The organism is Pandoraea bronchicola (assembly GCF_902459805.1).
GTDB classification, from domain to species: Bacteria; Pseudomonadota; Gammaproteobacteria; order Burkholderiales; family Burkholderiaceae; genus Pandoraea; species Pandoraea bronchicola.
This window is the reverse complement of sequence record NZ_CABPST010000001.1, coordinates 56,031-171,373: the sequence shown is the minus strand read 5'-3', so window position 1 is coordinate 171,373 and position 115,343 is coordinate 56,031. Positions and strand designations below refer to the sequence as shown.

93 protein-coding genes (1 of these 93 only partly in view) are annotated in these 115,343 nt (G+C 63.0%); 40 read left to right on the top strand and 53 right to left on the bottom strand.

Features of this window, described 5'->3' with window-relative positions; genetic code table 11:
- Positions 1-83: 83 nt before the first annotated feature.
- Positions 84-911 (top strand): alpha/beta fold hydrolase, encoded by an 828-nt coding sequence (locus PBR20603_RS00735; protein ID WP_150557649.1) that lies wholly within the window; start codon positions 84-86, stop codon positions 909-911.
- A 75-nt stretch (positions 912-986) separates the two neighbouring features.
- Here PBR20603_RS00735 and PBR20603_RS00730 read toward each other — a convergent pair whose 3' ends face one another.
- From PBR20603_RS00730 to hppD, 3 genes are all read right to left on the bottom strand, one after another.
- On the bottom strand, positions 987-2,186 hold the full coding sequence (locus tag PBR20603_RS00730; RefSeq protein ID WP_150557648.1) for an amino acid aminotransferase: 1,200 nt from the start codon (positions 2,184-2,186) through the stop codon (positions 987-989).
- Positions 2,187-2,400: 214 nt separating this feature from the next.
- Positions 2,401-3,786, bottom strand: coding sequence for an amino acid permease (locus PBR20603_RS00725; protein WP_150557647.1), 1,386 nt, complete (start codon positions 3,784-3,786; stop codon positions 2,401-2,403).
- Between the two features lie 198 nt (positions 3,787-3,984).
- Positions 3,985-5,058 carry a 4-hydroxyphenylpyruvate dioxygenase gene (gene hppD, locus PBR20603_RS00720; RefSeq protein ID WP_150557646.1) on the bottom strand — a complete coding sequence of 358 codons (1,074 nt, stop codon included), beginning with the start codon at positions 5,056-5,058 and terminating at the stop codon, positions 3,985-3,987.
- Between the two features lie 328 nt (positions 5,059-5,386).
- Here hppD and PBR20603_RS00715 point away from each other — a divergent pair, with 328 nt between their 5' ends.
- On the top strand, positions 5,387-5,860 hold the full coding sequence (locus tag PBR20603_RS00715; protein ID WP_039368333.1) for an Lrp/AsnC family transcriptional regulator: 474 nt from the start codon (positions 5,387-5,389) through the stop codon (positions 5,858-5,860).
- 364 nt (positions 5,861-6,224) lie between these two features.
- Positions 6,225-7,937 carry a 2-isopropylmalate synthase gene (gene leuA / locus PBR20603_RS00710; protein WP_150557645.1) on the top strand — a complete coding sequence of 571 codons (1,713 nt, stop codon included), beginning with the start codon at positions 6,225-6,227 and terminating at the stop codon, positions 7,935-7,937.
- Between the two features lie 173 nt (positions 7,938-8,110).
- On the opposite strand, the gene pcaF is transcribed toward leuA, so the two are convergent.
- The 3 genes from pcaF to PBR20603_RS00695 all read right to left on the bottom strand — a co-directional run bounded on the left by pcaF (position 8,111) and on the right by PBR20603_RS00695 (position 10,738).
- On the bottom strand, positions 8,111-9,313 hold the full coding sequence (pcaF, locus tag PBR20603_RS00705) for a 3-oxoadipyl-CoA thiolase (protein ID WP_150557644.1): 1,203 nt from the start codon (positions 9,311-9,313) through the stop codon (positions 8,111-8,113).
- Between the two features lie 70 nt (positions 9,314-9,383).
- Positions 9,384-10,034 (bottom strand): CoA transferase subunit B, encoded by a 651-nt coding sequence (locus PBR20603_RS00700; RefSeq protein WP_150557643.1) that lies wholly within the window; start codon positions 10,032-10,034, stop codon positions 9,384-9,386.
- Positions 10,035-10,060: 26 nt separating this feature from the next.
- Positions 10,061-10,738 (bottom strand): 3-oxoacid CoA-transferase subunit A, encoded by a 678-nt coding sequence (locus PBR20603_RS00695; protein ID WP_150557642.1) that lies wholly within the window; start codon positions 10,736-10,738, stop codon positions 10,061-10,063.
- A 304-nt stretch (positions 10,739-11,042) separates the two neighbouring features.
- On the opposite strand from PBR20603_RS00695, the gene PBR20603_RS00690 reads away from it, so the two are divergent.
- Positions 11,043-11,843: an IclR family transcriptional regulator gene (locus PBR20603_RS00690; protein ID WP_150557641.1), complete on the top strand. Its 801-nt coding sequence runs from the start codon at positions 11,043-11,045 to the stop codon at positions 11,841-11,843.
- A gap of 105 nt (positions 11,844-11,948) precedes the next feature.
- On the opposite strand, the gene PBR20603_RS00685 is transcribed toward PBR20603_RS00690, so the two are convergent.
- The 3 genes from PBR20603_RS00685 to PBR20603_RS00675 form a co-directional block, all read right to left on the bottom strand.
- The gene (locus tag PBR20603_RS00685) at positions 11,949-12,158 is read right to left on the bottom strand and encodes a DUF2783 domain-containing protein (RefSeq protein ID WP_150557640.1); all 210 of its coding nucleotides are present in this window, start codon (positions 12,156-12,158) and stop codon (positions 11,949-11,951) included.
- A gap of 67 nt (positions 12,159-12,225) precedes the next feature.
- Positions 12,226-13,959, bottom strand: coding sequence for an FAD-dependent oxidoreductase (locus PBR20603_RS00680; protein ID WP_150557639.1), 1,734 nt, complete (start codon positions 13,957-13,959; stop codon positions 12,226-12,228).
- 112 nt (positions 13,960-14,071) lie between these two features.
- Positions 14,072-15,031: an MBL fold metallo-hydrolase gene (locus PBR20603_RS00675; RefSeq protein ID WP_150557638.1), complete on the bottom strand. Its 960-nt coding sequence runs from the start codon at positions 15,029-15,031 to the stop codon at positions 14,072-14,074.
- A gap of 243 nt (positions 15,032-15,274) precedes the next feature.
- Between PBR20603_RS00675 and PBR20603_RS00670 the strand changes: the two genes are divergently transcribed.
- The 5 genes from PBR20603_RS00670 (at position 15,275) to PBR20603_RS00650 (ending at position 20,340) form a co-directional block, all read left to right on the top strand.
- Positions 15,275-16,096 carry an IclR family transcriptional regulator gene (locus PBR20603_RS00670; protein WP_246174305.1) on the top strand — a complete coding sequence of 274 codons (822 nt, stop codon included), beginning with the start codon at positions 15,275-15,277 and terminating at the stop codon, positions 16,094-16,096.
- A gap of 32 nt (positions 16,097-16,128) precedes the next feature.
- Positions 16,129-16,953, top strand: a complete 825-nt coding sequence (locus PBR20603_RS00665; protein WP_174977735.1) for an IclR family transcriptional regulator — start codon at positions 16,129-16,131, stop codon at positions 16,951-16,953.
- Positions 16,954-17,203: 250 nt separating this feature from the next.
- Positions 17,204-18,586 carry a histidine-type phosphatase gene (locus PBR20603_RS00660; RefSeq protein WP_150557636.1) on the top strand — a complete coding sequence of 461 codons (1,383 nt, stop codon included), beginning with the start codon at positions 17,204-17,206 and terminating at the stop codon, positions 18,584-18,586.
- Positions 18,587-18,831: 245 nt separating this feature from the next.
- Positions 18,832-19,800 (top strand): alpha/beta hydrolase family protein, encoded by a 969-nt coding sequence (locus PBR20603_RS00655; RefSeq protein WP_150557635.1) that lies wholly within the window; start codon positions 18,832-18,834, stop codon positions 19,798-19,800.
- Positions 19,801-19,842: 42 nt separating this feature from the next.
- Complete coding sequence (locus tag PBR20603_RS00650) at positions 19,843-20,340, top strand: MarR family winged helix-turn-helix transcriptional regulator (protein WP_150557634.1); 498 nt, start codon at positions 19,843-19,845, stop codon at positions 20,338-20,340.
- A 29-nt stretch (positions 20,341-20,369) separates the two neighbouring features.
- Here the strand turns inward: PBR20603_RS00650 and PBR20603_RS00645 are convergent, their stop codons facing one another.
- The 3 genes from PBR20603_RS00645 to PBR20603_RS00635 all read right to left on the bottom strand — a co-directional run bounded on the left by PBR20603_RS00645 (position 20,370) and on the right by PBR20603_RS00635 (position 24,361).
- The gene (locus tag PBR20603_RS00645) at positions 20,370-20,795 is read right to left on the bottom strand and encodes a hypothetical protein (RefSeq protein ID WP_150557633.1); all 426 of its coding nucleotides are present in this window, start codon (positions 20,793-20,795) and stop codon (positions 20,370-20,372) included.
- Between the two features lie 257 nt (positions 20,796-21,052).
- Positions 21,053-22,432 carry an MFS transporter gene (locus PBR20603_RS00640; protein WP_150557632.1) on the bottom strand — a complete coding sequence of 460 codons (1,380 nt, stop codon included), beginning with the start codon at positions 22,430-22,432 and terminating at the stop codon, positions 21,053-21,055.
- 354 nt (positions 22,433-22,786) lie between these two features.
- Positions 22,787-24,361, bottom strand: a complete 1,575-nt coding sequence (locus PBR20603_RS00635) for a glucan biosynthesis protein G (RefSeq protein ID WP_150558264.1) — start codon at positions 24,359-24,361, stop codon at positions 22,787-22,789.
- Positions 24,362-24,706: 345 nt separating this feature from the next.
- Here PBR20603_RS00635 and bglX point away from each other — a divergent pair, with 345 nt between their 5' ends.
- Complete coding sequence (gene bglX / locus PBR20603_RS00630) at positions 24,707-27,037, top strand: beta-glucosidase BglX (protein WP_150558263.1); 2,331 nt, start codon at positions 24,707-24,709, stop codon at positions 27,035-27,037.
- A gap of 7 nt (positions 27,038-27,044) precedes the next feature.
- Here bglX and PBR20603_RS00625 read toward each other — a convergent pair whose 3' ends face one another.
- Entirely contained in the window at positions 27,045-27,965 is a 921-nt protein-coding gene (locus PBR20603_RS00625) for a LysR family transcriptional regulator (RefSeq protein ID WP_150557631.1), read from the bottom strand.
- A 95-nt stretch (positions 27,966-28,060) separates the two neighbouring features.
- Here PBR20603_RS00625 and PBR20603_RS00620 point away from each other — a divergent pair, with 95 nt between their 5' ends.
- A complete protein-coding gene (locus PBR20603_RS00620; RefSeq protein ID WP_150557630.1) occupies positions 28,061-29,170 on the top strand; it encodes a tartrate dehydrogenase in 1,110 nt (369 codons plus the stop codon).
- On the opposite strand, the gene PBR20603_RS00615 is transcribed toward PBR20603_RS00620, so the two are convergent.
- Positions 29,137-30,567 carry an LLM class flavin-dependent oxidoreductase gene (locus tag PBR20603_RS00615; RefSeq protein ID WP_150557629.1) on the bottom strand — a complete coding sequence of 477 codons (1,431 nt, stop codon included), beginning with the start codon at positions 30,565-30,567 and terminating at the stop codon, positions 29,137-29,139. The two genes, PBR20603_RS00620 and PBR20603_RS00615, sit on opposite strands and share 34 nt — an antisense overlap.
- Before the next feature lie 214 nt (positions 30,568-30,781).
- Between PBR20603_RS00615 and PBR20603_RS00610 the strand changes: the two genes are divergently transcribed.
- Positions 30,782-31,930: an ABC transporter substrate-binding protein gene (locus PBR20603_RS00610; protein WP_150557628.1), complete on the top strand. Its 1,149-nt coding sequence runs from the start codon at positions 30,782-30,784 to the stop codon at positions 31,928-31,930.
- Positions 31,931-31,954: 24 nt separating this feature from the next.
- Here PBR20603_RS00610 and PBR20603_RS00605 read toward each other — a convergent pair whose 3' ends face one another.
- On the bottom strand, positions 31,955-32,878 hold the full coding sequence (locus tag PBR20603_RS00605; protein ID WP_150557627.1) for a LysR family transcriptional regulator: 924 nt from the start codon (positions 32,876-32,878) through the stop codon (positions 31,955-31,957).
- A 167-nt stretch (positions 32,879-33,045) separates the two neighbouring features.
- Between PBR20603_RS00605 and PBR20603_RS00600 the strand changes: the two genes are divergently transcribed.
- On the top strand, positions 33,046-34,155 hold the full coding sequence (locus PBR20603_RS00600; RefSeq protein WP_150557626.1) for an NADH:flavin oxidoreductase/NADH oxidase: 1,110 nt from the start codon (positions 33,046-33,048) through the stop codon (positions 34,153-34,155).
- Positions 34,156-34,167: 12 nt separating this feature from the next.
- On the opposite strand, the gene PBR20603_RS00595 is transcribed toward PBR20603_RS00600, so the two are convergent.
- The 4 genes from PBR20603_RS00595 to PBR20603_RS00580 all read right to left on the bottom strand — a co-directional run bounded on the left by PBR20603_RS00595 (position 34,168) and on the right by PBR20603_RS00580 (position 40,412).
- Positions 34,168-35,418 (bottom strand): EAL domain-containing protein, encoded by a 1,251-nt coding sequence (locus PBR20603_RS00595; RefSeq protein ID WP_150557625.1) that lies wholly within the window; start codon positions 35,416-35,418, stop codon positions 34,168-34,170.
- A gap of 352 nt (positions 35,419-35,770) precedes the next feature.
- Positions 35,771-37,069, bottom strand: a complete 1,299-nt coding sequence (locus PBR20603_RS00590; protein WP_174977734.1) for an MFS transporter — start codon at positions 37,067-37,069, stop codon at positions 35,771-35,773.
- Between the two features lie 295 nt (positions 37,070-37,364).
- Positions 37,365-38,693 (bottom strand): MFS transporter, encoded by a 1,329-nt coding sequence (locus PBR20603_RS00585; RefSeq protein ID WP_150557623.1) that lies wholly within the window; start codon positions 38,691-38,693, stop codon positions 37,365-37,367.
- 45 nt (positions 38,694-38,738) lie between these two features.
- The gene (locus PBR20603_RS00580; protein ID WP_150557622.1) at positions 38,739-40,412 is read right to left on the bottom strand and encodes a GMC family oxidoreductase; all 1,674 of its coding nucleotides are present in this window, start codon (positions 40,410-40,412) and stop codon (positions 38,739-38,741) included.
- Between the two features lie 343 nt (positions 40,413-40,755).
- Between PBR20603_RS00580 and PBR20603_RS00575 the strand changes: the two genes are divergently transcribed.
- Positions 40,756-41,601: an IclR family transcriptional regulator gene (locus PBR20603_RS00575; RefSeq protein ID WP_150557621.1), complete on the top strand. Its 846-nt coding sequence runs from the start codon at positions 40,756-40,758 to the stop codon at positions 41,599-41,601.
- A 4-nt stretch (positions 41,602-41,605) separates the two neighbouring features.
- Here PBR20603_RS00575 and PBR20603_RS00570 read toward each other — a convergent pair whose 3' ends face one another.
- Positions 41,606-42,394, bottom strand: a complete 789-nt coding sequence (locus PBR20603_RS00570; protein WP_150557620.1) for an IclR family transcriptional regulator — start codon at positions 42,392-42,394, stop codon at positions 41,606-41,608.
- 229 nt (positions 42,395-42,623) lie between these two features.
- On the opposite strand from PBR20603_RS00570, the gene PBR20603_RS00565 reads away from it, so the two are divergent.
- Together PBR20603_RS00565 and PBR20603_RS00560 are read left to right on the top strand one after the other, a co-directional pair.
- Positions 42,624-43,610 carry an AAA family ATPase gene (locus PBR20603_RS00565; protein ID WP_150557619.1) on the top strand — a complete coding sequence of 329 codons (987 nt, stop codon included), beginning with the start codon at positions 42,624-42,626 and terminating at the stop codon, positions 43,608-43,610.
- The gene (locus PBR20603_RS00560; RefSeq protein ID WP_150557618.1) at positions 43,607-45,364 is read left to right on the top strand and encodes a cobaltochelatase CobT-related protein; all 1,758 of its coding nucleotides are present in this window, start codon (positions 43,607-43,609) and stop codon (positions 45,362-45,364) included. Before PBR20603_RS00565 ends, PBR20603_RS00560 begins: the two co-directional genes overlap by 4 nt.
- Positions 45,365-45,373: 9 nt before the next feature.
- Here the strand turns inward: PBR20603_RS00560 and PBR20603_RS00555 are convergent, their stop codons facing one another.
- The 9 genes from PBR20603_RS00555 to tauA form a co-directional block, all read right to left on the bottom strand.
- Positions 45,374-46,141: a sulfite exporter TauE/SafE family protein gene (locus PBR20603_RS00555; RefSeq protein ID WP_150557617.1), complete on the bottom strand. Its 768-nt coding sequence runs from the start codon at positions 46,139-46,141 to the stop codon at positions 45,374-45,376.
- Entirely contained in the window at positions 46,138-47,178 is a 1,041-nt protein-coding gene (gene pta, locus PBR20603_RS00550; RefSeq protein WP_150557616.1) for a phosphate acetyltransferase, read from the bottom strand. Before pta ends, PBR20603_RS00555 begins: the two co-directional genes overlap by 4 nt.
- A gap of 76 nt (positions 47,179-47,254) precedes the next feature.
- Positions 47,255-49,087 (bottom strand): sulfoacetaldehyde acetyltransferase, encoded by a 1,833-nt coding sequence (gene xsc / locus PBR20603_RS00545; RefSeq protein WP_174977733.1) that lies wholly within the window; start codon positions 49,085-49,087, stop codon positions 47,255-47,257.
- A gap of 176 nt (positions 49,088-49,263) precedes the next feature.
- Positions 49,264-49,653: a nuclear transport factor 2 family protein gene (locus PBR20603_RS00540; RefSeq protein WP_150557615.1), complete on the bottom strand. Its 390-nt coding sequence runs from the start codon at positions 49,651-49,653 to the stop codon at positions 49,264-49,266.
- A 36-nt stretch (positions 49,654-49,689) separates the two neighbouring features.
- Entirely contained in the window at positions 49,690-51,123 is a 1,434-nt protein-coding gene (locus PBR20603_RS00535) for an NAD(P)/FAD-dependent oxidoreductase (RefSeq protein WP_174977732.1), read from the bottom strand.
- Positions 51,124-51,502: 379 nt separating this feature from the next.
- Positions 51,503-52,906, bottom strand: coding sequence for an amino acid permease (locus PBR20603_RS00530; protein WP_150557614.1), 1,404 nt, complete (start codon positions 52,904-52,906; stop codon positions 51,503-51,505).
- Positions 52,907-53,161: 255 nt separating this feature from the next.
- Entirely contained in the window at positions 53,162-53,977 is an 816-nt protein-coding gene (locus PBR20603_RS00525) for an ABC transporter permease subunit (RefSeq protein ID WP_150558260.1), read from the bottom strand.
- Between the two features lie 143 nt (positions 53,978-54,120).
- Positions 54,121-54,945, bottom strand: coding sequence for a taurine ABC transporter ATP-binding protein (locus tag PBR20603_RS00520; protein ID WP_150557613.1), 825 nt, complete (start codon positions 54,943-54,945; stop codon positions 54,121-54,123).
- 79 nt (positions 54,946-55,024) lie between these two features.
- Positions 55,025-56,083, bottom strand: coding sequence for a taurine ABC transporter substrate-binding protein (gene tauA, locus PBR20603_RS00515; RefSeq protein WP_150557612.1), 1,059 nt, complete (start codon positions 56,081-56,083; stop codon positions 55,025-55,027).
- A 295-nt stretch (positions 56,084-56,378) separates the two neighbouring features.
- Here tauA and pdxR point away from each other — a divergent pair, with 295 nt between their 5' ends.
- On the top strand, positions 56,379-57,923 hold the full coding sequence (gene pdxR, locus PBR20603_RS00510; protein ID WP_150557611.1) for a MocR-like pyridoxine biosynthesis transcription factor PdxR: 1,545 nt from the start codon (positions 56,379-56,381) through the stop codon (positions 57,921-57,923).
- Here pdxR and PBR20603_RS00505 read toward each other — a convergent pair.
- Both PBR20603_RS00505 and PBR20603_RS00500 read right to left on the bottom strand, forming a co-directional pair.
- Positions 57,899-58,528 carry a glutathione S-transferase family protein gene (locus PBR20603_RS00505; RefSeq protein WP_150557610.1) on the bottom strand — a complete coding sequence of 210 codons (630 nt, stop codon included), beginning with the start codon at positions 58,526-58,528 and terminating at the stop codon, positions 57,899-57,901. The genes pdxR and PBR20603_RS00505 overlap by 25 nt on opposite strands.
- 186 nt (positions 58,529-58,714) lie before the next feature.
- Positions 58,715-59,731, bottom strand: coding sequence for a serine hydrolase (locus PBR20603_RS00500; RefSeq protein WP_174977731.1), 1,017 nt, complete (start codon positions 59,729-59,731; stop codon positions 58,715-58,717).
- Between the two features lie 253 nt (positions 59,732-59,984).
- Here PBR20603_RS00500 and PBR20603_RS24030 point away from each other — a divergent pair, with 253 nt between their 5' ends.
- Both PBR20603_RS24030 and PBR20603_RS00485 read left to right on the top strand, forming a co-directional pair.
- The gene (locus PBR20603_RS24030) at positions 59,985-61,010 is read left to right on the top strand and encodes a helix-turn-helix domain-containing protein (protein WP_174977730.1); all 1,026 of its coding nucleotides are present in this window, start codon (positions 59,985-59,987) and stop codon (positions 61,008-61,010) included.
- Positions 61,011-61,403: 393 nt separating this feature from the next.
- Entirely contained in the window at positions 61,404-63,611 is a 2,208-nt protein-coding gene (locus PBR20603_RS00485; protein ID WP_150557607.1) for a putative bifunctional diguanylate cyclase/phosphodiesterase, read from the top strand.
- Between the two features lie 112 nt (positions 63,612-63,723).
- Here PBR20603_RS00485 and PBR20603_RS00480 read toward each other — a convergent pair whose 3' ends face one another.
- The 4 genes from PBR20603_RS00480 to PBR20603_RS00465 form a co-directional block, all read right to left on the bottom strand.
- Positions 63,724-63,888 carry a tautomerase family protein gene (locus tag PBR20603_RS00480; protein WP_425495775.1) on the bottom strand — a complete coding sequence of 55 codons (165 nt, stop codon included), beginning with the start codon at positions 63,886-63,888 and terminating at the stop codon, positions 63,724-63,726.
- A gap of 5 nt (positions 63,889-63,893) precedes the next feature.
- Entirely contained in the window at positions 63,894-64,697 is an 804-nt protein-coding gene (locus tag PBR20603_RS00475) for a hypothetical protein (RefSeq protein WP_150557606.1), read from the bottom strand.
- Positions 64,698-64,782: 85 nt separating this feature from the next.
- Positions 64,783-65,415 (bottom strand): class I SAM-dependent methyltransferase, encoded by a 633-nt coding sequence (locus PBR20603_RS00470; protein ID WP_150557605.1) that lies wholly within the window; start codon positions 65,413-65,415, stop codon positions 64,783-64,785.
- Between the two features lie 267 nt (positions 65,416-65,682).
- Entirely contained in the window at positions 65,683-66,624 is a 942-nt protein-coding gene (locus PBR20603_RS00465; protein ID WP_150557604.1) for a LysR family transcriptional regulator, read from the bottom strand.
- A 109-nt stretch (positions 66,625-66,733) separates the two neighbouring features.
- On the opposite strand from PBR20603_RS00465, the gene PBR20603_RS00460 reads away from it, so the two are divergent.
- The 7 genes from PBR20603_RS00460 to PBR20603_RS00430 all read left to right on the top strand — a co-directional run bounded on the left by PBR20603_RS00460 (position 66,734) and on the right by PBR20603_RS00430 (position 76,040).
- On the top strand, positions 66,734-68,245 hold the full coding sequence (locus PBR20603_RS00460) for a CoA-acylating methylmalonate-semialdehyde dehydrogenase (RefSeq protein ID WP_150557603.1): 1,512 nt from the start codon (positions 66,734-66,736) through the stop codon (positions 68,243-68,245).
- 580 nt (positions 68,246-68,825) lie between these two features.
- Positions 68,826-69,686, top strand: a complete 861-nt coding sequence (locus tag PBR20603_RS00455) for a MurR/RpiR family transcriptional regulator (protein ID WP_150557602.1) — start codon at positions 68,826-68,828, stop codon at positions 69,684-69,686.
- Between the two features lie 48 nt (positions 69,687-69,734).
- Positions 69,735-70,997, top strand: coding sequence for a diaminopropionate ammonia-lyase (locus PBR20603_RS00450; RefSeq protein WP_150557601.1), 1,263 nt, complete (start codon positions 69,735-69,737; stop codon positions 70,995-70,997).
- Between the two features lie 15 nt (positions 70,998-71,012).
- A complete protein-coding gene (locus tag PBR20603_RS00445; protein WP_150557600.1) occupies positions 71,013-72,278 on the top strand; it encodes a Zn-dependent hydrolase in 1,266 nt (421 codons plus the stop codon).
- An 88-nt stretch (positions 72,279-72,366) separates the two neighbouring features.
- Positions 72,367-73,305: an N-carbamoyl-D-amino-acid hydrolase gene (locus tag PBR20603_RS00440; protein WP_150557599.1), complete on the top strand. Its 939-nt coding sequence runs from the start codon at positions 72,367-72,369 to the stop codon at positions 73,303-73,305.
- Positions 73,306-73,518: 213 nt separating this feature from the next.
- Positions 73,519-74,871, top strand: a complete 1,353-nt coding sequence (locus PBR20603_RS00435) for an MFS transporter (protein ID WP_150557598.1) — start codon at positions 73,519-73,521, stop codon at positions 74,869-74,871.
- 20 nt (positions 74,872-74,891) lie between these two features.
- Complete coding sequence (locus PBR20603_RS00430) at positions 74,892-76,040, top strand: YgeY family selenium metabolism-linked hydrolase (RefSeq protein ID WP_150557597.1); 1,149 nt, start codon at positions 74,892-74,894, stop codon at positions 76,038-76,040.
- A 247-nt stretch (positions 76,041-76,287) separates the two neighbouring features.
- Here PBR20603_RS00430 and PBR20603_RS00425 read toward each other — a convergent pair whose 3' ends face one another.
- From PBR20603_RS00425 to fabF, 11 genes are all read right to left on the bottom strand, one after another.
- The gene (locus PBR20603_RS00425) at positions 76,288-77,934 is read right to left on the bottom strand and encodes a fatty acid--CoA ligase (RefSeq protein ID WP_150558259.1); all 1,647 of its coding nucleotides are present in this window, start codon (positions 77,932-77,934) and stop codon (positions 76,288-76,290) included.
- A gap of 152 nt (positions 77,935-78,086) precedes the next feature.
- Positions 78,087-78,938 (bottom strand): 3-hydroxybutyryl-CoA dehydrogenase, encoded by an 852-nt coding sequence (locus PBR20603_RS00420; RefSeq protein WP_150558258.1) that lies wholly within the window; start codon positions 78,936-78,938, stop codon positions 78,087-78,089.
- A gap of 40 nt (positions 78,939-78,978) precedes the next feature.
- Positions 78,979-80,166, bottom strand: coding sequence for a beta-ketothiolase BktB (gene bktB / locus PBR20603_RS00415; RefSeq protein WP_150557596.1), 1,188 nt, complete (start codon positions 80,164-80,166; stop codon positions 78,979-78,981).
- A 62-nt stretch (positions 80,167-80,228) separates the two neighbouring features.
- On the bottom strand, positions 80,229-81,905 hold the full coding sequence (locus tag PBR20603_RS00410) for an electron transfer flavoprotein-ubiquinone oxidoreductase (RefSeq protein ID WP_174977729.1): 1,677 nt from the start codon (positions 81,903-81,905) through the stop codon (positions 80,229-80,231).
- A 14-nt stretch (positions 81,906-81,919) separates the two neighbouring features.
- Positions 81,920-83,725, bottom strand: a complete 1,806-nt coding sequence (locus PBR20603_RS00405; RefSeq protein WP_150557595.1) for an acyl-CoA dehydrogenase — start codon at positions 83,723-83,725, stop codon at positions 81,920-81,922.
- Positions 83,726-83,951: 226 nt separating this feature from the next.
- Positions 83,952-84,983 carry an AraC family transcriptional regulator gene (locus tag PBR20603_RS00400; protein WP_150557594.1) on the bottom strand — a complete coding sequence of 344 codons (1,032 nt, stop codon included), beginning with the start codon at positions 84,981-84,983 and terminating at the stop codon, positions 83,952-83,954.
- Between the two features lie 278 nt (positions 84,984-85,261).
- Complete coding sequence (locus PBR20603_RS00395; protein WP_150557593.1) at positions 85,262-86,950, bottom strand: acyl-CoA synthetase; 1,689 nt, start codon at positions 86,948-86,950, stop codon at positions 85,262-85,264.
- Between the two features lie 631 nt (positions 86,951-87,581).
- Complete coding sequence (locus PBR20603_RS00390) at positions 87,582-87,923, bottom strand: DHCW motif cupin fold protein (RefSeq protein WP_150557592.1); 342 nt, start codon at positions 87,921-87,923, stop codon at positions 87,582-87,584.
- 407 nt (positions 87,924-88,330) lie between these two features.
- Positions 88,331-88,903, bottom strand: a complete 573-nt coding sequence (locus PBR20603_RS00385; protein WP_150557591.1) for a DMP19 family protein — start codon at positions 88,901-88,903, stop codon at positions 88,331-88,333.
- A 29-nt stretch (positions 88,904-88,932) separates the two neighbouring features.
- Positions 88,933-89,490 (bottom strand): sugar O-acetyltransferase, encoded by a 558-nt coding sequence (locus PBR20603_RS00380; protein ID WP_150557590.1) that lies wholly within the window; start codon positions 89,488-89,490, stop codon positions 88,933-88,935.
- 86 nt (positions 89,491-89,576) lie between these two features.
- Positions 89,577-90,845 (bottom strand): beta-ketoacyl-ACP synthase II, encoded by a 1,269-nt coding sequence (gene fabF / locus PBR20603_RS00375; protein WP_150558256.1) that lies wholly within the window; start codon positions 90,843-90,845, stop codon positions 89,577-89,579.
- A gap of 179 nt (positions 90,846-91,024) precedes the next feature.
- Here fabF and PBR20603_RS00370 point away from each other — a divergent pair, with 179 nt between their 5' ends.
- From PBR20603_RS00370 to PBR20603_RS00360, 3 genes are all read left to right on the top strand, one after another.
- Entirely contained in the window at positions 91,025-92,056 is a 1,032-nt protein-coding gene (locus tag PBR20603_RS00370) for an AraC family transcriptional regulator (protein ID WP_150557589.1), read from the top strand.
- 355 nt (positions 92,057-92,411) lie between these two features.
- The gene (locus PBR20603_RS00365) at positions 92,412-94,007 is read left to right on the top strand and encodes an MDR family MFS transporter (RefSeq protein ID WP_150557588.1); all 1,596 of its coding nucleotides are present in this window, start codon (positions 92,412-92,414) and stop codon (positions 94,005-94,007) included.
- A gap of 4 nt (positions 94,008-94,011) precedes the next feature.
- Positions 94,012-94,572 carry a MarR family winged helix-turn-helix transcriptional regulator gene (locus tag PBR20603_RS00360; RefSeq protein WP_150557587.1) on the top strand — a complete coding sequence of 187 codons (561 nt, stop codon included), beginning with the start codon at positions 94,012-94,014 and terminating at the stop codon, positions 94,570-94,572.
- 111 nt (positions 94,573-94,683) lie between these two features.
- Here PBR20603_RS00360 and PBR20603_RS00355 read toward each other — a convergent pair whose 3' ends face one another.
- Entirely contained in the window at positions 94,684-95,955 is a 1,272-nt protein-coding gene (locus PBR20603_RS00355) for an amino acid deaminase (RefSeq protein WP_150557586.1), read from the bottom strand.
- 163 nt (positions 95,956-96,118) lie between these two features.
- On the opposite strand from PBR20603_RS00355, the gene PBR20603_RS00350 reads away from it, so the two are divergent.
- The 5 genes from PBR20603_RS00350 to PBR20603_RS00330 all read left to right on the top strand — a co-directional run bounded on the left by PBR20603_RS00350 (position 96,119) and on the right by PBR20603_RS00330 (position 100,024).
- Positions 96,119-97,000 (top strand): MurR/RpiR family transcriptional regulator, encoded by an 882-nt coding sequence (locus PBR20603_RS00350; RefSeq protein WP_150557585.1) that lies wholly within the window; start codon positions 96,119-96,121, stop codon positions 96,998-97,000.
- A gap of 1 nt (position 97,001) precedes the next feature.
- Positions 97,002-98,492, top strand: a complete 1,491-nt coding sequence (locus PBR20603_RS00345) for an N-acyl-D-amino-acid deacylase family protein (protein WP_150557584.1) — start codon at positions 97,002-97,004, stop codon at positions 98,490-98,492.
- Between the two features lie 45 nt (positions 98,493-98,537).
- Positions 98,538-98,924 (top strand): RidA family protein, encoded by a 387-nt coding sequence (locus PBR20603_RS00340; protein ID WP_150558255.1) that lies wholly within the window; start codon positions 98,538-98,540, stop codon positions 98,922-98,924.
- 121 nt (positions 98,925-99,045) lie between these two features.
- Positions 99,046-99,516 (top strand): hypothetical protein, encoded by a 471-nt coding sequence (locus PBR20603_RS00335; protein ID WP_150557583.1) that lies wholly within the window; start codon positions 99,046-99,048, stop codon positions 99,514-99,516.
- Entirely contained in the window at positions 99,503-100,024 is a 522-nt protein-coding gene (locus PBR20603_RS00330) for a hypothetical protein (RefSeq protein WP_150557582.1), read from the top strand. Before PBR20603_RS00335 ends, PBR20603_RS00330 begins: the two co-directional genes overlap by 14 nt.
- Before the next feature lie 83 nt (positions 100,025-100,107).
- On the opposite strand, the gene queF is transcribed toward PBR20603_RS00330, so the two are convergent.
- The 4 genes from queF to PBR20603_RS00310 all read right to left on the bottom strand — a co-directional run bounded on the left by queF (position 100,108) and on the right by PBR20603_RS00310 (position 104,181).
- Positions 100,108-100,935, bottom strand: a complete 828-nt coding sequence (queF, locus tag PBR20603_RS00325; RefSeq protein ID WP_150557581.1) for an NADPH-dependent 7-cyano-7-deazaguanine reductase QueF — start codon at positions 100,933-100,935, stop codon at positions 100,108-100,110.
- A complete protein-coding gene (locus PBR20603_RS00320) occupies positions 100,922-101,854 on the bottom strand; it encodes a 5'-nucleotidase (protein ID WP_150557580.1) in 933 nt (310 codons plus the stop codon). The genes queF and PBR20603_RS00320 overlap by 14 nt, the downstream gene beginning before the upstream one ends.
- A gap of 56 nt (positions 101,855-101,910) precedes the next feature.
- On the bottom strand, positions 101,911-103,440 hold the full coding sequence (gene ilvA, locus PBR20603_RS00315; protein WP_150557579.1) for a threonine ammonia-lyase, biosynthetic: 1,530 nt from the start codon (positions 103,438-103,440) through the stop codon (positions 101,911-101,913).
- Positions 103,441-103,560: 120 nt separating this feature from the next.
- Positions 103,561-104,181: a nucleotidyltransferase family protein gene (locus PBR20603_RS00310; RefSeq protein ID WP_150557578.1), complete on the bottom strand. Its 621-nt coding sequence runs from the start codon at positions 104,179-104,181 to the stop codon at positions 103,561-103,563.
- 144 nt (positions 104,182-104,325) lie between these two features.
- On the opposite strand from PBR20603_RS00310, the gene PBR20603_RS00305 reads away from it, so the two are divergent.
- A complete protein-coding gene (locus PBR20603_RS00305) occupies positions 104,326-104,937 on the top strand; it encodes a YqaA family protein (protein WP_150557577.1) in 612 nt (203 codons plus the stop codon).
- Between the two features lie 185 nt (positions 104,938-105,122).
- On the opposite strand, the gene PBR20603_RS00300 is transcribed toward PBR20603_RS00305, so the two are convergent.
- On the bottom strand, positions 105,123-107,345 hold the full coding sequence (locus tag PBR20603_RS00300; RefSeq protein WP_246174302.1) for a xanthine dehydrogenase family protein molybdopterin-binding subunit: 2,223 nt from the start codon (positions 107,343-107,345) through the stop codon (positions 105,123-105,125).
- A gap of 16 nt (positions 107,346-107,361) precedes the next feature.
- On the bottom strand, positions 107,362-107,820 hold the full coding sequence (locus PBR20603_RS00295) for a (2Fe-2S)-binding protein (protein WP_150557576.1): 459 nt from the start codon (positions 107,818-107,820) through the stop codon (positions 107,362-107,364).
- 575 nt (positions 107,821-108,395) lie between these two features.
- Here PBR20603_RS00295 and PBR20603_RS00290 point away from each other — a divergent pair.
- From PBR20603_RS00290 to ubiE, 5 genes are all read left to right on the top strand, one after another.
- Positions 108,396-112,391, top strand: a complete 3,996-nt coding sequence (locus tag PBR20603_RS00290) for a DUF3683 domain-containing protein (protein ID WP_150557575.1) — start codon at positions 108,396-108,398, stop codon at positions 112,389-112,391.
- Between the two features lie 52 nt (positions 112,392-112,443).
- On the top strand, positions 112,444-114,132 hold the full coding sequence (locus tag PBR20603_RS00285; RefSeq protein WP_150557574.1) for a Na+/H+ antiporter: 1,689 nt from the start codon (positions 112,444-112,446) through the stop codon (positions 114,130-114,132).
- Positions 114,133-114,233: 101 nt separating this feature from the next.
- A complete protein-coding gene (locus PBR20603_RS00280; protein ID WP_150557573.1) occupies positions 114,234-114,671 on the top strand; it encodes an HIT family protein in 438 nt (145 codons plus the stop codon).
- Between the two features lie 79 nt (positions 114,672-114,750).
- Positions 114,751-115,164 (top strand): gamma-butyrobetaine hydroxylase family protein, encoded by a 414-nt coding sequence (locus PBR20603_RS00275; RefSeq protein ID WP_039369784.1) that lies wholly within the window; start codon positions 114,751-114,753, stop codon positions 115,162-115,164.
- A 58-nt stretch (positions 115,165-115,222) separates the two neighbouring features.
- Positions 115,223-115,343, top strand: the 5' portion of a protein-coding gene (ubiE, locus tag PBR20603_RS00270; protein ID WP_039369785.1) for a bifunctional demethylmenaquinone methyltransferase/2-methoxy-6-polyprenyl-1,4-benzoquinol methylase UbiE. The gene runs 614 nt beyond the window's last position; the window shows 121 of its 735 coding nt (coding positions 1-121); the start codon lies at positions 115,223-115,225; its stop codon lies off the right edge, out of view.

Genomic DNA, 115,343 nt, shown 5'->3' with positions numbered 1-115,343 from the left:
ACGTGGCATCCTGCGCCATGACTGGCGTCACGTCCGGCACACCTCGTTGTCGTTCATATCGCGCACTGCGCAAGGATCGCACCATGAGCACGTTCAAGACGAAGGATGGCACCTCGATTTTCTACAAGGACTGGGGCAAGGGCCGCCCGGTTGTGTTCTCCCACGGCTGGCCACTGAGCGCCGACGCGTGGGACGCGCAGATGCTGTTTCTCGTGCAACACGGGTATCGCGTGATTGCCCATGACCGTCGCGGGCACGGTCGCTCGGATCAACCCGGCACCGGTAACGACATGGATACCTACGCCGACGATCTTTCGGAGCTGGTCGAATCGCTCGGTCTGCAAGACGCGACGTTCGTCGGCCACTCGACCGGTGGTGGAGAAGTGGCCCATTACCTCGGCCGTCATGGCACGCGTCGCGCCGCGCAGGCGGTGCTCATCGGTGCGGTGCCGCCCGTCATGGTCAAGTCCGACAAGAATCCGAACGGCCTGCCCATTGGTGTGTTCGACGAGATTCGCGCGAATGTGGCGGGTAATCGATCGCAGTTCTATCAGGATCTGGCTGTGCCGTTCTACGGTTACAACCGGCCGAATGCCATGAAGTCGCAGGGCGTGATCGATGCGTTCTGGCTGCAAGGCATGTGGGGCTCGCATCTGGGCCAATACCTTTGCATCAAGGAATTCTCGGAAGTGGATTACACCGAGGACCTGAAGAAGATCGACGTGCCGACCCTGGTGCTGCATGGCGACGACGACCAGATAGTGCCCATTGACGATGCGGGAAAACTCAGTGCGCAGATCGTCAAGAACGCTACGCTGAAGATCTATCCGGGAGGCGCGCACGGCATGTGTACCGTCGAAGCCGACAAGGTGAACGCCGATCTGCTCGAGTTTCTGCGCAAGGCGTCCTGAGGCGTCGCAGGGCATGAAAAAAGGGACGGCATGTGCCGTCCCTTTCCTTTGGGCGCTTCAGGTGCCGCGTGACGCTCAGGCGTTGTTCAGCACCTTGGCGATGCTGTCGGCTACCACGCCAACGTTCTTCTCGTTCAGGCCCGCCACGCACATGCGGCCCGAGCGAATCAGGTAGACGCCGTGCTGTTCACGCAGCACGTCGACTTGCGCCGCCGACAGCCCCGTGTACGTGAACATGCCGCGCTGCTCGAGGTAACGCGAGAGCATGGTCTCGGGCACATGGCCACGCAGGCCGTCGTGAATCGCGCCGCGCATGCGCGTGATGCGTTGGCACATCTCGGCCAGTTCGGCTTCCCACGACTTGCGCAGTTCCGGCGTGCTCAGCACCTTGGCAACGATCTTCGCGCCGTGTGTGGGCGGGTTGCTGTAGTTCGAACGCACCGCGCTCGTCAACTGACCCAGCACGCGATCGGCCGCTTCCGCCGATTCGCAGATGACCGACAGGCCGCCGCAACGCTCGCCGTACAGCGAGAAGTTCTTCGAGAACGAATTGGCGACGAAGGCCGGCACACCCTGGCGGGCCAGTTCGCGAATCACGAAGGCGTCGGCGTCGATGCCCGAGCCGAAGCCCTGATACGCCATGTCGACGAAGGGCAGCAGTTCACGCTTCTTGAGCACGTCGATCAGTTGCACCCACTGCGCATCGTTCAGATCGACGCCGGTCGGGTTGTGGCAGCACGCGTGCAACAGCACCACGCTGCGTGCCGGCAGCTTGTCGATGGCGTCGACCATGGCTTCGAATTGCAGGCCGCCGGTGGCTTCGTCGTAATACGGGTACGTATTCACGGTGAAGCCGGCGCGCTCGAAGATGAAGCGATGGTTGTCCCACGTCGGATCGCTGACCCACACTTGCGAGCCAGGGAAGTAGCGCTTGATGAAGTCGGCGCCGACCTTGAGTGCGCCCGATCCGCCGAGCGTCTGTACCGTGGCGATGCTGCCGGCGGCGCGTGCGGGCGAGTCTTCGCCGAACACGAGTGCTTGCACGACGTCGCGATAGCTGGCGAAACCCGCCATCGGCAGGTACGGCTTCGGACCGACTTCGGCGAGCAACAGCGCTTCGGCCTGACGCACCGCCTGCATGACCGGCAGACGGCCATCGTCGTCGTAATAGATGCCAATGCTCAGGTTGACCTTGTTGGTACGGGGATCCTTCGCGAAATTTTCATTGAGCGACAGGATCGGGTCACCGGGATAGGCATCGATATGTTCGAACATGGCAGTTCCTGGAAAACGAAAGAAAGTCGGTGAAGCGGGCTAAGTGAGCCCCGGGCCGGCCGGGGGCTTCCGGCGGCAGTCAGTCACTGATGATACCGCTAGTGAGGTATTGCCGGTGATGCCCCGGGCGGCTGGCGCCCGGGGGGTGCTTCGTTTGCTTACGACTGGCGGCTGCCGGTGCCGATCGGCTAGTCCCGGCGCAGCGCCATGCCGCTTAGCGTGTGGCGTTGGCCGGCACCGGGGCGGCACTGTTCTTCTGGCGCAGGCGATAGCCGACGCCGAGTACCACCAGCCACACCGGAATCAGGTAGACCGAAATGCGCAGATCCGGGATCAGATACATCACGACCAGAATGGCGCCGAGGAACACAAGGCACAGATAGTTCGTGAGCGGATAGCCGAGGCTCTTGAACAATGTGGTCTCACCCGCACGCGCTTTGGCACGGCGGAAGGCCAGATGGATCACGCTGATCATCGCCCAGTTGATGATGAGGGCCGACACGACCAGGCCCATCAACAGTTCGAACGCCTTGCCCGGCATGAAGTAGTTGATCACCACACATACGGCGGTTGCGGCGGCCGAGACGCCGAGCGCCACGAGCGGGATACCGCGCGAATTCACCTTGAGCAGGGCGCGCGGCGCGTTGCCCTGACCGGCCAGACCGTAGAGCATGCGGCTGTTGCAATACACGCAACTGTTGTAGACCGACAGCGCCGCGGTGAGCACCACGGCGTTAAGTACGTGGGCGACGAAGTTGCTGTTCAGCTCATGGAAGATCAGCACGAACGGGCTGCCGCCGGTCACGACCTTTTCCCATGGATACAGCGAGAGCAGCACGCCGAGGGCGCCGACGTAGAAAATCAGAATGCGGTAGATGACCTGATTGGTCGCGCGCGGAATGGTGCGCGACGGGTTGTCGGCTTCAGCCGCAGTGATACCGACCAGCTCGAGTCCTCCGAAAGAGAACATGATGACGGCCATCGCCATGACGAGGCCCGACACGCCGTTCGGGAAGAAGCCGCCGTGCCGCCACAGGTTGGACACGCTGGCGTCGGGGCCTGCGTTGCCGGAGAAGAGCAGGTAGCCGCCGAATCCGATCATGCCGACAATGGCGGCGACCTTGATGATGGCGAACCAGAACTCCATCTCGCCGTACGACTTCACGCTGGAGAGGTTGATGGCGTTGATGATGCCGAAGCACACGAGGGCCGAGACCCATGTGGGTATGGCGGGCCACCAGTACTGCACGTAGATGCCTACGGCCGAGAGTTCGGCCATCGAGACCAGCACGTAGAGCACCCAGTAGTTCCAGCCGGACACGAAGCCGGCGAACTGGCCGCAATACTTGTTGGCGAAGTAGCTGAACGAGCCGGCGACGGGCTCGTCGACGACCATTTCACCGAGCTGTCGCATGATGAAAAACGCGATGATGCCCGCGATGGCGTAGCCCAACAGAACGGATGGGCCAGCGGTCTTGATGGTTTGTGCGATGCCGAGAAAGAGGCCGGTGCCGATCGCGCCACCCAGCGCGATCAATTGGATGTGACGATTCTTCAGGCCGCGGTGGAGCGAGCCTTCTTGTGCTGCGTTGCCGGACATGTCTGTTCCTTACCCTACCTTCGTTGCCATGCGGCGCGCTTCTCTGATTTCGTTCTATCGGAACGAACCGGAACCGTTGAGCCGCCACGGTGCGGCGCTTATGACGCCGTCGCCGTGTCCTTTGGGACCATCGTTGCGAACGATGATCGTGAGCCCGGCGCGCACGCAGCGCATGCCGCCGGGTGGTCTCCCCTTGACTCAGACCTTGAGCGTGCCCCGCTCGATCTGGTCGCGCTCGAGCGATTCGAACAGCGCCTTGAAGTTGCCTTCGCCGAAGCCGTCGTCACCCTGACGCTGGATGAACTCGAAGAACACCGGGCCGAGCAGCGTCTTCGAGAAGATCTGCAACAGCAGGCGCGGCTTGCCGCCTTCGGTCGTGCCGTCGAGCAGAATGCCGCGCGACTTCAGTTCGCCCACCGGCTGGCCGTGACCCGGCAGACGGGTCTCGAGCGCATCGTAGTAGAAATCGTTCGGTGCGGTCATGAGGTCGACACCGGCCATTTGCAGGCTGTCGATGACTTCGAGCAGGTTGTCGGTGAGGAACGCAATGTGCTGAATGCCCTCGCCGTTGAAGGCCATCAGGAATTCCTCGATCTGGCCGCTGCCCTTGGCCGATTCCTCGTTCAGGGGAATGCGGATTTTACCATCGGGCGCCGTCATGGCTTTGGACGTCAGGCCCGTGTACTCGCCCGAGATGTCGAAGTAGCGGATTTCACGGAAGTTGAACAGCTTCTCGTAGAAGTTGGCCCAGTACGCCATGCGGCCGCGATATACGTTGTGCGTCAGGTGATCGATCAGACGCAGGCCGTGGCCCACCGGATGACGGTCGACGCCTTCGATGAATTCGAAGTCGATGTCATAGATCGACTTGCCTTCTTCGAAACGATCGATGAGGTACAGCGGCGCGCCGCCGATGCCTTTAATCGCGGGCAGACGCAGTTCCATCGGGCCGGTCGAGATCTCGACCGGCTGGGCGCCGAGTTCCAGCGCGCGGGCGTAGGCCTTGTGCGAATCTTTCACGCGGAATGCCATGCCGCAGGCGCTCGGGCCGTGTTCGGCGGCGAAGTAGGCCGCTTCGCTGTTCGGCTCGCGGTTCACGATGAAGTTGATCTCGCCCTGGCGATACAGCACCACGTCTTTCGAGCGGTGACGCGCCACGAGCTTGAAGCCCATCTGCTCGAAAATGGGTTCGAGCACGTTCGGCGTGGGCGACGCGAATTCCACGAATTCGAAGCCCATCAGTTGCATCGGGTTATCAAAGAGGTCGGCCATGATCGTCTCGGCTTGGTGAGGTGATTTGTGAGGTGACTGATTCGTTGGACGCGTGCACTGCCCGGTGGTTGTCAGCCGATATGCATCGGAGACCGGAGGCGCTGGAAGATGCAACAAAATTGTGGTTTGTTGACCGTCTGGTCGGGATATGAGGTCTCGTCCGTTCCATCCGCCGGAACCCTTGCGATAACAAGGATATGCGTGCATTTCGACGTTTTACGGGGCTCAGTGTAAGTGGGGTGCCGCAAAATAGGATTTCGTAACTGAGCTAGGGAAACCCTAGGTTATGCATTAATATTTCTAAATTCGCATGCGAAGGGAAATATAAGTGCATAACATCGAGATTGACCGAATCGACGTCCGGCTGCTGGGGATTTTGCAGTCGAACGGGCGAATTTCGAATCTGGAACTGGCCGAGGCCATCAAGCTATCGCCGGCACAGACACTCCGCCGCCATCGGCGGCTCGAGGAGATGGGGGTGATCAAGGGCTACGACACCCGCCTCGACGCGCAGCGGCTCGGATTCAGTGTGGTCGCGTTCGTCCATGTGACGATGGAGCGCGGCCACATTCGCGATCTGTCGAACTTCAAGGGACTGGTGGCGGAGCTGGCGCAGATTCAGGAGTGCTTCTCCGTGACAGGGGATATCGATTACGTGCTCAAGGTCGTCGCCCGCGATCTGAAGGCGTTGTCCGATTTTCTGCTCGATACGCTGATGCGTATTCCGGGCGTGAGCGCGGTCAAGTCGAGCGTTTGTCTCGACGAAATCAAATGCACGTCGGCCGTGCCCCTCTCGGCTTGAGTCCCGGGGCACCGATCAACGGCGAAGCGCGGTGATCCGCGCGAATACGACCACGCGGCAATCTGCCCCACCCATCATGGGAATCCTGCGAGGCGACACATCATGGTTGACAGCCCCGGAAAATCTGTGATCTTATGTGCCACATGATCACCGCGCAATTTTCCCTCTCGCTACGACTACTAGCCCGTTCCACCGGGCTTGGTCCGTTGCTGCGCGCGTGCATCGTCTGAATTCCTCACTGAAGCACCGCTGATTTTCCCCAGTTACGCCGACCTGAGCCCCGGTTCCTCCAACCGGCGGTCGTAGCTTATCTGCGTTCATGCGTCGTCCGGTTGACACTTTTGCCGACAATCGAGACAACGCCATGCTGAAGAACCCCGCCACGAAGTACCGCCCGTTCACGCCGGTCAACATTCCGGACCGACAATGGCCGAGCCGCACCATTACGCGTGCCCCGATCTGGATGAGTACCGATCTGCGTGACGGCAACCAGGCCCTGTTCGAGCCGATGGACGCCCAGCGCAAGATGCGCATGTTCAAAACGCTCGTCGCCATCGGTTTCAAGGAAATCGAAGTCGCGTTCCCGTCGGCGTCCGACACCGATTTCAACTTCGTGCGCGAACTGATCGAAGGCGGTCACATCCCCGACGACGTCACCATCGAGGTGCTCACGCAAGCTCGCGACGACCTTATCGAGCGTACGTTCGCAGCCCTCAAGGGCGCACCGCGCGCCATTGTTCACCTCTACAACGCCACGGCGCCCGAGTTCCGTCGGATCGTCTTCAACCTCGACCAGCCGGGCGTGAAGGCGCTCGCGGTTGCCACCGCCAAGACGATCAAGCGCTGTGCTGACGCCGCGCCCGACACGCAATGGACGCTGCAATACAGCCCCGAGACATTTACCGGAACCGAACTCGAGTTCGCCAAGGAAGTCTGCGATGCGGTATTCGACGTATGGCAGCCGACGCCGCAGCGCAAGTGCATCGTCAATTTGCCGGCCACGGTGGAAATCGGCACACCGAACTACTACGCCGATCAGATCGAGTGGATGCACCGCAACCTGGCTCGCCGCGATTCACTGATTCTCTCGGTCCACCCGCACAACGATCGCGGCACGGCGGTGGCAGCGGCAGAACTGGCCGTGATGGCAGGCGCCGATCGTATCGAAGGTTGTCTCTTCGGCAACGGTGAGCGCACCGGTAACGTCGATCTCGTCACGCTCGGTCTGAACCTGTACACCCAGGGTGTTGACCCGGGGCTCGACTTCTCGAACATCAACGAAATCGCCCGCACGTCTGAAGAGTGCACGCAGTTGCCCGTGCATCCGCGACATCCGTATGTTGGCGATCTGGTTTTCACCGCGTTCTCGGGCTCGCATCAGGACGCCATCAAGAAGGGCCTCGCCGTCCAACAGCCGGATGCGATCTGGGAGGTGCCGTACTTGCCCATCGACCCGAGCGATCTTGGCCGCACGTACGACTCGATCATTCGCGTGAACAGCCAGTCGGGCAAGGGCGGCATCGCCTACCTGCTCGAGCAGGCTTACGGCGTGCAGATGCCGCGTCGTCTGCAAGTCGATTTCAGCTCGGCGGTCCAGCGTCATACCGATGAGACGGGAGCCGAAGTCACCGCATCGCAGATCTGGCAACTGTTCCAGACGGAATACGTGGCGTCCACCGAGCCGGTCGCTTACGTCGGTCACACGCTCTCGGAGCGCGATGGCCGCCAGCACATTGCGGTGACCATCGATATTCACGGTCAGCGCACCACGGTGTCGGGCGCCGGTAACGGCCCGCTCGATGCATTAATGCACGCCATGCGCACACCGGTGCGTGTGCAGCACTACGAGGAGCGCGCCCTCACGCAGGGGGCCGACGCTCGTGCGATCGCCATCGCGGAAATGGCAGGCGAGAGCATCGTAGGCAGTGCGTTTGGCGTAGGTATCGATGCGAATCTGACGACGGCGTCGATTCGTGCGGTCATCAGCGGCATCAACCGTGCTTATGTTCGCAGCGAAGCACAGGCGAAGGCCACGTTCTTCGACGCCGTGATGCGCGACGTCGCCAACGCCGTCTGAACGGTCAGCGGTGGCAGCACAGCGATAGCAAGGACGGAAGGACGGAAGGAGACACTGGGCAGACGCGTCCCGCGCGGCACTGATCGTGCCCGCGGGACCCCGGTGCGGCGCAGCGAGACTTATCCAGTCCCGCGCGCCCGCCCCGGCCCGAAAACACCGGCGGGGTAGTGGGATTACACCGCTTCGATGGCGATAGCGATGCCTTGGCCGACCCCAATGCACATCGTACACAGCGCAAAGCGACCACCAGAACGCTTAAGTTGGTACATCGCCGTCGTGACCAGACGTGCGCCGCTCATGCCGAGCGGATGGCCCAGCGCAATGGCGCCGCCGTTCGGATTGACGCGCAGGTCGTCGTCGGCCACGCCGAGCTGACGCAGCACGGCCAGGCCCTGGCTCGCAAACGCTTCGTTGAGTTCGATGACGTCGAACTGTTCAAGCGACATACCGAGCCGCGCGAGCAGTTTTTTTGTTGCGGGAGCCGGACCGATGCCCATGATGCGCGGCGCCACCCCTGCCGTCGCCATGCCCAGGATCCGGGCACGCGGCGTCAGGCCAAAGCGCGCCGCACTCGCCTCGTCTGCCAACAGCAGAGCGCAGGCGCCGTCGTTGACGCCAGAAGCGTTGCCGGCGGTCACGGTGCCATCAGGGCGTACCACGCCCTTGAGTCTGGCGAGCGCTTCCATGCTCGTCGCACGCGGGTGTTCGTCACGATCGACAATGATCGCTTCGCCCTTCTTCTGGGCGATGGACACCGGCGTGATTTCCTCGGCAAGCGTGCCGTTCGCCTGAGCGCGCGCTGCCTTCTCCTGCGAGCGCACCGCAAAGCGATCCTGATCTTCACGGCTGATACCGAACTCGGTCGCAACGTTCTCGCCCGTCTCGGGCATCGAATCCACACCGTACTGCGCCTTCATCAACGGATTGACGAAACGCCAGCCGATGGTCGTATCGAAAATCTCCGCCTGACGCGAAAACGCGCTCGCTGCCTTGCCCATCACGAACGGCGCACGGCTCATGCTTTCCACGCCCCCCGCGATCATCAGACCGGCTTCGCCTGCCTTGATGGCGCGTGCCGCCGTACCGATGGCGTCCATGCCCGAGCCGCACAAACGGTTGAGGGTGGCGCCCGGCACGTCTTGCGGCAGGCCGGCCAGCAGGGACGACATACGCGCCACGTTGCGGTTGTCTTCTCCGGCCTGGTTGGCGCAGCCGAAGATCACGTCGTCGACTTGCGTCCAGTCGACGCCGCCGTTGCGCGCCATGAGCGCTTTCAGGGGGATGGCGCCGAGGTCGTCGGCACGCACGGAGGACAGCGCGCCGCCGTAGCGGCCGATCGGGGTGCGAATCGCGTCGCAGATGAAGACTTCACTCATTTATCTACCTCACAATGAAAATCGCCGGGCCACATCAGGTGATGTCCCGGCGATGGTGTCGTGCGATGGGTCAGGCAACGGCCGGTGACGGCAGCAGCGTCACGCCGGTCAGCCGTTGTAGTTCGTCGAACGAGAGGCCGTCGACAATGTCGGTAACGCGCAGGCCCTCGGGCGTGACATCCAGCACGGCCAGATCGGTGTAGATGCGCGTGACGCAACCCACGCCGGTGAGCGGATACGTGCATTGCTCGACGATCTTGCTCTCGCCCTGCTTGGTCTGGTGCTCCATCATCACGAACACCTGCTTCGCGCCGCTCGCGAGGTCCATCGCGCCGCCCACGGCGGGAATCGCGTCGGGCGCGCCGGTGTGCCAGTTGGCGAGGTCGCCCGTCGTCGAAACCTGGAATGCGCCCAGCACGCAGAAGTCGAGGTGGCCGCCGCGCATCATCGCGAACGAATCGGCGTGGTGGAAGAAGGCGCCGCCCGGTTTGAGCGTGACGGGTTGCTTGCCGGCGTTGATGAGGTCTTCATCCTCTTCGCCCTTCGCTGGGGCCGGGCCCATGCCGATCACACCGTTTTCACTCTGGAGAATGATCTCCTTTTCGGCGGGCAAGTGATTGGCCACGGCCGTCGGCAGGCCGATACCGAGGTTCACATAAGCGCCGTCGGGAATGTCCTGGGCGACGCGGGCGGCCATCTGGTCGCGGGTCAGTCGGTTCATTGTCGTGCTCCGAAATCAGATGGGGATCAGGCGCGCGCGGTGCTGGGCACCGCGACGATGCGTTGAACGAAGATGCCGGGTGTGACCACCGCTTCCGGATCGAGGTCGCCCAGCTCGACGACTTCGCTCACCTGAACGATGGCGCACTTCGCCGCCGTGGCCATGATCGGACCGAAGTTGCGAGCCGTCTTGCGATACACGAGGTTGCCCCAGCGGTCGCCCTTGAGCGCCTTGATGAGGGCGAAGTCGGCGTGGATCGGCAGTTCGAACACATATGGCTTACCGTCGATCACGCGCGTTTCCTTGCCTTCGGCGAGCAGCGTGCCGTAACCGGTCGGCGTGAAGAACCCGCCAATGCCCGCGCCTGCGGCACGAATGCGCTCGGCGAGATTGCCCTGCGGCACCAGTTCCAGCTCGATCTTGCCTGCGCGATAGAGCGCGTCGAACACTTGCGAATCGGTCTGACGCGGGAACGAGCAGATGATCTTGCGCACACGCCCGGCCTTGAGCAGTGCGGCCAAGCCTGTCTCACCGTTGCCGGCATTGTTGTTGACGATGGTCAGGTCGCGCGCGCCCTGATCGATCAAGGCGTCGATAAGCGCCGAGGGCATGCCGGCGTTGCCAAAGCCGCCAATCATGATCGTCGCGCCGTCGTGAACGCCGGCAACCGCGCTGGCGAGCGAGTCGTAAATCTTGTTGATCACACGTGCCTCCTGGGCAGTTCCATCGGGCTGACGGGCTTGCGCCCCTTGCCCCGGTTGGGTGTCTCCCGGCGATGGCCTCTTGTCCAGTGGCCTCGTCTGGTTCACAATGTTCTTATAGCGAACAAATATTCGCTATAAGAACAGCGTAAGCCTTCCGATGTCGGGCGTCAAGCGAGGGACAGCCCGGCGGGCGGGCCATGCCGGCGCGACGCACGCCGTGAGATTGCGTGTGTCGCGCGGTGGAACCGGCGAGGCAAATCCATTACGCTTGCCGTTCACGCGAAGACACTGATTACCCAACTACATGACACCTGTGCCCAACGACGCTACCGAACCGACCGACAAGAAACCGGGCGACTCCTATGTACAGTCGTTCGCGCGCGGGCTGGCGGTCGTCAAGGCGTTCAATGCAGCGCGCCCCGCGCAGACGCTCTCGGAAGTCGCGCAGGCATCAGGTCTGACGCGCGCTGGCGCCCGCCGCATTCTGCTCACGCTCGAGGCGCTGGGCTATGTGCGAAGTGAAGGGCGGTTGTTCCGGCTCACCCCGCGAATTCTCGATCTTGGTTTTTCCTATCTGACGTCGATGCCGCTGTGGAACCTTGCCGAGCCCTTCATGGAGGCGCTCGTGCAGCAGGTGCAAGAGAGCAGTTCTGCCTCCGTGCTCGACGGCGACGACATCGTGTATGTGCTGCGCGTGCCAGTGCGCAAGGTGATGTCGATCAACTTGTCGATCGGCAGCCGCCTGCCGGCGTGGTGTACGTCGATGGGACGCGTCATGCTCTCGGCGTTGCCTGACGACGAACTCGAGGCCGCATTGCGTCGCGCCGACATTCGCCAGCACACACGCCGTACGGTCACCGATATCGACGCCTTGCGTGAACGGATTCTCGACGTGCGTGCAAAGGGATGGGCGCTGGTCGATCAGGAACTGGAGGAGGGGCTGATTTCGCTTGCCGCGCCGATCCGCAATCGGTCAGGCCAGGTGATTGCCGCGATGAACGTGAGCGGTCAGGCCAACCGGACGTCGGCTGCCGAGATGGAAGCGAAGTTCCTCGCGCCCCTTCAGCAGGCGGCGCAGAAGATTTCACAAATGGTGGTGGTGTAACGCCTGCACGCGAGATAAAACATGCGGTTGCAAAGACAGCGGGGCGCCCGGTTATCGGGCGCCCCGCTTCGTTTATGAGAGTTGCGACGCGGGACTGTCCCGCGATCAGCGTGCCGCGTTGCCCAATGCGCCCGCACGCGCGAGACGAAGCGCCGAGAGCAGCGTGTCGTGATCGCCGATCTGGTTGGCGAGCAACAGGATCAGTTGCGCATTGGCGGCCTGACTTTGGGTCTCGTCGAGATCGCGGTGCATGTCGATCAGGGCTTCGTAGAAATCGTCCGGACGTGTCAGACGCGGTTGTGTATCGAGTGCCATGAAGTGTCTCCTTCCTGCGAAATCGGTGTGGTCCGAACGTCGGTCGATGCGATTGGCCAGGGTGATGTCAGGCGGCACACTGCATCGGCGCGACTTGCGGTGCTGTGCGGCCAAGGGCGCGCTCGCGTGCGGCGGCAATCGCCGTGGCGTCGACGGTGCGCCACCGCGCGCATACGTGCTGATCCGGGCGAATCAGATACACCGTGCCCGGTGCAGCGTCGTACCGTTGGGCGGCCAGACCTTGCACGTCATGCCAGACGCTGTGCTCGTTGTGCGCGTCCTGTGCGGCTTCGGCATCGGGCGTGACGAACACGGGCACGACCGGCACGCTGTCGTTCGCAAGTGAGTCAAGGGCGGCAAGCGATGCCGCATCGAGCGAGCCCGGTGCACCGAAGACCAGTGCGACGAAGCGTCCGCCCAGACGCGGCAGCAGCCAGCCGTCCTGCCCATGACGGGTGAGCGGCGCGTCGACACAGGCGGCACCCGGCACCATGCGCCCTGCGAACGGATCGCGCTCGGCGGTGTTGAGTGTCGACTCATGCAGCACGGCGGGCACCGACAGCCGTCCGCTGTTGACCAGTTGACGCGCAAACGCATGGTCGCGGGCCAGTGTCAGCACCGCATCGCGGAAGACACGCGAGACTGGGCTCTTGGGGGTGATGAAATCGGTCGAGCGTGTGGAATTGCGGATGTTCTCGTCTGCGGCGAATTCGCGCTCGCGGGCGTAGGTATCGAGCAGTGCATCGGGCGCATGACCGGCGAGCACGAGCGCAAGTTTCCACGCGAGGTTCTCGGCATCTTGCACGCCGCTGTTCGCACCGCGCGCGCCGAACGGCGACACACCGTGCGCTGCATCCCCGGCAAACAGCACATGGCCATGACGGAAGTCGTCCATGCGCAGACACGAGAAGGTGTAGACGCTGACCCACTCCAGTGTGAATTTGGCGTCCGGGCCAAGCAGGGCCTGCACACGCGGGATCACGCGCTCGGGGGTCTTCTCCAGCGCCGGGTCGGCGTCCCATCCCAACTGGAAGTCGATGCGCCACACGTCGTCGGGCTGGCGATGCAGCAGCACGGACTGATTCGGATGGAACGGCGGATCGAACCAGAACCAGCGCTCCGCGGGGAAGTCGGCCGTCATCTTGACGTCGGCGATGAGGAAGCGGTCCTTGAACGTGCGTCCGTGGCTGTCGACACCGACTAATTTGCGCACAGCGCTGCGCGAACCGTCGGCCGCCACGACATAGCGTGCGCGCATTTGATATTCGCCGTCGGGTGTCTCGACCGTGAGCGTGACGCTCGCATCGGGGGCGCCCGGCGTGCCTTGTTGCGTCAGGCCGACGACCTTGCTCTTCCAGCGGATTTCGATGTTCGGCAGCTCGCGTGCGCGCTCGAACAGATAGCCTTCAACGTAGTACTGCTGAAGATTGATGAACGCCGGACGATGGTGTCCCGCCTCGGGCAGCAGATCGAAGTTGTAGACCTCCTGATCGCGCAGGAACACACGACCGACGTTCCAGCACACGCCTTTTTGCACCATGCGCTCGCCACAGCCGAGACGGTCGAAGATATCGAGCGTGCGCTTGGCGAAGCAGATGGCGCGCGAACCGGTCGAGAGGGTGCAGTCGTCGTCGAGGACGACTACGGACACGCCTTGCTGCGCGAGATCGATCGCGGTTGCCAGTCCTACAGGACCGGCACCGATCACGATGACCGGGTGCGTCTCAGGCGTGACGCTGCCGGATTGTTCCGCACAGGGCTGGTAATCGAACGTCAGGCGCTGGTAATCGATGCTGCTCATGCAATGTCTCCATCGTCGGCACCGCACCGGCGCACACGCCCCGGCGGGTTCCGTTTTTTGCTTTGTTGCTTTTGCTGCCGGCGCGGTCGCTGCGGCCGCGCCGGTGTCGAACTCAGTCCTGCAGCGCGGCCCACATTTCCTTGTCGCGCTGCGCCGTCCAGATGCGCGGGTGCGTGATGCCGCTCGCTTCGTCGAACGCGCGGGTCACGTCGAACGGCAGGCAGTGTTCGTAGATGAACACATGGCCGAATTTCGGATCCATCTGGCTGCGTGTGAGTGCCATTGCCCCCTTCAGATCGAGCTTCTGTTCGACGGCTTGCTTACCCGCTTCGAACAGCGTTGTCACGAAGTCCTTCGTGTAGGCGAGGCCCTTGGTGACTTCTTCGGGCGTGGTCAGCGCAGGGCCACGGCCCGGCACGAGCTTCTCGGCACCGAGCGCGGCCAGCGCGTCGAGCGTGGCCGGCCATTCGGCGAGTTGCGCGTCACCGGTGTAGCAGGCGGCGTCGTACTCGACCAGATCGCCCGAGAACAGCACCTTTTGAGACGGCAGCCACACCACAGTGTCGCCCTTGGTGTGACCCGAACCGAGGTGCGCGATCTTCACTTCGAGCTTGCCGAGGAAGAGCGTGATTTCCTTCTCGAAGACGAGCGTCGGCCATGTGAGGCCGGGCACCGTCTCGACACCGGCGAACAGACGCGGGAAGCGTTCGATCTCCGACTTCATGTCGGCTTCGCCGCGCTCGACGATCATCTCGTACGTGCCGCGGCTCGCAATGATCTGTTGAGCCCCTTCGGCAAAGTAGGCCGACGCACCGAGCACGCGCACGGCGTGGTAGTGCGAGAGCACCACGTACTTGATCGGCTTGTCGGTGACCGTGCGGATCTTCGCGATGAGGTCTTGCGCCATGGCGGGTGTGGCTGTCGTATCGACAATCATCACGCCGTCGTCGCCAATGATGACGCCGGAGTTCGGATCGCCCTCGGCCGTGTAGGCCCAGGTGTTTTCCGACAGTTGGGTGAACGTGACCTTCTTGGCTTCCAGGTCGGCTTGCGAGGCGAATGCTTTGGCCATGCTTGTCTCTCTCTTATCTCGTCTGCGGGGATGGTGCGAATGATGGGGCCATCTTACGAAACGCCCAGAATATTTGTCAATGACAAATGTGATTGTTATTTGCTAATGTGGTGGTGTGAACGATTCGGTGGCGTTTGTGTTTGGGTTAACCCTTGGGTATTGCGGGGAAGATTGAAAATGCGGGCACCGACTTGTTTAGAATCTAGGCCATTTTCCTTGGGGGAGCCTGACTCCCACGACCGCATGAACCGAATTCCGATGGACGGCACCGCCGCCGCGAGCGGCCAGCCCGGCCGAGCCTCACGCGGCGTGCAAAGCGTGGATGTGGCGGCGCGCGTGCTTCAGGCGCTCGCGCAGGCGCGGCGCCCGCTGGGGCCGGGCGATCTTGCCGCGCTCGCGGGGCTGCCCCCCGCGCAGGCACATCCATATCTGGTGAGCCTCATACGACTGGGTTTGCTCAAGCGCGACCCGATGTCGGGCGACTATGCGCCGGGCCCGATGACGCTGCGTCTCGCGTTGTTGCATCTTGAAAACGATCCGGCGTATCGCGCGGCAGTGCCTCGTGTGATCGCGCTGGCCCGCGAGACCGGCTTCTGCGTGGCGATCTGTACAAGCGCCCCGCAAGGTCCGCTCGTCGTGCATTTCGAGCGTGCGGCGTTCCCGCTGCATGTGAACTTGCACGTCGGTTCGGTCATGTCACTCACTACGACGTCGACCGGCCGCGCGTTCTGCGCCTTCACGCCGCAGGCGCAATGGCCGCAAGCGTGGCATGAACAGATGCCCCCAACCTCGGATGAGCGCGAACGGTTCAATGCGTCTCTCGATGAGACGCGGGCGCACGGCATGTCGCGCAGTGTGAACATGCCGAGCCCGTCGGTGAGCAGTCTGTGTGCCCCGGTGTTCGATGCGAGCGGCCGTTTGCGTCTGGCGCTCACTGCCATCGGGCCGACGGCGGCGCTCGATGTGGCCTGGAACGGTGCGGCGGCCAGCGCATTGTGTGCGACGGCAAGTGCGATTGCGCGACAGGTCGATGCGGATCGCGACGGGGCTGAGGTGAGCGCATGAGCGCCACGCGAAACCGCGCCGGAGCCCGTGAGATGACGAACGACGAAACGACGACCCCGGCGAAACCGCAGCGCGGCATTCAGGCGCTTGAAAGCACTGGCGCGTTGCTCGAAGCGTTGGTCGCAGCGGGACGCCCGCTGCCGCTCAATGCGCTCGCTCGCGACGCGGGCATGGCGGCGGCGAAGGCGCATCCGCATCTGGTGAGCCTGCAACGTGCCGGCTTGCTTACGCGCGACGAGAACGGCAACTTCGAGGCGGGCGCGCTGAGTCTCGAACTCGGGTTGATGGCGTTGCAACGTCTGTCGCCGACCGGCGAATCCGAGCCGGAGATTCTCGCGCTCGCACAAGCCACCGGGTTGTCAGCCGCGATGGCCGTGCTCGGGCCGGTCGGTCCCACGGTGGTCCGGCTGGAGGAGGCGATGCGCCCGCAGCACGTGAGCCTGCGCATTGGCACGGTGCTCTCGCTGGTCAATACCGCCATCGGACGCACGTTCGCTGCCTTCCTGCCGGAACCGGTACTCGACGCTCTGCTCCTGCAGGAGCCTGTACGCATGGCAGGGCTGGGCGCGGAAGGCCGGGCGGCGACGCCGCCAGCCGACTACGCCGGGCGCCGGACGGCCATCCGCGAACAACGATTCGATACAGCATTGAGCAACCCGGTGCCAGGCATCGATACGGTGGCGGTGCCGGTGTTCGACCACACCGGGGAAGTCACGCTGGTGCTTGCGCTGATGGGATCGGCGGGCAGTTTCGAGACGGCGCTCGACGCGCCACCGGCACAGGCGCTGCTTGCTGCGGCGCATCGGTTGTCGTGGCGCTTCGGCGCCGTGGGCCGGGCGGACGGCGTGACCGGGTAGTGGCGTCTTCGGGGGAATCGCGCAGTGTTCAGTGTCATTACGTTGGCGCATCGATGCATTTCCACCACGATTTCACGTTGGTTCGGGCGACGGTAAAGGACGCACGGTAAGATGCATCTCAACGCCGTCCCCGTCACCCCGACTTGTTGCCATGACTGCCGCCATGACCCGCGTGATGACTCGTGAACCCGTTCGATCCCGTGATGTTCGTCCAGACGTTTCGGTGCGCCGCCGGCAAAGGCGCAGCGGTGTGCGGTGGCAGGGGTGCCTCGCGGCACTTGCCGTCGCAGGTGCGCTGAGCGCCTGCACCACGTCGTCACCACCGTCGCCGGGGCAGGCCAAACCGCCCGAATCGGCAGCGCGCATCGACGGCATGCCGGCCGACTGGGCACTCGTCTCCACGGTGATCGTGAGCCGTCACGGCGTGCGATCGCCCACTCACGCCCATCCCCCGTTGGACAAACTCAGCCCGGACGCCTGGCCGGGCTGGCCGGTGCCCGCCGGTTATCTGACGGCACGCGGCGGCTCGCTGGCCGAGCGCATGGGGCGCTATTACGGCGACTGGCTGCGCGCGCGGCGGGTGCTGCCCGACAACGCGTGTCCGGCGCCGGGCACGGTGTACGGATGGGCCGATATCGATCAACGAACGCGCGAGACGGGCGACGCGCTGTTGCAAGGCATGGCGCCGGGGTGCGACATGCGCACGTCGCATCAAGCGGATCTCACGACCTACGACGCGGTTTTTCATCCAGTGGACGCTGGCGACTGCCCGCTCGATCCGGGTGCGGCACGCGGGGCGATCGAGGCGCGTCTCGCGCCGGACGGTGTCTCCGGGTTGAACAAACGTTACGCGGCGACGATTGCCCGCATGAGCGAAGTGCTCGACTACGCGCACAGTCCCGCGTGCGGTGCGCAAGGCGGCTGCAAGCTCGAGGACGTGCCCACGCGATTGCGTGTGGAAGGCGATGGCAGCGGCGTTGCGCTGCGCGGCGCGCTCGGTAGTGCTGCGACGGCGGCGGAAGTCTTCCTGCTGCAATACGGCGAGGGCTTGCCCGAGCACGATGTGGCCTGGGGCCGCATCCGCGACGAAAAAGATTGGGCGCGTCTGTTCGAAGCGCACAACGCGCAGCGCGATCTGCTCAACCGCACGCCCTATCTGGCATCGGCCAACGGCACGCCGCTGCTGGCTGCCGTGCTTGATGCGCTGACGCGCTCGGCGATGGAGACGGGCGCACCGCCGCCGGCACCCGTGCGCGGCCCCGTCTTGCCGGTGGGCAATCGGGTCTATGTGCTGACTGGCCACGACACCAATGTGGCCAACCTGGCGGGCATGCTCAAACTCGATTGGCAATTGCCCGATCAACCCGACAACACGCCGCCCGATGGCGCGCTTGTCTTCACGCTGTGGCGCAATCCGGCGGGCGAAGCGTTCGTGCGCGTGGAGATCGTGTACCAATCAATGCATCAGATGCGGCATCTCACCGCGCTCTCGCTCGACGAGCCGGCGAAGCGCATGGCACTTGCCATGCCCGATTGCGGCGATGGTCCGGACACCCAGGCCTGCCGCTGGCCAGCGTTCGCCCAGCGGGCCAAGGCGGCGCTGTCTCCGGCGTGTCTGAACGCCGTGCGATAGCGACGCAAGCAGGACCGTCGAAGCAAGGAGCAAAAACGGGGACTTCGGTCCCCGTTTTCCATGGTTTCTGCTTCGCTGCGCCTTTATTGCCCCTACACGCGTTGTGCCTTCCACTCAATTTATTTCGTGAGCGAAGTAATATTGGCAATATACTTCGTGTGCGAAATAAATTCCGGATTTTCCCCTTTCCCTAACAGGCGCTACGCATTTCCCCCCGGAGCGTGCGAGCGCCGGAGAGCAATGTCATGCCATCGCTTGCTGTCGAAATTCCCGCCCTTGACGCTTACCCGTTAGGCGCACACGCCTGGTATCCCGAATCGTTGCCTGCGCGGGGTGTCGTGCTGGTCCATTCGGCGACAGGCGTGCCGGAGCGTCTCTATTTCGCCTTCGCGCAATACGTCGCGCAGCGCGGGCTGATCGCCGTCACTTATAGCTATCGTGGCATCGACGGATCGTGCCCGCCGGCGTTACGCGGCTTCCGGGCACGCATGCGCGACTGGGCCGATCTGGATGTCGAAGGGGTCACCCGTTGGGCGTTCGAGCGTTATCCGTCGCTGCCGATTTATGCCGTTGGCCACAGCTTCGGCGGCCATGCCATCGGGTTGTGCGAATGCTCCAATCGGTTGACCGCCGCCGTACAGGTAGCCTCGCATGCGGGGGCGATGCGTATGGTGAGCCACCAGCGCGAGCGCGCGCGAGTCACCATGCTCATGCATTGGGTGGCGCCTGCGCTCGTGCGTCTTACCGGGTATATGCCCGGCAGAAAGCTGGGTATCGGCGAGGACTTGCCCGCGGGCGTGCTGCTTGAGTGGAGCCGATGGACCCGCCTGCCGAACTACTTTTTTGACGACCCGACGCTCGACGCCGACGCGCGCTTCGCGCGTGTGCGCACACCGATTCTGTCATTGGGTTTCGACGACGACCCCTGGGCTACGCCGATGGGTCTCGACATGTTCGTTTCCCGGCTGCGTAATGCCCCGGTGACGCGTCTCGAAATTCCCGCCAAACGTTCGGATGCCGGAGCGATCGGGCATATGGGATACTTTCGCCAACGTTCCGGTGCGTTCCTGTGGCCAGAAACCATTGACTGGTTATTGTCGGCAGGCTCGACGCGCGTCGCAGCAGACGCGAGCGATCGCGATGCGACGGGAACTGGGGGGCGGCGCGCGTCGATGACTGTGGAGAGCGCATCGTTTCCCATCGCACCGGCGTAACACCGACCCAACACCAACAAAACTACAAATCGACCCGACCGAATGCCAAAACGCCAATCGCCCGCCGCTGCGCAAACCGCCGTCACCGCCAGGAAGCCGGGGAAAGGGACGGCTGCCGACCGAAGGCTGTACTTCCTGCTCAACGTCGGTCAGCGACGTGTCCAGCGATGGATCGATGCCCGCGCCGGGGACAGTGCAAGCGTGAGTGCGGCGCAGGCCGGCGTGCTCTTCTATCTGTTGCACCACGAAGATGCGCTCGTGGGCGAAGTCGGCGCGGCGTTGCAACTCTCACCGTCGTCGATGACGGGGCTGGCGAACCGCATGGTCGCCGCTGGTCTGCTCTCGCGCCTTGCCGACGCCGACGACGGGCGTGCCACGCGATTGCGTATCACCGCAGCCGGGCACAAGGCGATTGCCCGTGCCCGCGACATCCTCGCGGACCTCAACGCGCTGCTGCACGACGACTTCACCGAAGCGGAGCTGAACGTCGTTGCACGCTGGCTGGGCAATCTGCAGAACCGGTTCCCGGCCGAGACGTAATCCGGCCGGGCGGCGGCGTTACCGGGCCGTCAGTGAATCGCCAGCGCGTTGGCCTGTGCGTTGGCGACGCCTGCCGCCACATTCACACCGATATTGCCCGACGCCCCCATCAGGGCGCGATCGCCGAGCGACGCGTTCATCGCGCCGGTGACGCTGGCCGCGTTGCGGATCGTCTGACGGGTATCGACAGAGACGTGCGAGGCGCTTGCCAGCACGAGCTGGTTTGATTGCACGTTAAGCGCACCGGCAGCAACATTCACGCCGAAACTGCCGTGCGCGTTGCGCAGCGCATCGGCGCCGAGCGTGGCGGTCGGGGCGCCGCCAAACACGGCGTCACCGGTGACGGTTTGCCGGGTGGAAAGCTGGACGACCGAAGCGTCGGCGAGGGGGGCGGCGAAGGCCGAAGCGTGGGCGACGGCCAGTGCGAAAGCACTCAGCAAAGCAAGACGCGGCATGTTGATCTTCCCCAGATCGTCCGTTGGGACGGATATCTGGATATCGGCGCCTGAGGCGCTCGGGTTGAATGATTTTTCATGTGTCGCGTATGCGCCGGGCAAATCATGGTGTGCCCCTGCACCGGCGCGTCGCGTCACCGAAAGCCGCTGTCATTCCCATGACCGCCGCGGCGCGAATTTTCGCACGGCGGCGGCTGACTGCGCCGCCGTGCCATGACGTCAGACTTTGACACCCGAGCGCGCCTTGACGCGCGAGATTACGCCGGTTCTCCCGCGCCGTTCGCGAGTCCGGCCGCGTTGCTGCGCGATTGCAGTGCGGCTTGCTGCTGCACCGACGCCGATTTCTTGTGGTCGATGAGCAACACAGCGACGACAGCGATGAGGGCGGGAATCGCGATCGCCATAAAGTTTTGCTGCAACGGCAGCGACATGCTTACCAGCACGCCGATCACGATGGGCGCGAGAATGGCCCCGCTGCGTCCCACCCCGGACGCCCAGCCGATGCCTGTGCCGCGTGCGGCCATCGGGTAGAACTGTCCCGCATAGGCATAGGTGACGATCTGCGTGCCGATGGTCGATGCGCCCGCCAATCCCACGAGCACGAAAAGCACCGGCGTTGGCACTTTCACGCCGAGCAATGTGATCGACACGGCAGCAAGGGCATACATGCCGACGAGCACGTACTTGATGTTGAAGCGATCCGCGAGCCAGCCGCCGCCGATGGCGCCGAGCATCGCACCGAAGTTCAGCACCAGCACGAACGTGAGGGCCGAGCCGAGGCTGTAGCCGGCACTGGCCATGAGTTTCGTGAGCCACGAACTGAGCGCGTACACCATGAACAGGCACATGAAGAACGCCACCCACAGCATGACGGTGCTGAACCCGCGGCCATCCTGAAACAGACGCGAGAGCGGCGCGGCCTGTTTGCGATCGGTCGCGGGCAGCGCAAACTGATCGCCCGGTTGTGCGGCGTAATCCGGTGCGAGGCGGGCGAGCACTCGCTTGAGGGCGTCGAGGCGGCCGGTGCGGATGAGGAACGGCATCGACTCCGGCAGTGCCTTCATCGCGAAGGGGACGAGCAGGGCGGGCAGACCGGCCGCGAGAAAGACCGACTGCCATCCGTACGATTCAATCAATCCTTTGCCGAGCAATGCGGCGAGCATGCCTCCGACCGAATAGCCCGAGAACATGAGCGTCACGAGCGTGCCGCGAAGTCTGCGCGGTGAGTACTCTGTCATCTGCGCCACGACGATCGGCATCACGCCGCCGATCCCGACGCCCGCGAGAAAGCGCGTGACGGAGAAGCTGATCGGTTCGTGCGTGAAGCCCGCGGCAGCAGTGAAGAGCGAGAACATCAGCACGCAAATGGCGATGGCTTTGCGGCGGCCAATGTTGTCGGCCACCATGCCCATCACGATCGCGCCGAACATCATGCCGAAGAGCGCAGCGCTGACCATGAAGCCCGCGCTGGTGGCATCGACGTTCATCGCTTTCATGATCGACGGCAGCGCAATGCCCGCGACCGCGAGGTCGTAGCCGTCGAAGATGATGATGAGCGCGCACCAGAGCAGAATGCGGCCGTGGTAGCCGTTGAAGCGCGCTTCGTCGGCCAGATGATGTACGTCGATGTGTCGCATGCGGGTGTCTCCATAACGAATCCGCCCTCCGTCGAAACGCGGAGAGTCTTGGGGATGTCTTGACCGACACAAGCGGCACCAGGCCGAGCCGCATTGGCATGGCCGGCGGCCATGACCAATGAAGCAAACCACCTCTATGAACCTCAAAGGGTGGTTTTTATGCAATATTGTGCATGCAGTAAACGCGAATTGAGCGCCGACTGCAAGGGCAATTTGCCTGGTTTAGGGTTTTACATGAGAAAACGAGGCACGTAAGTGCCTGTTTAATTGCGGCGGATGGCAATTAGAACGTCGTGCGGAGGCGGGGGGGCGTGCGGCGGCAAGACGCCGTCGCACGCAGAGGCGGAATGCAACTTATTGCTTGGCAACCGAGAACGGCGGGAGCTGATAGCTCCAGGTCTCGCTCACGGCCTTGCCGCCGGAGACGAGGGCGGCGCGCAGTTCCACGACCTTGGCCGGGTCCTTGACCATCACGCGCAGATTCAGGCGCATGCCACGCGTGACCGGATTCGGTTGCAGCGTCTGCTCGATGAGGGTGGCGTTATCGCTCACGCTGACCTGCGGCGTGACCGAGGCGGCGGGCAGCGAGGCCAGCGGGCCGCCGTCGAAGTCCACAATGAGGCCGGTGCTGCCGTCGAAGTGACGAATGAGGTTGGCCTGCGTGATCTCGCCTGCGCTGCGAAGTGTCTGCTTTACCCAAGCGAGATTGCGATCGATGATGCCGCGCTCGTTCATCGTCCAGCGGATCGTGTAATCGGCCTGCAAGGGCTGCCCCTTGGGCGGCAACTGGTCAGGCGTCCAGAACGCGCCGATGTTGTCGTTGGTTTCGTCCGGTGACGGAATCTCCACCAGTTCGATATGACCCTTGCCCCAGTCGCCCTGCGGCTCGACCCAGGCGCTCGGGCGCAGATCGTAGCGATCCTTCAGATCTTCGTACTGCGCGAAATCCCGACCGCGCTGGAGCAGACCGAAGCCGCGCGGATTCGTCACCTGAAACTGGCTGATGGCGAGATTGCGCGGATTGTTCAGCGGCCGCCAGATCCATTCGCCATTGCCAGCGTGAATGGCCAGACCGTTCGAGTCGTGCAATGCCGGACGGAAGTTGTACGGATCGCGCTGCTGATTCGGCCCGAACAGGAACATGCTCGTGAGCGGCGCGATACCGAGCTTGGTCACCGGCCCGCGCATGAATACGCGCGCCTGCACCTTCAGCAGCGAGTCGTCGCCCGGGGTCAGATCGAAGCGATAGGCGCCGGTGGCGCGCTTCGAGTCGAGCAGCGCGTAGAAGACGAGATGCTTGTCGCCCGGGTTCGGCCGTTCGATCCAGAACTCCCGGAAGGCCGGAAATTCCTCGGCAATCGGCAGGCCCGTATCGATCGCAAGGCCGCGCGCCGACAGACCGTAGATCTGCCCCTTGCCGATCACGCGGAAGTAGCTCGCGCCCAGCACGCTCATGATTTCGTCGAGCTTGCCCGGTTCGTTGATCGGGTAAAGCACGCGAAAGCCTGCGTAGCCGAGGTTATGCGTGGCGCTGCGATCGAGCTTAAGGTCGCCGAAGTCGAAGCGGCGGGTGTCGTACTGGATCTCGTCGATCTTCGCATTGCTGCCGCTGCCGACGATCTCGTTGATCTTCACCGGCGTGCTGAACTGCATGCCCTGATGATAGAAACCCAGACGGAACGGCGTGGCCTGATCGTTCCATTCGAACGCGTCGCGTCGCGGCTGGATCTTGATGTAGTCGCCGAACTGCATGTTCGCAAAGGCCGGCGTGAGATTGCTCACGGGGGCCGTGTACGGCTTGTCGGCAAGCGACTTCGCGCGCGCGGTGACGTCGTCGAGGGAGAAGGCATGGGCATACGCTGCACCCAACAGGGCGACACCTGCCACGAGTGCAGGCAAGATCGAGCGAACGCGCCGATGCCAGGACATGGCGGGGGAAAACAAGACCACGAATCTCTCCAGAAGTGGGGGGGACGTTTCAAATCTCATACGCGTTCCATGCGTGTCTCGTGATCGTCCCATGGCGCAGGGATCTGCACGAATAACGGGGCGAAACCGCTTGGAAGATTACCAATTGTGGCAAAGTATCGCACTTCGCAGTTATGCACACGGAATGCACCCGGACCGCACCCGGACCGCACCCGGACCGCACCCGAACCGCACCCGAACCGTTTCTCCGGACTGGGTAACGTCAGTTGATACGACGGGGCGCTGCCGGATGCAAGCCCACCGGCATTGGGCCGTCGCGCCACATTGGATCGCTATTAGATGAGAATGTTCTCCGCACTGGCACTCGCAGCCAGCCTTGTCGTCGCGCCGGCCTTTGCCGACGCACCTGCCGTCCTCAATCATGACCGCCAGGGCAATGCGCCGGTTGCCATGCCATCGCCTGCCGCCAAGCAGGCGTTCATCGACGATCTCATCGCGCGCATGACGCTCGACGAAAAGATCGGCCAGTTGCGTCTGATCAGCATTGGTGCGGACATGCCGCAGCCCAAGCTCATCAAGGAAATCGCCGCCGGTCGCGTGGGTGGCACGTTCAACTCGGTCACGCGCGAGGACAACCGTCCGTTGCAGGACGCGGCCGTCAAGCACAGCCGCCTGAAGATCCCCATCTTCTTCGCTTATGACATCGTTCACGGGCATCGTACCGTGTTCCCGATCAGCCTCGGGCTTGCGTCGAGCTGGGATATGTCGGTGGTCAAGCAAGCTGCCCGCGTGGCTGCCATCGAGGCGAGTGCCGACGGGCTGGACGCGACCTTCGCACCGATGGTCGACATCTCGCGCGATCCGCGCTGGGGGCGCACGTCGGAAGGCTTCGGCGAAGACCCCTATCTCGTTTCGCAGAGCGCGCGTGCCAGCGTGCAGGGGTTTCAGGGGACGTCGCCCGCGAACCCCGACAGTCTGATGGCCTTCGTGAAGCACTTTGCGTTGTATGGCGCGGTCGAGGGCGGACGCGATTACAACGTCGTCGACATGAGCCCGATGCGCATGTATCAGGACTATCTGCCGCCATATCGCGCGGGTATCGACGCGGGGGCCGGTGGCGTGATGATCGCGCTGAACTCGATCAACGGCACACCGGCCACGTCGAACAAGTGGCTGCTGCGCGATCTGTTGCGTGACGAATGGGGTTTCAAGGGCGTGACCGTGAGCGATCACGGCGCGATCGAGGAACTGATGCGTCATGGCGTGGCGAAGGACGGCCGCGAGGCGGCGAAGCTGGCCATCGAGGCGGGTGTCGACATGAGCATGGCCGACGTGCAGTATCTCAAGCAATTGCCCGATCTCGTGAAGTCGGGCGATGTGCCCATGCGAGACATCGACAGCGCAGTGCGTGAAGTGCTTGGCGCGAAATACGACATGGGGTTGTTTGCCGATCCGTATCGTCGCATCGGTCACGCCGCGCAGGACCCGAAGGACGTGAATGCCGAAAGCCGTCTGCACCGCGACGCGGCGCGCGACGCGGCTCGCAAGTCCCTCGTCCTGCTCGAGAATCGGCACGACACGCTGCCGCTGCGCAAGGCTGGCAAGGTGGCCGTGATCGGGCCGCTGGCAGACGCGAAGATCGACGTGATGGGGAGCTGGTCGGCCGCGGGCAAGGCAACGCAAGCCGTCACGCTGCTACAAGGCGTACGCGATGCGCTCGGCACGCAGGGGCAGGTGAGCTATGCGCGCGGTGCAAACATTACCGACGATCCGCGCGTGGTCGAATATCTTAATTTCCTCGATTGGGACAATCCGGAAGTCGTGCAGGACAAGCGCACGCCGCAGCAGATGATCGACGAAGCCGTGCAGGTCGCACGTAACGCCGACACGTTGGTCGTAGCGGTCGGCGAATCGCGCGGCATGTCGCATGAGGCATCGAGCCGTACGAGCCTGTCGCTGCCGGGCAGCCAACTGGCGCTATTGCAGGCGCTCAAGGCTACGGGCAAGCCGCTGGTCGTGGTGCTGATGAACGGCCGTCCGCTCGATCTGAACTGGCCGAAGGCCAACGCAGACGCCATGCTCGAGACGTGGTACGCGGGCACCGAAGGCGGTCACGCGATTGCGGATGTGCTGTTCGGCGATTTCAACCCGTCGGGCAGGCTGCCGATTTCGTTCCCGCGCTCGATCGGCCAGATTCCGACGTACTACAACCAGTTGCGCATCGGCCGGCCGTTCACGCCGGGCAAGCCCGCCAACTATACGTCGCAGTACTTCGAAGAGGACGCCGGCCCGTTGTATGCCTTCGGCTACGGTCTGAGCTATACCTCGTTCGAAGTGTCGAAGGTGACGCTCTCGGGCAAGACCCTCGCGCGTGGCGGCAAGCTCGATGCGAGCGTGACCGTGCGCAACACCGGCAAGCGCGAAGGCGAGACCGTGGTGCAGCTCTATTTGCAGGATGTAGCAGCGTCGATCGTGCGTCCCGTGAAGGAACTGAAGGGTTTCGAGAAAGTGAACCTCAAACCAGGCGAATCGCGCACCGTGTACTTCACCATCGACGAAAGCCTGCTGAAGTTCTACAACGCGAAGCTGCAATACGTGGCGGAACCGGGCGAGTTCAATGTGCAGATCGGGCTCGATTCGCAGCACGTCGAACAGGCGCCGTTCACGCTGCAGTAACTTCGCTTCACGCCGACTGCGTCTGCGTCTGGAATTCCCCCGCGAGGAATTCCACGCAGGCGCGCACTTTGGCTGACGACGCCACGCGAGACGGATACACCGCCCAGACATTGGCTGGTTGCGTGACGTCGGGCAGCACCTGCACCAGACTCCCTTGCGCGATGAGCGCACCGACATCCCACATCGAGCGCAACACGATTCCCTGTCCGTCGAGCGCCCATTGCACTGCCACTTCACCGTGGTTGGTGGAGAGCGGTCCCGTCACCTTGAGCGAGACCGCCTCGCCACGCTGTTGCAGCCGCCACATGCCAAACGGGTGATCGCGTTCCTTGATGACAATGCACGCATGCCCGGCCAGATCGCTCAACTGACGCGGCGTGCCGTGCGCGTCGAGATAGGCGCGCGACGCACACAGCACGCGATGATTGTCGGCGAGCTTGCGGGCGATCAGATGCGGCGCGATGTCGTCGCCGATACGCACATCCAGGTCGTAGCCCTCAGCGGCCACGTCGACGAGCCGGTCGAACAGATCCAGTCGGACATTGAGCTGCGGATGCAGTGCGCGCAGCCGCGACATCGCCGGCGCCACGACGTGACGTCCGAAGCCAAAACTGCTCGACACCCGCAATGTGCCGCGCGGCACCTGCCGTGTGCTCGAGACGTCCTCCATCAGATGATTGACGTCGTCGAGAATCTTCTCTGCCCAGGCGTAGACTCGCTCGCCTGCGTCGGTAATTGCCACACGCCGCGTCGACCGGTGCAGTAAGCGGGTGCCGAGGTCGGCTTCGAGCATGCCCACGCGCTTGCTCACATACGCGGGCGAGACCCCCAGCGCTTCGGCTGCCGCCGAGAAGCTGGCGCGGCGGGCAACCTGACAGAACACGCGAAGATCGTCCAGCGTCGGATTGCTGGGTAGGGGTTTATTCACGATTCGTGGATAGTGGATTAACCGATTAGGGGATTTTATCCGTGTTGGAATGGAATAACCTAACGCCATCGTCCAAATACCAGGAGAGACAGACCATGACCGACAGGTCCCAACGCCCCCAGCGTCCGTTCAAGATCGCCGTGATTCCGGGTGACGGTATCGGCAAAGAAGTGATGCCCGAAGGCCTGCGCGTGCTCGACGCCGCCAGCAAGCGCTTCGGCATTCCTGTCGAATACCAGCACATTGAATGGGCGAGCTGCGACTACTACGTCGAGCACGGTCAGATGATGCCGGACGACTGGAGGCAGCAGCTCGACGGCGTCGACGCCATTCTGTTCGGCGCGGTGGGGTGGCCCGAGACGGTGCCCGATCACATCTCGCTGTGGGGATCGCTGCTCAAGTTCCGCCGCGAATTCGACCAGTACATCAACCTGCGTCCGGCGCGTTTGTTCGACGGGGTACCGTCACCGCTGGCGGGGCGTCAGGCGGGCGACATCGACTTCATGATCGTGCGCGAGAACACCGAGGGCGAGTACTCGTCGGTCGGCGGCGTGATGTTCGAAGGCACGGAGCGCGAATTCGTCGTGCAGGAGTCGGTATTCACGCGTCATGGCACGGAGCGCGTGCTGAAGTTCGCGTTCGATCTCGCGCGGCAGCGCAAGCGCAAGCATGTGACGGTGGCGACCAAGAGCAACGGCATCTCGATCTCGATGCCGTGGTGGGACAAGCGTGCCGCCGAGACGGCGGCGATGTATCCGGACATCACCTGGGACAAGCAGCACATCGACATTCTGTGCGCCCGCTTCGTGCTTCACCCGGATCGTTTCGACGTAGTGGTCGCTTCGAATCTGTTCGGTGACATTCTGTCGGATCTGGGGCCGGCCTGCACGGGCACCATCGGCATTGCGCCGTCGGGCAACCTGAATCCGGAGGGCAAGTTCCCCTCGCTGTTCGAGCCGGTACATGGCTCGGCGCCGGACATCGCGGGCAAGAACATCGCCAACCCGATCGGCATGATCTGGACGGCGGCGATGATGCTCGACCATCTCGGCGGCGGGGAAGGCCGCGCACGTGAAGCGCACGACACGATCCTCGCGGCGATCACTCAGGTCATCAAGAGCGGCCCGCGCACCGGCGACATGGGCGGGCGGGCGAGCACGACCGAAGTGGGTCAGGCGATTGCCGCCGTCGTCTCCGCCGGCTGAGACGTTGCACTCACCTCTGCCGCGAGCGCGTCTGATGCAGACGATCCCGGAGAAGCATCGCGCGGCGGGAAGTGCCGGTTGGGCACGGCCGGCACACCGAGATTCTCGCGGAAGGTACGGCCCTCGTAGCGTGTGCGAAAGAGACCGCGCCGCTGCAATTCCGGCACGACCAGATCGACGAAGGACGTAATACCCACGGGCGCGCTGGGGAACATGATGTTGAAGCCGTCTGCCGCGCCCGTCTCGAACCAGTGCTGAAAGTCGTCGGCAATCGATTCGGGCGTACCGACCAGCACACGATGACCGCCTCCTGTGAAGCGCGTATAGAGCTGACGCACGGTCGGCTGCTCGCGCCGGATCCAGTCCACCAGTAGCTTCTGACGGCTCTTGTGCGTGTTCGTCTCCGGTACTTGCTCGGGCAGCGGCACCTTCGAGTCGAGCGGCAGACTGCCAAGATCAATACCCAGACTCGCGTAGCTAGCCAGCGAATGCAGCACGACGGCGGGATCGCGATGCGCAAGCAACGCGTCGTAGATGTCTTCCGCCTCGGCTTGTGTGCGGCCGACAATGGGCGACACCCCCGGCAGAATGAAGATGTGTTCGGGACGGCGGCCGTACTTCAGCGCACGTGTTTTGACATCGGTATAGAAGGCGCGTGCGTCTTCGATGTCCTGCGCTGCGGTGTAGAGCAATTCGCCCGCGCGCGCAGCCAGTTCGCGACCGGCTTCGCTCGAACCGGCCTGCGCGATCACCGGCCATCCCTGCACAGGGCGCGGCGCGCTGAGGGGGCCCCGTACACGGAAGTGTTTGCCGCGATGATCGAGCTTGCGGATGCGCGTCGGTTCGGCCCACTGCCCCGTAGTTTTGTTGCGCGGGAAGGCGTCGTCCGCGTGGCTGTCCCAGAGACCTGTCACTACGTCGTAGAACTCATTGGCGCGCTCGTATCGTTGCGCATGGTCGACGTGATCGTCGCGATTGAAGTTCTCGCCGCCGCCCGTCGACGTCACCAGATTCCAGCCGGCGCGACCGCCCGAGAGATGATCGAGCGACGCAAACGCGCGCGCCACGTTGTAAGGCTCGCTGTACGTCGTGCTCACCGACGCCACCAGACCAATATGCTGCGTTGCCCCGGCCAGACCGGCGAGTAGCACGACCGGGTCCCAGCGCGGTGCGCCGGGGCTATGCGCGAGCGACACCGGGTCTGTCGACATGAAAAGGTTGTCGAAGAAGAACAGGGCGTCAAAGAAGCCGCGCTCCAGTACTTGCGCGTAGTGCCGATAACGTGCGAATTGAGAATAGGCGTCGGTGTCCGTGTCGGGATGGCGCCAGCTATCGCCCTGCACGCCAGATCCCGACATGTAGGCGCCCAGCCGGAGCTTGCGGGCAGGTTGACTCATGACGTGGCTCTCGTTCGATTTCAGAATGCGATCACGATACGGGAGCGTGGCACCCCGGCACAAACAACGAAATCCGATAAGCAAACCCGCATAAGCAAACTGGCGTGGCGCGCGCTATTCATCGCATGAATCGATGGTTGGGAACGTGCACACGCTTGCCTAAACTGACACGTCCGATCACTTCTGCAGCCACGCTCCGGCGTGGCGTCATGACATGAAGACATCCACTACGCCTGAAGCCCCGGAGGTGAACCCGGTGATCGATGCATTCATCGCCGCTTCCGCGATCGCCTTTGGTCTCTATGTGTCCGCGCCGTCGCGTGCCGCCCTGTTGCGGGCCACGCTGACTCGCTCGGCGAAGCGCGATCGCCGCAGCCGACTGCGTGAGCGTTGGCCGGCATGGCGCGCTCGCCTGCGTCGCGGCACCGCCGCTGCACTGAGCGTCGCTGCGATTCTGCCGTTCGCGAGCAAAGCGGCGGACAAGCCAGTCCTGGTCGTGGGTGATCAGGCGTACAACGCGCAGAGTCTGTTCGAAGCGTCGGGCGCGTTGCAGGACGCCCCCTACACCGTCGAATGGAAGCAGTTTCCGGCGGGCACGCCCGTGATCGAAGCGGTCAATGCAGGCGCGCTCGACATCGGTCTGCAGGGCGATGGACCGGTGTTGTTCCTCGCCGCGCAGGGCGCACCCGTCAAAGTGATCGGCATCTACCGCGACAGTCCTGACAGCGTGGTGTTGCTTGCCGGACCGCACACGCAGATCAAGACCGTCGCCGACCTGAAGGGAAAGACGGTGGCGATTACACGCGGCGGCTGGTCACAGCAACTGGTGCAGGCGGCGCTGACGTCGGCCGGACTGCCGCTCGACTCAGTGAAGTATTCCTATCTCGCGTCTGTCGATTCGGCAGCGGCGTTGCAGGCGGGCAAGGTGGATGCGACAGCGACATGGGAGCCGTACGTCACGCGTCTGCGCCAGGCGGGCGCGCGCACGGTGGTGACGGCGCGCGGACTGATCGCGGCGCAGAGCTATCTGTCCACGACGCAGAAGGTTATCGACACCAAACGCGAATTGCTGGGAGATTTCGTGCAGCGCTATCAGCGCGCGCGTGAATGGTCGCTGGCAGACTCACGACACATCGAGCGCTACGCGGACGTCTGGGCCGCGAAGTCGCGCATCGATCCCAAACTGGCACATCAGTGGTTCAGCACGTCGCGCATTCGCTATGAACCGCTGACGGACAGTGCCATCGCCGAGGCGCAAAAGAGCGTGGACGATTTTGTGAAGACCGGCACACTGACCAAGCGTTTCGACGTGCGCGGACTCTTCGACACTTCGTTCAACAAGTTCACGCAGGCCGCACGTTAATCCACCAAGCCGTTGGCGGCACATTCAGCCGCTCGCGCGCTGCAAGACGCGCTCGCCACCGAACGCGCGCGGGCGCGGCGCGTCGACACGCTCGCGCAGCAACGCCACGGCACGTTGCGCACGCGCCGAGAGCGGCCATTCGGCGCGATGGATCAGCCACAACGTGTCGACCACCGGCGGGCCGCAGTCAACGACACGAATGGCGTCCTGCGAGGCAAACGCCTGCCGAGCGTACTGCGGAATGACGGTAAATCCCAGGCCGCGCGCGACATATTCGAGTATCAGACTGATCTGGTTCGTGCATCCCTTGCACGGCAGGCTCTGTACGCCCGGATTGCCCGGAAAGCGGCGACTGAGCAGGCGCGTCGACATGGCTTCGCCATCGGGATGATCGATGTACCCGATGCGCTTCAGGTCTTCCCACTTGTGTACGTCCTCCCCCGCCGGGACCACCAGTTCGAGCGGTTCCTGCGTGAACGGCGCGGCAGCGAGCCGCGGGTCGTCTGGCCGTAACGTCACGAGCCCCAGCTCGAAGTGATTCTGCAGCACGCCTTCGAGCACCTCGCGGTCAGGCGCGAAGCGATGCCGCACGGCCATCGCGGGGTTGGCCTTCTGCATGTCGAGCAGGATCGGGCAAAGATACAACCCGATGCTGCCCGGCGTGATGAGGGTGATGACACCGCATTCCTCGTTCGCATCGTCCAGACGAGAGCGCAGATGACGAGCCGCACACTCGACTTCCAGGCAATAGGTCAGCACTGCCTGCCCCGCGGGCGTGAGTTCCACGGCGCGTGGACGCCGCACCAGCAATGGCCCGAACGCCTCCTCGAGATGCTTCACATGCTGGCTCACCGCTGCCTGGGTGAGTCCCAGCCGGTCGGCCGTGCGCGTGAAGTTACCCAACTCGGCGAGCGTGGCGAACGATTTGAGCCACTGGGGATTTATCATAATGAATTGTTATCGATTTGATAATGTGATGATGGTTTTCATTATACCGATGTGCGACTAAGATGGCTGCTGTCGACCGATACCGGTCGAGGCGCTGAGAAACGCTGCCGGGAGCCAGGCGCTCCGCCAGCCTGCGCCGCTTTCCCTGACTCCCTAGAGAATCCCCCATGTCTGCCCTGTTTTCCCCGTTCGAGCTGAAGAGCGTCAGGTTGCGCAACCGCGTAGCCATTCCCCCGATGTGCCAGTACAGCGCCATCGACGGTGTCACCAACGATTGGCACCTTGCCCATTACGCCGGTCTGGCGCGTGGCGGTGCGGGGCTTGTGATCGTCGAGGCGACGGCCGTCTCGCCCGAAGGCCGTATCACCCCGGGATGCACCGGTCTGTGGAACGACGAGCAGGCACAAGGCATGGCGCGCATCGCATCGGCCATCAAGGCGCATGGTGCTGTGCCCGGCATTCAGATCGCCCATGCCGGTCGCAAGGCAAGCGCCAACCGTCCGTGGGAAGGCGACGACCACATCGGCGAAGATGATTCCCGAGGCTGGCCGACCCTCTCGCCGTCGGCGGTGCCCTTCGGTGCGCATCTCGGCAAGGTGCCGAAGGCGATGACCATCGATGATATCGAGCGTGTGAAGGGCGACTTCGTGGCGGCTGCGCGTCGCGCGCTGGCGGCCGGTTTCGAATGGCTGGAACTGCACTTTGCCCACGGCTATCTGGCGCAGAGCTTCTTCTCGCTGCACGCCAACCATCGCGACGATGCTTACGGCGGCGATCTCGCCGGCCGCAGCCGCTTCCTGCTCGAGACGCTCGCTGCCGTGCGTGACGTGTGGCCCGAACATCTGCCGCTCACGGCCCGCTTCGGCGTGATCGAGTATGACGGCCGCGATGAAGAGACGCTGGCGGAATCGATCGCGCTCACGCGTCAGATGCGAGAAAGCGGTCTCGATCTGCTGAACGTGAGCGTTGGCTTCTCGACACCCGCCGCGAAGATTCCCTGGGGCTCTGCGTTCCTCGCGCCGATTGCCGAGCGTGTCAAGAAGGAAGCGGGCATCGCCGTGGCGTCCTCGTGGGGTATCGACGACCCGCACGCGGCCGACCGCGTGGTGGCCGACGGCCAGATGGATCTCGTGATGATCGGCCGCGCGCTGCTGGCCAACCCGCACTGGCCGTACTACGCGGCACGCGAACTCGACGTGGCACGCCCGTCATGGGTGTTGCCCGCGCCGTATGCTCACTGGCTCGAGCGCTATCAGGTGCAACGCGCTGCCGGCTAACCTGCGGCCGGGTTACCAGTTGATATCGACGCAGAGCACATGCAGGCCTTGTTTGGCCGGCGTGGCAATCGAGGCCGTCACGCACAGGTGCGCCTCGTTGATCGAGAGATAGGGCGGGGTGAAATGCACCTCGCCGGGCGCGCGCATGGCTTCGATGAAGTACGGCCGCCGCGCCCAGTTCGCACCCTCGGAATGCAACAGCGGACGGAAGCGTTTGGCGCGCTGCGACGAATGGCTGTGCGGCAGCACGTTGTCGCCGATCTGGCGTCCGAGGGCGTCGAGCAGGAAGCAGCGTGCCGCATCGGGCAGCGCGAGCAGGTCGTGCGTGGCCTGTTCGATGTCCTGACCCTGCGCAATGCGCGCGGCTGCCGATTCGATGCCCGCCACGTACGGTGCGAGTCGCGCGTGCTCGGCGCGTTCGCGTTCGACCAGTTGCGTGCGCAGGGCCGACGAGAGTGCGTCCATGCGCTCGGCCGCGACCTTCGGCGGCACGGGATCGACGTCGGGCGCCGCGAAGTGCTGCCCTTGCACGAAGTCGACATTGCACTCCAGCGCGAGCAGCGCTTCGCGATCCGTCGACAGCCCTCCCATCATCACCAGTTGTCCCGATTCGTGCAGCAGCGACACGAGGCCCGGCAGCACACGCGCCAGATGCGACTGCTCCGTCGCCTGCGCGAGAATGCCGCGATCGAGCGCCACGATGTCGGGGCGCAGATCCCACACCCGGTCAATGTTCGAATGCTTGGCGCCGAAGCCACCCAGCGCGATGAGAAAACCCGCCTTGCGCAGGCTGCCCACGATGGCGCCGAAGCGCGGTGTGTCACCACCGGCTTGCTCCGGCACTTCGAGCACCACGCGTTGCGGCGATAGTCCGGTGGCCTTGAGCGTGGCAATGAGCGCGTCGCCGTAGACCGTGTCCATCAATGCGGCCGGGTGCAGGCTCAGGAAGAGCCACGCGTCGCGGCTGTCGAATTCGCAGAAGTTGCCCAGATGCAGCGATTCGGCGAGCCGGCCGAGTTCGAGCATGTCGCCGTGACGCGCCGCCAGCGTGAAGACTTCGTGCGACGGGACGTGACGGCCTTCGGCGTCGTGCGCGCGCAGCGAGGCGTGATAGCCGATGGCACGCCGGTGCGAGACCGAGAACACCGGCTGGAAGACGCTGCAAATCGTGAAGTCGCCGTAAATGACGATGCGACGGCCGTCTTCGGCCGCTGTCAGACGGGGCGGCAGCAAACCGGGGGCGTCGAGATCGATCATGGTCATGGTAGAGACGGGCGCGGGGGCAGCAGTGTTTATGTACAGAATAGGTGAGCAAGAAGCGTGCTCAAAGGCGTCCGGGCGGCGCCGGCGCTATTGTCGGCGATTTTCCTCCCGAGTTGTGACGCATCGCACCAGAGAACGGCACGGTCGCACCAATTTGGGGCTTCTCCACGGGGTCCGGCAGCGCTTGCGAGTGCGGTATCGCATTCCGTTTGCTGCGTACGTAGCTGCCGGCCTCGCCGACCTTCAAGACCTCGACGACCTAAGACCTCGTCGACCTAAGACCTTGATGACCTTTACCAACGCCACGACCTCCACGACCGCGAAGACTCCGCCGATGACCGCCGGCTGCCTTTCACGGCGCCAGCAATTGCGCCCGCCGGGCGACCCGTGCGAGGGTCAACGCGCAGACGACATTGAAGACATGCAGTCCACCCGGGCCGAGCAGTGTCATGACCCCCGATGCGATCACCGGTCCGAGAATGCCGCCGACCGAAAAGAGGATGAGTAGCGTCGCGCTCACTGCGACACGCCGCTCGGGCACCGTGCGATCGTTCACATGCGAGACGATCAGTCCGTACTGGGTGAAGTTGACCGCAGAGAACAGGAACATCAGCACGAACACCAGCCAGTGCGCCTGAAAGAAGATCAACGGCGCGCAGAACGCGGCCGCCGCAAACGCCAGACGCCGCGACAGCGCGCGCCTGTCCATGCGATCCGACAGCCGGCCCACTGGCCATTGCATGAGCAGCGCGCCGAAGAGCGTCACCCCCATCAACGTCGACAGGCTGCCGATCGACAGGCCGATGCGCGTGAGATAGATCGGCATGATGGCGTAGAACGCGCTGTACAAAAATCCGGCGAGGATGCATCCGGGAATGGCGATCGGCGTGGCGCGCGCCATTTCGGTGATGCTGTCGAAGAGGCTGACGGCCGGTTGCTTGATGAGACGTTCGTCGGCCACTCTCGTCGGCCAGCCCTGCATGAGCGTGATCGGCAGAATCGCCGCGACGAACAGCCCTGCGACGAGCAGAAGCTGGCCCTCGCTGCCGGCTTCGCCGATGTTGAGCAGAAATTGTCCGGCACTCACCGCGAGGTAATTGATCGTGAGATACGAGCCGAACACGCGCCCGCGCATGGCGTTCGGCACCGAGCCGTTGAGCCAGCTCTCCACGGTCGTGTACATCCCCATCAGGGCGAAGCCCGTGCCGAGCCGCAGTGCGCAGAGCGTGAGCGTGGTCTCGCTCACGGCGAAGCCCATCACGAACAGGGCCGCCAGCGCGGTGAAGGCCACGAACGCGCGGTGTTGCCCGATGCGCTCGATGAGCGTGCGATTGAAGAGCGCGCCGAGCAGAAAGCCCCCGTAATAGCAAGACTGGATCACGCCGATCGTGAACGTCGACGCGCCGTACTTCAGCGCATGAAAGGGGATGGCGGTGGCAAAGAGCCCGTTGCCGACGACCAGCACGCCATACGCCAGCAGAATGCCCATGAGCGCCGGATAGACACTGATGGGCAGCGGCAGGGTGTCTGCCAGGGCCGGGCCAGGCGGCGGCGACGGTGCGCCCAGCAGGGACGCTTCCGAGAGGGGCCCCGGACGATCGGGTTCGTCTTCGGGAATAGCGGCATCAAGCGACGGGTCTCGCTGCATCATGTCTCGCGGGCCAGAGGATTGGGGGCAACAGACTTTCATCGTGCCCGGCGCAGACAATCCTTTGCACTGCAAAATATGGGCAGACGGCGTGAAGGGCCGTCGCCGGAAGGTCGCGTGAGGCACGTGAGCAACACCCCGAATCATCGCACGATATGGGCGGTTCACGAACTGATCCGGGTCACACCATACCGTGCATCCCCATGAAAAAGGGCGCGTCCCGGTGAAGGACACGCCCCGTGCGCGGTTGGCTGCGCACCGGCGCCGGATCGGCGCGTCGGTGCGGCCACATCTGCCGTCAATGTTCGGTCACGCCGGCCCCATGCCACACGTTCTGGCGGCGTTTGCGGCTACCGATCCATGCCGCGGACAGCGCGCTGATGAGTCCGGCGCACAGCACGTAGATGCAAATCATCCACGGCTCGCCGCCGTTCTTCTGCAATAGATACGTGGCGATGATCGGGCTCAGGCCGCTCGCGAAGATTCCCGAGAACTGGTAGACGAAGGAGATGCCGGTGTAGCGCACCTTCGCGTCGAACAGTTCGGAGAAGAGCGCGGCTTCCGGCCCGTAGACCGACGCGTAGATCACGCCCAGCGGAATCACGATGGACAGCCAGACGAGCATCACGTTGCCGCCGCTCGCCTTCATCAGCCAGAACCCGGCGAACGATGACAGACCGGTCGCGAGCGATCCCCAGAAGTAGATGCGCGTGCGGCCGATGCGGTCGGATAACTTGCCGAAGAACGGGATGGTGAAGATCATCACGAACGCGGCCGCCATCACCCCCGTGAGCGCCTCGGTCTGTGAGAGCTTGAGCGTCTGCGTCAGATAGGCAATCGAGAACACGCCGAAGATGTTGAAGAACACACCGTCGATGAAGCGCGCGCCCATGCCGGCCAGCACGTTGCCGGGGTTGCGCGTGAGCACTTCGGCAATCGGAATCTTGATCTCGGCCCCGGCCTTCTTGATCTTCGTGAATTCGGGCGTTTCCATCACGTTCAGGCGGATGTACATGCCGATGGCGACGAGACCCACCGAGAGGAAAAACGCCACGCGCCAGCCCCATGCCAGGAACTGGGCATGGGTGAGGGTGTACGACAGCAGCGCGACCACGCCTGACGCCAGACACAGACCGATCGCGAGACCCACCTGCGGAATGCTGGCGTAATAACCCCGCTTTTCCTTTGGCGCGTATTCGAACGCCATGAGCACCGCGCCACCCCATTCGCCGCCCAGCCCGATGCCTTGCAGCACGCGAAGCACAAGCAGGAGCACCGGCGCCCACAGGCCGATCTGCGCATACGTGGGCACCAGACCGATGAGCATGGTGGCGATGCCCATGATGGTGAGGGTCATCACGAGCATGCTCTTGCGGCCGAGCTTGTCGCCGAAGTGCCCGAAGATCACACCGCCCAGCGGCCGGCTAAGGAAGCCCACGGCGAACGTGCCGTAGGCGAGCATCGTCGAGACGAGCGGATCGCTGCCGGGGAAATACAGCTTGTTGAATACAATGCCGGCGACCACGCCGTACAGGAAAAAGTCGTACCACTCGATGGTGGCGCCGATGAGGCTGGCGACGACGACACGGCGCATCTGCCGGGCGTCGGTCTGGGTCGATGCATTCATGGTTGTCTCCGGATCTTGTAATGGTTGGGGGGCTGACGTGACTGGCTAAATCGCTACGGCAACGCTTGCCGCTTCCGCCTGCGCGGTGAGGCGGATTTCCTGCATGCCCGACGCCTGCTCCCTGTCTTCGAGAATCATGTCGGCCGCTTTCTCGGCGATCATGATGGTCGGTGCATTCGTGTTACCCGAGACCAGTTCGGGCATGATCGACGCGTCCACGACGCGCAGCGCCGCGAGACCGTGCACGCGCAGACGGTCGTCGACGACGGCCATGGCGTCGTGCCCCATCTTGCAGGTGCCTGCGGGGTGATAGATCGACTGGCTGAACTGGCGCGCGGCCTGCAGCAGCGCGTCGTCGCTCTGATACCTGGCCCCGGGGATGAACTCGCTGATGATGTGCGGCGCGAGCGAAGGTGCTGCCGCGATGCGGCGCGCGACTTTGATACCGTCGATCACCACGCGATGGTCGCGCTCGTCCGACAGATAGTTGGCTCGGATCACCGGGTACTGCAGCGGATCGTTGGACCGGATCTCGACGCTGCCCCGGCTGAATGGGCGCAACTGACACACGGACGACGTGAATGCCGAGAACCGGTGCGCCCCCTTGCCCGGCTTGTCGGCGGACAGCGGCTGCATGTGGAACTGGATGTCGGGGCGCGTAATGTCGGGGCAGTCCGGGCGCGAGCGCGTGAAGATCGTCACCTGACTGGCGGCGAGCGTGAGCGGTCCGGTGCGGAACATCGCGTATTGCAGACCGATGAGCGCCTTGCGAAGCGGATGGTTGACCTCGTCGTTGAGCGTGCGCTCGCGGGTTTTGAAGACCAGCCGCACTTGCAAATGGTCCTGCAAATTCTGACCGACGCCGGGCAACACATGGCGTAACGCGACGCCCGCTTTGGCGAGCACGGTCGTCGGACCCACGCCCGAGTTCTGCAGCAACTGCGGCGAGCCGATGGCCCCGGCCGCGAGAATGACCTCGACGCGTGCGCGCGCCTTCCGGCGTTCTCCGTTTTGCAGATACTCGACGCCGACGGCGCGCTTGCCTTCGAACAGAACGCGGCACGTCTGCGCCCGCGTCTCCACGATCAGGTTGCGGCGATCGCGAATCGGTTTGAGAAAGCCCTTGGCCGTGCTCCAGCGAAGCCCCTTGAAGGCGGTCTGCTGGAAATAGCCGACGCCCTCCTGCGTCTCGCCGTTGTAGTCCTCGTTGAACGGAATGCCGATGTCTTTCGCCGCCGCGATGAAGTGTTCCGCGATGGGGCGGCGCAGACGCAGATCGGACACCTTCAGCGGGCCGCCAACGCCGTGATACTCGTTTGCGCCATGCTCCTGATCTTCTGACTTGCGGAAGTACGGCAGCACGTCGGCGTAGCGCCAGCCGCGATTGCCCAGTGCAGCCCAGTGGTCGTAGTCTTCGCGCTGACCTCGCACGTAGAGCAAGCCATTGAGCGAGCTTGAGCCGCCGAGGACCTTGCCGCGCGGCCAGTCGATCTGACGGTCTGCAACGTTGGCGTCGGCTTCGGTGCGATAGCACCAGTCGAGTTCCGGGTCGTGCATCGTCTTGAAATACCCGACCGGGACGTGAATCCAAGGATTGCTATCGGGCCCGCCGGCCTCGAGCAACAACACCCGGTTCGCGGGATCTGCGCTCAGACGATTGGCGAGCACGCACCCGGCGGAGCCCGCACCGACGATCAGATAGTCGACCTCATGTTCCATACAGCCTGTCTCCTGCCTCGAGTCTGCTTCGATGGGATGAAACGATTCGTTTCGGATTGTTTCGATCCAATGTCGGCGAGCCTTGTGCAAATGCCAAGTGAAAAGCGGTGTGCGACAGAAATCTGAAACGGATTTCGCGCTTGCCGTCTCAGAACACAGCAATTGCTGCGGCGCATCTGCGGGGTTTCACTAGGGAGCGGACGTGGAAGGGTGGCGTACCGATCAACCCCGCCTCGGGGGCATTGATGGCTTGGCACCGGGGTTATCCCGGGGCCGACGTTCTTCAATTAATTGGTATATTTTGTTTCTTTTATTGCGCGTGAGCGACGGGCGAGGAGGCGCAATGCGCGAGACGGGCACGCTGAACGAAGGGGATCTGCGCGCGAGCGACGAGGCGCGAAACTTGCGGGCGCTGGCCGTCATCGAGCGGTTGGCCCTCGCGGGACAACCCTACACGTTGTCGCAACTCGCGACGCGTCTGTCGATTCCGAAGGCGACGCTCATGCGCCTGATCGAAGCGCTCGAGCTGTGCGGCTACGTTTCGCATGTGCCCGATTCGCGCGGATCGGAGCGCGGTCTGTCGTTGGGGCCGAGGGCCACGCGGCTGGCGCTGGTCACGCTGGCGAACAACAACTTCACGCGTGCGGCCCGATCGTTGTTGCGCGTGTTGGTCGATCGCGTCGGCGAGACCGTCAATCTGACGGCGCTCGACGGCGATGAGGTGCTTTACATCGAGCGAGTGGAGACAAGCGAGCCACTGCGCATGCAGATGCATCCCGGCATGCGCGTGCCGTTGCACTGCACCGCGAGCGGTAAATTGTTTCTCTCCCAGATGCCGGCAACCGAGCGTCGTGCGGTGCTCTCGCGGCTGTCACTCAAACGCATGACGCCACGCACGATCACAGAGGTGAGTCTGCTCGAAGCGGAGCTTGACCGGCTGGCCGCGCGCGGCATTGGCATTGATAATGAGGAGTTCGTACGCGGCATGGTCGCGGTAGGCGTGCCGGTGCGTGCGATCGAGGACGGGCATGTGCGCGCGGTGCTTGCGGTGCATGGCCCGACGGCGCGGGTGACGCTGGAGCAATTGCTGGGAATGGTGCCGACGCTGCGAGAGACGGCGACGGCGCTCGCGCCGCTGCTCGATTGGCAGCGGGCAAGCAAGGGAGAGGCGTTGGCGAAAGCGCCCTGACGCGTCAGAACGTCTTGGCGAGTTCTTTCGCGGCCTCTTGCAGACGCGGTACGAATTCCATGGCCTTCGACAGCGATGTGCGCGAGACAGGTGCGTGTACGGCCACGGCAGCGATGCACCCCCCGTCTTCCTTGAGCACGGGCGCGGCCACGCAGGCAATGCCCAGTACGAATTCCTCGTTATCGACGGCGATGCCCTTATGCGCGATGCGGTCGAGTTCGCTTTCCAGCAATTCGGGATCGGTCAGCGTGTTCGGCGTGAAGCGTTGCAGCTTCATTGCACGCAGCAGGGCGGTGCGTTGCTCGCGCGGCATCATGGCGAGCAGCAACTTGCCGCTCGCACTGCTGTGCGCGGGCACATGCGATCCCGGCTTGAGATCGAGACGCAGCGGCCACGGCGCTTCCATGCGGTCGAGATAGAGCACCTCGGTTTCGTGCAGCATCGTGAGGTTGCACGTCTCGCCGAGATCGGCCACGAGACGGCTAAGAATCGCGTGGCGCATGCGTCGCGCGCCCGCCTGCATCATCACACCCAGACTCAGTTGCGCGAGGCGCGGGCCGATCACATAGGCATTCTTCTGCCCGGGTTCGCGAATCACCAGCCCGCCCGCTTCGAGCGAGCCGAGCATGCGGTGCAGCGAAGCCTTCGGCATCTGGATATCGTGCGCCATGTCGGCGAGCGAGACCGGCGCGTCGGCGGCAACGAGATATTCGAGCAGCGCGAACGCCCGCAGGGTCGGGGTATCCGCCTTGTTGTCCACGGGGGAGTCGTGCTGGGTCGATGCGTCGTTCATATGCGCCGTTCCGGAAAATGGATCAGCGGTATTGTACCCAAACGGACTATCGAACGGATGGAACGCCATTGGCCGGTTTCCGATGCGTTTCAGTTCGTTCGAATGTAGACGAGCCACCGCGACGCCGTCAATGGGTGTTTTTATTATTCGGAACGAATTGTTTCTAAAAATGGTTAACGTTATGATGCCCTGAAATTGCCTTGTCACAGTGGAACAGGAGAGGGACGTGATGGAGACCGCAACCCAACAACCGGATCGCCTGGTTGATGCCCGTGCCGTATTCGGCATCGATACGGATCTGCAGGTGCCGGCGTTCAGCGAGCGAGACGATCACGTCCCCGAGATCGACACGGCGTACCGCTTCAACCCCGACGTGACGCTGGCGATTCTGGCCGGCTTCATGTGCAACCGCCGCGTGATGGTGCAGGGTATGCACGGCACCGGGAAATCCACGCATATCGAGCAGGTAGCGGCGCGGCTGAACTGGCCGTGCGTGCGAGTGAATCTCGACGGACATATCAGTCGTCTCGATCTGGTCGGTAAGGACGCCATCGTCGTGCGCGACGGTCATCAGGTCACCGAGTTTCAGGAGGGCATCGTGCCGTGGGCGCTGCAACGCCCCGTCGCGCTGATCTTCGACGAGTACGACGCTGGCCGCCCCGACGTGATGTTCGTGATTCAGCGCATTCTGGAGCGCGACGGCAAGTTCACGTTGCTCGACCAGAATCGCGTGATTCATCCGCATCCGGGCTTCCGCATGTTTGCCACGACGAACACCGTTGGCCTTGGCAATCTCAACGGCCTGTATCACGGCACGCAGGTTCTCAATCACGCACAGATCGACCGCTGGAATGTCGTGGCCACGCTCAACTATCTGTCGCGAGAGGACGAAGCGGGCATCGTGCTGGCGCGCGTGCCGGCGCTCGACAGCGACGCCGGGCGTGCGCTCATCGACTCGATGGTGAGTGTGGCGGAACTCACGCGCAAGGGGTTCGCGACCGGCGATCTGTCCACGCTCATGTCGCCCCGCACGGTGATCAACTGGGCGGAGAACGTCGGCATTTTCCGCGACGCCGGACTGGCGTTCCGTCTCACGTTCCTGAACAAATGCGACGAGGCCGAGCGCGCGGTGGTGGCCGAGTACTACCAGCGCGCCTTTGGCTGTGAGTTGCCTGCGAACGACGGCGGCCGCTCGCTGCTGGCCGATGCGTCATGACGATGTCGGAGCGCGAGGCGGCACGGCGGGCCGCGCGTGGCGAAGCACTGTGCGCCGCGACGGTGCGCGCGCTGACCGGCGACGCTGCGCTGCATTACAGCGGCGCGCGCCTGTGCCGGAACATGCGGCCGCTGCCCCTGCATGCGCCGCATCTGCAAACGCTGCCGGGGCCTGCCGACCCGTTGAGTGCGCTGACGACCTTGCGCGGGGCGGCCGACGGTGCCGCGCTACGGTTGCGGCACAGCGACGCTGGGTTGCACCGCCAACTGCAACCCGAAGCGCCGCTCGAGCGGCTGCTCTTCGAGTTGATGGAGCAGTTGCGTTGCGAGACGTTCATTCCGGCGGGCATGCCCGGCATCGCGAAGAACTTGCGAGACCGGTTCGAAGCATGGTCGCGCGCCATGCACGTGACCGGCGTGGCCGACAGCCATGTTGGGTTGCTGCTCTACACCGTCGCGCAGATGAGCTGGTCGCGATTGACGGGGTATCCCGTCATCGAGGACACGGAAGGACTGATCGAAGCCACGCGCATGGCCATTGCGCCACGCGTGGGCGGCGCGCTCGCGGGCATGCGCCGCGCGCGCGCCGATCAGGGGGCCTTCGCCGTGTACGCGCGCGAGTTGGCGGCGGATATCGCGAGTCTGATCCGTGCGGCAGGCGGCAAGTCTGAGGAAGACGGCGACAAGGACAAGGACGATGAGGACGAGAAAGGCGTGCGCAACGCCTTCTCGCTATTTCTCGATTTCGACGAACAGGAAGACGACGGCATCACGCTCGCGCATTCGGGCGACAGCCGCGTCCTCAAGGCGTCGGAGCAAGGTTATCGCGTATTCACGAATCGATATGACCGCGAACTGTATGCGGGCACGCTCGTGCGTCGCGCGCTGCTGACCGAGTTCCGGGAACGCCTTGACGAGCGAATCGTCGCGCAGGCGATCAATGTGCCGAGGCTCGCACGCGCACTCAAGGCGGCGCTGGCAGTACCGCAGCGCGACGGCTGGTCGTTCGGTGAAGAACAGGGGCGTATCGACGGACGGCGCCTGGCGCAACTGGTCAGCTCGCCCGCCGAGCGGCGACTGTTCAGGCTCGAGAAGCACACGTTGATCGCCGAGTCGATGGTGAGCTTTCTGATCGACTGTTCGGGCTCGATGAAGGCGCAAATCGAAGCGGTTGCCATGATCGTCGACGTCCTGTCGCGCGCGCTCGATGCGGCGGGTGTCACCAATGAAATCCTCGGCTTCACGACCGGCGCATGGAACGGCGGACGTGCCCGCACCGACTGGCTTGCGCGTGGCAAGCCCCGCTTCCCGGGACGTCTGAACGAGGTTTCGCATCTGATCTTCAAAGACGCCGTGACGAGTTGGCGGCGCTCGCGAACCGACATTGCGTCGTTGTTCAAGGCCGATCTGTTTCGCGAGGGTGTGGACGGCGAGGCGCTCGAGTGGGCGTGCGAACGGCTGCGCTCACGCAGCGCCAACCGGCGTCTGCTGATCGTGATTTCGGACGGCAGCCCGATGGACGCCGCCACCAATCAGGTCAACGACGATCACTATCTGGACCACCATTTGCGCGAGGTCGTGGCGCAGCAGCAGGCGCGCGGCGATGTCGAAGTGCTGGGCCTTGGCGTTGGCCTGGATCTCAGTCCGTACTATCGGAACTCGCTCGCGTTGGACTTGAGCTCACCTCCCGACATGACAACGCTCTCGAGACTTGTCGACTGGATCGGCAGCGGTGGCCGTCGCACGCACACGTAACGTCCGTCGCTACGCCATTTCCAGCACTGCGCTCACCATCAGGTGCGTCCCCAGCAGGATCAGCGTGAGGAAGGCGAGGCGCCGCGTTGTCACTCCGGAGAGTGGCGGCGGATGACGGCGCGCAAGCAACGTGGCGAACGCGACGACCGGCAGCGCCACGGCCGCTTGCCACCACATTGACGCGGGCAGTTGCCCCGCGAAGGCACTGTAGACGGTACGAATCGATGCCGTGACCGCGAACAGCAGGATTAGTGCACAGCGAATCTGCATCAGCGTGAGCGGTTGCCGATAGAAATAGAAAATCAGCGGCGGCCCGGAAATGCCGAACATACCGCTAAGCAAGCCGCCGAAGACACCGCTGAAGAAAAATCCCGTGTCACCCGACCGTTCTGCCCTGGGCGCAGGACGCAGCGCAGATCCGACGCCGCCGTAAAGCACCACCGCGCCCAGCAGCAGATGCAGCACGTGAGATGCTGTGCCGTTCAGATAATCGAAGAGCAACACGCCGACGACGACCGATGGCAGGATGCCGAGTGTTGCGGCGCGCACGGCACGCCAGTCGATGTGATGCAGCTTGCCCGGCAGCGCCAGTGCGCTGTTCACGAGTGTGACCAGACTCACGAGAATGGCGACGCTCGCCACGGGTGCCAGCCCGAAACCGCTGGCGCCCCCCAACACGATCATGCCTAGCCCGAAGCCCGTGACCGTCTGGAAATAGGTCGCGAAGCCCAACAGCAACATCAGCGGTAGATAGGCCTGAATCGCGTGAAGCGTCATGGCCGGATAGCGAGCGGCGATGTGCCGGTGAGCTTGGCGCGAGCGGCCTGCGCCTGCACACAGGTCACGCCGATCACGTAATAGATGTCGTCGGCGCTGCAACCGCGCGACAGATCGTTGGCCGGACGGTTCAGCCCTTGCAGCAGCGGGCCGATGGCCTTCGCGCCGCCGATGCGCTCGGCCAGCTTGTAGCCGATGTTGCCGGCGTCGAGACTTGGGAAGATGAGCGTGTTGGCATGCCCCTCGACCTGCGAATGAACGACCTTGCGTTGCGAGATTTCGGAGACGATGGCCGCGTCAAGCTGAACATCGCCGTCGATGGCCAATTGCGGTCGCGCGGCTTTCACGAGACGGGTGGCTTCCACGACCTTGTCCACAGCCGCATGTTTGGCGCTGCCACTCGTCGAAAACGACAGCATGGCGACGCGCGGCGGCTCCATGAGCAGGGCGCTCGCACTGTCGGCTGCGGCAAGTGCGATCTGCGCGAGCTGGGCAGCATCGGGATCGACCACGAGGGCGCAGTCGGAGAAGATCAGGCCGCCCTTCATCGTATGGAACGGCTCGCAGAGCATCATCAGAAAGAAGCTCGACACGAGTTGGAACGACGGCTGCACGCCGATGATCTGGATCGCCATGCGCACGACGTCGGCGGTCGTGTTCACGGCACCGGCGACGGAGCCGTCGGCATGACCGAGCCGCACCATCATGTTGGCGAAGCCCAGTGGCGAGCGCATTTCCTCGGCGGCTTGCGCACGCGTCATGCCCTTCTTTGCGCGCATGCCGTACCACGTTTCGGCGAACGCTTCTGCCATGTCCGACGTCGCCGGGTCGATCAGTTCCATGCCGGCCAGATCGATGTGTGCAGCGTCGGCCGCGCGTTGCGTCTTGCGGATGTCGCCGACGAGGACGATGCGTGCGATGCCTTCGCGCGTCGCGCGGGCGGCCGCGGTGAGCATCCGCTCGTCTTCCGATTCGCACAACACGATGCGCATCGGTGCGCGGCGCGCGGTATCGATGATGCGATTGATGGCTTTCATGATGTCGAGAAAATAAAAAAGCGCCCCCGGCACCCACAGAGCCGGGAGCGCTGTAACACGAATCACCTCGACCGCGTCAGACGTAGTCCTTGTACTTGTCGAGCATGCGCACCGGCTTCGAGAGCGCGTCGCGGCGGAACGGATCGCCCAGCTCGCGGGTACACATGATTTCGATGATCGTTGTCTTGCCGTGATTCATCTGCAGGTCGATGGCCTTCTTGAGGGCCGGGCCGACGTCTTCCAGACGATCGACCACGATGCCCTCGGCGCCCATCGCGCGCGCGATGTTGGCGAAACTCGGGCTTTCGAGCTCACCCGCCACGAAGCGGCGGTTGTAGAAGTCCACCTGGTTCTTCTTCTCGGCGCCCCATTGACGGTTGTGGAAGACCACGGCCGTGACCGGAATGTTGTGGCGCACGCAGGTGAGCGTTTCCATCAGGCTCATGCCCCAGGCGCCATCGCCGGCGTACGAGATGGCCGGACGGTGCGGCGCCGCGACCTTCGCCCCGATGATGGTCGGGAACGCGTAGCCGCAGTTGCCCCAGCTCATCGCAGCGAAGAAGCTGCGCGGCTTGTTGAAGCGCAGGTAGCTGTTGGCCACCGAGTTGATGTTGCCGATGTCGGTCGAGACCATGACGTCTTCCGGCATGGCCTTCTCCAGCTCGCGCAGCACCTGACGCGGATGCAGATACTCACCACCGTTGAACGTGCGCTCCTGCTTCTGCGCTTCGATCATGTCGAGGCTGTACGGGTCGCGCTCGTGGGTCCACTCGTCGAGTTCCTTCTCCCATGCAGCCTTCTCGGTGGCGATCTGGTCGGCGCGGGCAGCGCGCGTGGCATCGCAGGCGAGCGTGCGTTCGGCCAGACGTTGCGAGAGCGCCACGGCGGCCGCCTTGGCGTCGCCGCAGATACCGACCGAGATCTTCTTCACGAGGCCGAGCATCTTGTGATCGGCATCGATCTGGATGATCTTGGCGTGCTTCGGCCAGTAGTCCAGACCGTGTTGCGGCAGCGTGCCGAACGGTCCGAGACGCGAGCCGAGCGCTACGACCACGTCGGCCTGAGCGAGCAGCTTCATCGCCGCCTTCGAGCCCTGATAACCGAGCGGGCCGCACCACAGCGGATGGTTGGCCGGGAACGAGTCGTTATGCAGATAGCTGTTCACGACCGGTGCACCCAGACGTTCGGCGAGCGCCTTGCACTCTTCGATGGCGTCGCCCATGACCACGCCGCCGCCCGAGATGATGACCGGGAATTTGGCTTGTGCGAGCAGTTCGGCCGCTTCGTTCAGGCGTTCTTCACCGCCTGCGCCACGGTCGAGGCGTTGCGGACGCGGAATCTCGGTCTTGATCTGGCCATAGAAGTAGTCGCGCGGGATATTGAGTTGCGTCGGGCCCATTTCGGCCATCGCGCGATCGAAGCAACGGCCGGTGAACTCGGCCATGCGAGCCGGGTGCGTCACGTGACCCTGATACTTCGTGAACTCCTGGAACATCGGCAACTGCTTCGCTTCCTGAAAGCCGCCGAGGCCGATGCCCATCGTGCCGGCCTCCGGCGTGACGATCACGACCGGGCTGTGTGCCCAGTAAGCGGCCGCAATCGCCGTCACGCAGTTGCTGATGCCAGGGCCGTTCTGACCGATCACGACACCATGACGGCCAGAGACGCGGGCGTAGCCGTCGGCCATGTGGCCCGCGCCTTGCTCATGCACCACCGGGATCAGGCGAATGCCGGCCGGCGCGAAGATGTCCATCGCGTCCATGAAGGCCGAGCCCATGATGCCGAACATCTCGCTCACGCCGTTGGCGACCATCGTTTCGACAAAGGCTTCGGACGGCGTCATGGCCTGCGGGCCACCGTCGGCGGCAGTCAGTTGCTGGGTGGCCGTAGCCGGATCTTTGGCATTCATGGGTGTCTCCAGTGAAAAATAAACGGAACAAATAATTCCGATTTCGTTGCGTAAGTGGAAATCTAGGCGATCTGTTTGCCTTGGTCAATCGGTATTTTTATTATTTGGTACGTTTTGTATTGAAAAATAAAAATAACCAAGGCGATGCCGGAGAGCCACAAGTTGTCGAGGGAACGTCAGAACGCCGGGCGGTCTTTGCGGAAGGCGTTTTTCACTTCGATCTTGCCGTCGCGCAGGGTGAAGACATCGACCATGCGAGCTTCGACCCGGCTGCCGTCAGCCTTCGTGCCGCGAAACGTCGATTCCGATACGCCGCGATTGCCGGTGACGAAGTGCTCGCCCTCGGTCCATGACGCGTCGGGGAAGTTCTCCCATGCGGACTGAAACGCGGCGCGCACGGCGTCGCGCCCTTCGAAGGTGCGGCCCAACATATCGGGGCCGGCGACGGCGTGAAACACACAAGTGTCCGTCATGCAGGCCATGAGGGCGTCGATGTCATGCCGATTCCAGGCGTCGCTGAAGGTCTTGAGCAACTGGATGTCGGCGGATTCGTTCTGAGTCGTCATGGCAGATTCCAAAAAAAAGTCAGGGGTAGACACGGATCAGCGCGCTTCGTCTTGCGCGTGATACCGGTGATAGAGAAAGCGCTGGCCGATACGGCGGAACGGCGCGAAGCCTTGCCACTGCACGGTGCCGAACACGTTCGGGTATTGCAGGGCGGAGTCATAGATCGGCAGATCCCACGACGGGTCGTGCTCTCCGGCAATGCGTTGTGCGAGGCGGCGTCCGGCGTGGGCCGAGAACGACACGCCGTTGCCGCCATAGCCCACGGCGTAGAACAGGCTCTGTCGCGGATCGGGTTGCGTGACGCGCGGCATCATGTCGTGGCTTACGTCGACCCAGCCCCACCACGAGTAATCGATGCGAATGCCCCGCAGCGCAGGAAACTTGCGATGCAGGCCTTCGACGAGGACCGCCATGTGTTTCGGATTCTGCGCATCCGCACCGGTGATCGAGCTACGGCTGCCGATCTGCAGGCGGTTATCGGGCAGCAGGCGGTAGTAATAGCGCAGCGTGCGCGTATCGGTGATGACCTCGTGGGTGCGGAAATTCGTCGCCGCGATTTCGTCGGGCGTGAGCACGCGCGTGACGAGCGAGTTCGACAGAATCGGCATGATTTTCGCGCGCAGGGCCTTGGTCACGTCGTTGCGCGTGTAGCCGCCGGTGGCAAACGCAACCGCCTTGGCGCGCACGACCCCACGCGGTGTGCGCACATGGTGTACGCCGTTGATCGTCTCGACACTCAGCACCGGTGTGGACGGATGCACGCGCGCGCCGAGCGCGCGGGCCATGCGCAGATAACCGAAGGCGAGCTTGAGCGGGTGGACGCCGATACCGTCGGGTTCGTGCATTGCGCCGCAGCTTTCCCGATCGTCGACGTACTGCTCACTCACTTCCGCGCGCGAGAGAATGCAGGTGTCGTAACCGAACACGTCACGCATGACCTTGGCCTCGTTGCGCAGAAATTCCATCTTGCGATCGCGGTGCGCGATGTAGAGATGGCCCCCCGGTTGCGGATCGCATTCGGGCACTTCGGCAATGAGCGACTTGAACGTGTCGAAGCCTTCACGAATCTCGGCATCCAGGCGCAGGGCGGTTTCCTTGCCCCAGCGCGCGATCCATTGCGAGCGATAGAGTCGTCCGCTCGCGTTCTGGCCCTGTCCGCCGTTGCGGCTGGTGCAGCCCCAGCACGTGCGGTTTGCTTCGAGCACCGTGGCGCGAATGCCGTGCTCGCGAGCGAGAAAAAGTGCGGTGGACAGACCGGTGAAACCGGCACCGACGATGACCACGTCGACGTCGGCGTCGCCAGGCAGCGGGCCATCGTCTTCGGGGGGAGCGCCGGCGGTGGCGACCCAATAGGTTGGTGCGTAGTCCATGCCCAGACCGGGATCGGTCGAGACCAGCGGATCGTAAAGCGGATCGTATGGCGCAGCTTCGGAGCGACGATCCAGCGCGAAGGATTCAATCGTACCCACGGTAGGCTCCTGAAGGAAATGAGCCAATACTGCCAAGAACATTTTCCCGGGATTAGTACCACCGCCGCTTTGTGATGGTGCCAGCGCAAAGCGGCACCGTGGCAGCGTTTTGCGCGCTGTACGACGCACCTCGCTGGCACCACATTTTTCTATCCTGTGGCGCCAAACCAGGCGAACGTCTCGCCGCAAATATTGGGCCAGACGGTGTGCCTTTGACCGTGATCCGGCCATGTGGCTCATGCGTGTTTGGCCGCGACCGAAAGCCATTGCGCCGGCATTGCCGCGCTCGATGAGAGCCCGGCCCCGGATGGAGAGTGTTCGCAAAAGGAAATGGCCGCCGGCAGGGTATCTGCCGGCGGCCATGTGCGGAAAGTCAGCGTTAGATTTCGAAGCCCGGGTCGGGTGATCGCAGCTTGCGCCAGATAGAGCGCACGGTGAAGGCGACGAGCAGCACCGTGAGGCTAACGACACCCAGTGCGAGCGGTGTGCGCTGATCCGGAATGAAGGCCATTGCGCCGACGATGGACAGCATGCCGATAATCGCGACCCAGGTGAGGTACGGATAGCCCCACATCCGCACCTTGAGCTTGCCCGGTGCCTCGCGCTCCAGCCGTTTGCGCAACTTCAGTTGCGAGAAGGCGATCAGCACGTACACGAAGATCGCTACGGTGCCGTAAGAGTTCACGAGGAAGGCAAATACCGTGTCGGGCGAAACATAGGACATCACCACGGCGACATAGCCAAACAACGTGCCGACGAGAATCGCACGAACCGGCACGCCTCGCGAGTTGAGCTTCGCAAGCGAGCGCGGTGCGTCGCCGCGGCGCGTAAGGGCGAAGAGCATGCGTGACGAGGCGTACAGGCCCGAATTGAGGGCCGAGAGAACGGCTGTCAGCACGACCGCATTCATGATGTGCGCGGCGGCCGGAATGCGCATCGCTTCGAGCGCGCTCACATACGGCGTAGCCATGCCTGCCGAGTTCCAGGGCACGAGCATCACCACCAGCAGGATCGAGCCGATGTAGAAGAACAGCACCCGCCCGATGACCGAGTTGGTCGCTCGCGCCACGGCTTGCTGAGGCTCGGCGGCTTCGGCAGCGGCAATCGTCACGATCTCCGCACCGAAATAGAAGCCGGTGGCCGCGACCGCGCCCGCCATCACCGGGCCAATGCCGTTGGGCATGAAGCCGCCGTGCGAGAGCAGATTGCCGGTACTCGCCACCGCGCCCGGCCACATGCCGAACACGAAGAGCGCGCCGAGAAACAGGAACACGACGATGGCCGCGACCTTGATCGACGCAAACCAGAACTCGAACTCGCCGTACGACGCCACGGACACCAGATTGGTCAGCGTGAGCACGACAAGCAACGAGAGACTGATGGCCCATGCGGGAATGTCCGGCAGCCAGAACTGAATCAGATTGGCGCCCGCCACGGCTTCCACCGCGACCACGATCACCCAGAAGTACCAGTACATCCAGCCCGTCAGGAAGCCGGCCAACTCGCCGCCGACCGGTTTGTCGTTCCACGCCAGCCGGGCGTACTCGTAGAACGAACCGACCGCAGGCAGTGCACACGCCATCTCGCCGAGCATACGCATGACGAGCACCACGAGCGCCCCGGTAATGAGGAACGACAGAATCGCCGCCGGGCCGGCCGCATGCACGACCACCCCGCTGCCGACGAAGAGCCCGGCGCCGATCACGCCACCCAGCGCGATCATGCTCATGTGCCGTTGCTTGAGGCTCGACTGCAGATGCGTGCCGTTGTCACGATTGGCCATGGCGACCTCCCGCGAGATGGCGCGCGGTGTGCGCGGCGCTGATTGAGCATCCGCAGACGCGAGGAGAACGGGGGGATGGGAAGAACCGGGGGGAAACGACAACAGCGACTGAATGCCGCTCGCGGGCAAGACGCCCGCTCTGCAATGTCTCGACTGCCACACAACCTCCTGAATGCCTTGTTTGACGGCAGGTGCGGCGGGGGGAGCCGCCCTGCGTCTTTTTTTGATGACCAACGGACCTGCTTGACGGCCTTGTCAGACCTTGCCTTTCCAGGGCACGAGCACGCGCTCGAGATAGCGCATGATCAGATCGAAACCGAAGGCGAAGAAGCCGATCACGATGATCCCCATGATCACGATGTCCGACGCGAGGAATTCCGCCGCGTTGAGCACCATGAAACCGAGCCCGCTCGATGCCGCCACCATTTCGGCAGCGACCAGCGTTGTCCAGCCCACACCGATGCCGATGCGCATGCCGGTGAAGATCTCTGGCAGCGCCGACTTCACGATCACGTGCATGACGATCTGGCGCGGTGAGGCGCCCATCGAATACGCCGCGTGAATCTGCTCCATCGAGACCGAGCGCACACCTGCACGCGCCGCGATGGCGAGCGGTGCAAAGATGGCCAGATAAATCAGGAAGACTTTCGAGAACTCGCCGATACCGAACCAGATGATGACGAGCGGCAGATACGCCAGCGGGGGCAACGGGCGGTAGAACTCGATGGGCGGGTCGAACACGCCGCGCGCCACGCGCGACACGCCCATCAGAATGCCCACCGGGATGGCCGTCACGCAAGCCAGCGCGAAGGCGCCGAACACGCGATACAGGCTCGCAAGCGTGTGCTGCCACAGCGTCGAGCCTGCGAAGCCCTCGGTCATGACCTGCATGAACTTCTCGACGATGGCGCGCGGTCCCGGCAGGAACAGCGGCTTGATCATTCCCGAAGAGGTAATGGCCACCCACAGCAGCAACAGGGCGGCCACGGTCACGATGCTGATCGCGAGACTGGGGCCCTGGCCCGGCGCGCCGAACGATTCCCCGGCCTTGACCGGACGTGGCGCGAACATGCGGGCGAACCAGCCGCGCTGACGCGGCGGGCGGGACGAAGCGGCCGGGCGTTGCACGCCGCTGCCGGGGGCCGCACCGGACGACGGCGCGTGGGGAGTGGTGACGGGTTTGGTCATCATGATGGCAACGTCTCCTGCGTCGATCAGGCGGCGACCGCGCTGGCGCCGGACGTCGCCGTCTGGCCTGCGCGTTCGTCGCCATAGATGATGCTGAGCACGGTCTCTCGCATAGCGATGAAATCGGGGCTCGACTTGATGGCGCGCGCATCGCGGCATTCGAGATAGCGCTGATTGAAGTCGAGGTCGTAGGTGTGCGTGATGCGGCCCGGACGCGGCGACATCACGATCAGGCGGCTTGCCAGAAACAGCGCTTCTTCCACGCTGTGCGTGATGAAGAAAATCATCTTGCCGGTCTCGCGCCACACGTCGAGCAGCAGTTCCTGAATAGTCTCTCGTGTCAGTGCGTCGAGCGCGGCCATCGGCTCGTCCATGAGCAGCATCGACGGATTGCAGGTGAGCGCGCGCGCGATACCGACGCGTTGCTGCATGCCACCGGACAGTTGGTAAATCATGTGGTTGTGGAAGTCCTGCAGGCCGACGAGTGCGAGATTCCGTGCTGCGCGGGCGCGCCGTTCCGTCTTGGGAATGCCTTGCAGCTTCAACCCGAATTCGGTGTTCTCCATCACGTTGAGCCAGGGCAGCAGCGCATGCTTCTGAAACACCACGCCGCGGTCGGCGCCGGGCCCTTCGATGGGGGCGTCGCCCAGCAGCAATTCGCCGGACGTCGGCGCGATGAAGCCGGCCATCAGACTGAGCAGCGTGGTCTTGCCGCAACCCGAGGCGCCGAGCGCCACCACGAAATCGCCGGGCGCGATGGTCAGATCGACGTGAGCGAGCGCCTGCACCTGCTCGCCGGGACGCCGGCCGGGATACACGACGCTGACGTCGTTGACGATGAGTTGTTCCATGAAGCCCTTCTCCTGTCGATCCCGCGATGGGGAGGGGCGCTCGCGCCGGTGACACCCGGCGTAAGCGCCCCGGCGCGGCTTACTTCAGTTTGAGTGCGGCGTCGACGTAGCGCGACGTGACATACGGCGTGTAATCCGCCTTGACGGCGTTGATCTTCTGCTGGCTCTTGAGGAACTCGGCCGTGTCCTTGAGCGCCTTGGCCGCGCGGCTGTCCTTGCCGCCGCCAAGCCATTCGCCGGACGCCTGCTGCTGCGCCGACGGATAGGCGTAGAGCGAGAGCGCGCCGGGCACGTCTTCCGGCTTGCCGCCGATCATCTTCACGATGGCCTTGACCTGCGGCGAGCCGGCGGCCCACGCGGCCTGATTCTGGCGATACGCGGCATCGGCGTCGGCAATCACCTTGACGAACTTCGCCATGAAATCGGCGTTTTCTTCGCCCCATTTGCGATCGACGGCGATGCCGTCAAACGTCGGCTTGCCCTGCTTCGACAACTCGCCGGAGGTGATCAGCACGTGACCGCTCTGCTTGATCTGCGCGAGCGCCGGGTCCCACACGTAGGCCGCGTCGATGTCGCCGCGCTCCCAGGCCGCCACGATCTGGTTCGGCTGCATGTTGAGCACCGTCACCTCGGTCGGCTTGATGCCCCACTGCTGCAACGCAAACATCGTGTGGTAGTGCGTGGTGGAGACGAACGGCACGCCGATCTTCTTGCCCTTCAGGTCGGCCGGCGTCTTGATGTTCGATGCGTTGCGCACGACCATCGCTTCGGCCTGGTTGATGTCGTCGAGAATCCAGAACAGTTGCAGATCCAGCCCTTGCGAGACGGCCGCCGCCATGGGGCTGGAGCCAAGCACGCCAATCTTGATGTCGCCCGAGGCGAGGGCCGTCGCCACCTTGGCGCCGGACTCGAACTGGCGCCAATGGATCTTGTAACCCGTGGCCTTTTCGAACTCGCCACCGGCAATCGCAACCAGCCACGGATCGACGATTTGCTGGTACGCAATCGTCACCTCTTTTTCCTGCGCCTGTGCCGTGGCGGGCAGCGTCAATCCGAGCGTCAGGGCGGCGGGGAGCGCGGCGGCGGCCAGCGCGGTAGCTGCGAACACCCGTCGCAGCCGGTTCGGAAGTCCATTCATGGTTCACCTCTAAGCGGAAAGTTTTCGGTAGAACACTCGGGTTGACGCAACTGGTGTTACGAATCGGCGTCAAGTGACTGCATCATTGCCCCCCGCTTTTTTGTTCGTTAGAGCCAGTTGGCCGCATTTGATGATGCCAACTGGTCCAGATCACGCGGAATCGAGTCGCAAGCCGCATGGATGCTGGCATTCGACCGGATTTCGCGTGACTGCGGATAAACCCGAATTCGGAATTAACGTCACCGTCTCATGAGTAATAATTGACGTTCTGGAAGTGACATGAAGAGAGGGCGCGATGTCGAGCCGGATTTCTGCGGCAATGTGGAACCAGTTGTTTCTGATGTCGGCGCGCGCCGGCATGAGTTTGCAGAGCCAGATTCGCCAGATGCTGGTGTCGGCGATTCTGGACGAGCGGCTCATGCGGGGCGCCGCAGTGCCTTCCTCTCGCGAGCTGGCCGAGGGTCTCGGCGTGGCGCGCAACACAGTGGTGCTGGCCTATCAGCAACTGGTCGACGAGGGGTATCTGATTGCACGCGAGCGGCGCGGATACTTCGTCAACGGCGATATCCTCGCGCCGCGTGTGGGGTCGCAGAACGTGCCTGCGCGCACCGTACCGGAGCCGCCGGCTGGCACCATCGCGCCGCTGAACCCGTCAACCCCGGATTGGGAAGGCCGCTACGTGGTGCGTCCATCGGGGCAGCGCAACATCGTGAAGCCTATCGACTGGCAGCAGTACCAGTACCCGTTCATCTACGGACAGTTCGATCCGACGATGTTCCCGACCGCAGACTGGCGAGAGTGCTGCCAGAAGGCGCTCACCGTCATGGAGATTCGTGACTGGGCGCCGGACATGATCGCTCGCGACGACGAGACGCTTATCCAGCAGATTCGCACGCGTGTGCTGCCGCGGCGCGGGGTGTGGGCCGACGCCGACGAGATCGTGCTCACCAATGGCGCACAGCAGGCGCTCTACCTGCTGGCGGACTTGCTCGTCGGGGCGCACACGACGGTGGGCGTCGAAGACCCGGGGTATCCGGATGCGCGCAACATCTTCGCGATACGAACCCCGAAGCTGGTCGGCCTGCCCGTCGATGAACACGGTTTGCCGGTCGACGATCGGTTGTCGCAGTGCGACTACGTGTATGTCACACCGTCGCACCAGTGTCCGACGACGACCACGATGCCGCTCGCGCATCGCGAGGCGTTGCTGCGTCGCGCGGAGGCCGATGACTTTGTGCTTATCGAGGACGATTACGAAAGCGAGAACAGCTATTCGGATATCCCGATTCCGGCGCTGAAGAGTCTGGATCGCAGCGACCGGGTGATCTATATCGGGAGTTTGTCCAAATCGTTTGCGCCTGGGTTGCGGCTGGGATACATCGTCGCGCCGGCGGCGTTGGTGGCCGAGTTGCGCGCGTTGCGGCGTCTGATGATTCGCCATCCGTCGGCTTTCATTCAGCGCTCGTTCTCGATGTTCCTTGCGCTGGGCCATCACGATGCGTTGCTGCGCCGCCTGGCGGACACCTACGCCAAACGTGCGGAAGTGCTGAGCGCTGCGCTCGCCACCCATATGCCGGAAGCGTCGTTCGTGCAGGTGAAGGGCGGAGCGTCTTGCTGGGTGCGGGGGCCGGAGACGCTGAACGCCAATGTGCTGGCGGCGCGAGCGAAGTCGCGCGGTATTCTGATCGAGCCGGGCGACGTGTTCTTCATGGGAGATGCGCCGCCGCGCAACATGTTCCGGCTGGGGTTTTCCTCGATACGGCTCGAGCATATCGAGGCGGGCATTATCGCGTTGGCCGAGGTGTTGCGCGAGGTTCAGGGGGATCCGTTGCGTCCGTAGCGACGGAAGCCCTCGATTGCCGACAGACGTTCGTAGTAGGCCGAGACCCCTTCGAGCGGAGGGTGTGCGATGGGCGTGCTGAACCAGCGATGCGCCGACAGGCCGATGGGGATGTCGGCGAGCGTGAAGGTGTCGCCGCACACGAACGCCTGCGTCGACTGCAATTGGCGGTCGAGCACACGCATGAGTTCGCTCCAGCGCTCGACACTTGTGGCGAGCATGCGGGGATCGTCGTAGCCCGAGGCTTGGCGAACGAGCGACATGAACGGATAGCGCCACGCGGGATTCAGATCCGAGGACTGCCAGTCGATCCACTGGTCGACGCGTGCGCGCTCGCGCGGCAGTGCGGGGTACAGATCCGTGCGTTCGCGCGACGCGGCGAGGTAGCGAAGAATGCTGTTGGATTCCCACATGACGAAGCCGTCGTCGTCGATCACCGGCACCATCCGGTTCGGGTTGAGTGCTGCGAACGCCGGGGCATCGAGCTTGCGTGACGCGTCGCCGTCTCCCCAAGGTTCATTAACGAAAGGTTCGCCGAGTTCGTGGCCGAGCCACAACACCTTGCGCACGTTGATGGATGCCGGTCTGCCGAGAATGTTGAGCATGTTGAGTCTTGGACGTTGGAGGGAGCGTCCCATTCTAGGAGCGGCAGCGAGGCGACGACAGATACAGATTCGCGATCTGTCGGGCAGAGCAGATGGCGCGACGGCGGTGAAGGGGCGCCGCCTCGCCACCTCGCCACCTCGCCACCTCACCACCTCACCACCTAAAACGCTGATACCTGCGGTTTCTTAGGCCGGCACGGCACCGGCGGCTGCCTTGAGCGCGGCGGATGCCGCGTCGATGAACTCGCCCGTGCGTTCGGTGCTCAACTTGCCGCCGGTCCAGTTCAGCGTGAAGCAGAAGGTTACCGGCGTGGATCGCACCAGCATCTGGCCCGCGAAACACAGGCAGTGGAATGACTCCCAATCGAGGCTGCCACCTTTGCCGAAAGACAGAAGGCCGTCGGGGACCGCCATCCAGAGGGCGTCGGCGCTTGCCTGAATGCGCTTGTATTCGGTCAGCGAGGCCGGTTTGCTGAAGAAGCGTCCTGCCAGCGATTGCTGGTACCAGCGGACCATTTCGGCCGCAGTGCTCAGCATTGCCTGCTTGTCGTTGATGACATCGGTGCGCGGCTTGAGTCCGAGGTCTTCGTTGTTGCCGAGTTTGACCATGCCTGCCCAACCGAGATCGACGCCAGATTGCGCGCCGGCAAGATAGGAAAACAGCTTGCGGGTGGAGTCTGGGATGCGCGTCGCGTGCAGTCCGGCTTCGGCGATCAGGGCGCGCACGCGATCCGGGCCGACAGCGGCAAGCGCGATGTCCGTTCCGGTGTTATCGCTGTGAGAAATCATCGACTCGAGCGCGGTGCGATAGGGGGTGGTGCCGGTCAGTCCCACGAGCACAGGGCTGCCGGGCGAGCGCACGCTGTCGTCCACGGTGCAGGGGCTCAGGGGGGTGAGTCCCGTCCGTGCGGTTTCGGCGTCGCGCAGAAATTGCGCGAGGATGAAGGTTTTCACGGCGCTGCCAACGAATAACTGGCTATCCGGCGCGTACGCTGCGCGCCATCCCCGGCCGTTGGCGCCGCCGGCTTCGATGAGGCAATTGGACGTCTGGGGGGCCAGGGCACCGAAGCGACGCACAGCGGCGTCGACATCGGCCACGCCTGCGGCCAGCACCTGCGGCGCGGCGGCGAGCAGTGAGGGGGCGGCCAGCGATGTGGCGGCAAGTTTCAGCGCATGGCGCCGGGTCGGTTGGAATGTCGTCATACGAAGATGCCTCAGCGGGTCGAAATTTCGGGTGTTGCGAAATGAAACTCCGAGTTTCTGGCAAAATCGCCGAAGCAGTTTAGTCATTCGGTCTCAAATTTTGGTCGATTCGTTGCCCGACGCAATGGCCGGCCCGTCAGAAGTACAAAAGAACAGCAGATTGCCTGCCGGCTGGCGTCAGCCAGTGCAGGCGGCGTCCCCAGCGGTACGGGGTCCGAAGCAGCACTCAGAATCCGGGGTCTGGGTCACGACCATGCAAAAGACACGCCTTCACGGGGATATCTCACTCTCCGGCGCACCGTCCGCCGGGCATTTCCACACGTTTTCCACATCGGACGAGACCGCGCCGAACCGGCTCGACTACTGGATTTCCAGCGCTTATCGCGCGGTCGAAGCGCGTCCGTTGCCAGACGCGCCCGATGCGCCGTTCTATGGCCGGGTGGCGTCTTACAGGGGGGAGTCAGCGCAATTCGTGCATTGCGCGAGTTCCCCCGTCGACACGTGGCTCTCGCCCGGTCGTATACGAGGGATGCTCAGCGACGAACACGTTGCCATCTGTCTGCTGGAGCGCGGTGAGTACCGCGTGGAGCAATCGAACGGTGAGCGCGCCGTGCTGGGCGAGGGCGAGTTGTTCATGTTCGATTGTGGACAACCGATGTCGTCGCACTGGACAGACTCGTCGACCTGCTATCTGCGTTTGCCGCGTCCGCTCGTGCGGCAGGCGCTGGGCAACGATCCCGCCGATCTCGGGCGCGTTGCCACGTCGCTGTCGGCATCGCAACTGTCGCCGTTTCTATGCGCACAGCTTCGCTTGCTGGCCGCGCAAGGGGCGGCGCTGGGGCGCGACGAGCTCGACCATGCCATGCGCGTGACGGTCGACATGGCGCTTTTCCTGATTGGCTCGCATCTGGGCGACGCCCGTGCGGCGTCCGACGAGGCGCGCTGGCGCAGCGGCAAGCGGCAGGCGGCCTATCGCTTCATGCGCGAGAACGCGCATCGTCACGATCTGACGCCGGAAATCATTGCCGCCGCGCTGCATTGTTCGCGGGCGCAGCTTTACCGGTTGTTCGAGGGCGAGCCGCTGAGCGTCAAGGCGGCACTGCGTGAGATTCGTCTGCAGCAGAGCAGGCTGCGCCTCGAGCGTGCGGGGCCGGATGCCCACATCGGAACCATCGCTTATGAGTGCGGCTTCACCGATCAGGCGGCCTTCGGAAAGGTCTTCCGCCAACGATTCGGCATGACGCCGGGAGAAGCGAGGCTGGGCCGGCCGCCCCTCTGAGGCATGTCGTATTCCAGGCTGATGCCCCTGTCTCCCTGGATTGTCTTGAACCATCCCGCTAAAAAGATGTTTCAAACATTGGTATGAATCAATGGGGAATGCGTTGAATTCCTTGTTGAATTGACTTGCCTGTCAATTTGGTTCGTATGACGAATCGTCGGAAAGCAAAAAACACCGTCTTCCGCTTATAATCCGCAAAATCGGACACGTGGGATCCGGACCGGACGGGGGTGTTGGTGTCGGCCGTGTATGCATCGTGCATGGAGAATCAGGCGGGGCGATTTTTCGATGGCACGCCGATAGTGACAAGTCACCACGTTCCTGCATCGAATTACAAGATATTCGCTTCTCGAAGATTGTCCATCAAGCCGCTTTCAGGCGAGGAGACCACTGATGAAGTGTCCCCCTGCATTGCCTTTGGAAACCGAACGACTGGCAGCGTTGGCCGAATACGGGCTGGGCAGTGACCGGCCGCTGCCGAGTCTCGATACCGTGGTACGAATCGCGGCGCACATGTTCGACGTGCCGGTTGCAGCGGTCAACATGGTCGGGAACGATCACGTATTCTTCGCCGCCGCCACCGGCTTCTCCAGCGGTGAAGTCGATATGAGCCGGGACGCGTCGTTCTGCGCCCACGCGATTTTGCAGGACCGCGTGATGGTGGTACCTGACGCGTCTAGCGATGAGCGCTTCCATGATAATCCGCTCGTCACGGGCGACACCCAAGTGCGCTTCTATGCCGGCGTGCCGCTCCTGTCCGTGGGAGGGCATGCGTTGGGCGCGCTGTGTGTCATCGACAACAAGCCAAACCACAACTTCTCCGACGTTGACCGCGAACGCCTGCTCGAACTGGCGAGAATGGCATCGGATCGCCTGGAGTTGCGCCGCGTCGAGCTGTTCGTCGAACGCGACCGGCGAACGTTCGCAGAACCTGAGCGGTGTTCGCCGACCGCGATGATTCGCTTCGACGAGTTCGGCAAGATTCTCGACTGGAATCTCGCGGCCGCCATGCTCTACGGGTACGACATCGCAGAGGGGCCGGGAAGGGAGATGGAGACGCTCGTCCCCGAGCGCGGCCGGTCTGCGCTACGCGATCAGATCGCGCAAGCCGTGTCGATCGGCTCGGTCGACGGCGTGAGCATGCCATCCGAGGTGCATGGCCAACGCAAAGACGGTACGGAATTTCTGCTGAGCCTCTCGCTGTTTTGCTGGCGCGAAAACGGTGCATTGACGTTCAACGCGCATGCGCACGATCTGAGCGCGCTAAACAGCGAAAAGGACGCGCTGAAACGGCTTGCGAATACCGACCCGCTCACGGGTGTCGCGAATCGCGCACACTTCTATCGGAATGCTGAATTCACTTCGGTCAATTCGACGGGCGGTGCCGTCGTCATTCTCGATCTCGACGGCTTCAAGGATGTCAACGACACACTTGGGCATATCGTCGGCGATGGCATTCTTTGCGAAGTCGCCCGGCGCCTTGGGGCGCTCGCCCGGCCCGGCGATACCGTCGCCCGCATCGGCGCCGACGAATTTGCATTGCTGCTGCCAGGCGTGACGAATACGGGGGACGCTCGCCGCCTTGCCGACGCCGCAACCACAGCCATTGCGGAGCCGATGGTCATCGACGGCTTTGACGTGCGCGTGAGCGCATGCGCGGGCATCGCGGTCACACCGCAGCATGCCCAGGAGGCGCTGAGCCTCATCAGCGACGCCGATCTCGCACTGTCGCGGGCCAAGCATCACGGGCCAGGGCAGGCGTTCGTATTCGTCGATGCGTTGCGCATGGAGGCGGTGACGCGCCGTGTGTACAACATCGAACTGCATCGCGCCGTCAGCGACGGCGAGTTCGTGATGTTTTACCAGCCGCAGGTGGATTTTGCGGATGGCTCGCTCACGGGGGCCGAGGCGTTGATTCGCTGGCGGCATCCGCAACGCGGACTGTTGTCTCCGGCGGCATTTCTGCCCGCGCTTGAACGCGGACCACTGGCGGCGACCGTGGGCGCCTGGGTGCTTGATGAGTCCTGCGGCCAAGCGGCGTTCTGGCGTCGCAACGGCGCACCGGCGTTTCGCATCGGCGTCAACCTGTTCGGCTTGCAGTTCCGTTTCGGCAACATCGTCAACGAGGTGATCGCAGTGCTTGACCGTCACGGCTTACCGCCCGAGGCGCTCGAGCTTGAAGTGACCGAAAGCATCGTACTCGATGACGACGTTGTTCTCGACGCCCTGCAACGGTTGCGCGATTACGGTGTCGGGATCGCGTTCGACGATTTTGGCACCGGCTACGCCTCGATCAGCTCGCTCAGGCGTTATCCGCTGAGCCGCATCAAGATCGACCGTTCGTTTGTGCAGGGAATGATGGAGTCGGCACGCGACGCGTCTGTCGTGCGCGCGCTCGTGGACATGACGCGCAGCTTCGACTTGCGAACGATTGCCGAGGGCGTTGAGACCGCGCAGCAGCGCGATAATCTTCGCCAGCTCGGGTGCGACGAAGGACAAGGCTACCTCTTCGGTGTGCCGATGCCCGCGCCCGAGTTCGGTGAGACGTTCGATATCGGGCAGAGCGAGCGCTGGAGCGGCTGGCAACTGCATCGTGCTTAGGCCACGCCGCATGGCCGATGAGGACGGTCGGAATGGGCGTCGTTTCCAAGCCCGCTCAGCGGAGGAGACGACGGCACGCCGACCGGGTTAGCCTGGTCTCGATAGCGCCTGCTCAAGCGTACTGTGCAATGCCATTGCCGAGAGACCAATTCGCTTTCTCGGCCTCGACAAGGCTCACGAGTACGTCCTCCGGCCGAATGCCGGGGCTTTCGCTGAGTAACTCCGCCATGCGCGATGGCGGGCGCTGCTTCGCCACCGCAGAACGGATGTCCACCACGCCCGTCAGGGCTTCGCATCTGCCGGTTTGGCGTTCTGTGCCACAGCAAAGCGGCTTTGCACGGCGACGAGTTGGTCATCGGTGGTGGCTACGAGCCACAAGCGCGCCTGCTCCGCGATGTGGCGGTTGTGATCCTTGAGCGGACCCATGGCGGCCGCCGCTTTCCAGACCACCGGACCGATTCGGCTTTTTCTGCCCGAGGGTGCGCCCACGAGCAGACAGTGCGGGCCGAGCGGAAGCGACACGAGGGGAAGGGCCGGGCTAGGGAGTGCGCGCCAGTCGATGAAGGGCGCATCGCCAATGAGCAATGGTGTGGGCAAGCCGTAAAGCACACTGAAGTCGTACAGCGCCAGTTGCGCCCGCATGCCCACATAGACGCGCCGGATATCGTCGATAACCGCTGCGCGGATTTCGTCCTCGAACATCGGCTCTTCCGAATAGCGTGCATGGGCCTCGCGCGCGGCCCTCTGATACGCGCTGAACAGCCCAAGGTCCACGCAATCGGTCACCGCGCGCTGAACTTCCGCGACCGAGCCTGCTTCTTCCGGCTTGCCCAACTGCGCGGCCCGCAGAAAGCGGGCAAGCCCGGCCTCCTGAATCGCGGGGCCATCCACCGAGACGTCGTCGGTGGCGTTCTCATCGAGCGGCACGTAAAAATACGCTTCGGCCGCAAAGTGCGACTTCTTGCCTTCGTCGAATTTGATTTCGCCGTCGACGCAGTCCAGATAGCGAGTGCCGATTCGACCATGCTCCCAAACCCAATTCTTCAGCAAGGGACGTAGCGGATGCAGCCTGTCGAGAGTAGCCATTCAAATCTCCAATGTCCCCGGTGTTGGTTCGACCGGTCGCTTGTTCGGGGTGGGGGTGGACATGGCGGCAAATCCCGCCAGCGTGTCAGACAACCGGCCTGCGCCACACGCTCGCGAGCCAGGGCTGCTGCTCCCGTGGCAGGCCATCGGGACGGTAATAGTGTTCGAGTTCGACGAAGCCAGCGTTCGCCATATATCGACGCCACGCGTCGAGATCGTGAAAGGTGCCGTAGCGGCCGTGATGCCAGCCTTCCTGATTCGTGCCGCGCGGGTTGGAACTGAATAGCACGCCGCCGGGCTTTAGCGTCTTATGCAATTGCCCCAGCACGCGCGGCAGATCCTGACTCGGGACATGAAACAGGACGGCGTTGGCGAAAATGCCATCAAAGCGCGCGTCCGGCAGTTCGAGGTGAAGAAAGTCCTGCTGCCATACTTCGCATCCGGTCTCGTCGCGTGCCATGCTGACGAAGCGCTCGGCGCCATCGAGGCCGACGGCGCAATGGCCCAGTGCGGTGAATGTCTTGAGATCTCTGCCCGGACCACAACCGAAGTCGAGAATCGTGAAAGGCGGCACTACGTCGATATGACGCAACAACGCTGCAATGTTCTGCGTGACGTCGTGATCGCGCGTGCCTTCCCGGAAGTCGTCGGCATTCGCATTGTAGTGCTGCAAAGTCAGGGTACTGATTTGCTCGAGATCGTGCGGCGTGAGTGTCATGGGGGTGTGCCAATGCGTTGCGAGACAACTTCGGGCGAGTCATCAAATACTCTGCCACCATCCGATAGGCCGGCAGGCCGGCGACGAGGCCGGGCCATTCAGCGCGTTGCCGGGGCTCGGATAACGGGATGAGGTCGCCGGACTGATCCGCAAATCGGGCTTGACTTGATAGGGGGATAGATGCCGGCATCCGGCGTCAGTATGCCACCGAAGGTTTCGACAAACCTCCCGGTCTCGCTTGCCCTGGCATTGCTGAGGCGCGACCGCCTAACAGGGAAATCCATCGGTAAACGCGCTGCGAAGGTAGTCGACGAACAGCTTGACGGCCCGTGGCACTTGGGACGCATACGGGCGCACCACGTAGATTCGCTCGGCGAATGCGCCGACAGGACGCCATTCGGGCAATAACACGATCAGCTTGCCGGCGCGAACAGCGGCCTGCGCCGTGAAGTCGGGCAGCAGTGCGACGCCCAGATCGTCCAGTGCGGCATCGCGCAGTGCTTCGCTGTTGTTTGCCGCCACCGGGCCGTTGATACCTATCGTTACCGGTCCTGCGGTCGACTTTCGGCTCGCGTTCTGTTCAAACGACCAGGTGCTGGCGGATTGCGCACGCGGATAGGAGAGGCAATCGTGCGCCGTCAGGTCCCAGGGCGATGCAGGTGTACCGCGCCGCTTCAAATAGGCGCGTGTGGCGACGATAAGCGAGCGCGTATCGCATAGCTTCCATGCCACATGGGTCTCGGGGGCGTTCGTGCTATGCCGGATGGCGAGGTCGAAGCCTTCGGTGGCAATCGAACTCAGTCTGTCGGACAAGTCGAGTTGCACGCGAACTTCCGGGTGCTCGCGCAGGAATCGGGACAGTCTCGGGATGACTTGCTGCCGCCCGAACGCCACCGGCACCGTGACGCGAATCAACCCTCTCGCCACGCCGGCCTGATCCCGCACATTCGAAAAGCTGGTCGCGATGTGTTCGTACTGGCCGCGTGTGTCGTCGACGAGCTGTTGTCCCGCCTCCGTAAAACGAACACTGCGCGTAGTGCGCTGCACAAGCGACACGCCCGCAGCACGCTCCAACTCGGCAATGCGCTGGCTCATCGCCGCCTTGCTCACGCCCAGGCGAGCCGCGGCCGCCGTGAAGCTGCCCTGTTCGGCAAGCACGGTGAGCCAGTGGAGATGCGTCCAGAGGCCTTCAATTTTTTCCGGATCCATGAGTCGATTGTTCGCCTGTATAAACAATTAATTCAATGATAGCGCCTATGCGTTAGTCCCGCCGGTTCATACACTGCTGGCATCGTTCATCAATTCACGAGGAGTCGAAATGCAAGCGTTCAACGATACCGCCGACGTGGTTCACTACATCCAGGGCCAACGCGTGAAGGGGAACGGCGAGCGGACTCAGCCGATCTTCAATCCGGCGACTGGCGCGAGCGCGCGTCAATTGGTGCTGGGTGGCGTGTCCGACGTCGATGCGGCCGTGGCAAGTGCGAAGGCTGCATTCCCGGCATGGAGCAACACGCCTGCCATTCGCCGCGCGCGCGTCATGCTGAAGTTCCTCGAGTTGATGAACAAGCATCGCGACGAACTCGCCGCGATCATCACCGCCGAACACGGCAAGGTGTTTTCGGACGCGCAGGGCGAAGTGTCCCGCGGTATCGACGTGATCGAGTTCGCCTGTGGCATTCCGCAACTGCTCAAGGGGGATTACACCGAACAGGTGTCGACGGGCATCGACAACTGGACGACGCGTCAGGCCCTCGGCGTGGTTGCCGGCATCACGCCGTTCAACTTCCCGTGCATGGTGCCGTGCTGGATGTTCCCGGTGGCCATTGCCGCAGGGAACGCTTTCATCCTGAAACCGAGCGAGCGCGATCCGTCGTCATCGCTGTTCATGGCCGACCTGCTCAAGGAAGCGGGCTTGCCGGACGGCATTTTCAATGTTGTACAGGGCGACAAGGTCGTGGTCGATGCGCTGCTCACGCATGCGGATGTCAAGGCGATCAGCTTCGTCGGTTCGACCCCGATTGCGAATTACATCTACGAGACCGGCGCCAAGCATGGCAAGCGCGTGCAGGCGCTGGGCGGTGCGAAGAACCATATGGTCGTGATGCCCGACGCCGATCTCGATCAGGCGATCGATGCGCTGGTCGGTGCGGGCTACGGTTCGGCGGGCGAGCGCTGCATGGCCATTTCGGTGGCGGTGCTCGTTGGCGACGTTGCCGACAAGATCATGGATCGACTGGCAGAGCGCGCCCGTACACTGGTCATCAAGAATGGCATGGAGCCGGACGCCGAGATGGGGCCGATCGTCACCAAGCAATCGCTCGAGCGTATCGAGAGCTACATTGCGCTGGGCGTGGAAGAGGGCGCCAAGCTGGTGGTCGACGGACGCGGCCTGAAGGTGCCGGGGCATGAAGCGGGTTTCTTTACCGGCGGCACGTTGTTCGACCATGTCACGCCGGAAATGCGGATCTACAAGGAAGAGATCTTTGGCCCGGTGCTCGCTTGCGTGCGCGTGAAGGACTTCACCGAAGCGGTCGACCTGATCAATGCGCACGAGTTCGGTAATGGCGTGGCGTGCTACACGCGAGACGGTCACGTTGCGCGTGAATTCGGTCGCCGCATCGAAGTGGGTATGGTCGGCATCAATGTGCCGATTCCGGTGCCGATGGCATGGCACGGCTTCGGTGGCTGGAAGCGCAGCTTGTTCGGTGATATGCACGCCTATGGTGAAGAAGGCGTGCGTTTCTACACCAAGCAGAAGTCGATCATGCAGCGCTGGCCGGAAAGCACGGAGAAGGGGGCAGAGTTTGCGATGCCGACGGCAAAGTAAATCGTCAGTATTGCCGTTGGTGGAAGGTTCGGGCGGTGCAAACGGGTTATCCGGTTGCACCGCTCAGTCGTATCCAGACGTCGTTGTCAAGCGGAAGCAGCGTTGCGCACGCACGTCTGCGCGATTGAGGTTACGTACCGCCGGCAAGCGCGCTTCGCCGAAGTCGTGAGGTCAAAGGAAATGGCTGCGAGCGAGCGCGGAACGAGCGATGGTGAATTAGCTGAAAGCGACAGAAGCAATTCTCTACGTTGAAGAGATGCCAGGCGGGCGCCGATGATCGGTAGCCCTGAAACTGTCCCAATGCCCGCCAGCCGGCGGGCATTTTCGTTTTCGGACGGTCCTCCCCGTGATCGCCCATTCTCACTTCCGACCTGATTCCAACCCGCCTTGGACGGTCGCCGTCGAAAACACTATTTTTTTCTCTTTGACACTTTATTTTCGTTTACATAGTTTACTGAAAAATAAGTTCCAAAAATGATGGCTGCTGAAACGAGCGATGCAAAAGACGCGGTCAGTGGCAGCATGCTGGAACCTGCAACTTTGCGCCCGCCGGCAACGGACGGCGCGATTGGAAAACACCATGAACGGCACGCTTCAAGACCGGATTCTGCAACTACAAGATGATTTCACGCCCAGCGAGAAGCGCCTGGCTGACGTGACGCTGGCGCACTTGCCGCAGTTGGCGTCGTATTCCGCCAGCGAGCTGGCGGAGATGGCCAAGGTATCGAAGGCATCGGCCGCACGTTTCTTCAAACGCCTTGGCTACGAGACCTTCAACGACCTGCGCACCCGCATGCGCGACGACGCGGACCATGGCTCGCCACTCTTCGCCCTGGCGGGCATCACGGCGCCCGAGGCAACGGCTGACGCCCCGGAAGGCGCGCTCGGCGCGCATTTGGCGACTGATCTGCAGAACCTGGCGCACACCTTCGAGCGCATCGACGCGGCCGACCTGGAGCGCGCCGTGGAAATCGGCGCGGGTGCCCGGCGCGTCTTCATCGCGGGTTTTCGCAATGGCCGGGTGCTTGCCCAATACATGTGGGCATTGCTCACTCAGGTGCGCGATGGCGTGCTGCTCGTGCCCGGCGCGGGCCTGAATCTGGCGGAAGACCTGGCTGACATGTGCGCCGACGACATGCTCGTCGTGATGGACTTTCGTCGCCGCGTGACGCTGCTGCGCCCCATGGTCGAGCACGCTAACCGAGTGGGCGCGCGCGTCGTGATCCTGACCGATCCGACGGCGACCGAACTGCCGGCGCGCAGCGACATCGTGCTGCGCTGTGTAAATCGCACGACGGGCATGTTCGATTCGTATGCCGCTGCCATCAGCCTGATCAACCACCTTTGCACACGTCTGGGCATCGCCCTGGGGGACACGGCGCGCGAGCGTCTTGCCCGCATCGAACGTCTGCATGACGACTACGGCGACTTGCGCCGCTAGCCGGTAATCCCATACCGACACATCCATCCAGAGAACCGAGGAGCTTGTATGACCCACCCCCTTCCCAATCTGCGACTGCAGCGCTTCGTGAACCCGGCCGTCGAGCCCGGTGCCGCTTATGGCGAAGCGCGCCGTGCGATCCTGGGCGGCGACGCGTTTGCCACGGCGATGCGTGAAATCACGCGCTGGCCCGGCTACGCCGAGACGCCGCTCGTGGCGCTCGACGGGGTGGCCCGCGCCGCTGGCCTCGCGCAGATCCGCTATAAGGATGAAGCTGGCCGCTTCGGCCTGGGAAGTTTCAAGGCTCTGGGGGGCGCATACGCGGTGAGCCGCCTGTTGATCCGTGAAATCGAGACGCGTACGGCAGAGAAGGGCGTCACCGTAGCAGACCTGCTCTCGGGCCGCTTTGCCGACCTGACCCGCACGCTGTGCGTGACGTGCGCGACTGACGGCAATCATGGCCGTTCGGTGGCCTGGGGCGCACAGCGTTTCGGCTGCCAATGCGTCATCTATGTTCACGCGACGGTGAGTCAGGGCCGCGTCGACGCCATCGCGCACTATGGCGCCGAGGTCGTGCGCACCGCCGGCAACTATGACGACGCAGTGCGTCAGGCGGCGGAAGACGCCGCTCGTCTGGGGCGTTTCGTGGTGTCGGATACGTCGTATCCCGGCTACATGGATGTGCCCAAGGACGTGATGCAGGGCTACGCCGTGATGGCGGACGAAGCGCTGCGTCAGTTCCGCGACGATGCGGGACAACTGCCGACGCACGTTTTCTTGCAGGGCGGCGTGGGGGGGCTGGCCGCGGCCGTATTGGCGCATTTCTGGGAAACGCTTGAAGTTCGCGGCGAACCGCGTCCGCGCTTTATCGTCGTCGAGCCGGACAAGGCGGCTTGTCTGTACGAGAGCGCTCGCGCCGGCAAGCCGGTGGCCGTCCACGGCGATCTCGACACGGTGATGGCCGGGCTGGCGTGCGGCGAAGTGTCGTTGCTCGCCTGGGAAATCCTGCGTCCGGGCGTGCAGGCTTTCCTGACAATCGATGACGAATCGGCATTGGAGACGATGCGCATTCTCGCGGATGGCCGCTTCGGCGACGCCCCGATGGTGGCGGGCGAGTCCGCCGTGGCGGGGCTTGCGGGGTGCCTCGGCGCGGCAGCCTACGCGCAGGCTCGGGCCGAAATCGGTCTCGACGCTTCGAGCCGCGTGCTGGTCTTCGGCAGCGAAGGCGCAACCGACGCGGTCCTGTTCGAGAAGATCGTCGGCAAACCCGCCGACGCTGTGACAGCCGCCGCCGTCAAGCAGGCCGCCTGAGTACCGGAACTCACCATGAACACGCTATTTGCTGCCGGTTCGCCAGCCACCGCGACGTCGGACTTGCGCATCAATCTGCCGCGTCTGCTTGCCCGCATCGCCGCGCTGGCGGAAGTCGGTGCGATCGACGGTGGCGGTTGCTGCCGCCTGGCACTCACTGACGAAGACGGCGAGGGACGCAAGCTCGTCACCGGCTGGATGCGCGAACTCGGGCTGACGGTGAGTGTGGACGCCATCGGCAACGTCGTCGGCGTGCGCGCCGGTCGCGACGCCGGTCCGGCCGTGATGACCGGGTCGCACATCGACACGGTGCGTACCGGCGGGCGTTACGACGGCAACCTGGGGGTGCTCGCAGGGCTGGAGGTCATCGCCGCACTCAACGACGCGGGCATCGTCACGCGTCGCCCTCTCGCGGTGGGCTTCTTCACGAACGAGGAAGGCGCGCGGTTCTCGCCCGACATGATGGGCAGCCTGGTCTATGTGGGGGGCATGCCGTTGGACGAAGCGCTCGACACGGTGGGGATCGATGGGACGACGGTGGGCGAGAACCTCGCGCGCATCGGCTACGCGGGCTGGCAACCGGTTGGCAAACCCGATGTGCACGCGTTTGTCGAGTTGCACGTCGAACAGGGCCCGGTGCTGGAGCATGAGGGCATCACGATTGGTGCGGTGACAGGCGTGCAAGGCATTCACTGGACCGAATTTACGGTCGAGGGTGTGTCGAACCACGCGGGCACCACGCCAATGCGCATGCGTCACGACGCCGGCCACGCTGCCCATGTGATTGCGTGCTTTGCTCGTGACGTGGCGCGTGAGCTGGGTGGCGCGCAGTTGGCGACTGTCGGTCATGTCACGCTCTCGCCGAACCTCATCAACGTGATACCGAACCGCGCGATCTTTACCGTCGACCTGCGAAACACCGATGCCGATACGCTCGCCGAAGCCGTGCGTCGCGTATTTGCGAAGGCCGATGCGGTGGCCGAAGCGGAGGGCGTGCGCATCACTCATCGCTCGCTGGCGGACTTTGCGCCGGTGCAGTTCGACGAGCGCATCGTCTCGCGTGTCGAGTCGCTGGCTCGAGAGCGGGGACATTCGGTGCGTCGCATGCCGAGCGGCGCCGGGCACGACGCACAGATGCTCGCCCGCGTTTGTCCGGCAGGCATGATTTTCGTGCCGAGCGTGAAGGGGCTCTCGCACAATGTGGCCGAATTCACCCACGACGCCGACATCGGCGCCGGGGCCAACCTGTTGCTCGCCATGATGGCCGAGCTTGCGGCTTAGTTCAGGTAATTGCCTGGCAGTACCCCCTGAGGAGGTGCCCGGAATACCGGGCGCACTGGGATTCGAGATTTATCAAGGAGATAACGCAATGTCCCGTATCGTCAACGTCGCCGCCGCGCAGCTCGGACCGATCCAGCGCGCCGATTCCCGAGCCGACGTGATGGAGCGTCTGCTCGCTCACTTGCACAACGCGCACGCGATGGGCTGCCAGCTTGTCGTCTTCCCCGAACTAGCGCTTACGACGTTCTTCCCGCGCTGGTACATGGAAGACCCCGTCGAGATCGATGCCTTCTACGAGCGCGAGATGCCTGGCCCGCAGACGCAGGCGCTGTTCGACACGGCCAAACGTCTGGGCATCGGCTTCTACCTTGGCTATGCCGAGATCGCGCTCGACGACGCCGGCCGGGCGCATCGCTTTAACACGTCGATCTTGGTCAACACCGACGGCAATATCATCGGCAAGTACCGCAAGGTGCATCTGCCAGGCCATGCCGAGCACGAGCCGTGGCGTGCGTTCCAGCATCTGGAGAAGTATTACTTCGAGCCGGGCGACTCGTTCGGCGTATGGCGTGCCTTTGGCGGCGTGATGGGCATGGCGCTGTGCAACGACCGTCGCTGGTCGGAGACCTACCGCGTCATGGGCCTGCAGGGGGTCGAGATGATTCTGCTCGGCTATAACACGCCCGTGCACAACCCGCCGGCACCGGAGCACGACGACCTGTCGATGTTCCACAACCAGTTGGTGATGCAGGCGGGGGCGTACCAGAATGGTACGTGGGTCGTTGGTGTCGCGAAGGCCGGCGAGGAAGAGGGCTGCGAGATGATCGGTGGAAGCTGCATCATCGCCCCGTCGGGCGAAGTGGTGGCCGCGTGCTCGACCAAGGGCGACGAGCTTGCCATCGCACGCTGCGACCTCGACCTGTGCAACTCGTACAAGAGCACGACCTTCAATTTTGCAAAGCACCGCCGTCCGGAAGCGTATCGCATGATCGTCGAGCGCCGCGGTGCGGTGGCGCCGGAGGCTTGACGCCGCCGGCATGCAAGGTGTGAGACGCGCAGGCGTCTGACAGGAGGCACGCGGCAGGCAACGCGACGCCTCCAGCTTTTCCCAACCCCGTAACAGGCATGCAGGCCGCGAGGCCCGCAGGGGAACGTGTTGCCCGAAGCTTATGCCGAAGCCTTCGTGCGCATCACGCCTGGCCAACAGTTCGTCACGATATTTTTCGCGCTGGAGCCTAAGATGAAAAACGCACCGTCCTCTGCATCCCTTGCGGGCAGCTCGCCCGGGCAACCTATGCATGCCGACCCTCGCGTCCTGAGCGACGCCGCCGACAACGCCTTATACCGCCGTGTGGCATGGCGGCTTGTCCCATTCCTGATGCTCTGCTACGTTGCCGCGTTCCTCGATCGCGTGAACGTCGGCTTCGCGAAGCTACAGATGCTTGATGATCTGGGCTTCTCCGAGACGGTGTATGGCCTTGGCGCAGGCATCTTCTTCATTGGCTACTTCCTGTTCGAAGTGCCCAGCAATGTATTGATGCATCGCATCGGCGCCAAAAAAACGCTGGCGCGAATCATGGTCCTGTGGGGCCTGATCTCCGCCGCCATGGCCTTCACGCAGACGCCAACCCAGTTTTACGTGCTGCGCTTCCTGCTCGGCGCGGCCGAAGCGGGATTTTATCCGGGCATCATCCTGTATCTGACCTACTGGTTCCCGTCAGCGCGGCGCGGCCAGATCATCGCCATCTTCATGACGGCCGTGCCGTTCGCCGGCATTCTCGGCGGTCCGCTCTCGGGCTGGATTATGCAAACGTTCCACATGGGGCATGGCATCGCCGGCTGGCAGTGGATGTTCATCATAGAAGCCGTGCCGTCGCTGGTGCTGGGTATTGCGGTGCTTGCCTACCTGGACGACCGTATTGTCGACGCCCGTTGGCTCAACGATGCCGAGAAGGCGCGTCTGGCCCAAAATGTTGCCGCAGAAACACGTGAGAAGGTCGAGCACGTCTCGCTGTGGAAGCTGTTGCAGGACCGGCGCGTGCTGCATATGGCGCTGATTTGCTATTGCACGGTGTCGAGCCTCTCGGGTCTCGCGTTCTGGATTCCCTCGGTGATCAAGTCGACCGGAGTGAAGTCGCTGCTGGAGATCGGCTTGCTGACCGCCGTGCCCAACGCTTGTGCGGTCGTATCGATGGTGCTGGTGTGCCGTCATTCCGATAAGACGCGCGAGCGCCGCTGGCACATGGTGATTCCGTTTGTCGTGGGCGGTGTCGGGCTTATCCTGTCGACGCTGTTCGGCCATAACCCGCCTGTCGCCGTTGCAATGCTCTCGGTTGCCGCGGCTGGCTGCATGGTCTGCTCGCCGCTCTTCTGGAGCCTGCCGACCGCCTTCCTCGAAGGGCGCAGTGCCGCCGCAGGCATCGCGGGTATCAACGCCTTCGCCGGTCTGGCCGCGTTCGTCAGCCCGTACGCGATCGGCTGGATCAAGGACACCACCGGGTCGACCGACTGGGGCATGTACTTCCTCGCGAGTTTCGCCTTCGTCGGTGCCTTGCTGGTGTTACGTGTGCCGGCACGGCTGGTCAATCGTTAAGCCAGCGGAGCCTGAACGACATGACGATCGATGTCATTACCCTGGCGCAGGAAATGGTGCGCACGCCGAGTCTCTCGGGTGACGAGGGAAGCATGGCGGCGCTGGTCGAGCGGCGCATGCGCGATCTCGGCTATGACGAGATTCATCGCGACGAGAACGGCTCGGTGCTGGGCCTCATCGGCCCGGCGGGCACGGATGTCGCCGTACTGTTCGACGGCCACATGGATGTGGTGCCCGTGGTCGGCACGTGGCGTGTCGAGCCCTTCGGGGGGGAGATTCGCGATGGCCGACTCTACGGACGCGGCAGCACCGACATGAAGGGAGGCCTCGCGGCGGCCGTGTGTGGCGTTGCGCAGGCTGCGGCAACGGGGCGCCTGACGCAACGCGTCGCGGTGTCGGCCAGCGTGATGGAGGAGGTGATCGAAGGCTTTGCGCTGGCGCCGGTTCTTGACCGGTGTTCGCCTGCGGCTGTGATCATCTGCGAACCGTCGAAGCTCCAGATCAAGTCGGGGCAGAAGGGGCGCATGGAAATTCTGCTGACGTTCGAGGGCACGCCTGCGCATGCAGCGTCGCCCGAGTGCGGGGTGAACCCGTTGAATGCGGCTGCGCGTGCCCTGGTCGCCTTGAACGATCTGCAATTGCCCACGCATGCGTCGCTGGGCGACGCGTTGCTGGTTCCGACGGACATCGTCTCGACACCGTACCCATCGATCTCGATGATCCCGACGGCAACGACGATCCGCTTCGACCGGCGCACGTTGCCGGGTGAGACATCGCAGGATGTGCTCTGCGCTATCGAATCGCGACTGCGCGCTGCGGGACTGGAGCGCTTCACGCTCGCGGTGACGGGAGACAAGGTGAGAACGTTCACCGGCTGCTGCGCGCGGCCCTTCCGATGGTTGCCGGCGTGGCAGATTGCAGACGATCATGCGCTGGTGTCGGCCGCGGGGCGCGCGGTCCGGGCGGCGGGCCGAGTCGCCAGCCTTGGCACATGGCGCTTCTGCACCAATGGGTCGGAGTCTGCGGGGCGACGCGGAATTCCGACCATCGGACTGGGGCCCGGCAACGAGGAAGACGCGCACACCATCGATGAATCGATTGCCCTCGATCAACTCGAAGGCGCGCGCGACATCTATCGCGAACTGGTACTCCAGCTGGCGACGCAGTAACGGCGTGACTCGCTTCCCGGCGCTCCCGCCTGCAATGGGGGGCGCCGGGAAGTGTCTCGGCATATCTCGTTTTCGCTCGCGATCGCGTCGACGTTCGCAATGCCGTGATATGAGTCAGCAAAACGGTTACCGTTGCGTGACGTAACCATGACTCGGCGAGCGTGTTTAGCCTCGCTTTCAGGCGGATCAAGAAATGCTCGCCTCGTGAATAGCGCGACCGGCCGGTGTCCCGCCTCGCGGTCGTCGGTCAGACGAACTGTTCGCGCATCGCCTTCTTGTTCAACTTGCCGACACTGGTCCTTTGCAGCGAGTCGACGAACCTGACGATTTGCGGCACCGCGTATTTTGAGATTTCTCCAGTCGCGGCAATCGCGAGCAGGTGCTGCCTGATCGCTTCCTCGTCGACGGGACCCGCGTCCTTCTTCAATACGACCAGTGCGACCGGCCGCTCGCCCCACTTCTCGTCCTTGATGCCGAACACCGCCACCTCGGAGACCGCAGGGTGTCGAGAGATCAGGTTCTCGATTTCCAACGACGACACCCATTCACCGCCTGACTTGATCACGTCCTTCAGTCGATCGGTAATCTGCACGTAGCCAGCCGGGTCGATGCTGGCGATATCCTGGGTATGCAGATACCCGCCCTCCCATAGCTGCTCCGATGCTTCCGGATTGTGAAGGTAACTTTGCGTGAGCCATGGCGCGCGCACCACCACTTCGCCGAAGGCCTTGCCATCGTGCGGCAGGTCTGCCATCGCGTCATCGACAATCCGCAGATCGACCAGAGGAACGGGAAGGCCGGTTTTGCAGCGCAGACGAATCTCCTCGTCCGTATCGAGTGGGCCAAGGTCGGGCTTGATCTGCGCCAGCGTGAGGATCGGGCCGGTTTCCGACATGCCGTAGCCCGTAAAGACATCGATGCCACGCGCGAACGCGGCCCTCGCCAGGCCCTGTGTCAACGCACTTCCGCCAACGATGACTTTCCACCGGCTGAAGTCGACTGTCTTCGCTTCGGGGCAGTTCAGCAGCATGTGCAGGATCGTGCCGACGCAGTGCGAAAAGGTCACGCCCTCGTCACGGATGAGCCCCACGAGCCGGTCGGGCGCATAGCGCCCCGGGTAGATCTGCTTCAGCCCCAAGACCGTTGCGACGTAGGGCATGCCCCACGCATGAACATGGAACATGGGGGTGATCGGCATGTAGACATCGCCACGATGAAGCCGTTGACCGGAGGCCGGACTTGCCAACCCGGCCATCACGCTGATCGTGTGAAGTACCAGTTGCCGATGAGAAAAATGCACCCCCTTGGGCTGCCCCGTGGTTCCGGTCGTGTAAAACGTGGTGGCGCGCGTGTTTTCGTCGAAATCCGGGAACGAATAATGCGTATCGCTCGCCGCGAGCATGCGCTCGTACTCCGTCGTGAACGGAATCGTATGTGTCGTGAGGGCGTCGTCGTCTTCGTCGATGAGAACGAAGGTGTGGACGGATTTCAATTGATCTTTGATCGCATCGATCACCGGCAGGAAATCGGTATGGACCAGAAGCACTTCGGCGCCGGCGTGATTGATCGTGAACGCGATTTCCGCGTTGGACAGTCGGACATTGACCGTCTGCAGCACCGCTCCCATCATCGGGATAGCGAAATAACATTCCAGATAGCGATGGCTATCCCAGTCCATTACGCCGACGGTACTGCCATGCCGGACGCCTAGCTCGGCAAGGGCGTTAGCGAGTCTGGAGATGCGCTCGTTCATCGTCCGGTACGTCATTCGCTGTTGCCCGCGGTAAACAATCTCCTGCTCCGGGGCGTGAGCCAGCGGTGTATGCAAAAGCTGCTTGATCAGCAAGGGATAGGCGTATGCCGAGGGGGTGCCGTTCGTCAATTCGTCCTGCATCATTGTCTCCTGAATCTGATGTTGGTTTTATCCCGTCTCGTCCCAGCCTGCCAAGCCAGTGACGGTGATGATCGATTCGCGCCTGGCCGCCCGTCTGGCAAGGGCGTCAGACCTGCCATCGAAAGGGCATCCTCCTGATGCCCTTTCGATATTCAGTCGTAAAGATAGACACCCTGACCTGTTTTCCGCCCGAGCCGTCCCGCCGCGACGAACTCGCGCAGCAGCGGCGCCGGCCGATACTTCGGGTCTCCGAAGTCGTTCAGAAACACTTCCATGACGGACAGGCAGACGTCGAGTCCGACCAGATCCGCGAGCGCGAGCGGGCCGATCGGCTGATTCGCGCCAAGCTTCATTCCCGTGTCGATCTCCTCGGCGCTCGCAATACCTTCGGCAAGCACGAAGAAGGCCTCGTTGATCATCGGCACCAGGATACGGTTCACCACGAACCCGGGGGAATTCCTGACGACAATCGACGTCTTTCCGAGACGCTTTGTCAACTCGCTAATCGCGTGCGCGGTGGCGTCGCTCGTCTGCAGCCCGCGAATGATCTCGACGAGCGGCATCAGCGGCGCCGGGTTAAAGAAGTGCATGCCGATGAAACGCGAAGCGTCGCTCAGACTCGCCGCCAACGCCGTGACCGAGATGGACGAGGTATTCGTCGCAATGATGGCGCCGGGACGCGCCACCGATTCGATCTGCCCCAGAATCCGGTGCTTGAGGGTGACATTTTCCGTTGCGGCTTCGATGACGAGATCGGCAGCCGACAGTTGCTGATAATCCGTCGAGAACCTGACCCGCGCGAGCGCAGCGTCCCGTGCTTCCGAGTCGAGTTTGTCTTTCGCGACAAGCCGATCGAGATTGCTTTCCAGCCGTGCCAGCCCGTTCGTCAGGGCTGACTCGGCGACATCGATCACGATGACATTCCATCCGGCGGTAGCGGCGGTCTGCGCGATGCCAATACCCATCGTACCCGCGCCGACAATTCCTATCGTGCCAATTTCCATCATTGCCCTCAGTGGCTGGGGTTGCGGTTTCGTGCGCAACTTATTGAAGATTCTCAAAGATTGCGGCGATACCCTGGCCTCCGCCAATACACATCGTGACGAGTGCATAGCGTCCGCTCACGCGCCTGAGTTCATGCAGTGCCTTGACAGTAATCAGTGCGCCTGTCGCACCGATCGGATGGCCCAGTGAGATACCCGAGCCGTTCGGATTCACTTTCGCCGGGTCGAACCCAAGCTCCTGTGCCACTGCGCAGGCCTGTGCAGCAAAGGCCTCGTTGGCTTCGATCACGTCGAGATCGCCCACGGTGAGTCCCGCACGCTCAAGCGCGATGCGCGTCGCAGGTACGGGGCCGATGCCCATATAGAGCGGGTCGACGCCGGCATGCGCGTAGGACACCAGACGCGCCAGCGGCTTCAGACCTCGCACCTCCGCCGTCTTGCGCTCCATCAACAGGACGGCCGCAGCGGCGTCGTTGATGCCGGAGGCGTTGCCAGCCGTCACCGTTCCGTTTTCCTTCTGGAATATCGGACGCAGCTCTGCCAGCTCGGTCTGTTCGACATCCTGGCGCACGTGTTCATCGGTATCGAATACGACTTCCTTGCCTCGCACGCGTCGAGTCACGGGAACAATCTGCTCCTTGAAGCGGCCCTCGGCGATGGCATGCGAGGCGCGGCGGTGCGATTCGATCGCGAGGGCATCCTGCTGCTCTCGCGTGATGCTGTACTTGCGCGCGACGTTCTCCGCGGTGACTCCCATATGCACCCGTTGGAACGGATCGTGCAACGCGCCCAACATCATGTCGATCAGTTGCACGTTGCCCATGCGAGCGCCGAAGCGCGTGTCGGGCGTAATGTATGGCGCACGGCTCATGTTCTCGGCGCCGCCACCGATTGCGATGTCGGCGTCACCCAGCAGAATGGACTGCGCAGCGCAGACGACGGCTTGCAGCCCGGACCCGCAGAGGCGGTTGACATTGAAGGCAGGCGTCGCTTCCGAGATGCCACCGTCGAGTGCCGCGACGCGCGCCAGATACAGGTCCCTCGGCTCAGTGGCGATAACGTTGCCGAACACGACGTGGCCGACGTCGGCGCCCGCCACGTTCGATCGCGCGAGTACCTCGCGCACCACGATCGCACCCAGTTCGGTCGGTGGGGTGTCTTTCAGACTACCGCCGAACTTACCGATAGCCGTGCGAACGCCACCGACGACAACGACTTCTCTTTGCATTTCTTGTGTCTCCCAATGGACACCGGACGTGCCTCACGCCATGAAGCACGTTCGGGGTTCGATTACATGTTGGAATAGTTGGGGCCGCCGCCGCCCTCAGGTGCGACCCAAACGATGTTCTGGCCTGGATCCTTGATGTCGCATGTCTTGCAGTGGAGGCAGTTCTGCGCGTTGATGACGAGTTGCTCGCCACCGCTGTCCTGCTTCACATACTCGTAGACGCCAGCAGGGCAGTAGCGCGATTCTGGCCCCGCATAAGTCCGCCAATTCACGTTCAGCGCAACCGCCGGATCCTTCAGCGTCAGATGCGCCGGCTGATTTTCTTCGTGATTGGTGTTGGAGATGAACACCGAGGACAATCTGTCGAAGGTGAGCTTGCCGTCGGGTTTCGGGTATTCGATCGGCTTGCACTGCGAGGCCGGTTTCAGCGTCTCGTGATCCGAATGCTGGTGGTGCAGCGTCCACGGGACGTTGCCGCGCAGCACCTTTTGCTCGATGCCGACCATCAGCGTGCCCAGGTACAGACCTTTGCTCATCCATTGCTTGAAATTTCGGGCGCGGTGCAGCTCGGCGTACAGCCAGGAATTCCTGAACGCCTCGGGATAGGCCGTAAGCTCATCGCTTTTACGCCCTGCCTGCAATGCCTCAAATGCCGCGTCGGCAGCCAACATGCCGGACTTGATCGCTGCATGCGATCCCTTGATACGCGATGCGTTCAGGAAGCCAGCGTCGTCACCGACGAGCGCGCCGCCAGGGAATACCAGCTTCGGCAAGGACATCAGGCCACCCGCAGTCATCGCGCGCGCGCCGTAAGACAGGCGTCTCCCGCCTTCGAGCACCTTGCGGATTTCCGGATGCGTCTTGTATCGCTGGAACTCCTCGAATGGCGACAGATACGGATTCGAATATCCCAGGCCAACGACGAAGCCGACTACCACCTGACAATCGTTCATGTGGTAGAGAAACGAGCCGCCGTATGTGTCGTTCTCGAGTGGCCAGCCGGCCGTGTGCATGACCAGGCCCGGCGTATGCTTCGACGGTTCGATCTCCCACACTTCCTTGATGCCGATGCCATAGACCTGAGGATCTGCGTTATCGCTCAGCTTGAACTTCTCGTTCAGTTGACGGCCCAACTGCCCGCGTGCGCCCTCACAGAAGAGCGTGTATTTCGCGTGTAACTCCATGCCGAGCTGGAAATTCTCCGTCGGCTTGCCGTCCTTGCCGATGCCCAGGTTGCCGGTCGCAACGCCTTTGACTGCCCCGTCGTCATCGTAAAGCACTTCGGCGGCCGCAAAGCCGGCGAAAATCTCGACACCGAGTTCTTCCGCCTGTTGTCCCAGCCACCGCGTCACATTGGCGAGCGAAACGACATAGTTGCCGTGATTCCTGAAGTTCTCCGGAAGTGCCCAGGCGGGCACCCGCTTCGAACCGGCTTCCGTGAGAAACAGGAACTTGTCCTCGGTGACCTCCACCGATAGCGGAGCCCCTTTCCCCTTCCAGTCGGGGATGAGTTCGGTCATGGCGCGTGGGTCCATGACGGCGCCGGACAGGATGTGAGCCCCGATCTCCGAGCCCTTCTCCAGAACGCACACGGACAACTCGACGCCGCTCTCGACAGACAACTGCCTGAGGCGGATCGCCGCGGACAGTCCGGCCGGCCCGCCGCCGACAATCACGACGTCATAATCCATCGATTCGCGTGCGCCAGCCTGTTCGATCGGGCTTGCTGTGTTGAGCATGTCCAACCCCTGCGTCAGAACTGGTCGTCGGTCAACGCCAACGCACCTTCGTTGCCGTCGTGGGCGCCAACGATGGCGGCTTCCAGTGCAGTTGCGAGCGGCAGGATCTGCGTCGCGAAGCAATGGGCGGTTGCCGCCTTGGCGTCATAGAACGAGGGATCGTCGTTGCGCTTGTCCGTGGCGGCGAGCAACGCACGGGCAAACTGCCATCCGGACAGCACGATGCCGGCCAGCTTCAGATACGCCACGCTGCCGGCAAATACGGCGTTGGGATCGTCCTTGGCGTGCGTGAGTACGTAGTCGACCACGGTCGCGAGCGATTCGCGCCCGGCCCCAAGCCGCTTGTGGAGCGCCCGGAACGCCGCGCTCGATTCGTACGACTTGTGCTCCCACAATGCCGCGAGGGTCTCGTCGATTTTTGCGATCAGCACCTTGACGACAGCACCGCCGTCACGCAGCGTCTTCCGGCCGACGAGATCGTTGGCCTGGATCGCCGTTGTGCCTTCATAAATGGCGAGGATTCGCGCATCGCGAAGATGCTGCGCGGCCCCCGTTTCCTCGATATAGCCCATGCCGCCATGCACCTGCACGCCAAGGCTGGCGACCTCGTTTGCCAACTCGGTGCTCCACCCCTTCACCACTGGCACGAGGTATTCGTAGATCGCCTGATGGTCGGCACGCACCGACGCATCGGCATGACGGTGACCGATGTCACTGTGCGCTGCCGCGACGTAGGCGAGCGCCCGGGCACCTTCCGTGAGCGCACGCATGGTCGCGAGCATCCGGCGCACGTCAGGGTGTTTGATGATGCTCAGGGGCGCTTTCGACGAGCCGTCTACGGCGCGCCCCTGCACGCGGTCTTTCGCATAGGCCACGGCCCGCTGATAAGCGCGGTCGGCCACGGCAATGCCTTGCACGCCGACGCCGAAACGTGCCGCGTTCATCATGATGAACATGTATTCGAGGCCGCGGTTGGCTTCCCCAACCAGATAGCCGATGGCCCCGCCGTGATCGCCGAACTGGAGCACCGCCGTCGGACTCGCCTTGATGCCCAGCTTGTGCTCGATGGACACGCAATGCACGTCGTTACGGGCACCCAGCGAGCCGTCTTCGTTGACGACGAATTTCGGCACGATGAAAAGCGACAGGCCCTTTACGCCCTCGGGGGCGCCGGGCAGGCGAGCGAGTACGAGATGCACGATGTTGCTGGCCATGTCGTGCTCGCCCCACGAGATGAAGATCTTCGTGCCGAAGAGACGGTAGTTGCCGTCGCTGGCCGGTTCGGCACGCGTGCGAATCAACGCGAGGTCCGAACCTGCCTGCGGCTCCGTCAGGTTCATCGTGCCGGTCCATTCACCCGAAATGAGCTTCGGCACGTAGCGTTCCTTCTGCGCCGGGCTGCCGGCAATGAGCAACGCCTCGATGGCCCCGTCGGTCAGCACCGGGCACAACGCCAGCGACAGGTTTGCGGCATTGAGCATTTCCATGCAGGCGGTCGCGATCAGTTTGGGCAGTCCCTGACCGCCGTACTCGGCCGGGTGGACAACGCCCTGCCAGCCACCGTTCGCGAACTGAGAAAAGGCTTCCTTGAAGCCGGGCGTTGCGGTGACAACGCCGTCCTTGAAACTGCTGGGGTTGACGTCACCCTCGACGTTCAGCGGCGCGATGACGTTGGCGTTGAAGCGGGCCGCCTCGTCGAGTACGGCCTGGGCGCAGTCCAGCCCGGCGTCCTCGAAGCCGGGAAGCGCCGCGACGCGCTCCAGATCGGCCAGTTCCTGCATGACAAAGCGCATTTCCTTGACGGGGGCGATATAGCTCATTCTGGTGCTTTCCAGTGGACGGTAGTGAAGAGGCCTGCCATGACACCGGAACGCTGAGGTCCTGCACGGCAACTATCGAGCAGATCGTAGCGGCGATCGTCGGGAATCCCGATAACCAAACCGGACCATCTATTGACAATTTCGGCCACGAGTCGACCGGGGAGGGTTCCCCGGCAGGGCCGGAATGCGGGGTGAAGTCGGCCGTGCCGTCGGCCGTGGCCGTCGATCAGGCCCTGGGCGAGCGGGGCGCAACGGGCCGATGTGCGGCGTGCCGATACTCGCCCGGCGTGCTGCCGGTCCACTGACGGAACGCGCGATGGAACGCAGTTGGGTCATCAAATCCGACATCGGCGGCGATCGCCGCAATCGCGTCCTGGGTTTCGGTGAGGCGCTGGATCGCAATATCGCGTCGCAATTCGTTCTTTAGCGTCTGGAACGCCGAGCCTTCGGCGGACAGCCGCCGGCAAAGCGTGCGCACCGAGCAGTTGAGGACTTGAGCAACGTCATCGATCGACGGCATATCGGGCAGTCGCGAGGCAAGACAATCCCTGACCCGATGGCTCGTGAGTTGCTCGTTGAAGGCCACGAATATCCAATCCTCCGGCGCTCGCGCGAGAAACTTGCGCAGGTCGGCCTTGCGCTGACGCACGCGCATATCGAAATAGGAAGCGCTGAAACGCATGCGTGTCTGTTTGCAGTCGAACTGCGCCGGTCCCGGGAAGAGATAGAGGTAATCGACGGCGTGAGGAGGCCGCTCAAACGCGAATTCCACCTGCAGGAGCGGGATCTTTTGACCGATGAGCCACGACCCCACGCCATGCGCGAGCTTCAGCATCAACTGCTGGCCCAGGGCGCTCACGCCGGCGGGCCCCGCCCGCAACACAATTTCGGCTATAGGGCCCACGCGTGACGACTCAAATCGAAAGTCGTCGAGAATCAGATGCATGAACTGGCCGAAGCGGTGCATTGCCGTTTCGAGGTTGGGCGCGTCGAGCAGGCTGAGGCACAGATACTTCAGGGTGCCATTACGCAGAGGACGCTCGAAGATACCCGGCATTTCATCGTCGAACTCGATCGCAAGTGCGCGGTAAAGCGTGGAGAATTGCGATTCCGTGACACGCGCTCCGGGCTCGGTCAGCAAGGCGTCGGAAATACCTGCCGCTTCGAGGTATTGCCTGACGACATCAGGCGGCGCGCCTACGCCGTCGAGGAAGCCCCGAACGAGTGAGATGGGTACGGTAGCGCTCAGTGAATGCATTGCCGTGATCTGGTTGATATCGCGTGCACGGACGAAAGGAAGTCCGCTTGTCCCTCGGCAGCTATTATCAACGCAAGTGCGCCCCGGCGCGGCGCGGCACGGCGTGGCGCCACCACGGGCCCCCGAAAGTGCCCATGACACCATGATCGGTCCACATTCGTTGCCGACACTGGCGGGCCTGACAGCGCGCGCGACGCTCGCCCGAATCGGGCACGAAGGAAACCGGCCTGAGTCGTTAGGGGCTCAGGCCGGTTCTTTTGCGGTGAAGATCCGCTGTGTCAAACCTTGCTGTCGGACGAGGTGCGCGGCATTCCGGTTGCACTATCGCCGGCAAGATCGATCGCGGATGCCGATTGGACGCGTGCACGCAATTCGTACTTCTGGATCTTCCCCGTCGACGTTTTTGGCAGTTCGCCAAACTCCACTCGCTTCGGCACCTTGAAGGCTGCCAGGTGCGCTTTGCAGTGCTGGATGATGTCCTCGGTGGTCGCCGTTGCGCCTGCTTTGAGTTCGACGAATGCGCAAGGAACTTCGCCCCACTTTGCATCGGGCATTGCAACGACTGCGGCAACGGAAACGGAAGGGTGGCGGTAAAGCACGTCCTCAACCTCGATGCTGGAGATGTTCTCCCCGCCGGAAATGATGATGTCTTTGCTTCGGTCTCTAATGCGTATATAGCCGTCCGCAGACATGACGCCGAGGTCCCCCGTATGAAACCATCCGCCGAAAAATGCTTCGTCGGTGGCTTTCGGGTTCTTCAGATACCCTTTCATGCAGATGTTGCCACGAAACATGATTTCGCCAATGGTCTCCCCGTCCGGAGGGACTGCCTCCAACGTAGCGGGGTCACGTACCGTTACCGCGGCCTGCAGGTGATACCGCACGCCTTGCCGGGCATTGAGCGCAGCCCGGGCGTCGTCATCCAGTGCTGACCACGACGCCTGCTGTGCGCATACCGACGCCGGACCATAGACCTCGGTCAGCCCGTAGACGTGCGTCACATCGACCCCGATGTCGTTAAGCTTTCCTATCACTGCCGGTGACGGCGGCGCGCCGGCGACCATCGTCGCTACGCGATGGCCGATACCGTGCCGAAGTTCTGAGGGCGCGTTTGCGAGCGAACTCTGAACGATCGGCGCACCGCAATAGTGGGTCACCTTCTCGCGGCGTATCAACTCGAAAACCTGATTCACATCAAACCTTCTCAAGCAAACGTTGACACCTGCACGTGCAGCGATGGTCCAGGGAAAGCACCAGCCGTTGCAGTGGAACATCGGCAGCGTCCACAAATAGACGGCGTGCTTCGGAAGATCCCACTCAAGGATGTTCGAAACGGCATTCAGATAGGCGCCGCGATGGTGGTACACGACGCCCTTTGGATCGCCGGTGGTTCCAGACGTGTAGTTGAGCGCAATCGCGTCCCACTCGTCCGCAGGCGGTGACCAGGCAAACTCCGGGTCGCCCCCGTCCAGGAACGTCGGGTAGTCGACGGCAGATGCGAACGCCGAGGGATCTGCCGGCATGGCATCCGCAACACTGACGATGCGCAGCGCCGGAAATTCTGCTGCGGCGGCCCGTGCGACTTGCGAGTATTCGGTGTCGATGATCAGAACCTTCGCCTCGCCGTGCCGCAACATGAACAGGATGGTTTGCACATCCAGCCGGGTGTTCAACGTATTGAGCACCGCTCCTGCCATCGGTACGCCGAAATGAGCCTCGACCATCTCGGGAATATTGGGAAGGAGAACCGCCACGGTATCGCCAGTTCCGATCCCGGCGCGCTGCAGCGCGCTGGCGAGGCGTCGGGTCCGCGCATACGTTTCGGCCCACGTGCGACGAGTGTCGCCATACACCACGGCGAGCCTGTCACCGTACACGTCAGCGGCTCTGGCGATGAAATCGATAGGCGTCAGGGGGACGTAGTTTGCTTCTCGGCGCGCAAGGCCTGTGTCGTACATCGGTTCCATTCGGCGTCTTCTCCACTGGTATTGGTGCCCGCTATGCACGCGTGATCGTTGCGTATTCTTGTACGGGATTCGCTGTGATCGAGCGTAGCACATGAGACATATGGGGTGCCATGCGAGGAATTGTCGCTTCTCGGGATTACCCGACATCTGCCTGAGCGACGGCGAGATGTGCTGGTTACGAGGGAGTGAGTGCTGGACATACCTGGAGCCGGCTGCGGCGTGGCTTGGTGCGATGGCGCCCCATAACTATTCGTGGCTAGCCAAAGGAACGCAGAGAAAAGACCCGGATCATCGTTCAGCGGCTTCACGCTACGCGCAACCCCTGCCTATCGCGCTTCTATGTGTCCGAGTCAACCTGCCCGTCAATCCGCGACGTGGCGAGATTTGACCGAGCCATGTCAAGGGCGGGCCAGCACACCGTGTGCGAGGTGGCGATCATCTCCACCCTCGAAACCAGCAGTCTTCCAACGTGGCTATCGCCATTCATTTGCCCCTGCAATGCTTGTCTCAATATGTGTTGCATCCACCGGTTGAATCCACAACCGATTCTTGCCATATGCGGACGACGGTTTTCGACCCACTATGGACCTTCCGATAATCAAGCAGTCCTTTGGACCATAATCGCGACGACTCAGTCAACGATGAAGAGCTTGGCCCCCGTCCTCGTATAGGACTGATGTGGCTCGGCGTTGTCTCCAACCTGATAGCTCATGCCGGGTGTCAAAACGAATTTTCGCCCGTCCTCAAGGGTTGTTTCCAACTCGCCTTCGAGGCAAAAGAGGACGTGCCCTTTTTGGCACCAATGGTCCGCTAGATAGCCGGCGGTGTACTCCACCATCCGCACTCGGATTTGATTCGGTTGTTCACCAAAAAAACGGGTGCGCCAATAAGCTACGCCGGTCTCGCCTCTGTGCTCCGTCGTCTCAACGTCGGCCCAGTTGGTCGTACCAAAAGCAAATGCCTCCATTTTCATGCTGCTGTCTCCTTCTCAAAATTTAAGTTGCAAGCATAAGCTGATCTGCCATCGTGTGCCGTGCGCTATTGTCACATCGCAACGGCTTGGCGCGGTTGCGATGCAATTAGTGAACTTCCGGTGCTCACCCGGAAGATTTGCCGTGGCGCGACGGGTAGTCCTCCTGCCTCGGGGTGTTATGAATAGCGCGCATGAGTCAATTACGGTTGACGGCACTTGATTCGATGAGCGCTCGTGTCAGGCCAAAGTGACAGGCTTCGATTCATTTGGCAGATGAAGGCCTAGTCCCGTTTGACTGAACATCGATTAGCGGCGAAATCTGGGCTGGTCTCGCTGAATGTCAGCTCGACGGTTTCACCGTTTTTTCTCAAGATTGGCGCGTTTCCAGACGAAATCATGACGCGCTGTCAGTACAGTCCATGCGCTCGCGCAAACCGCGAACCACGCTCGTGAAGCTCGTCCGGATCCTGCCAAAACGCCCCGTCGATCCTGTCAAGTTCGACATCGAGTGCTTCAAGACTTGGCAACAAGTCGTTTCGACTTCGCCAATCGGCAGGAACCGACTTGCTGCCGAACAGCAACGCTTTCGCACGAATTGTCAATTCAACTGATTGCGTCGCCCCGAATTCAGCAAGGCCGTCTATCGCATAGCTGTAGAACTGCCCCGAGTGACTGGAAAAGAATTGGTAGAAGCCGCCGTTGTAGACCTCGCCGATCAGACACGATACGGCGAAATAGGTCTTCTCGGGTGTGCTGAGGGCGTCAAAGCCGGGGCCGTGGTGAACTCGCCCCACCAAGGACACCCAGTATTTTCTTTCTGGACTTTGTTCGTGCAAACGCGCGCGCTCTCGGTGCCTCCTCCCGTCTTCAATCTGCGTCCTGTCACCACCCATGCAAGGCATGCAAAGCCCGTCGTTTTTGGCGGCGGTATCGAGAAGTATGGATGCCCCGCAAGTCTTGCAGGCTGTTCTTTGGGTCATCGAACGCTCGCTCAGTAGACCGGAGCCCGTTAGTCAGCAATCGACCGAATAACCCTAGCCGGATTCCCACCAACAAGGGTGTTCGGAGGAACGTCCTTGGTGACGACCGATCCCGCCGCGACAACGGCGTTCTCGCCAACGGTAACGCCACCGATAATCGTCACACCGGCTGCGATCCAGACGTTTCTCTCAATCACGATGGGCTTCGCGATGACGCCGTTGCGCCGCTGGGAAGGTTCAATGGGATGGCTGGTCGTAATGATGCTCACGTTTGGCCCAATCATCACATCGTCAGCGATGTCGAGTCCGCCGAGATCATAGAAGGTGCAATTCTGATTGATGAAGACATTGCGACCGACACTGATATCGACGCCGCCGGTTGTGTAGAACGGCGGGATCAACATAAAGCTGTCGTCCACCTTCTTACCGATGAGATCGCTGAACACCGCCCGGACTTCGGCCGCATCGTCGAATGTCAACCGATTTAGTGTCGCAGTGATCGCCATCGCTCGTCTGACGTTTGCTGTCATGGCAGCTGACTCCGGCGTCCTTCTCGGAATTATCTTGGTCCGGTCATCATTTGACATATGTTCTGTTCCCTCAGGCGCGGCCCTGTGATTTTCGGCGATGCCAGGGCCTGTGGTCGGGATCTTCGTTCGGCTCAAATCCAGAATCAGAGTCCACGGAACACCAGGCTGGCATTGACACCCCCAAAACCAAAGCCATTGGAGATTGCATATTCCGTCGATATCTTGCGGGGCGATCCGCCGACGATGTCGATGCCTTCCGCCGCCGAATCCGGCGCCGTCAAATTGAGCGTAGGCGGCGCGAGCTGATCGCGCAGTGCGAGCACGGTGAAAATGGCTTCCACGCCGCCGGCTGCCCCAAGCAAATGTCCTGTCGACGACTTGGTGGCTGATACGGCGGGGCCTCGACCTGTTCCGAATATCGCCTTGATGGCCGCGAGCTCGCTGATGTCGCCTACGGGCGTGGACGTCGCGTGTGCGTTCAAGTGCCCGATCATCCCGGGTTCAAGATTCGCTTGCCGGATTGCGAGCTCCATCGCGCGTCGCCTGCCGGCGCCGTCGTTGGGCGGAGACGTCATGTGGTGTGCGTCGGCGCTCGTGCCATAACCGAGTACTTCCGCGATCGGCGTGGCGCCTCGCTGCAATGCGTGCTCCAGGTCTTCGATGACGAGCATGCCGGCGCCTTCTCCCATGACAAAACCGTCTCGTCCGGTATCGAACGGGCGCGATGCCTGCGCGGGATGATCATTGAAGCCGGTGGACATGGTTCTTGCCGCGGCGAACGACCCCAGACTGACTCGATCGATGCAGGCCTCGGCCCCACCGCACACGGCAATATCGGCTTCGCCGGCCCGAATCAGGCGCGCTGCGTCGCCGATGGCCTGTGCGCTGGCAGCGCAGGCAGTCACCGGTGCGCCCAGGGGGCCACGAAAGCCGTGACGGATGGAGATATGGCCCGCCGCCATATTGGCAAGGAAACTGGGAACGGTAAAAGGAGAAAGCCGCCTCGGTCCGCGGTTATCCGTGATTCTGACGGCGTCCACGATCGCGCCGAACCCACCCACGCCAGACGCCACGATGGTTGCCGTCCTCTCGCAGGCTTTTTCGGATTCAGGTTGCCATCCGGCTTGAGTCAGCGCCTCTTGCGCCGCGGCGAGCGCAAACAGGCTGAACCGGTCCATCTTCTTCTGGTCCTTGGGCGCTACCGCGAGGTCCGGATCGAATCCCCATGGACAGTCTGACGTCAACATGGGCACCACGCCGCCGACCTTCGATGCAATCCCTTCCGTGACGTCGCCGGGCAAACCGGCCAGACCTGAATGCCCCTTCAGGAGACGGTTCCATACCGATTCAACGCCGCATCCCAACGGCGAAACGATACCCATCCCAGTCACGACAATACGTCTCGTATTCAAGCGATGCTCCCCCTTTGACTGACGAAGAAATGCCGCCAGCGATTGGCGCAATGCGCCATCTGGCAATACTCGAAAATTTCAAGAATCGCGGAAATTGCTTGCCAGTATAGGCATGGGGCGGGTGAAGAACTGGCGCATCGTGCCAATCGATATGCAGAATGCGCCATAATCGGCGAATCATGAACCTGTCCCGCCAAAGTTCTCTCACCGTTTCGGCTCACTTCCTGCACGGGATGCTGCGTACCGTTCGCACCCGTCACGGAGAAGACGTGGCTGCGCAGCTTCTCGCAGGCGCCGCTATTCCGCAGTCGCTTCTGAATCAGCCGGATGCGCGAATCACACGCCACCAATACGTCGTGCTGTACAGGACGGTCGCGGCGACGCTCGACGACGAGATGCTGGGACTCTGGTCCAGGCCGATCCGGGGCGGCACGTTGAAGTATCTGATGCTCAGCCTGCTGGATGCGCCTACCGTGCTGGTCGCGTTCAATCGGTTTGTTCGTTTCTGGAATTTGCTGCTGGATGACTACCGGCTGCAGATTTCGACCAAGAACGATCTGGTGCGACTCGCTCTGGTGGAAAGGACGCCTGATACGCAGGTCACTCCGCTTGGGCACGAGTTGATGATGAAGCTGGCGCACGGCATCGCATCATGGCTGCTGGGCAGGGAGATCATCCTGCACCGGGCCGAGTTCAGTTTCGCCAGGCCGAGGCACGTCGAAGACTATGCATTCCTGTTCCCTGGAGCGGTGCACTTTGATGCCGGGATGACGAGCATTTATTTCGCGTACCAGGATTGTGCCGAGCTGTTCAAACGCGAGAAACACGAGCTATGGGCGTTCCTGAAAGGCGCGCCGGGGGACTGGACATTCAGCGCATTTCATCATGGCTCCATTGTGGCCAAAACGCGCGAGTATCTTGAGCGGAACATAGCGCAGCCGCTGACGATTCAGGGCATTGCGCAGGCTCTGCATACTTCCGTTCGCACACTCAATCGCCGATTTGCGGAAGAAGGAACACATTTCCAGCAGGTGAAAGACGGGCTGCGACGGGATATCGCGGTCGATCGGCTGACGAACTCGAACACGAGTGTGGCAGCACTGGCGTTTGATCTTGGCTTTTCCGATGCCACCGGTTTTTGCCGCGCCTTCAAGCACTGGACAGGTAGTAGTCCTTCTGACTATCGCAAGGACACCCGTCAGGGTGAGTGACGAGAAGGGGTTAAGTCTGACTGTATTGTTAGCAACGTTGAACGCCGTGTCGAACGGCTGGAACTGGCCGATAACGGTTCTCAAGCCGCCGCATGTTTCCGACTCGAAGCGGACGGCAGAAATGTTGTCCAGTGGTTCGTGTCGCTGCTTTTCGTTTGCCGGCGCGCGTAATCCGGTTTTCAGCGTGTCGATGTATTTCAGATCGTCGTGCTAAAGGATCTCGTTGCCCGACCACATTACCGTTGACCTCCCTGGCACAGTAACCGCTTCTATTCCTATTAACAGCCGCTCACGCCTCTCCCGGCACCCAACGTGCTAAAATCCTTGACTGATCAAACATTGATCCGTCCAAAAAATGGCTCCCAGTCCTAGTACCCCGCATTCAGCGGGGCAGGTATTGCCCTTCCGGCAATCGCTCGTGGCGATGCTCGGCCTTTGTTTCTGCACCATGCTGGTGGCGCTCGATCAGACCGTCGTCGGCACCGCATTGCCAACGATCGTCTCGGAACTCAAGGGCTTCGAGTATTACGCCTGGGTTGCAACCTCGTATCTCCTGACCTCCGTCATCACCGTGCCAATCTTCGGCCGGCTCGGCGACTTCTACGGACGCAAGCCGTTCGTCGTCGCCGCCATCGTCATTTTCACCGCGGCCTCCGTGCTGTGTGGCGCCGCCAACAGCATGCTGTTCCTCGTCATCGCGCGCGCCTTGCAAGGCATTGGCGGCGGCATGCTTGTCGGTACCGCGTTCGCTTGTATCCCGGAACTGTTTCCCGATCCGCACGTGCGCCTGCGTTGGCAGGTCATGCTCAGTTCCGCGTTTGGCATCGCCAACGCCATCGGCCCCTCGCTCGGCGGCTTTCTCACTGAAGGTTATGGCTGGCGTTCAGTCTTCTACGTCAACCTGCCGGTGGGCCTGCTCGGTCTCTGGTTCGTCGGCCGTCACCTGCCGCATATGCGCGCCGAAGGTCATGGCAAGGCGAGTCTCGACTGGCTCGGTGCTCTCCTCATCACTGCCGCACTGGGCAGCCTGCAGATGCTTGTCGAATGGTTGCCCGCCGACGGCCTCTCGCGCGGCGTGATGGCGCTGCTCGTGGTGCTGGCCGCCTCCTCGTATGCACTCTACTGGTGGGAGAAGCGCACGTCGCATCCGATCCTGCCCTTCGAGATGTTCCGCGACAAAAGTCTGGCGCCGCTGTTCGTACTGTCGGTGTTCGCGGGCTTTACGATGTTCGGCATGCTGTTCTACGCGCCGCTGATGCTTCAGGGCGGCTTCGGACTTTCGCCGCGTGAAACCGGTCTGCTCATTACCCCGATGGTGCTGTGTATCACCGTGGGCAGCATCGTGAACGGCCGGCTCATCACGCGTCTGCCCAACCCGAACGTGATGCTCTACGGGGGCTTCTTCTTACTCGCGCTCGCTTGCGCAGGCATCATCACCACGCATCGCGGCACCCCTCACGGGCTGATCGCCACCTACATGCTGCTCGCCGGTGTCGGCCTTGGCTTCGTGATGCCGAACCTCACTGTCTTCGCCCAGGAAGTCGCCGGGCGTGCGCATCTCGGGATTGCGACCGCCCTGATGCAGTCGCTGCGAATGATCGGCGGGATGCTCGGCACGGCCATCGTCGGTACGCTCGTCAATCACAGCTACAACGCTCGCGTGAAAGATGCCCTTGCCGCCAGCGACGGCACCCAATGGACCGCGCAACTCTCCGATCCGCAGATTCTCGTCAACGCGCAAGCGCAAAGCGACTTCCTCACCACGCTCGCGCATATGGGCCAGAACGGCGCGCTGTTCATCGAGTCGGCACGCACGTCGCTCGTGGCCGCCATTCACAACGGACAGATGGTGTCGCTGGCCGCAGCGCTCGCCGGTCTGTGGTTCGTTCGGCGCGTGCCGCTGATTCGTCTGTCGCGCGGCGCGAAGCCGCAGGCGCCAGCCGGGGAGTGACGCGATGCCCACGCCACTAAAACGGAACGTCATCCAGCAACTCAGTCTGACGTATCGAGCGATGATGCTCGCGTTCGATGCGCAAGTCGGACACCCGCTGCCACGCTGGCGAATCATTCTCGCGTTGGCCGAACGCGGCACCTGTTCGCAGAAATCTCTTGCAGAACACTGCCGGCTCGATCCGGCGTCGCTCACGCGTCAGTTGCAGTCGATGGAAGCGCTCGGCTGGCTCTCGCGGGCGACCGATCCGGACGATAACCGCCTCACGAATGTCACGCTCACGAGCGCAGGCATGACCGTATACGACGAAGCGACGCCGCGCCGCCAAGCCTTCTTCGACGATGCCCTCGAAGGCATGACGCCCGCCGAAATTGCAACGCTGGAAAGCGCACTCGGTCATCTCGAGGCGCAGTTCAAGTCGGTGGCGACGCGAGCGAAAGCGTCAGATCCCGCCGCGAAGGCGAGCGGGGAAACGAAGCGACGCACGACTGCCGATGCCGCGGAGCAGGCGTCGGCCAAGCCGCCCGCCTCAGCCCGAAAACGCGTATCGCGACGCCAGACGTAAGCCTCCGCATGCGGCGGTTTGCGCGAACTGAAGAGGAAAAAAGGCCGCCCATCGGGCGGCCTTTTCATTGCGGCTGCGTCGGCGCGTGTCGCGTGTCCGACGAGTCTGCGATCAGAAGAACGTCTGCACAATCTCGACGACGTTGTAGTCAGCGTCGACGACCGGCAGATGACGCCATTTGTCGAACGTCAGGCACGGATGCGAGATGTCGAAGGCGATCATGTCGCCCACGCGGACATCGTCGCCCGGCGCAATGCGCAGGTAGGCGTGCTGATCCATCATGCCGGTGATCTCCCAGTGCGCCGGCGTCGCCTTCGGTACGTGGCTCTCGCCCGGACGGAACTGCTGCGCCGGTTCCGGCATGCCGGCATCGAACGCCGCATCGCGCTTGCCGAGCGCGACGATGGCGCGCTCCGGCTCGGGAATCGACTGCACGTACGCCCAGAGTTGCAGCGCCGGTTGCAACTGCGAACGCATTTGCTTCGCGATCGGGTTACGCGTGGCAATCTGCGCCTGCGCTGCCTTGTAGATGCCGACGTCGTGCGTGAGGTAGCAGCCGGGGCGCAAGACGACATCGAGCGCGGTGCCCACATCTTGATGCGCAAACTCATCCGCGACCACGTCGTACCACGCCGAACCCGCCCCCGAGAGCACGGCCGGGCTGCGCTCGATGCGACCCGCCGCCACCAGCTCCCGCGTGATGCTGACCGCACGTTGCAGGAACGCACGAATGTCCGCCTCGGTACTGAGCACGCCCTCATAGACTTCCACGCCCGCCAGCTTGACCGCGTCATGGTAGCGGGCAATGGCGTCGAGTACGGCTTGTTGCTGCGAAGCGTCGCGCACGCCGGTCCGTCCGCCCGTCACGCCCAGTTCTATCAGTACCTGAATCGACTGACCCCGCGCGCGGAAGAACTCGCCCAGATGCGTTACCGCAGCGGCAGAGTCCACCAGACAAAAAAACTCGAAATCCGGATCTTTCAGCAGATCGGCGATCAGCGCCATGTTGCGCTTGCCGACGAGCTGGTTCGCCATGAGGATGCGCCGCACGCCATGGTGATACGCCGCGTTGGTCTGCTGCGCCGTGGCAAGGGTGATGCCCCATGCCCCCCCTTCGAGCTGACGGCGGAACAGCTTCGGCGCCATCGTCGTCTTGCCATGCGGAGCGAGCTTCACGCCGTACTCATGGACGAAACGCTGCATCCAGGCGAGGTTGTGACGAATCTTGTCTTCGTAAAGCACGGCCGTCGGCAGACTCAGGTCTTCGTTGAGCAAATTCCAGCCCAATCCCGCCGTTTCGGACGGCGCAAGCGGGGCATTCAACGCACCCAAACCCTTGTTGAGAGTATCGATCATGCCGTGTTGATAGTTTGTATCACTCATTGAGAATCCTCCACGTGACGACGTGCCGGGAATCGCCGGATGGCTCCTATAATAGCTTTGAATTACCCGGGTTTGACAGTTTTGTTATAAAGTAACAAAAATTCGCAAACCTTTCAAAAAAGCATCCCGGCAGACCATCGCTGGCGCTGCACAGACCCGAGATATGGCGGAAACCTTCGACATCGTGACGCGAGTTGCCGAGCGCAGCGACGCCCTTAGTCAGGCGGAGCGCAAAGTTGCGCAGGTGGTGCTGGAAGACGTGGCGGGCGCGGCGGCGGCATCGATCAACGTGCTAGCCGAGCGCGCCGGCGTGAGCGAGGCGAGTGTGACGCGTTTCGCCAAGGCGATGGGCTGCCGCGACGTGCGCGATCTCAAGTTGCGTCTGGCGCAAGCCGCGGTGGTCGGTCAGCGTTTTTTCGGCGCGAATGCGGCCAACGGGCAGGACGGTTCGGGGGACACGATCGACCGGATCGCCGACGATATTCAGACAACGTTGCAGGTGCATCGCGGGCTCATCAAGCCGGAAGGCGTGCGGCGTGCGGCGGGGCGGCTGTTGTCGGCCCGCATGGTGTACGCCTTCGGTATGGGCGGCGGCTCGTCGCTGATGGCTGACGAGGCGCGCTACCGGCTCGTACGTCTGGGACGGCCGGTGGCGAGCTATCAGGACGCCGTGATGGCCCGCATGGTCGCCGCCACGCTTGGGCGCGACGACGTCGTGCTTGCCTTTTCGGTGAGCGGCCACACGCCCGAGCTGGTCTCCGCGTGCGAGATCGCGCGAGAGTATGGCGCACAGGTGGTGGCGATCACGGCGACGGGCTCGCCGCTCGCGGCATTGGCCGACGAGGTGTTGCCGATCCGCGCGCTGGAAACGGACTTTATTTTCAAACCGTCGTCGTCGCGTTACGCGATGCTGCTGGCGATGGACGTGCTGGCCACGGAACTGGCGTTGCTCGCCAAGCCGCAGAGCCAGGCGCTGTTGCGGCGAATCAAGTATGTGCTCGACACGCATCGGGGCGGCGGCGATCGCCAGCCCCTGGGAGACTGACATGGCTGACTGCCTCGCGAACCGGACGGTCGACACCCTCATCACGAACGTTCGTCTGGCGGACGGCTCCGGCGCGCCGATGACGGACGAAGGTTTCGACGTCGCCTTGCGCGACGGTCGCATCCACACGATTGCGCAAGCCGGTGCCCTGTCCGGCTGGCAAGCCGCGCAACAGGTTCACGGCGATGGCTACGTGCTGAGTCCCGGGTTCATCGACGTGCATACCCACGACGACACGAACGTCGTACGCGCGCCGGAAATGACGCCGAAACTCTCGCAGGGCGTGACGACGGTCGTCGTCGGCAACTGCGGCATCAGCGCCTCACCGGTGGTTCTCAAGGGCGCCCCGCCCGACCCGATGAACCTGCTGGGAGATGCCGACGCGTTCCGGTATCCGACCTTCGCCGCCTATGTCGAAGCGCTCGAGAAAGCGCAGCCGGCGATCAACGTGGCTGCGCTGATTGGTCATACCGCGTTACGCAACAACCACATGGACCGGCTCGACCGGCCTGCGACCGAAACGGAAATCGAGGGCATGCGCGCGCAATTGCGCGAAGCGCTCGAACACGGTGCGCTGGGATTGTCGACCGGCCTCGCCTATGCGAACGCGAACGCCGCACCGACCGAAGAAGTGCTCGCACTGGCCGAGCCGCTCGCCGAGGCCGGTGGCCTCTATGCAACGCATTTGCGTACCGAATTCGCCGAAATTCTCGAGGCGCTCGACGAAGCCTTCCGCATTGGGCGCCATGCCCGCGTGCCCGTGGTCGTCTCGCATCTGAAGTGTGCGGGCGTCGATAACTGGGGACGCAGTACAGAGATTCTCGAAGCCCTCGACAAGGCGCGGCGCTTCCAGCCGGTCGGCTGCGACTGCTATCCGTACACGGCGAGTTCGTCGACGCTCGATCTCAAACAGGTGACCGACGACTTCGACATTCTCGTGACATGGTCGCAATCGCACCCTGAGCAAGGCGGCAAGCTGCTCGCGACGATTGCCGGCGAGTGGGGTGTCGATCTGATGGAAGCGGCGAAGCGTCTGCAACCGGCGGGGGCGGTGTATCACTGCATGGAAGAGGACGACGTGCGACGCATCTTGCGCCATCCGGCAACTGTCGTCGGGTCGGACGGGCTGCCGAACGATCCGTTGCCGCATCCGCGTTTGTGGGGCGCGTTTCCGCGTGTGCTCGGCCGCTACAGCCGCGAGCAGCAATTGTTCTCGCTGGCCGAGGCCGTCCACAAGATGACGGGCCTCTCGGCAGAGCGTTTCGGTTTGACCGAGCGCGGCCTCGTACGCGAAGGCTACTGGGCCGATCTGGTGTTGTTCGATCCGGCGACCGTGGCCGATGCCGCCACCTTCACCGATCCGATGCAGCCGGCCTATGGCATTGCCGCCGTATGGGTCAACGGCGTGTTGTCGTGGCAGGACCGTGCACCTACGCAGAATGCGCGTGCGGGGCGTTTCGTGCGTCGCGGTACACCGCAGCCGGCACTTTGAATATGAGTTGTTGAAGCCGTTTTGTCGAAAGGAGAGATGATGAGCATCAAACGATATGGCGTGGAAGGCGGGCAGGGCACCGGCGGCCAGCGCATGCCCTTTGCACGCGCCACCGAAGCCGATGGCTTCCTGTTTGTTTCGGGGCAGACCCCGATGAAAGACGGCGAAGTGATCGATGGGGGCATCGTCGCCCAGACGCACCAGGCCATTCAGAACCTGCTGGCGATTCTCGCGGAAGCCGGTTACGGCACCGAGCACGTGATGCGCTGTGGTGTGTGGCTCGACGATCCGCGCGACTTCGCGTCGTTCAACAAGGTATTCAAGGAATACTTCGGCGAACACCCGCCTGCCCGCGCGTGCGTGGTGTCGAGCATGGTGATCGACTGCAAGGTGGAAGTGGACTGCGTAGCGTACAAGAAGCCCGCTGCGTGAGATTTTTCTATACCGGCTGACACTTTAGTACCCGTTTCGCAAAGTCTGCGGTTTGCCTTCGATGGCCGGCGGCATGGTGTGCGCGCAGTCTTCAATCTCCCAATCAGAAAGGAGACGGACTGTGAGACAAGAGTCAATTTCGGGGGCGGGGGTGCAAATGCCGCCGCATCGCGCGGCAGTCGAGTCTGCCGAGGATATGCAGGTCAACATCGATTTTCCGTTGACGCCTGATGATGTACGTTTGCGATCCCGGACCGTGAATCGTCTGGCCAGCGCGGGTTGCGCGTCGGGGCTGTTAGGGCTGACGGTCACGGTTCTGGGGCTGGCGGGACTCGCGGGTGCGGCGTACGTGTGTCTCGAAGCCGACGAGCAGGCCGAGACCTCGATCGCCGGGCACGACCGCCGGTGGCTGGGGTACGGCTTCGGCGCAGGCTTGGGCTTCGTGTCGTCGGTCGCGGTGACGTTCGGTCTCAGCCAGGTGGGGCTGTCCTTGCGAAAGCGTCGCGAGGCAGCGCAGGAAATGGGTACGCTGAACGTGCGTGCGCGATTCGGGACTGCGTCTACGGAGGACTTCCGGCGTGAGCGCGTTTGACATCCCCCAAGGCAAAATGCCGTCCTCGCAGCACATCGCCAATGAGATCGACGTGGCGCTGGCTGCGGTTCGCGACGCCGACAAACAGCGTGAGGCGATGGGCATGCCGTGCCCCGGCGAGTGGGACGCGATGCAGTGCGATGCCGCCTATCGCTGCGGCTTCGGCGCGTTCGAGCGCGGCGACTATGCGCAGGCCATCGAGTGTTTCGCGCCGCTGCTGTCGGCGTGTCCGCTCGAAGCCGACTACGCGGTGGCCCTGGCGCTCTCGGTGCAACGACACGGCGAGCCCAAGGCGGCGCTGCCGCTGTTTATGGCAGCAGCGTTGATGGACGAGGCGGCGCCCGGTCCGATGTATCGCGTCGGTGAGTGTCTGATCGAGTTACAGCACTTCGAAGCGGCGTACCGCGCCATGAAGGAAACACTGCATCGATGCGCCGGTCAGCCGAAGTATGCGAATGTCGGAAACGCGGCACGCAGAATGATGGCCAGGGTCAGCTATCTGAGCTGACCGGTAGTACGCACTCCTGAGATGAAAATGGCGACGGGACTCATCCACCCGTCGCCATTTTTTTGGGGCGCGTTCCGCTTGCGTTACTGACGCGCCGTGCGTGCGTTGTCCGGCATCGGCATCGTGAAGTTGGTGCGAAACGGGTTGATGTCCAGTCCGCCGCGTCGCGTGTAACGGGCGTAGACAGCCAACTGGCTCGGTTTGCACTGGCGCAGGATGTCCATGAAGATACCTTCCACGCACTGCTCGTGAAAGCCGGTATGACGCCGGTACGAAATCACGTACTTGAGCAGGCCTTCCTGATCGATCGGCGGCCCGACGTAGCGAATCTGCAGGCTGCCCCAGTCGGGTTGTCCCGTCACGGGGCAGTTGGACTTGAGCAGGTTCGACACGAGCGTCTCGTCCACATGCGGCTCACCTTCGGCGGCCTTGAGCAGGGTGGCGTCAGGCGCGTAGACATCCGTTTCAATGTCGAGGCGGTCGACGAGCAGGCCATCGAGTTCATCGAGTTCGAGCTTGCCGAAGGCGGCCGGTTCGACGAGGCGCACTTGCACCGCTGCGCCCGCCGCTTCCGACAGGTCTTGCTGAATCAGCGCGCGCGCGGCGTCGATGTTCGCCAGCTTGGTCTGTGCGAACGAGCCGAGGTACAGCTTGAACGACTTCGACTCGATGATGTTCGGCGAGTCGGCCGGCACGATGGCGGTAAGCAGCGCGATTTGCGGCTTGCCCTTTTCGTTGAGCCACGAGAGTTCGTAGCCGTTCCAGATGTCTGCGCCGAAGAACGGCAGGACATCGGGCACGCCGATGGCTGCGCGCGCCGGTGCACGTGCGATCGGGAAGAGCAGGGACGGGGCGTATTGCTCGGTGTAGGCAACTTCCTTGCCGAGCGGAGATTGGTCAGGCGTTGTCATGATTTGCAATGCCACTGATGACGTGTCCGGTCGGGCCGACTCGCGCGGCGGACTCGCAGTGGCGTGTCTGATCGTCGAAGAAGAAATCGGGCTCGAACTCGCGCAGGAATGTGCCTTTGTCCAGCCCGCCCAGAAACATCGCCTCGTCGATGTCGATTTTCCAGTCCATCAACGTGCGAATGGCACGCTCGTGCGCCGGGGCAGAGCGGGCCGTCACAAGTGCTGTTCGGATTTTGACCGGCACTTCGTGACCCGCGAGCGTCTGCAGGCGGTGAAGTGCCAGCAACAGCGGTTTGAACGGACCCGGTGGCAGCGGCGTAGCGGCGCGTTCGATTTCGTGTTGCTGGAACGCGTCGAGCCCGTTGCGCTGGAAGATCCGTTCGGCCTCATCGGAGAAGAGCACCGCGTCGCCGTCGAAGGCGATGCGGATTTCGTCGGGATGAAGCTCCGCTTTCTTGGCCGAGTCGGGATACACGCGCGCTGCCGGAAAGCCCGCCGCCAGCGCACCACGGACGTCGCGCTCGTTGGCTGACAGGAACAGGTGCGCGCCCAGTGCGTTGAGGTAACCGAACGGATCGCGCCCGCGCGTGAACACGCCACGCTCGATCTTGAGGTCGACCTGGCGCGCCGAGCGAAACACACGCATGCCGCTCACGGGATCGTTGCGCGAGAGCACGACGACTTCGACGCGATGCTTGTCGATCTCGTTGCCCTCGTTGAACGCCAGCAGCTTCTTCACGAGCGGGAAGGCCACGCCGACGCGCGCGGGCACGTCGAGGCGCTCGAGCTGATAGCGCATGTAGGACTGATCGTCGCCATGCGCCACACCGGTCTCGTACACGCGGTTCTCCTCTTCGAAGTCGAACAGCGCGCGCGAAGATATCGCGACAACGAGTTTGTTCTCGAGCGAGATCGGCATGGTGGCAGCGTGGTCCTGTCGTGATGGGTTGGAGGGCGTATCTACGCAGTTCCGGCTTACGCGAGGAACAGCTTGTAGACGGGGTTCTCGCTTTCGTCCCAGTAAGGATAGCCGAGCGTGGCGAGGAAGTCGCGGAACGCGGCCTTCTCGTTGTCCGGCACCTGAATGCCCACGAGGATATTGCTGTAGTCGGCGCCCTGATTCCGGTAATGGAACAGGCTGATGTTCCAGTTTGGACTCATGGCGGAGAGGAATTTCATCAGCGCGCCCGGGCGTTCGGGGAACTCGAAGCGGTACAGCACTTCGTGGCTGGCGAGCGCCGAGCGCCCGCCGACCATGTAGCGGATGTGCTGTTTGGACAGTTCGTCGTTGGACAGATCGAGCGTGGGGAAGCCATGACGCTCGAAGCCCGCTTTGATGCGTTCGCCTTCGTCGCGGTTATGCATCTGGATACCCACGAAGATGTGGGCGCTCGACGCTTCGCTGATTCGGTAGTTGAACTCGGTCACATTGCGGCTGCCCACCACTTCGGTAAAGCGCTTGAAGCTGCCGCGCGCCTCGGGAATGGTGACGGCGAACACGGCTTCACGCGCTTCACCGACTTCGGCGCGCTCGGCCACGAAGCGCAGACGGTCGAAGTTCATGTTCGCGCCGGAGGTGATCGCCACGAGTGTTTCGCCCTTGAGTTTCTCGCGCTCGCTGTACAGCTTGGCCCCGGCCACGGACAACGCGCCCGACGGTTCAAGCACGCTGCGGGTGTCCTGGAAGACGTCTTTGATCGCGGCGCAGAGTTGATCGGTATCCACGCGCACGACTTCGTCGAGGTAGGCTTCGCACAGGCGGAACGTTTCTGCTCCGACGTATTTCACGGCTGTGCCGTCGGCGAAGAGCCCCACGTCATTGAGCAGCACGCGCTCGCCTGCGTGGATGGATTGCGCCATGGCATCGGAGTCGACCGATTGCACGCCGATCACTTTGATCTCGGGGCGCACCGCTTTGACGTAAGCGGCGACACCGGCCGCCAGACCGCCGCCGCCGATGGGCACGAAGATGGCATGCAACGGTCCCTGATGCTGACGCAGCACTTCCATGGCAATGGTGCCCTGACCGGCGATGACGTCGGGATCGTCGAACGGCGGCACGAAGGTGAGGCCGCGTGCTTCTTGCAGTGTCATGGCATGTGCGTAGGCGTCGCTATACGAGTCCCCTGCGAGCACGACTTCCACAGCGCGGCCGCCGTGGGTCTTCACGGCGTCGATTTTCACCTGCGGGGTAGTGATCGGCATGACGATGACGGCTTTGCAACCCAGACGTGCCGCCGAGTACGCCACGCCCTGTGCGTGGTTGCCGGCCGATGCGGTCAGCACACCGCGCTCGCGCTCGGCTTCGCTGAGGTTGGCCATCTTGTTGTACGCGCCCCGAATCTTGAAGGAGAACACCGTCTGGTTGTCTTCGCGCTTCAGATAAATTCGATTGTGCAGCCGCATGGAAAGCGTGCGGGCCAATTCGAGTTCGCTTTCTTTGGCGACATCGTAGACTTTTGCGGTCAGGATCTTCTTCAGATAATCGGGAGCTGCGTCGGACATGATTTAAGGCTTCTTCAGGTTAGGCACATCAAGGAACAAAAGGACAATGATAGACCAGCACGTCCGCCAGGGCGGTCGCGCTTGTCTTTCGGGAGAAAACGGGAAAGGGGAGTGCGCGCCCTAGCGAAGGTCGTCTGGGGTGTCGATGTCGCGCACGATTCCGGCGTCGTCGACATCGACGATCGTAATGTGCTCGCTAATCAACAGGTCGCGCGCGCCAATGTCGCCATCGAGGGCGGCCAGACGCGAAGTAAAGGCAGAACCGAAAGCGACCGGATGGCCGCGTTGTCCCTGATAGCTCGGCGCGACGATGGCCTCGGGCGACGTCAGCGCGTTCGTGATCGCGCGTAGGGTATTCGGGTGGAGGTAAGGCATGTCGGCCAGCGCTACGAGCCAGCCGTCAAGATGCTCAAGCCCCGGGGGCGGGTCTTCGCTGACGCCGGACTGGATGCCGGCAGCAAGCGTCGCACCCATGCCCCGCTTGGTCGCGTGACTCATCACAACTTCACAACCCGCCTGCAACAGCACATTCTCCAACTCGGCCGAATCCGGTCGCACTACCGCGATGACGCGCGGCAATACCGCCAGCAGCGCATGGGCGCTGGCAAGGGCAACGGGTCGGTTCAGGGGATCGTCGGGCAGCGGCGCGAGCAGCTTGTTCCGGCGCCCAGCCGCATCGAAGCGGGTACCGAGTCCGCCTGCCAGTAGAATGGCCACGGGCGGCGTCGAAGGTCGGGTCATGGTCTGGCATTATGCGCCAGACTTTTTGTTTCTGCCAAACAACGCGCGCTTGCGCACTTCACGGATGTGCCGACCGTCCGGTCGGTCATGGTTCGCGGGAGTCGCCCCCCGCTTTCGTTCAATCTTGATTTTCTCCGGAGTTGCATGGAGTCGTTCATCACCTGGCTGCTGGGCGCGCTGGCACTGCCCGGCATCGGATTGCCAGCCATTTTTCTGGTGTCGTTTCTGTCCGCCACACTGCTGCCCATGGGCTCAGAACCCGCACTGTTCGGGTACGTGGCGCTCAATCCGCATATGTTCTGGCCCGCTATCGCCGTGGCAAGCGTCGGCAATACCGCCGGCGGCATGCTCGACTGGTGGATGGGCTTCGCCGCACGACGCGGCTTTGTTCGCCTCAAGGCGCGCCGCCGTGCTCATGCGCGCGCTGCTGCACTTGCCGGTGCAGTAACGCCGACGACGGCAGTCGATGACGACGGCGGTAAGCGCGCCAGCGGTAAGGCACCCATGAATGAACGCTATCACCGCTGGATGCGCCGCTTCGGACCACCACTCCTCCTGCTCTCCTGGCTTCCCGTGGTCGGCGATCCCTTCTGCACCCTCGCCGGCTGGCTCCGACTCCCCTGGCGCACTTGCCTCGTCTATATCGCCATCGGCAAGACGCTCCGGTATATCGCCATCACTTATCTGATGCTGCGCGTGCCGGAATCGTTCTGGCAGGGGATATTCGCGCCTTTCAAGCATTTGCTGGTCGGGTAGTGCTAACTGCCGCCCTCCCCGGAGTTCTGCCCGAAGTCCGGGGAGCGGGATCGGGCCCCCTTTCCGCCTCTCAGACATAAACCCAACTCGCTGCAGAAAGGGGGCCCGATCCCGCTTCTCCACTTGCTTTCTCAGGCCCCCCCTCCCTTTTTATCTTTCTCTTTTCTTTCTTTTGCGCTTCGGGTTTACGCCTGCGTCACTTCGAACGGCAACGTGCGCTGCCGCTTGCCCGTCAACGCAAAGACCGCATTCGCATACGCCGGAGCCAGTGGCGGCAATCCCGGCTCTCCCATGCCCGTCGGTGCATCCCCGGAACTGACCACATGCACGCTGATCGACGGCATGTCCGTCAACCGCGCCACCGTGTACTGATGGAAGTTGCTCTGCTCAACCACGCCATCCTTTAACGTGATGGCCGCGCCCGGTAACGTCGTGCCCAATCCCATCAACGCCGCACCCTCAACCTGCGCCGCCACCGTCAACGGATTGACCGCGAAATTGCAATGCACGCCCGCCGTCGCACTCACCAGTCGCGGCGACCCATTGCGAATCTCCGCCACCACGACGTACGCCACCACAGAATCGAAAGACTCATGCACCGCTACGCCCCACGCCTGCCCCTCAGGCAACTTGGTCTTTCCATAACCAGAACGCTCCACCGCCAAGGACAACGCCTCCCGGTGACGCGGATGCTTGTCACCCATCAACGCATACCGATACGCCACCGGATCCTGCCCGGCTTGCTTCGCCAACTCGTCAACCAGCGTCTCCATGACGAACGCCGTGTGCGTGTTGCCAACCGACCGCCACCACAACACCGGAACGTTGACCTGCGGGCTGTGTAACGTCAGACGCAACGGCACGGCGTATGGCGTTCCCGATACGCCTTCCACACTGGTGCCGTCGATGCCGTTTTTGACCATCATCTTTTCAAACGGCGTGCCCTGCAAAATCGATTGGCCCACGATGGTGTGATTCCACGCCAATACGTTGCCCTTGGCGTCGAGGCCGATCTCGGCACGATGCACATACATCGGACGGTAGTAGCCGCCGTGAATGTCGTCCTCCCGGCTCCAGATCACTTTGACCGGCTCACGATGCCCCGCTCGCCGCCACGCTTTCGCCACCTGCGCCGCCTCGACACCATAGTCCGACGTGGGCACCGCGCGACGGCCGAAACCGCCACCCGCCATCAGCGTGTGCAACTTGACCTGCTCCGGCTTCAGATCAAGGGTGCGCGCCATGGCCGCCTGGTCGACGGTCTGGAACTGCGTGCCCGTCCACACTTCTGCCCCCTTGTCGGAGAACTGCACGGTGCAGTTCAGCGGCTCCATCGGAGCATGCGCCAGATACGGGAAGCTGTACTCGGCCACGAGCGTTTTGGGCGCCCCCTTGAGTCTGGAAATGTCCCCGTCGATGGCGACCGTGCCGGGCGTCTTCGCCAACTCCTTGAACTTGGCCAATTGCGCCGTCGTGTCGACGTGCTCGACGCCGCTGGTGTCCCATGTGGCATTGAGGGCGTCGCGGCCAGTCTTGGCCTGCCAGTAACCGTCGGCAATCACGGCCACGGCGGTGCCGCCCCGGTCGTCGGGGATCTCCAGCACGTCGCGCACCCCTTTGACCGCGCGCGCCGCTTTGGCGTCGAAGCGCTTGACCTTCGCACCAAAGACAGGGGGACGCGCCACAACGGCCACTTTCAGATTCGGCAGCTTGAAGTCCATGCCATACATCGGCACACCCGTCGACTTGGCTCGCGCATCGAGCCGGCCCGTCGGCTTGCCGAGCAAGCGAAATGCCGACGGATCCTTGAGGGCGACGTCAGCCGGCACCGGCAGCGCCTGCGCACGAGCAGCGAGGCTGCCGTACGTGGCACGCTGGCCGTTCGGACCCAGCACCACGCCGTTTTCGGTGCGCAACTGTGCCGCGGGCACTTTCCATTGCTGTGCCGCCGCAGCGATGAGCATGGCGCGAGCAGACGCCCCAATCCGCCGGTACTGAAGCCACGAGTGAGCGACGGAGCCAGAGCCGCCAGTCATCTGGATGCCGAACATCGGGTCTTTGTAGACGTCGGCTGCCGGCGCCAGCTCGCTTCGCACCTTGGACCAGTCGCAATCGAGTTCCTCCGCGACGAGCATGGGCAGCGCCGTCTGCACACCTTGTCCGAAATCGAGCCGGTTGACCTGGATGGTGACTGTGTCGTCCGGGGCAATGTGGACGAACGCCGATGGCACGATCGGCGTGGCCGCCGCCCCCTGGGCGCCGGCAGTGCGCATTGCACCGGGCAGCGACATCTCGAGCATCAGGCCGCCAGCGGCAATCGCTGACGTTTTGAGAAACGCGCGGCGCGTCAGGCCGGCGAAGTCGCCCACGGCAACGCCGGGACGCTGGGAAAAACGAAGTTCACGCATGGGGTGTCTCCTCGCCTCAGGCCAACGACGCCGCAGCGTCCTTGATCGCCGCCCGAATGCGGGCGTAGGTGCCGCAGCGGCAAATATTGCCCGCCATGGCCGCGTCGATCTGCTCGTCGTTGGGCTGCTTGTTCTCGCGCAACAAGGCAGCGGCAGACATGATCTGGCCGCTCTGGCAGTAACCGCACTGGGGCACGTCGTGCTTGACCCACGCGTCCTGCACGGCCCGCCCTACGGGGTCAGCGCCAACGTTTTCAATGGTGGTGACTTTTTTGCCCGCGACCGCAGAGACCGGCGTGATGCAGCTCCGTATGGGCGCGCCGTCGAGATGCACGGTACATGCGCCGCATAACGCCATGCCGCAACCAAACTTGGTGCCGGTCATGTTGAGCGCGTCGCGCAGGGTCCAGAGCAGGGGCGTGGCAGGGTCGACGTCGACCTGCACAGGGCGGCCGTTCAGTTGAAACGAAACCATAGAGGCACCTCTTGACGGGTGGATGAAGCGGGGGATCGGCCAAACATACTCCCATTCGTTAGAAATTTCAGCCCGGGAATGTGTCGCAAGTCGCTGTATATAAAGGGATATAGCGCTATACGCAGGGCGAGGGTTTGGCGGGGGCGATTCGTGTGGCGGCAGGTCGTAAAGATGACATCAACGCTTCGATGAACCCGCCGGCGATCGGCGAGTAGGGGAATCGCGCGCCGCGACGGGGGAATTCGGTGCGGCGCCAACGTGTTGCGGTGCAATGAAGTACAATTCGGCCTACATTCCCCTACCAACACTTTCCAAGCCGGAAGAAAGATCTGGGCATGCGCACCAACTGCCTCACCCCTCTGTGCATCTGCTCGATGACAGGACACGATTCGTCATCGACGTCTTCGCACGGCAGTCGTCGATCTCGCTGACCGCAGATCGTTTGTTGCCGGCGCGCGCGCATCCGTCGCGTCTGCCACCGGCATCTCTAGCGCATACCCGATTTTGACTTTCGGCGCGTCCCGCGAGACGAACGCCGACGGCGGATGCACCGCCGCACTGACGAGCCCGACAAGATGAACGCACCCTTGCCTGCCTTCGAGCCGCACGACGCCAAGCATGCCGTAGCCGCGCAACCCCCGCGACTGCGCGAGATTCCCTATAACTACACGTCGTTTTCGGATCGCGAAATCGTCATGCGCCTGCTGGGCGCCGACGCCTGGGCCATCCTCGATGAACTTCGCGCAGAGCGCCGCACCGGCCGCTCGGCCCGCATGCTGTATGAAGTGCTCGGCGACATTTGGGTGGTTCGCCGCAATCCCTATCTGCAAGACGACCTGCTCGACAATCCGAAACGGCGCAAACTGCTGATCGGCGCACTCGATCACCGTCTGAACGAGATCGACAAGCGCCGTCGCGCCGATGTGGCCGAGCACGCCGATGCGACCGGCCGCGAACGCGCTGCCCGCGTCGAGCAACTGGAAGTGGCCGCTCGCCGTGCCGTGGCAGACTTCGCCGCCGAGTTCGACAAGATGGCCGAACTGCGCCGCCGCGCGAAGAAGGTGCTCGGCCGCACGACCGCCCACGACAACATCAAGTTCGACGGTCTGTCGCGCGTCTCGCATGTGACGGACGCCACCGACTGGCGCGTGGAATACCCGTTCGTCGTGCTCACGCCGGATAGCGAAGCCGAAATGGCAGCGCTGGTGAAGGGCTGTTTCGAACTGGGTCTGACAGTCATCCCGCGCGGGGGCGGTACCGGCTATACGGGCGGCGCCATTCCGCTCACGCCGTTCTCGGCCGTGATCAATACGGAAAAGCTCGAGCAACTCGACGAAGTCGAGTACTCGCAACTGCCGGGTGTCGATCACCCCGTGCCGACGATTTTCTCGGGCGCAGGCGTTGTGACGCGCCGTGTCGCCGAAGCTGCCGAACGTGCCGGCCTGGTGTTTGCGGTCGACCCGACGTCGATCGACGCGTCGTGCATCGGCGGCAACGTGGCAATGAACGCCGGCGGCAAGAAGGCCGTGCTGTGGGGCACCGCGCTCGATAACCTCGCGTGGTGGCGCATGGTCGACCCGCAAGGCAACTGGCTCGAAGTTACCCGCCACGATCACAATCTCGGCAAGATTCACGACATTCCTGTCGCTCGCTTCGAGCTGAAGTGGTTCGACGGCAATCAGGCGCCGGGCGCCGTGCTGCTCAAGACGGAGATGCTGGAGATCGAGGGCAAACGCTTCCGTAAGGAAGGCCTCGGCAAGGACGTTACGGACAAGTTCCTCGCCGGCCTGCCCGGCATTCAGAAGGAAGGCTGCGACGGGCTGATCACGAGCGCACGCTGGATTCTGCACAAGATGCCTGCGCACACGCGGACGGTCTGTCTGGAATTCTTCGGCCAGGCGAAGGAAGCGATTCCGAGCATCGTCGAGATCAAGGACTACATGTTCGCGCAGACGGCCGCGGGCGGCGCCATTCTGGCCGGCCTCGAGCATCTGGACGAACGCTATCTGCGCGCCGTGGGCTATGCCACGAAGTCGAAGCGCAACGCGTTCCCGAAGATGGTGCTGATCGGCGATATCGTTGGCGACGACAACAACGCGGTCGCACAAGCGACGTCGGAAGTCATTCGCATGGCCAACGGCAAGAGCGGCGAAGGCTTTGTCGCCGTGTCGGCCGAGGCGCGCAAGAAGTTCTGGCTCGACCGTTCGCGCACCGCCGCCATCGCGCGCCACACCAACGCCTTCAAGATTAACGAAGACGTGGTGATTCCGCTGCCGCGCATGGGCGAGTACACGGATCACATCGAACGCATCAACATCGAGCTGTCGCTCAAGAACAAGCTGCAACTGGTCGACGCGCTCGAAGCGTTTTTCGAAGCCGGCAATCTGCCGCTGGGCAAGACCGACGACGCGAATGAGATTCCGTCGGCCGAATTGCTCGAAGACCGCGTGCAGACGGCGCTCACGCTGTTGCGCGACGTGCGCGCGCGTTGGGTGTTCCTGCGCGATCACTTCGAACTGCCGCTGGCCGAAGCCATTCCGCTGCTCAATCGTCACGGCATCCGCGACATGAACGTGGCGCTGAACGATCGGCTGAACAAGCAGCCGCAGACGCGCCTGATCGACCTGCTGCAGGACCGTACGGTCCGTGTGTCGTGGAAGCAGGAGATCCGTGCCGAGCTGCGCCAGATTTTCACGGGCGGCGAGTTCAAGCCGATCCTCGACGAAGCGCAAGCGATTCATAAGCGCGTGCTGCATGGCCGCGTGTTCGTCGCGCTGCACATGCACGCCGGCGATGGCAACGTGCACACGAATATCCCGGTGAACTCGGATAACTACGAGATGCTCCAGGATGCGCACAAGGCCGTGGCTCGCATCATGAAGATTGCGCGCTCGCTCGATGGCGTGATCTCGGGCGAACACGGCATCGGCATCACCAAGCTGGAGTTCCTGACGGAAGCGGAGATCGGGGAATTCCGCGCGTACAAGCAACGCGTGGACCCGGAAGGACGCTTCAACAAGGGCAAGCTGCTCGACATGCCCGAACTGCCCGCCGACCTGCGCAACGCCTATACGCCCAGCTTCGGGCTGATGGGCTACGAATCGCTCATCATGCAGCAATCGGACATCGGTGCGATTGCCGACAGCGTGAAGGACTGCCTGCGCTGCGGCAAGTGCAAGCCGGTGTGCGCCACGCACGTGCCGCGCGCGAACCTGTTGTACAGCCCGCGCAACAAGATTCTTGCCACGTCGCTGCTCATCGAGGCGTTCCTGTATGAAGAGCAGACGCGCCGCGGTGTGTCGATCAAGCATTGGGACGAGTTCAACGACGTGGCCGATCACTGCACGGTCTGCCACAAGTGCGTGACGCCATGCCCGGTGAAGATCGACTTCGGCGACGTGACGATGAACATGCGCAACCTGTTGCGCAAGATGGGCAAGAAGAAGTTCAACCCGGGCGCCGCGGCAGGCATGTTCTTCCTGAACGCCACCAACCCGGAGACGATCAACATCACGCGCAAGGTGATGATCGACTGGGGCTACAAGGCGCAGCGTTTCGGCGCGGACATCTTCAAGAAGATCGCGAAGAAGCAGACCGCTCACCCGCCTGCAACTGTGGGCAAGCCGCCGTTGCGCGAAGAGGTGATCCACTTCGTCAACAAGAAGATGCCGGGCAACCTGCCGAAGAAGACGGCGCGCGCACTGCTCGACATCGAAGACAACAAGGTCGTGCCGATCATTCGTAACCCGAAGGCCACCACGGTGGATTCGGAAGCGGTGTTCTACTTCCCGGGCTGCGGCTCGGAGCGCCTGTTCTCGCAAGTCGGACTGGCCACGCAGGCGATGCTCTGGCATGTGGGCGTGCAGACCGTGCTGCCGCCGGGTTATCTGTGCTGCGGTTATCCGCAGCGCGGCTCGGGGCAGGGCGAGAAGGCCGAGAAGATCGTGACGGACAACCGCGTGTTGTTCCACCGCATGGCGAACACGCTGAACTATCTCGACATCAAGACCGTGGTCGTGTCGTGCGGCACTTGCTACGACCAGCTCGCAGGCTATGAATTCGAGAAGATCTTCCCGGGCTGCCGTATCGTCGACATCCACGAATATCTGCTCGAGAAGGATGTGAAGCTCGAAGGCGTGAACGGTACGCGTTACATGTATCACGACCCATGCCACACGCCGATCAAGACGATGGACCCGGTCAAGCTCGTGAACCAGTTGATGGGCAGCGAGAACGACGGCTACAAGATCGAGAAGAATGATCGCTGCTGTGGCGAATCGGGTACGCTGGCAGTCACGCGCCCCGACATTTCGACGCAGATCCGCTTCCGCAAGGAAGAAGAGATGCGCAAGGGCGCTGCGAAGTTGCGTGCGGACGGCAAGGTCGACGACGTCAAGATCCTGACGAGCTGCCCGTCGTGCCTGCAAGGTCTGTCGCGCTACAACGAAGACGCTAACGTCACGGCCGACTACATCGTCGTCGAGATCGCCAAGCATGTGCTGGGCGACGAGTGGCTGGTGGACTATGTCAAGGATGCGAACAACGGCGGCATCGAACGCGTGCTGGTCTGATGCACCTCTCAGGGACGCGGCCGATGCCTGACCGACGGACCACGGAGGTGGCATGGAGGTAGTCTACACAGCACTCATCCTGCTGTTTGTGGTGGCGCTGACCGGCGTGCTGGTCAGCCTCGTCAGATTTCTGCCGGTACCGCTCGTGCAGATCGCCGTGGGCGCCGCGCTCGCCTATCCGGGCGCGGGGCTGCACATCGATCTCGACCCCGAGATTTTCTTCCTGCTGTTCATCCCGCCACTGCTCTTCGCCGACGGCTGGCGCATGCCCAAACGCGAGTTCTGGCATCTGCGCGTGCCGATTGTCGCCATGGCGCTCGGCCTCGTGATCTTCACGGTGCTCGGTGTGGGGTATTTCATCCACTGGATGATTCCGTCGATTCCGCTTGCCGTGGCGTTCGCGCTCGGCGCCGTGCTCTCACCGACCGATGCCGTGGCCGTCTCCGCACTCACGGGACGCATGCGCATGCCCACGCGGCTCATGCACGTGCTCGAGGGCGAGGCGATGATGAACGATGCATCGGGTCTCGTCGTCTTCAAGTTCGCGCTCGTCGCCGCCACCACGGGACTGTTCTCCATCGGTAGCGCGACTTTCTCCTTTTTCGTCATCGCGTTGGGCGGCTTGCTCGCTGGCTGGGCCGTGACGTGGCTCTTCACGCAATTTCATCGCCGGGTGATGGACGCGAGCACGGAGGAGCCCGCGACTGTCGTGCTGCTCCTGCTGCTTCTGCCGTTCGCGGCCTATCTGCTGGCCGAACACTTCGGCTTTTCGGGCATTCTCGCGGCCGTGGCCGCCGGCATGACGGTCAGCTCGACCGATCTGCTCAACTCCCGCACCGCGACGCGCATTCTCGGCAACGGTGTGTGGTCGATGCTCGAATTCGTATTCAACGGCGCGGTGTTCGTGCTGCTGGGCCTGCAATTGCCGGATATCGTGCGCGCCGCACTGCGCCCGAACGAGCATCTGTGGGGGACGCTCGTGAACCTCGGCGAACTGATGTCCTACGTCGGCGCGATCTCGGCAGCGCTCATCGTGCTGCGCTTCTGCTGGGTGTGGGTCGCGTGGCGGGTGATGTATTTCCTCGGCATGCGCCGCGGTGAAATCACGATGAAGCCCGGCATTCGCTTTACCGGCGTGACGGCCCTCTCGGGCGTGCGCGGCGCGGTCACGCTGGCCGGTGCGCTGTCGGTGCCGCTGGCATTGCCGGGCGGAGCGCCTTTCCCGGGGCGCGATCTGCTGATCTTTCTGGCCGCCGGTGTGATCCTGCTGTCGCTCATCGGTGGCAGCCTCGGCTTGCCGGTCCTGCTGCGCGGCGTGCGTTGGCCAGCCGAGGACGCACGCAATCGCGAGATGGGCGAGGCGCGGCTGGCGGCGTCGGAGGCGGCAATTCGCGCCGTCGAGTCGTTGCAGAAAGTGATTGCGAAGTCGGGCGATGAACTCGACACCGCCGTGTGTGCCGAAGCGGCCGCCCGGGTGATGGGACGCTATCGCCGCACGCTCAATGCGTCGAGCGCCACGGACGAGATGCGCGAGCGGGCGGTGCGCGAGGTCGAAGTCGAGCGACGCTTGCGGGCGGCGGCGCTGCAGGCCGAGCGGGTGGAGCTGTCGCGCCTGCGCATCACGCATCGCATCAACGACGAGACGTTGCGCGAGTTGCTCAGCGAGATCGACTTCGCCGAACTCGCGCTCGGACCGGTAGACCCGGCCACCGGCAAGCGCAAAAAGAGCAGGAAGCACTGATGCGAGCCGCGTCTGGTGATGGTGCCGGTGAGGGTGCCAGTGAAGGTGCCGGTGAAGGTGCCGGCGTCGGTGCACGGCAGACAAACTAAGGGAGAACGATCATGGAATGTCCGTTTTGCACCGGAAATGGTGGTGAAGTGGTGTGGCGCGATCCGGTGCTGCGCGTAGTGCTCGCGAACGAAAACGGTTATCCGGGCTTCGCGCGGGTCATCTGGCATGCCCATGTCGCGGAAATGAGCGATCTGCCGGAAGCCGCCCGCGAACACGTGATGCGTGTGGTGTTTGGCGTCGAGACGGCCCAGCGCACGGTCATGTCGCCCGACAAGGTCAACGTGGCCAGTCTGGGCAATATGGTGCCGCACGTGCATTGGCACGTGATTCCCCGGTATCGGGACGACGTTCATTTTCCCGGCTCGGTCTGGAGCGCGCCGCAACGCGAATTGCCGCAGACGGTGCTCGCCGGGCGCGCCGCCCGGATGCCCGCGCTGCGCGAGGCGATCGTGGCAGAATTGGACCGTGTTCCGGCGTGGCCGGCATGACCATTAGGGCCTGAGCGGCTATACTGCCGGCCGATGTGCCGCATGTCGGCACAACGACCGATTCTTCTGGAGCAAGACAATGGCTGGGCTGGAGAAAGACACGCCGATTCCCGTTTCCCTGACGCTGCATCGCGCATCAAAGGTGCTGGAACTTGGTTACGAAGACGGCAAGCACTACCGCCTGCCGTTCGAATTGCTGCGCGTGCTCTCGCCGTCTGCGGAAGTGCGCGGTCACGGTCCGGGGCAGGAGACGCTGCAAACCGGCAAGCGTGACGTCACGCTGAACGGCCTCGAGCCGATCGGCAACTACGCGGTGCGCCCGGTCTTTTCGGACGGTCACGACACCGGCATCTATTCGTGGGATTACCTCTACGAGCTGTGCGTGCGTCAGGACGCACTGTGGCAGGAATACCTGGACAAGCTCGCAGCGGCGGGTGTCGATCGCGACACGCCGATGCCGTCGCCGGCTGCCGGCGGCTGCCACCACCATTGAGGCCCCGGCGGGGCACCCGCCCGAGTGTGCGCCCGCTTACATGATTTGGGAGATTGCAATGGGCCAACAAACCCACTTCGGTTATGAAACCGTCGACGAGAAGGAAAAGGCCGGCAAGGTTGCCGAGGTGTTCCATTCGGTCGCGAGCAAGTACGACATCATGAATGACCTGATGTCGG

Excerpts from the sequence above, each read along its gene's own strand:
- PBR20603_RS00655 (WP_150557635.1), top strand. The coding sequence starts at position 18,832 with ATGCCATCGCTTGCTGTCGAAATTCCCGCCCTTGACGCTTACCCGTTA.
- queF (WP_150557581.1), bottom strand. The coding sequence starts at position 100,935 with ATGACAACGCCTGACCAATCTCCGCTCGGCAAGGAAGTTGCCTACACC.
- ilvA (WP_150557579.1), bottom strand. The coding sequence starts at position 103,440 with ATGTCCGACGCAGCTCCCGATTATCTGAAGAAGATCCTGACCGCAAAA.
- PBR20603_RS00575 (WP_150557621.1), top strand. The coding sequence starts at position 40,756 with ATGCGCGAGACGGGCACGCTGAACGAAGGGGATCTGCGCGCGAGCGAC.
- PBR20603_RS00400 (WP_150557594.1), bottom strand. The coding sequence starts at position 84,983 with ATGCATTCACTGAGCGCTACCGTACCCATCTCACTCGTTCGGGGCTTC.
- PBR20603_RS00350 (WP_150557585.1), top strand. The coding sequence starts at position 96,119 with ATGGCGGAAACCTTCGACATCGTGACGCGAGTTGCCGAGCGCAGCGAC.
- PBR20603_RS00380 (WP_150557590.1), bottom strand. The coding sequence starts at position 89,490 with ATGTCAAATGATGACCGGACCAAGATAATTCCGAGAAGGACGCCGGAG.
- PBR20603_RS00645 (WP_150557633.1), bottom strand. The coding sequence starts at position 20,795 with ATGCCGCGTCTTGCTTTGCTGAGTGCTTTCGCACTGGCCGTCGCCCAC.
- leuA (WP_150557645.1), top strand. The coding sequence starts at position 6,225 with ATGCTGAAGAACCCCGCCACGAAGTACCGCCCGTTCACGCCGGTCAAC.
- PBR20603_RS00690 (WP_150557641.1), top strand. The coding sequence starts at position 11,043 with ATGACACCTGTGCCCAACGACGCTACCGAACCGACCGACAAGAAACCG.
- PBR20603_RS00620 (WP_150557630.1), top strand. The coding sequence starts at position 28,061 with ATGACCGACAGGTCCCAACGCCCCCAGCGTCCGTTCAAGATCGCCGTG.
- PBR20603_RS00505 (WP_150557610.1), bottom strand. The coding sequence starts at position 58,528 with ATGCTCAACATTCTCGGCAGACCGGCATCCATCAACGTGCGCAAGGTG.
- PBR20603_RS00470 (WP_150557605.1), bottom strand. The coding sequence starts at position 65,415 with ATGACACTCACGCCGCACGATCTCGAGCAAATCAGTACCCTGACTTTG.
- PBR20603_RS00275 (WP_039369784.1), top strand. The coding sequence starts at position 114,751 with ATGGCTGGGCTGGAGAAAGACACGCCGATTCCCGTTTCCCTGACGCTG.
- PBR20603_RS00295 (WP_150557576.1), bottom strand. The coding sequence starts at position 107,820 with ATGGTTTCGTTTCAACTGAACGGCCGCCCTGTGCAGGTCGACGTCGAC.
- PBR20603_RS00405 (WP_150557595.1), bottom strand. The coding sequence starts at position 83,725 with ATGAGCTATATCGCCCCCGTCAAGGAAATGCGCTTTGTCATGCAGGAA.
- PBR20603_RS00390 (WP_150557592.1), bottom strand. The coding sequence starts at position 87,923 with ATGAAAATGGAGGCATTTGCTTTTGGTACGACCAACTGGGCCGACGTT.
- PBR20603_RS00440 (WP_150557599.1), top strand. The coding sequence starts at position 72,367 with ATGTCCCGTATCGTCAACGTCGCCGCCGCGCAGCTCGGACCGATCCAG.
- PBR20603_RS00485 (WP_150557607.1), top strand. The coding sequence starts at position 61,404 with ATGAAGTGTCCCCCTGCATTGCCTTTGGAAACCGAACGACTGGCAGCG.
- PBR20603_RS00565 (WP_150557619.1), top strand. The coding sequence starts at position 42,624 with ATGGAGACCGCAACCCAACAACCGGATCGCCTGGTTGATGCCCGTGCC.
- PBR20603_RS00410 (WP_174977729.1), bottom strand. The coding sequence starts at position 81,905 with ATGCTCAACACAGCAAGCCCGATCGAACAGGCTGGCGCACGCGAATCG.
- PBR20603_RS00360 (WP_150557587.1), top strand. The coding sequence starts at position 94,012 with ATGCCCACGCCACTAAAACGGAACGTCATCCAGCAACTCAGTCTGACG.
- PBR20603_RS00420 (WP_150558258.1), bottom strand. The coding sequence starts at position 78,938 with ATGGAAATTGGCACGATAGGAATTGTCGGCGCGGGTACGATGGGTATT.
- PBR20603_RS00730 (WP_150557648.1), bottom strand. The coding sequence starts at position 2,186 with ATGTTCGAACATATCGATGCCTATCCCGGTGACCCGATCCTGTCGCTC.
- PBR20603_RS00425 (WP_150558259.1), bottom strand. The coding sequence starts at position 77,934 with ATGCAGGACGAATTGACGAACGGCACCCCCTCGGCATACGCCTATCCC.
- pdxR (WP_150557611.1), top strand. The coding sequence starts at position 56,379 with ATGTCGAGCCGGATTTCTGCGGCAATGTGGAACCAGTTGTTTCTGATG.
- PBR20603_RS00650 (WP_150557634.1), top strand. The coding sequence starts at position 19,843 with ATGCCAAAACGCCAATCGCCCGCCGCTGCGCAAACCGCCGTCACCGCC.
- PBR20603_RS00475 (WP_150557606.1), bottom strand. The coding sequence starts at position 64,697 with ATGGCTACTCTCGACAGGCTGCATCCGCTACGTCCCTTGCTGAAGAAT.
- PBR20603_RS00530 (WP_150557614.1), bottom strand. The coding sequence starts at position 52,906 with ATGGCCAATCGTGACAACGGCACGCATCTGCAGTCGAGCCTCAAGCAA.
- tauA (WP_150557612.1), bottom strand. The coding sequence starts at position 56,083 with ATGAATGGACTTCCGAACCGGCTGCGACGGGTGTTCGCAGCTACCGCG.
- PBR20603_RS00590 (WP_174977734.1), bottom strand. The coding sequence starts at position 37,069 with ATGATGCAGCGAGACCCGTCGCTTGATGCCGCTATTCCCGAAGACGAA.
- PBR20603_RS00570 (WP_150557620.1), bottom strand. The coding sequence starts at position 42,394 with ATGAACGACGCATCGACCCAGCACGACTCCCCCGTGGACAACAAGGCG.
- PBR20603_RS00370 (WP_150557589.1), top strand. The coding sequence starts at position 91,025 with ATGAACCTGTCCCGCCAAAGTTCTCTCACCGTTTCGGCTCACTTCCTG.
- PBR20603_RS00465 (WP_150557604.1), bottom strand. The coding sequence starts at position 66,624 with ATGGATCCGGAAAAAATTGAAGGCCTCTGGACGCATCTCCACTGGCTC.
- PBR20603_RS00385 (WP_150557591.1), bottom strand. The coding sequence starts at position 88,903 with ATGACCCAAAGAACAGCCTGCAAGACTTGCGGGGCATCCATACTTCTC.
- PBR20603_RS00310 (WP_150557578.1), bottom strand. The coding sequence starts at position 104,181 with ATGACCCGACCTTCGACGCCGCCCGTGGCCATTCTACTGGCAGGCGGA.
- PBR20603_RS00685 (WP_150557640.1), bottom strand. The coding sequence starts at position 12,158 with ATGGCACTCGATACACAACCGCGTCTGACACGTCCGGACGATTTCTAC.
- PBR20603_RS00450 (WP_150557601.1), top strand. The coding sequence starts at position 69,735 with ATGACCCACCCCCTTCCCAATCTGCGACTGCAGCGCTTCGTGAACCCG.
- PBR20603_RS00595 (WP_150557625.1), bottom strand. The coding sequence starts at position 35,418 with ATGACCATGATCGATCTCGACGCCCCCGGTTTGCTGCCGCCCCGTCTG.
- PBR20603_RS00615 (WP_150557629.1), bottom strand. The coding sequence starts at position 30,567 with ATGAGTCAACCTGCCCGCAAGCTCCGGCTGGGCGCCTACATGTCGGGA.
- PBR20603_RS00500 (WP_174977731.1), bottom strand. The coding sequence starts at position 59,731 with ATGACGACATTCCAACCGACCCGGCGCCATGCGCTGAAACTTGCCGCC.
- hppD (WP_150557646.1), bottom strand. The coding sequence starts at position 5,058 with ATGGCCGACCTCTTTGATAACCCGATGCAACTGATGGGCTTCGAATTC.
- PBR20603_RS00355 (WP_150557586.1), bottom strand. The coding sequence starts at position 95,955 with ATGAGTGATACAAACTATCAACACGGCATGATCGATACTCTCAACAAG.
- PBR20603_RS00395 (WP_150557593.1), bottom strand. The coding sequence starts at position 86,950 with ATGGAACCGATGTACGACACAGGCCTTGCGCGCCGAGAAGCAAACTAC.
- PBR20603_RS00455 (WP_150557602.1), top strand. The coding sequence starts at position 68,826 with ATGAACGGCACGCTTCAAGACCGGATTCTGCAACTACAAGATGATTTC.
- PBR20603_RS00520 (WP_150557613.1), bottom strand. The coding sequence starts at position 54,945 with ATGGAACAACTCATCGTCAACGACGTCAGCGTCGTGTATCCCGGCCGG.
- PBR20603_RS00460 (WP_150557603.1), top strand. The coding sequence starts at position 66,734 with ATGCAAGCGTTCAACGATACCGCCGACGTGGTTCACTACATCCAGGGC.
- PBR20603_RS00300 (WP_246174302.1), bottom strand. The coding sequence starts at position 107,345 with ATGCGTGAACTTCGTTTTTCCCAGCGTCCCGGCGTTGCCGTGGGCGAC.
- PBR20603_RS00670 (WP_246174305.1), top strand. The coding sequence starts at position 15,275 with ATGAACCGAATTCCGATGGACGGCACCGCCGCCGCGAGCGGCCAGCCC.
- PBR20603_RS00430 (WP_150557597.1), top strand. The coding sequence starts at position 74,892 with ATGACGATCGATGTCATTACCCTGGCGCAGGAAATGGTGCGCACGCCG.
- PBR20603_RS00585 (WP_150557623.1), bottom strand. The coding sequence starts at position 38,693 with ATGAATGCATCGACCCAGACCGACGCCCGGCAGATGCGCCGTGTCGTC.
- PBR20603_RS00600 (WP_150557626.1), top strand. The coding sequence starts at position 33,046 with ATGTCTGCCCTGTTTTCCCCGTTCGAGCTGAAGAGCGTCAGGTTGCGC.
- bglX (WP_150558263.1), top strand. The coding sequence starts at position 24,707 with ATGTTCTCCGCACTGGCACTCGCAGCCAGCCTTGTCGTCGCGCCGGCC.
- PBR20603_RS00445 (WP_150557600.1), top strand. The coding sequence starts at position 71,013 with ATGAACACGCTATTTGCTGCCGGTTCGCCAGCCACCGCGACGTCGGAC.
- PBR20603_RS00305 (WP_150557577.1), top strand. The coding sequence starts at position 104,326 with ATGGAGTCGTTCATCACCTGGCTGCTGGGCGCGCTGGCACTGCCCGGC.
- PBR20603_RS00280 (WP_150557573.1), top strand. The coding sequence starts at position 114,234 with ATGGAATGTCCGTTTTGCACCGGAAATGGTGGTGAAGTGGTGTGGCGC.
- PBR20603_RS00735 (WP_150557649.1), top strand. The coding sequence starts at position 84 with ATGAGCACGTTCAAGACGAAGGATGGCACCTCGATTTTCTACAAGGAC.
- PBR20603_RS00725 (WP_150557647.1), bottom strand. The coding sequence starts at position 3,786 with ATGTCCGGCAACGCAGCACAAGAAGGCTCGCTCCACCGCGGCCTGAAG.
- PBR20603_RS00290 (WP_150557575.1), top strand. The coding sequence starts at position 108,396 with ATGAACGCACCCTTGCCTGCCTTCGAGCCGCACGACGCCAAGCATGCC.
- PBR20603_RS00700 (WP_150557643.1), bottom strand. The coding sequence starts at position 10,034 with ATGAACCGACTGACCCGCGACCAGATGGCCGCCCGCGTCGCCCAGGAC.
- pcaF (WP_150557644.1), bottom strand. The coding sequence starts at position 9,313 with ATGAGTGAAGTCTTCATCTGCGACGCGATTCGCACCCCGATCGGCCGC.
- PBR20603_RS00605 (WP_150557627.1), bottom strand. The coding sequence starts at position 32,878 with ATGATAAATCCCCAGTGGCTCAAATCGTTCGCCACGCTCGCCGAGTTG.
- xsc (WP_174977733.1), bottom strand. The coding sequence starts at position 49,087 with ATGAATGCCAAAGATCCGGCTACGGCCACCCAGCAACTGACTGCCGCC.
- PBR20603_RS00665 (WP_174977735.1), top strand. The coding sequence starts at position 16,129 with ATGACGAACGACGAAACGACGACCCCGGCGAAACCGCAGCGCGGCATT.
- PBR20603_RS00525 (WP_150558260.1), bottom strand. The coding sequence starts at position 53,977 with ATGTTCGCGCCACGTCCGGTCAAGGCCGGGGAATCGTTCGGCGCGCCG.
- PBR20603_RS00345 (WP_150557584.1), top strand. The coding sequence starts at position 97,002 with ATGGCTGACTGCCTCGCGAACCGGACGGTCGACACCCTCATCACGAAC.
- PBR20603_RS00540 (WP_150557615.1), bottom strand. The coding sequence starts at position 49,653 with ATGACGACTCAGAACGAATCCGCCGACATCCAGTTGCTCAAGACCTTC.
- PBR20603_RS00680 (WP_150557639.1), bottom strand. The coding sequence starts at position 13,959 with ATGAGCAGCATCGATTACCAGCGCCTGACGTTCGATTACCAGCCCTGT.
- PBR20603_RS00555 (WP_150557617.1), bottom strand. The coding sequence starts at position 46,141 with ATGACGCTTCACGCGATTCAGGCCTATCTACCGCTGATGTTGCTGTTG.
- PBR20603_RS00285 (WP_150557574.1), top strand. The coding sequence starts at position 112,444 with ATGGAGGTAGTCTACACAGCACTCATCCTGCTGTTTGTGGTGGCGCTG.
- PBR20603_RS00610 (WP_150557628.1), top strand. The coding sequence starts at position 30,782 with ATGAAGACATCCACTACGCCTGAAGCCCCGGAGGTGAACCCGGTGATC.
- PBR20603_RS00320 (WP_150557580.1), bottom strand. The coding sequence starts at position 101,854 with ATGCCGATCTCGCTCGAGAACAAACTCGTTGTCGCGATATCTTCGCGC.
- PBR20603_RS00675 (WP_150557638.1), bottom strand. The coding sequence starts at position 15,031 with ATGGCCAAAGCATTCGCCTCGCAAGCCGACCTGGAAGCCAAGAAGGTC.
- PBR20603_RS00435 (WP_150557598.1), top strand. The coding sequence starts at position 73,519 with ATGAAAAACGCACCGTCCTCTGCATCCCTTGCGGGCAGCTCGCCCGGG.
- PBR20603_RS00365 (WP_150557588.1), top strand. The coding sequence starts at position 92,412 with ATGGCTCCCAGTCCTAGTACCCCGCATTCAGCGGGGCAGGTATTGCCC.
- pta (WP_150557616.1), bottom strand. The coding sequence starts at position 47,178 with ATGAAAGCCATCAATCGCATCATCGATACCGCGCGCCGCGCACCGATG.
- PBR20603_RS00640 (WP_150557632.1), bottom strand. The coding sequence starts at position 22,432 with ATGCGACACATCGACGTACATCATCTGGCCGACGAAGCGCGCTTCAAC.
- PBR20603_RS24030 (WP_174977730.1), top strand. The coding sequence starts at position 59,985 with ATGCAAAAGACACGCCTTCACGGGGATATCTCACTCTCCGGCGCACCG.
- PBR20603_RS00560 (WP_150557618.1), top strand. The coding sequence starts at position 43,607 with ATGACGATGTCGGAGCGCGAGGCGGCACGGCGGGCCGCGCGTGGCGAA.
- PBR20603_RS00580 (WP_150557622.1), bottom strand. The coding sequence starts at position 40,412 with ATGGAACATGAGGTCGACTATCTGATCGTCGGTGCGGGCTCCGCCGGG.
- PBR20603_RS00635 (WP_150558264.1), bottom strand. The coding sequence starts at position 24,361 with ATGTCCTGGCATCGGCGCGTTCGCTCGATCTTGCCTGCACTCGTGGCA.
- bktB (WP_150557596.1), bottom strand. The coding sequence starts at position 80,166 with ATGCAAAGAGAAGTCGTTGTCGTCGGTGGCGTTCGCACGGCTATCGGT.